The sequence below is a fragment of the Enterobacter cloacae complex sp. ECC445 genome (genome assembly GCF_021892025.1).
GTDB lineage: Bacteria > Pseudomonadota > Gammaproteobacteria > Enterobacterales > Enterobacteriaceae > Enterobacter > Enterobacter chengduensis.
Genome location: NZ_JAKLRZ010000003.1, coordinates 115,343 through 228,808, shown reverse-complemented (window position 1 = coordinate 228,808; position 113,466 = coordinate 115,343). Strand labels below are relative to the sequence as shown.

General features: G+C 56.9%; 113 protein-coding genes (1 of these 113 running past the window's edge). 40 read left to right on the top strand and 73 right to left on the bottom strand.

Annotated elements, in window-relative coordinates; translation table 11 throughout:
• Positions 1-1,172 carry the 5' portion of a purine nucleoside transporter PunC gene (gene punC / locus L6R44_RS04590; protein ID WP_237423418.1) on the bottom strand. The gene continues 28 nt to the left of window position 1, outside the view, so only the first 1,172 of its 1,200 coding nucleotides appear in the window; its start codon is at positions 1,170-1,172; the stop codon falls past the left edge of the window.
• 114 nt (positions 1,173-1,286) lie between these two features.
• On the opposite strand from punC, the gene punR reads away from it, so the two are divergent.
• Positions 1,287-2,198, top strand: a complete 912-nt coding sequence (gene punR / locus L6R44_RS04585) for a DNA-binding transcriptional activator PunR (RefSeq protein WP_032639979.1) — start codon at positions 1,287-1,289, stop codon at positions 2,196-2,198.
• A 17-nt stretch (positions 2,199-2,215) separates the two neighbouring features.
• Here punR and purR read toward each other — a convergent pair whose 3' ends face one another.
• Entirely contained in the window at positions 2,216-3,241 is a 1,026-nt protein-coding gene (gene purR, locus L6R44_RS04580; protein ID WP_014883552.1) for an HTH-type transcriptional repressor PurR, read from the bottom strand.
• Positions 3,242-3,538: 297 nt separating this feature from the next.
• Between purR and cydH the strand changes: the two genes are divergently transcribed.
• Positions 3,539-3,628 carry a cytochrome bd-I oxidase subunit CydH gene (gene cydH, locus L6R44_RS04575; RefSeq protein WP_008500596.1) on the top strand — a complete coding sequence of 30 codons (90 nt, stop codon included), beginning with the start codon at positions 3,539-3,541 and terminating at the stop codon, positions 3,626-3,628.
• A gap of 162 nt (positions 3,629-3,790) precedes the next feature.
• Entirely contained in the window at positions 3,791-4,957 is a 1,167-nt protein-coding gene (locus L6R44_RS04570) for an MFS transporter (RefSeq protein WP_237423417.1), read from the top strand.
• A 38-nt stretch (positions 4,958-4,995) separates the two neighbouring features.
• Here the strand turns inward: L6R44_RS04570 and sodB are convergent, their stop codons facing one another.
• Together sodB and L6R44_RS04560 are read right to left on the bottom strand one after the other, a co-directional pair.
• Positions 4,996-5,577 (bottom strand): superoxide dismutase [Fe], encoded by a 582-nt coding sequence (sodB, locus tag L6R44_RS04565; protein WP_028017287.1) that lies wholly within the window; start codon positions 5,575-5,577, stop codon positions 4,996-4,998.
• Positions 5,578-5,699: 122 nt separating this feature from the next.
• A complete protein-coding gene (locus L6R44_RS04560) occupies positions 5,700-6,473 on the bottom strand; it encodes a C40 family peptidase (protein ID WP_032639985.1) in 774 nt (257 codons plus the stop codon).
• A 338-nt stretch (positions 6,474-6,811) separates the two neighbouring features.
• Here L6R44_RS04560 and grxD point away from each other — a divergent pair, with 338 nt between their 5' ends.
• A complete protein-coding gene (grxD, locus tag L6R44_RS04555) occupies positions 6,812-7,159 on the top strand; it encodes a monothiol glutaredoxin 4 (RefSeq protein WP_003832760.1) in 348 nt (115 codons plus the stop codon).
• 75 nt (positions 7,160-7,234) lie between these two features.
• Here grxD and rnt read toward each other — a convergent pair whose 3' ends face one another.
• The 5 genes from rnt to eptA all read right to left on the bottom strand — a co-directional run bounded on the left by rnt (position 7,235) and on the right by eptA (position 11,916).
• A complete protein-coding gene (gene rnt, locus L6R44_RS04550; protein ID WP_237423416.1) occupies positions 7,235-7,894 on the bottom strand; it encodes a ribonuclease T in 660 nt (219 codons plus the stop codon).
• Between the two features lie 96 nt (positions 7,895-7,990).
• Positions 7,991-8,398, bottom strand: coding sequence for a lactoylglutathione lyase (gene gloA / locus L6R44_RS04545; RefSeq protein WP_071922299.1), 408 nt, complete (start codon positions 8,396-8,398; stop codon positions 7,991-7,993).
• A gap of 100 nt (positions 8,399-8,498) precedes the next feature.
• Complete coding sequence (locus tag L6R44_RS04540) at positions 8,499-9,596, bottom strand: alkene reductase (protein ID WP_237423415.1); 1,098 nt, start codon at positions 9,594-9,596, stop codon at positions 8,499-8,501.
• A 53-nt stretch (positions 9,597-9,649) separates the two neighbouring features.
• Positions 9,650-10,249, bottom strand: coding sequence for a TetR/AcrR family transcriptional regulator (locus tag L6R44_RS04535; protein ID WP_237423414.1), 600 nt, complete (start codon positions 10,247-10,249; stop codon positions 9,650-9,652).
• Between the two features lie 41 nt (positions 10,250-10,290).
• A complete protein-coding gene (eptA, locus tag L6R44_RS04530; protein WP_032639994.1) occupies positions 10,291-11,916 on the bottom strand; it encodes a phosphoethanolamine transferase EptA in 1,626 nt (541 codons plus the stop codon).
• 149 nt (positions 11,917-12,065) lie between these two features.
• On the opposite strand from eptA, the gene L6R44_RS04525 reads away from it, so the two are divergent.
• From L6R44_RS04525 to sodC, 3 genes are all read left to right on the top strand, one after another.
• Complete coding sequence (locus L6R44_RS04525; protein WP_008500587.1) at positions 12,066-12,305, top strand: DUF1289 domain-containing protein; 240 nt, start codon at positions 12,066-12,068, stop codon at positions 12,303-12,305.
• Between the two features lie 48 nt (positions 12,306-12,353).
• The gene (locus tag L6R44_RS04520; protein ID WP_148769164.1) at positions 12,354-13,250 is read left to right on the top strand and encodes an aldo/keto reductase; all 897 of its coding nucleotides are present in this window, start codon (positions 12,354-12,356) and stop codon (positions 13,248-13,250) included.
• A gap of 83 nt (positions 13,251-13,333) precedes the next feature.
• Positions 13,334-13,852 (top strand): superoxide dismutase [Cu-Zn] SodC, encoded by a 519-nt coding sequence (gene sodC, locus L6R44_RS04515; RefSeq protein WP_032639999.1) that lies wholly within the window; start codon positions 13,334-13,336, stop codon positions 13,850-13,852.
• Here sodC and L6R44_RS04510 read toward each other — a convergent pair.
• From L6R44_RS04510 to L6R44_RS04500, 3 genes are read right to left on the bottom strand one after another with little or no spacing between them, the layout of a single operon-like run.
• Entirely contained in the window at positions 13,831-15,864 is a 2,034-nt protein-coding gene (locus tag L6R44_RS04510; RefSeq protein ID WP_237423413.1) for an FUSC family protein, read from the bottom strand. The genes sodC and L6R44_RS04510 overlap by 22 nt on opposite strands.
• Positions 15,861-16,724 (bottom strand): efflux RND transporter periplasmic adaptor subunit, encoded by an 864-nt coding sequence (locus tag L6R44_RS04505; protein ID WP_237423552.1) that lies wholly within the window; start codon positions 16,722-16,724, stop codon positions 15,861-15,863. The genes L6R44_RS04510 and L6R44_RS04505 overlap by 4 nt, the downstream gene beginning before the upstream one ends.
• A gap of 2 nt (positions 16,725-16,726) precedes the next feature.
• Positions 16,727-16,963: a DUF1656 domain-containing protein gene (locus L6R44_RS04500; protein WP_032640003.1), complete on the bottom strand. Its 237-nt coding sequence runs from the start codon at positions 16,961-16,963 to the stop codon at positions 16,727-16,729.
• Positions 16,964-17,148: 185 nt separating this feature from the next.
• Between L6R44_RS04500 and slyA the strand changes: the two genes are divergently transcribed.
• The gene (gene slyA, locus L6R44_RS04495; RefSeq protein ID WP_021241135.1) at positions 17,149-17,589 is read left to right on the top strand and encodes a transcriptional regulator SlyA; all 441 of its coding nucleotides are present in this window, start codon (positions 17,149-17,151) and stop codon (positions 17,587-17,589) included.
• 37 nt (positions 17,590-17,626) lie between these two features.
• Here slyA and L6R44_RS04490 read toward each other — a convergent pair whose 3' ends face one another.
• Together L6R44_RS04490 and slyB are read right to left on the bottom strand one after the other, a co-directional pair.
• On the bottom strand, positions 17,627-18,988 hold the full coding sequence (locus tag L6R44_RS04490) for a sensor domain-containing diguanylate cyclase (RefSeq protein WP_237423412.1): 1,362 nt from the start codon (positions 18,986-18,988) through the stop codon (positions 17,627-17,629).
• 202 nt (positions 18,989-19,190) lie between these two features.
• Positions 19,191-19,658: an outer membrane lipoprotein SlyB gene (gene slyB / locus L6R44_RS04485; protein WP_032640009.1), complete on the bottom strand. Its 468-nt coding sequence runs from the start codon at positions 19,656-19,658 to the stop codon at positions 19,191-19,193.
• Between the two features lie 255 nt (positions 19,659-19,913).
• Here slyB and anmK point away from each other — a divergent pair, with 255 nt between their 5' ends.
• The 5 genes from anmK (at position 19,914) to pdxY (ending at position 24,497) form a co-directional block, all read left to right on the top strand.
• On the top strand, positions 19,914-21,038 hold the full coding sequence (anmK, locus tag L6R44_RS04480; RefSeq protein WP_237423411.1) for an anhydro-N-acetylmuramic acid kinase: 1,125 nt from the start codon (positions 19,914-19,916) through the stop codon (positions 21,036-21,038).
• Between the two features lie 93 nt (positions 21,039-21,131).
• Positions 21,132-21,455, top strand: coding sequence for a C-type lysozyme inhibitor (gene mliC / locus L6R44_RS04475; RefSeq protein WP_032640014.1), 324 nt, complete (start codon positions 21,132-21,134; stop codon positions 21,453-21,455).
• Positions 21,456-21,512: 57 nt separating this feature from the next.
• Positions 21,513-22,169, top strand: coding sequence for a pyridoxamine 5'-phosphate oxidase (gene pdxH, locus L6R44_RS04470; RefSeq protein WP_032640017.1), 657 nt, complete (start codon positions 21,513-21,515; stop codon positions 22,167-22,169).
• A gap of 125 nt (positions 22,170-22,294) precedes the next feature.
• The gene (tyrS, locus tag L6R44_RS04465) at positions 22,295-23,569 is read left to right on the top strand and encodes a tyrosine--tRNA ligase (protein ID WP_032640019.1); all 1,275 of its coding nucleotides are present in this window, start codon (positions 22,295-22,297) and stop codon (positions 23,567-23,569) included.
• A 67-nt stretch (positions 23,570-23,636) separates the two neighbouring features.
• Positions 23,637-24,497 carry a pyridoxal kinase PdxY gene (pdxY, locus tag L6R44_RS04460; protein WP_237423410.1) on the top strand — a complete coding sequence of 287 codons (861 nt, stop codon included), beginning with the start codon at positions 23,637-23,639 and terminating at the stop codon, positions 24,495-24,497.
• Positions 24,498-24,574: 77 nt separating this feature from the next.
• On the opposite strand, the gene gstA is transcribed toward pdxY, so the two are convergent.
• The 12 genes from gstA to blr form a co-directional block, all read right to left on the bottom strand.
• Positions 24,575-25,180: a glutathione transferase GstA gene (gene gstA / locus L6R44_RS04455; protein ID WP_032640022.1), complete on the bottom strand. Its 606-nt coding sequence runs from the start codon at positions 25,178-25,180 to the stop codon at positions 24,575-24,577.
• 105 nt (positions 25,181-25,285) lie between these two features.
• Complete coding sequence (dtpA, locus tag L6R44_RS04450; protein ID WP_237423409.1) at positions 25,286-26,794, bottom strand: dipeptide/tripeptide permease DtpA; 1,509 nt, start codon at positions 26,792-26,794, stop codon at positions 25,286-25,288.
• 591 nt (positions 26,795-27,385) lie between these two features.
• Positions 27,386-28,021, bottom strand: coding sequence for an endonuclease III (nth, locus tag L6R44_RS04445; protein ID WP_042719087.1), 636 nt, complete (start codon positions 28,019-28,021; stop codon positions 27,386-27,388).
• Positions 28,018-28,704 (bottom strand): electron transport complex subunit E, encoded by a 687-nt coding sequence (locus L6R44_RS04440; protein ID WP_032640029.1) that lies wholly within the window; start codon positions 28,702-28,704, stop codon positions 28,018-28,020. The genes nth and L6R44_RS04440 overlap by 4 nt, the downstream gene beginning before the upstream one ends.
• A gap of 2 nt (positions 28,705-28,706) precedes the next feature.
• Positions 28,707-29,327 carry an electron transport complex subunit RsxG gene (gene rsxG / locus L6R44_RS04435; RefSeq protein ID WP_032640031.1) on the bottom strand — a complete coding sequence of 207 codons (621 nt, stop codon included), beginning with the start codon at positions 29,325-29,327 and terminating at the stop codon, positions 28,707-28,709.
• 10 nt (positions 29,328-29,337) lie between these two features.
• Positions 29,338-30,390 carry an electron transport complex subunit RsxD gene (rsxD, locus tag L6R44_RS04430; protein ID WP_237423408.1) on the bottom strand — a complete coding sequence of 351 codons (1,053 nt, stop codon included), beginning with the start codon at positions 30,388-30,390 and terminating at the stop codon, positions 29,338-29,340.
• Complete coding sequence (gene rsxC, locus L6R44_RS04425) at positions 30,391-32,412, bottom strand: electron transport complex subunit RsxC (protein ID WP_237423407.1); 2,022 nt, start codon at positions 32,410-32,412, stop codon at positions 30,391-30,393.
• Positions 32,405-32,983: an electron transport complex subunit RsxB gene (gene rsxB, locus L6R44_RS04420; protein ID WP_237423406.1), complete on the bottom strand. Its 579-nt coding sequence runs from the start codon at positions 32,981-32,983 to the stop codon at positions 32,405-32,407. Before rsxB ends, rsxC begins: the two co-directional genes overlap by 8 nt.
• Positions 32,983-33,564, bottom strand: a complete 582-nt coding sequence (gene rsxA / locus L6R44_RS04415) for an electron transport complex subunit RsxA (RefSeq protein WP_008500564.1) — start codon at positions 33,562-33,564, stop codon at positions 32,983-32,985. The genes rsxB and rsxA overlap by 1 nt, the downstream gene beginning before the upstream one ends.
• Before the next feature lie 76 nt (positions 33,565-33,640).
• Entirely contained in the window at positions 33,641-34,081 is a 441-nt protein-coding gene (locus L6R44_RS04410; protein WP_024909347.1) for a DUF2569 domain-containing protein, read from the bottom strand.
• 86 nt (positions 34,082-34,167) lie between these two features.
• Complete coding sequence (gene ydgT / locus L6R44_RS04405; RefSeq protein WP_013096896.1) at positions 34,168-34,383, bottom strand: transcription modulator YdgT; 216 nt, start codon at positions 34,381-34,383, stop codon at positions 34,168-34,170.
• A 231-nt stretch (positions 34,384-34,614) separates the two neighbouring features.
• On the bottom strand, positions 34,615-34,740 hold the full coding sequence (gene blr, locus L6R44_RS04400; protein WP_168112406.1) for a division septum protein Blr: 126 nt from the start codon (positions 34,738-34,740) through the stop codon (positions 34,615-34,617).
• A gap of 243 nt (positions 34,741-34,983) precedes the next feature.
• Here blr and L6R44_RS04395 point away from each other — a divergent pair, with 243 nt between their 5' ends.
• Positions 34,984-36,024 (top strand): oxidoreductase, encoded by a 1,041-nt coding sequence (locus tag L6R44_RS04395; protein WP_237423405.1) that lies wholly within the window; start codon positions 34,984-34,986, stop codon positions 36,022-36,024.
• Positions 36,025-36,078: 54 nt separating this feature from the next.
• Here L6R44_RS04395 and add read toward each other — a convergent pair whose 3' ends face one another.
• From add to malX, 3 genes are all read right to left on the bottom strand, one after another.
• Complete coding sequence (gene add, locus L6R44_RS04390; protein ID WP_237423404.1) at positions 36,079-37,080, bottom strand: adenosine deaminase; 1,002 nt, start codon at positions 37,078-37,080, stop codon at positions 36,079-36,081.
• 96 nt (positions 37,081-37,176) lie between these two features.
• The gene (locus tag L6R44_RS04385; protein WP_237423403.1) at positions 37,177-38,349 is read right to left on the bottom strand and encodes a MalY/PatB family protein; all 1,173 of its coding nucleotides are present in this window, start codon (positions 38,347-38,349) and stop codon (positions 37,177-37,179) included.
• A gap of 48 nt (positions 38,350-38,397) precedes the next feature.
• Entirely contained in the window at positions 38,398-39,990 is a 1,593-nt protein-coding gene (malX, locus tag L6R44_RS04380; RefSeq protein WP_237423402.1) for a maltose/glucose-specific PTS transporter subunit IIBC, read from the bottom strand.
• Positions 39,991-40,167: 177 nt separating this feature from the next.
• Here malX and L6R44_RS04375 point away from each other — a divergent pair, with 177 nt between their 5' ends.
• Positions 40,168-41,196, top strand: coding sequence for a Mal regulon transcriptional regulator MalI (locus L6R44_RS04375; RefSeq protein WP_237423401.1), 1,029 nt, complete (start codon positions 40,168-40,170; stop codon positions 41,194-41,196).
• Positions 41,197-41,300: 104 nt separating this feature from the next.
• Here L6R44_RS04375 and L6R44_RS04370 read toward each other — a convergent pair whose 3' ends face one another.
• The gene (locus L6R44_RS04370) at positions 41,301-42,833 is read right to left on the bottom strand and encodes a YdgA family protein (protein WP_237423400.1); all 1,533 of its coding nucleotides are present in this window, start codon (positions 42,831-42,833) and stop codon (positions 41,301-41,303) included.
• Between the two features lie 99 nt (positions 42,834-42,932).
• The gene (manA, locus tag L6R44_RS04365; RefSeq protein ID WP_237423399.1) at positions 42,933-44,108 is read right to left on the bottom strand and encodes a mannose-6-phosphate isomerase; all 1,176 of its coding nucleotides are present in this window, start codon (positions 44,106-44,108) and stop codon (positions 42,933-42,935) included.
• Positions 44,109-44,307: 199 nt separating this feature from the next.
• Here manA and fumA point away from each other — a divergent pair, with 199 nt between their 5' ends.
• Both fumA and fumC read left to right on the top strand, forming a co-directional pair.
• Complete coding sequence (gene fumA, locus L6R44_RS04360) at positions 44,308-45,954, top strand: class I fumarate hydratase FumA (RefSeq protein WP_237423398.1); 1,647 nt, start codon at positions 44,308-44,310, stop codon at positions 45,952-45,954.
• A 141-nt stretch (positions 45,955-46,095) separates the two neighbouring features.
• Positions 46,096-47,490 carry a class II fumarate hydratase gene (fumC, locus tag L6R44_RS04355; protein WP_237423397.1) on the top strand — a complete coding sequence of 465 codons (1,395 nt, stop codon included), beginning with the start codon at positions 46,096-46,098 and terminating at the stop codon, positions 47,488-47,490.
• On the opposite strand, the gene tus is transcribed toward fumC, so the two are convergent.
• The 4 genes from tus to rstA form a co-directional block, all read right to left on the bottom strand.
• Positions 47,491-48,420, bottom strand: a complete 930-nt coding sequence (gene tus / locus L6R44_RS04350; protein WP_237423396.1) for a DNA replication terminus site-binding protein — start codon at positions 48,418-48,420, stop codon at positions 47,491-47,493.
• Between the two features lie 73 nt (positions 48,421-48,493).
• Positions 48,494-49,792 carry a two-component system sensor histidine kinase RstB gene (rstB, locus tag L6R44_RS04345; RefSeq protein ID WP_032640066.1) on the bottom strand — a complete coding sequence of 433 codons (1,299 nt, stop codon included), beginning with the start codon at positions 49,790-49,792 and terminating at the stop codon, positions 48,494-48,496.
• Between the two features lie 75 nt (positions 49,793-49,867).
• On the bottom strand, positions 49,868-50,128 hold the full coding sequence (locus tag L6R44_RS04340; RefSeq protein WP_032640068.1) for a hypothetical protein: 261 nt from the start codon (positions 50,126-50,128) through the stop codon (positions 49,868-49,870).
• Positions 50,129-50,368: 240 nt separating this feature from the next.
• Positions 50,369-51,085, bottom strand: a complete 717-nt coding sequence (gene rstA / locus L6R44_RS04335) for a two-component system response regulator RstA (RefSeq protein ID WP_032642562.1) — start codon at positions 51,083-51,085, stop codon at positions 50,369-50,371.
• A gap of 128 nt (positions 51,086-51,213) precedes the next feature.
• Between rstA and L6R44_RS04330 the strand changes: the two genes are divergently transcribed.
• A complete protein-coding gene (locus tag L6R44_RS04330) occupies positions 51,214-51,549 on the top strand; it encodes a GlpM family protein (RefSeq protein WP_014883596.1) in 336 nt (111 codons plus the stop codon).
• On the opposite strand, the gene folM is transcribed toward L6R44_RS04330, so the two are convergent.
• The 3 genes from folM to ydgH form a co-directional block, all read right to left on the bottom strand.
• Complete coding sequence (gene folM / locus L6R44_RS04325; RefSeq protein WP_237423395.1) at positions 51,546-52,268, bottom strand: dihydromonapterin reductase; 723 nt, start codon at positions 52,266-52,268, stop codon at positions 51,546-51,548. The two genes, L6R44_RS04330 and folM, sit on opposite strands and share 4 nt — an antisense overlap.
• Positions 52,269-52,307: 39 nt before the next feature.
• Complete coding sequence (locus L6R44_RS04320) at positions 52,308-53,690, bottom strand: amino acid permease (RefSeq protein ID WP_045329102.1); 1,383 nt, start codon at positions 53,688-53,690, stop codon at positions 52,308-52,310.
• Positions 53,691-53,874: 184 nt separating this feature from the next.
• Positions 53,875-54,819, bottom strand: a complete 945-nt coding sequence (ydgH, locus tag L6R44_RS04315) for a DUF1471 family protein YdgH (protein WP_032640078.1) — start codon at positions 54,817-54,819, stop codon at positions 53,875-53,877.
• A gap of 535 nt (positions 54,820-55,354) precedes the next feature.
• Between ydgH and pntA the strand changes: the two genes are divergently transcribed.
• Both pntA and pntB read left to right on the top strand, forming a co-directional pair.
• Complete coding sequence (gene pntA / locus L6R44_RS04310; protein ID WP_237423394.1) at positions 55,355-56,884, top strand: Re/Si-specific NAD(P)(+) transhydrogenase subunit alpha; 1,530 nt, start codon at positions 55,355-55,357, stop codon at positions 56,882-56,884.
• A 10-nt stretch (positions 56,885-56,894) separates the two neighbouring features.
• Positions 56,895-58,283 carry a Re/Si-specific NAD(P)(+) transhydrogenase subunit beta gene (gene pntB, locus L6R44_RS04305; RefSeq protein WP_237423393.1) on the top strand — a complete coding sequence of 463 codons (1,389 nt, stop codon included), beginning with the start codon at positions 56,895-56,897 and terminating at the stop codon, positions 58,281-58,283.
• Between the two features lie 124 nt (positions 58,284-58,407).
• Here pntB and uspE read toward each other — a convergent pair whose 3' ends face one another.
• From uspE to L6R44_RS04270, 7 genes are all read right to left on the bottom strand, one after another.
• Positions 58,408-59,358, bottom strand: coding sequence for a universal stress protein UspE (gene uspE, locus L6R44_RS04300; RefSeq protein WP_032640084.1), 951 nt, complete (start codon positions 59,356-59,358; stop codon positions 58,408-58,410).
• A gap of 109 nt (positions 59,359-59,467) precedes the next feature.
• Entirely contained in the window at positions 59,468-59,650 is a 183-nt protein-coding gene (locus tag L6R44_RS04295) for a hypothetical protein (protein ID WP_014883604.1), read from the bottom strand.
• 148 nt (positions 59,651-59,798) lie between these two features.
• Positions 59,799-60,551, bottom strand: a complete 753-nt coding sequence (fnr, locus tag L6R44_RS04290) for a fumarate/nitrate reduction transcriptional regulator Fnr (protein ID WP_006174991.1) — start codon at positions 60,549-60,551, stop codon at positions 59,799-59,801.
• Positions 60,552-60,734: 183 nt separating this feature from the next.
• A complete protein-coding gene (gene ogt, locus L6R44_RS04285) occupies positions 60,735-61,250 on the bottom strand; it encodes a methylated-DNA--[protein]-cysteine S-methyltransferase (protein WP_032640086.1) in 516 nt (171 codons plus the stop codon).
• Positions 61,251-61,260: 10 nt separating this feature from the next.
• Positions 61,261-62,787: a p-aminobenzoyl-glutamate transporter gene (gene abgT / locus L6R44_RS04280; RefSeq protein WP_032640088.1), complete on the bottom strand. Its 1,527-nt coding sequence runs from the start codon at positions 62,785-62,787 to the stop codon at positions 61,261-61,263.
• Between the two features lie 41 nt (positions 62,788-62,828).
• Complete coding sequence (locus L6R44_RS04275) at positions 62,829-64,274, bottom strand: M20 family metallopeptidase (RefSeq protein WP_237423392.1); 1,446 nt, start codon at positions 64,272-64,274, stop codon at positions 62,829-62,831.
• Entirely contained in the window at positions 64,274-65,584 is a 1,311-nt protein-coding gene (locus tag L6R44_RS04270) for a M20 family metallo-hydrolase (protein WP_237423391.1), read from the bottom strand. Before L6R44_RS04270 ends, L6R44_RS04275 begins: the two co-directional genes overlap by 1 nt.
• 175 nt (positions 65,585-65,759) lie before the next feature.
• Here L6R44_RS04270 and L6R44_RS04265 point away from each other — a divergent pair, with 175 nt between their 5' ends.
• On the top strand, positions 65,760-66,671 hold the full coding sequence (locus L6R44_RS04265) for a LysR family transcriptional regulator (RefSeq protein ID WP_032640094.1): 912 nt from the start codon (positions 65,760-65,762) through the stop codon (positions 66,669-66,671).
• A gap of 367 nt (positions 66,672-67,038) precedes the next feature.
• Positions 67,039-67,602, top strand: coding sequence for a DNA endonuclease SmrA (gene smrA, locus L6R44_RS04260; RefSeq protein ID WP_032640096.1), 564 nt, complete (start codon positions 67,039-67,041; stop codon positions 67,600-67,602).
• Between the two features lie 27 nt (positions 67,603-67,629).
• Here smrA and tcp read toward each other — a convergent pair whose 3' ends face one another.
• Positions 67,630-69,291: a methyl-accepting chemotaxis citrate transducer gene (gene tcp, locus L6R44_RS04255; RefSeq protein WP_237423390.1), complete on the bottom strand. Its 1,662-nt coding sequence runs from the start codon at positions 69,289-69,291 to the stop codon at positions 67,630-67,632.
• Positions 69,292-69,435: 144 nt separating this feature from the next.
• Between tcp and L6R44_RS04250 the strand changes: the two genes are divergently transcribed.
• The 3 genes from L6R44_RS04250 (at position 69,436) to umuC (ending at position 72,104) form a co-directional block, all read left to right on the top strand.
• Positions 69,436-70,314, top strand: a complete 879-nt coding sequence (locus L6R44_RS04250; RefSeq protein ID WP_237423389.1) for an aldo/keto reductase family oxidoreductase — start codon at positions 69,436-69,438, stop codon at positions 70,312-70,314.
• A 109-nt stretch (positions 70,315-70,423) separates the two neighbouring features.
• Complete coding sequence (gene umuD / locus L6R44_RS04245; RefSeq protein WP_237423388.1) at positions 70,424-70,858, top strand: translesion error-prone DNA polymerase V autoproteolytic subunit; 435 nt, start codon at positions 70,424-70,426, stop codon at positions 70,856-70,858.
• Positions 70,842-72,104, top strand: a complete 1,263-nt coding sequence (gene umuC, locus L6R44_RS04240; protein WP_237423387.1) for a translesion error-prone DNA polymerase V subunit UmuC — start codon at positions 70,842-70,844, stop codon at positions 72,102-72,104. Before umuD ends, umuC begins: the two co-directional genes overlap by 17 nt.
• Before the next feature lie 41 nt (positions 72,105-72,145).
• On the opposite strand, the gene yajD is transcribed toward umuC, so the two are convergent.
• Complete coding sequence (gene yajD, locus L6R44_RS04235; protein WP_003857471.1) at positions 72,146-72,493, bottom strand: HNH nuclease YajD; 348 nt, start codon at positions 72,491-72,493, stop codon at positions 72,146-72,148.
• 78 nt (positions 72,494-72,571) lie between these two features.
• Complete coding sequence (locus L6R44_RS04230) at positions 72,572-73,465, bottom strand: PhzF family phenazine biosynthesis protein (RefSeq protein ID WP_237423386.1); 894 nt, start codon at positions 73,463-73,465, stop codon at positions 72,572-72,574.
• 196 nt (positions 73,466-73,661) lie between these two features.
• On the opposite strand from L6R44_RS04230, the gene L6R44_RS04225 reads away from it, so the two are divergent.
• Positions 73,662-74,687, top strand: a complete 1,026-nt coding sequence (locus L6R44_RS04225; protein ID WP_237423385.1) for an LLM class flavin-dependent oxidoreductase — start codon at positions 73,662-73,664, stop codon at positions 74,685-74,687.
• 76 nt (positions 74,688-74,763) lie between these two features.
• Here the strand turns inward: L6R44_RS04225 and L6R44_RS04220 are convergent, their stop codons facing one another.
• A complete protein-coding gene (locus L6R44_RS04220; RefSeq protein WP_032640533.1) occupies positions 74,764-75,798 on the bottom strand; it encodes an AI-2E family transporter in 1,035 nt (344 codons plus the stop codon).
• Positions 75,799-75,931: 133 nt separating this feature from the next.
• On the opposite strand from L6R44_RS04220, the gene L6R44_RS24980 reads away from it, so the two are divergent.
• The 4 genes from L6R44_RS24980 (at position 75,932) to L6R44_RS04205 (ending at position 79,145) form a co-directional block, all read left to right on the top strand.
• A complete protein-coding gene (locus L6R44_RS24980; RefSeq protein WP_086379892.1) occupies positions 75,932-76,102 on the top strand; it encodes a protein YdgV in 171 nt (56 codons plus the stop codon).
• Between the two features lie 117 nt (positions 76,103-76,219).
• Positions 76,220-76,582: a multidrug/spermidine efflux SMR transporter subunit MdtJ gene (gene mdtJ / locus L6R44_RS04215; protein WP_032642593.1), complete on the top strand. Its 363-nt coding sequence runs from the start codon at positions 76,220-76,222 to the stop codon at positions 76,580-76,582.
• Positions 76,569-76,898 (top strand): multidrug/spermidine efflux SMR transporter subunit MdtI, encoded by a 330-nt coding sequence (gene mdtI / locus L6R44_RS04210; RefSeq protein ID WP_032640530.1) that lies wholly within the window; start codon positions 76,569-76,571, stop codon positions 76,896-76,898. The genes mdtJ and mdtI overlap by 14 nt, the downstream gene beginning before the upstream one ends.
• Before the next feature lie 84 nt (positions 76,899-76,982).
• Positions 76,983-79,145, top strand: coding sequence for a bifunctional diguanylate cyclase/phosphodiesterase (locus L6R44_RS04205; protein ID WP_032640527.1), 2,163 nt, complete (start codon positions 76,983-76,985; stop codon positions 79,143-79,145).
• Between the two features lies 1 nt (position 79,146).
• On the opposite strand, the gene L6R44_RS04200 is transcribed toward L6R44_RS04205, so the two are convergent.
• The 8 genes from L6R44_RS04200 to puuD form a co-directional block, all read right to left on the bottom strand.
• On the bottom strand, positions 79,147-79,968 hold the full coding sequence (locus tag L6R44_RS04200; RefSeq protein ID WP_237423384.1) for a trypsin-like serine peptidase: 822 nt from the start codon (positions 79,966-79,968) through the stop codon (positions 79,147-79,149).
• A 279-nt stretch (positions 79,969-80,247) separates the two neighbouring features.
• On the bottom strand, positions 80,248-80,622 hold the full coding sequence (gene asr / locus L6R44_RS04195) for an acid resistance repetitive basic protein Asr (RefSeq protein ID WP_032642591.1): 375 nt from the start codon (positions 80,620-80,622) through the stop codon (positions 80,248-80,250).
• A gap of 564 nt (positions 80,623-81,186) precedes the next feature.
• Entirely contained in the window at positions 81,187-82,674 is a 1,488-nt protein-coding gene (locus L6R44_RS04190) for a carboxypeptidase M32 (protein ID WP_237423383.1), read from the bottom strand.
• Positions 82,675-82,797: 123 nt separating this feature from the next.
• A complete protein-coding gene (gene puuE, locus L6R44_RS04185) occupies positions 82,798-84,069 on the bottom strand; it encodes a 4-aminobutyrate transaminase (protein ID WP_237423382.1) in 1,272 nt (423 codons plus the stop codon).
• A gap of 25 nt (positions 84,070-84,094) precedes the next feature.
• Positions 84,095-85,375 (bottom strand): NAD(P)/FAD-dependent oxidoreductase, encoded by a 1,281-nt coding sequence (locus L6R44_RS04180; protein ID WP_237423381.1) that lies wholly within the window; start codon positions 85,373-85,375, stop codon positions 84,095-84,097.
• Positions 85,372-86,865: an aldehyde dehydrogenase PuuC gene (puuC, locus tag L6R44_RS04175; RefSeq protein ID WP_237423380.1), complete on the bottom strand. Its 1,494-nt coding sequence runs from the start codon at positions 86,863-86,865 to the stop codon at positions 85,372-85,374. The genes L6R44_RS04180 and puuC overlap by 4 nt, the downstream gene beginning before the upstream one ends.
• A 157-nt stretch (positions 86,866-87,022) precedes the next feature.
• A complete protein-coding gene (puuR, locus tag L6R44_RS04170) occupies positions 87,023-87,580 on the bottom strand; it encodes an HTH-type transcriptional regulator PuuR (protein ID WP_013096835.1) in 558 nt (185 codons plus the stop codon).
• A 25-nt stretch (positions 87,581-87,605) separates the two neighbouring features.
• Entirely contained in the window at positions 87,606-88,370 is a 765-nt protein-coding gene (puuD, locus tag L6R44_RS04165) for a gamma-glutamyl-gamma-aminobutyrate hydrolase (protein ID WP_023292584.1), read from the bottom strand.
• A gap of 213 nt (positions 88,371-88,583) precedes the next feature.
• Here puuD and L6R44_RS04160 point away from each other — a divergent pair, with 213 nt between their 5' ends.
• Both L6R44_RS04160 and L6R44_RS04155 read left to right on the top strand, forming a co-directional pair.
• Entirely contained in the window at positions 88,584-90,002 is a 1,419-nt protein-coding gene (locus L6R44_RS04160) for a glutamine synthetase family protein (protein WP_232928337.1), read from the top strand.
• Between the two features lie 356 nt (positions 90,003-90,358).
• Positions 90,359-91,750: an APC family permease gene (locus L6R44_RS04155; protein WP_237423379.1), complete on the top strand. Its 1,392-nt coding sequence runs from the start codon at positions 90,359-90,361 to the stop codon at positions 91,748-91,750.
• Between the two features lie 58 nt (positions 91,751-91,808).
• On the opposite strand, the gene L6R44_RS04150 is transcribed toward L6R44_RS04155, so the two are convergent.
• A complete protein-coding gene (locus tag L6R44_RS04150) occupies positions 91,809-93,062 on the bottom strand; it encodes an MFS transporter (RefSeq protein WP_237423378.1) in 1,254 nt (417 codons plus the stop codon).
• Positions 93,063-93,183: 121 nt separating this feature from the next.
• On the opposite strand from L6R44_RS04150, the gene L6R44_RS04145 reads away from it, so the two are divergent.
• From L6R44_RS04145 to bioD, 3 genes are all read left to right on the top strand, one after another.
• On the top strand, positions 93,184-94,116 hold the full coding sequence (locus L6R44_RS04145) for a LysR family transcriptional regulator (RefSeq protein WP_237423377.1): 933 nt from the start codon (positions 93,184-93,186) through the stop codon (positions 94,114-94,116).
• A gap of 94 nt (positions 94,117-94,210) precedes the next feature.
• Complete coding sequence (gene mlc, locus L6R44_RS04140; RefSeq protein WP_237423376.1) at positions 94,211-95,431, top strand: sugar metabolism global transcriptional regulator Mlc; 1,221 nt, start codon at positions 94,211-94,213, stop codon at positions 95,429-95,431.
• A gap of 130 nt (positions 95,432-95,561) precedes the next feature.
• Complete coding sequence (gene bioD / locus L6R44_RS04135; RefSeq protein WP_032640502.1) at positions 95,562-96,257, top strand: dethiobiotin synthase; 696 nt, start codon at positions 95,562-95,564, stop codon at positions 96,255-96,257.
• Here bioD and clcB read toward each other — a convergent pair.
• The 6 genes from clcB to L6R44_RS04105 form a co-directional block, all read right to left on the bottom strand.
• A complete protein-coding gene (gene clcB / locus L6R44_RS04130) occupies positions 96,192-97,502 on the bottom strand; it encodes a voltage-gated ClC-type chloride channel ClcB (RefSeq protein WP_237423375.1) in 1,311 nt (436 codons plus the stop codon). The genes bioD and clcB overlap by 66 nt on opposite strands.
• Before the next feature lie 102 nt (positions 97,503-97,604).
• Positions 97,605-98,753, bottom strand: coding sequence for an osmoprotectant ABC transporter ATP-binding protein OsmV (gene osmV / locus L6R44_RS04125; RefSeq protein WP_237423374.1), 1,149 nt, complete (start codon positions 98,751-98,753; stop codon positions 97,605-97,607).
• A complete protein-coding gene (gene osmW / locus L6R44_RS04120; RefSeq protein ID WP_116340242.1) occupies positions 98,753-99,400 on the bottom strand; it encodes an osmoprotectant ABC transporter permease OsmW in 648 nt (215 codons plus the stop codon). Before osmW ends, osmV begins: the two co-directional genes overlap by 1 nt.
• Before the next feature lie 8 nt (positions 99,401-99,408).
• The gene (osmX, locus tag L6R44_RS04115; RefSeq protein WP_032640487.1) at positions 99,409-100,308 is read right to left on the bottom strand and encodes an osmoprotectant ABC transporter substrate-binding protein OsmX; all 900 of its coding nucleotides are present in this window, start codon (positions 100,306-100,308) and stop codon (positions 99,409-99,411) included.
• An 18-nt stretch (positions 100,309-100,326) separates the two neighbouring features.
• Positions 100,327-101,037, bottom strand: a complete 711-nt coding sequence (gene osmY, locus L6R44_RS04110; RefSeq protein WP_237423373.1) for an osmoprotectant ABC transporter permease OsmY — start codon at positions 101,035-101,037, stop codon at positions 100,327-100,329.
• 276 nt (positions 101,038-101,313) lie between these two features.
• Positions 101,314-102,261 carry an NAD-dependent epimerase/dehydratase family protein gene (locus L6R44_RS04105; RefSeq protein WP_237423372.1) on the bottom strand — a complete coding sequence of 316 codons (948 nt, stop codon included), beginning with the start codon at positions 102,259-102,261 and terminating at the stop codon, positions 101,314-101,316.
• Between the two features lie 92 nt (positions 102,262-102,353).
• On the opposite strand from L6R44_RS04105, the gene L6R44_RS04100 reads away from it, so the two are divergent.
• Complete coding sequence (locus L6R44_RS04100; protein WP_112781668.1) at positions 102,354-102,803, top strand: MerR family transcriptional regulator; 450 nt, start codon at positions 102,354-102,356, stop codon at positions 102,801-102,803.
• Here L6R44_RS04100 and L6R44_RS04095 read toward each other — a convergent pair.
• From L6R44_RS04095 to L6R44_RS04080, 4 genes are all read right to left on the bottom strand, one after another.
• Positions 102,753-103,490: a YoaK family protein gene (locus tag L6R44_RS04095; protein WP_237423371.1), complete on the bottom strand. Its 738-nt coding sequence runs from the start codon at positions 103,488-103,490 to the stop codon at positions 102,753-102,755. The genes L6R44_RS04100 and L6R44_RS04095 overlap by 51 nt on opposite strands.
• Before the next feature lie 154 nt (positions 103,491-103,644).
• Positions 103,645-104,268, bottom strand: coding sequence for a glutathione S-transferase family protein (locus L6R44_RS04090; RefSeq protein WP_237423370.1), 624 nt, complete (start codon positions 104,266-104,268; stop codon positions 103,645-103,647).
• Positions 104,269-104,340: 72 nt separating this feature from the next.
• On the bottom strand, positions 104,341-105,537 hold the full coding sequence (locus tag L6R44_RS04085; protein ID WP_237423551.1) for an MFS transporter: 1,197 nt from the start codon (positions 105,535-105,537) through the stop codon (positions 104,341-104,343).
• Between the two features lie 48 nt (positions 105,538-105,585).
• Positions 105,586-106,713: an alpha/beta hydrolase gene (locus L6R44_RS04080; protein ID WP_237423369.1), complete on the bottom strand. Its 1,128-nt coding sequence runs from the start codon at positions 106,711-106,713 to the stop codon at positions 105,586-105,588.
• A gap of 113 nt (positions 106,714-106,826) precedes the next feature.
• Here L6R44_RS04080 and L6R44_RS04075 point away from each other — a divergent pair, with 113 nt between their 5' ends.
• Entirely contained in the window at positions 106,827-107,711 is an 885-nt protein-coding gene (locus tag L6R44_RS04075; protein WP_237423368.1) for a LysR family transcriptional regulator, read from the top strand.
• Positions 107,712-108,043: 332 nt separating this feature from the next.
• Complete coding sequence (locus L6R44_RS04070; RefSeq protein ID WP_237423367.1) at positions 108,044-108,499, top strand: hypothetical protein; 456 nt, start codon at positions 108,044-108,046, stop codon at positions 108,497-108,499.
• Positions 108,500-108,543: 44 nt separating this feature from the next.
• Here L6R44_RS04070 and L6R44_RS04065 read toward each other — a convergent pair whose 3' ends face one another.
• Together L6R44_RS04065 and L6R44_RS04060 are read right to left on the bottom strand one after the other, a co-directional pair.
• On the bottom strand, positions 108,544-108,954 hold the full coding sequence (locus L6R44_RS04065; protein ID WP_237423366.1) for a YybH family protein: 411 nt from the start codon (positions 108,952-108,954) through the stop codon (positions 108,544-108,546).
• Between the two features lie 217 nt (positions 108,955-109,171).
• The gene (locus L6R44_RS04060) at positions 109,172-109,744 is read right to left on the bottom strand and encodes a flavin reductase family protein (protein ID WP_237423365.1); all 573 of its coding nucleotides are present in this window, start codon (positions 109,742-109,744) and stop codon (positions 109,172-109,174) included.
• A 129-nt stretch (positions 109,745-109,873) separates the two neighbouring features.
• On the opposite strand from L6R44_RS04060, the gene L6R44_RS04055 reads away from it, so the two are divergent.
• Entirely contained in the window at positions 109,874-110,770 is an 897-nt protein-coding gene (locus tag L6R44_RS04055) for a LysR family transcriptional regulator (protein ID WP_237423364.1), read from the top strand.
• Positions 110,771-110,913: 143 nt separating this feature from the next.
• Here the strand turns inward: L6R44_RS04055 and L6R44_RS04050 are convergent, their stop codons facing one another.
• Together L6R44_RS04050 and L6R44_RS04045 are read right to left on the bottom strand one after the other, a co-directional pair.
• Positions 110,914-111,573 carry a DsbA family protein gene (locus L6R44_RS04050; RefSeq protein WP_237423363.1) on the bottom strand — a complete coding sequence of 220 codons (660 nt, stop codon included), beginning with the start codon at positions 111,571-111,573 and terminating at the stop codon, positions 110,914-110,916.
• Between the two features lie 134 nt (positions 111,574-111,707).
• Positions 111,708-112,034: a gamma-glutamylcyclotransferase family protein gene (locus L6R44_RS04045; RefSeq protein WP_237423362.1), complete on the bottom strand. Its 327-nt coding sequence runs from the start codon at positions 112,032-112,034 to the stop codon at positions 111,708-111,710.
• A gap of 115 nt (positions 112,035-112,149) precedes the next feature.
• On the opposite strand from L6R44_RS04045, the gene gcvA reads away from it, so the two are divergent.
• Complete coding sequence (gene gcvA, locus L6R44_RS04040; protein WP_237423361.1) at positions 112,150-113,061, top strand: transcriptional regulator GcvA; 912 nt, start codon at positions 112,150-112,152, stop codon at positions 113,059-113,061.
• Positions 113,062-113,120: 59 nt separating this feature from the next.
• Here gcvA and L6R44_RS04035 read toward each other — a convergent pair whose 3' ends face one another.
• Positions 113,121-113,435: a YebG family protein gene (locus tag L6R44_RS04035; protein ID WP_237423360.1), complete on the bottom strand. Its 315-nt coding sequence runs from the start codon at positions 113,433-113,435 to the stop codon at positions 113,121-113,123.
• Between the last annotated feature and the right edge of the window lie 31 nt (positions 113,436-113,466).

Genomic DNA, 113,466 nt, shown 5'->3' with positions numbered 1-113,466 from the left:
CGCGCATTTTGCTCGCGATGCGCAGCCGACTGCATGCGATAGCCCATCGCCGCCAGCGCAACGGTGACCAGCATCACGCTGGTGGTGGTCAGCAGCGGCGTTGCAATAAGCGCGGAGACCACCAGGCTTGCCAGGAAGCACAGACCCAGCTGCAGGGTATTTTGCAGCGCGGCGGCGCGGCCTGTCGCCTGCGGGAACGGACGCAGCGCCTGTGCCACCACGATGGGGTAAATCGCCCCGTTCGCCACGGCCATCACGCAGAAGGGGATCAAAATTTCAGCCAGGCCTGCGCCCGGAACAAACCCGACGGCCCAGGTGCCGATGACGCTCAGCGCATAGAGCACCAGCAGCCATGGCAGCATCTGCTGACCTTCCCATTTTTGCAGCGCCGCGCGGCAGCCGTACCCGCCTACCAGGAACGCGATGGTCTGTGGAACATAGCTCAAACCGATGGCCGCCGGGCTGTAGCCCATATCGTGCAGAATAAACGGCGAGCCGGTGAGCCACGCGAAGAAGCTGGCCGAACAGGCGGCATAGATCAGGACATTCCCGCGATACGCTTTCTCGCTCAGCAGGGAGGTAAAGGTGATCGGCTTCGCGTCGGCGTGCGCCTCTTTTTTATGCGCGGGCTTGAGGCCGAACGCCGGCAGCATCAGCACCAGGGTGATGGCAAACAGCGTGGCAAAGATCGCCTGCCAGTCGAAATGCGCGAGGATCCAGCTGCCCAGCAGGGGAGCGAGGGCAGGGGAAAGACCCACCAGCGGCATAATGGTCGCGAAAATACGGTTGGTACGGTTAGCCGGATAGTAGTCGGTGACCAGCGCCTGCCAGGTCACCGCCGCGGCACAGACGCCCACGGCCTGAATGAAGCGCAGCACCAGCAGCCAGGTAGCGTCACGCACCCACAGCATCCCCAGGCAGCCCACGGCAAAAATGGCCAGCCCCAGCAGCAGGACCGGTTTACGGCCAAAGCGATCCGAGAGCGGTCCCCACAGCAGCTGGGCGAAGGCAAAACCGGCGAGGAATAAGCTCAGGCTGGCGCTGATGGCCGCGGCAGGGGTTTGCAGATCTTCCTGCATCGCGGCAAACGCCGGCAGGTACATGTCGGTGGCCAAAAAGCCCAGCACGCTTAAGCCGCCGAGCCAGACTAAAAATCCTTTCCTGGGTTGCATTCTCTTATTCTCCTGAGGAGGCAGGTGTACGTTGGCGCAGAGTGTAGGGAGTGCAAAGCGGCTTGTGAAACGCTAATATTTGGCGGGTGCATTCAAATTTTTTGCAGGCAGAAAATGTGGTCAGATTATTCTCTTGAAGTGGTCGATGCTGTCGCGCGCAACGGCAGCTTTAGCGGTGCGGCGCAGGAGCTGCACCGCGTCCCTTCGGCAATCAGCTACACGGTGCGTCAGCTGGAGGAGTGGCTGGCGGTTCCGCTGTTTGAACGGCGGCATCGCGACGTGGAATTGACGCCCGCAGGCGCGTGGTTTTTGAAGGAAGGGCGTTCTGTTATCAAAAAAATGCAGATCACCCGCGAGCAGTGCCAGCAGATCGCCAACGGCTGGCGGGGACATCTCTCCATCGCGGTGGATAACATCGTGAAGCCGGAGCGCACCCGGCAAATGATCGTCGATTTCTATCGCCATTTTTCTGACGTCGAGCTGCGGGTCTCCCAGGAGGTGTTCAACGGCGTGTGGGACGCGCTGGCGGACGGCAGGGTGGAGATGGCGATTGGCGCCACGCAGGCGATCCCGGTCGGGGGACGTTACGCCTTCCGCGATATGGGGATGCTGAGCTGGAAATGCGTGGTGGCACGCGATCACCCGCTGGCGGCGATGGAAGGGCCGCTGAGCGACGATACGTTGCGCAACTGGCCTTCGCTGGTGCTGGAGGATACCTCCCGTTCATTGCCCAAGCGTATCACCTGGCTGCTGGACAACCAGCGGCGGGTGGTGGCGCCTGACTGGGAATCGTCGGCGACGTGCCTCAGCGCCGGGCTGTGCGTCGCGATGGTGCCCGTTCATTTTGCGCGTCCGCGCATCGATACCGGAGAGTGGGTGGCGCTGACGCTTGAGAATCCGTTCCCGGATGCGGCATGCTGCCTGACCTGGCAGCAAAATGATGTCTCGCCAGCGATGGCCTGGCTGCTGGATTATCTGGGCGACAGCGAAACGCTAAACCGGGAATGGTTACGGGAGCCAGCATAGCTGGCCCCGTAAAGGGATTAGCGACGGTAGTCGCGGAACGGACCATCCGCAACGGAACGGCGTTCAATCAGGCGCGGGTGGACCTCAATGGACTGCGACTCTTCACGTTTGTTGACGATCCTGTCGAGCAGCATGTTGAAGGCCGTTTCACCCAGCGAATCTTTCGGCTGGTGAATGGTGGTCAGCGCCGGGGTAAAGAAGCGCGCGTTACGCACGTTATCATACCCGATCACGGAAATATCCTGCGGCACGCGCAGACCCAGCTCGTCGGCCGCACAGAGCGCGCCCATGGCCATGATGTCGCCCCCGCAGAAAACGGCGGTCGGACGGTGCTGCTGGGAGACAATCTGCTGCATCGCGCGGTAGCCTGACTCCGGCTCAAAGTCGCCCTGCACGATCCAGTTTTCCGGCACGGTAATCAGCGCTTCTTCCATCGCTTTCATAAAGCCGGCCAGACGGCCCGCGCCGGTGTTGCGCTCCAGCGGACCCGGGATCACGCCAATCTCGCGGTGGCCGCGTTCGATCAGATAACGGCCCGCCATATAGCCGCCTTCAAAGGCATTGTCGATCACGGAGTCGGTGAAGTCCGCGCGCGCTTCACCCCAGTCCATCACCACCATCGGGATATGGCGATACTCTTCGAGCATCGACAGCACGGATTCCGGGTACTCGGAACACATCACCAGCAGGCCATCCACGCGCTTTTGCGCCATCATCGACAGGTAGGCGCGCTGTTTTTCAATGCTGTTCCACGCGTTGCCCAGAATCAGGGTATAGCCTTTCTGGAAGCAGTTTTTTTCTACCGCTTCAATGATCTCGGCAAAATAGGCCGCTTCACTGCTGGTCGCCAGCAAACCAATGGACTTGGTGTGATTAACCTTGAGGCTGCGCGCAACCGCACTTGGCGAATAGTGCAGCTCTTTGATCGCTGCCCAGACGGCGTTGCGCGTCTCTTCCGCCACAAAGCGGGTTTTGTTAATTACATGTGATACGGTTGTAGTGGAAACGTTTGCGCGTTTTGCTACGTCTTTAATTGTTGCCATTAAATGTCACTCCAGACCATATCCTAAACTCCTGAAAAACTTGAAGGTAAACGTTTGCCTTCTCTCACCCTTATCTCGCAATGTGGAATTGCGGCACGCCGGGAAAACGACACGGGACGTCAGGAGGGGGTCAATGGCCGGTACGCTAATAAATTTAGCGTGGAATTTTGTCCTATCTTGATGAAAAGGGGAAGAGGTAAAGTGGTTATCAGTATAAATCCAGGAAGATTTTTGACGTAATCTGTGCAAAAATGAGCAAGCTCACTTTTCGTGGGGGGATTAAAAGGAGAAAAATTGATGAGTTCCGATCTGAAGTTTTCGCTGTTCACCACCGTTGTTGTGCTGGCTCTGATTGTCGCGGCGGGTCTGACGGCTGCGCTGCACTGATTTACGCGGGGGGAGAGCCTTCTCCTCCCAGTTTCCCGGATTGTTACTTCTCAGGCAAAAATCTTTTGCCATTTTGTTAACTTCTCATTTTTTGTGATTAATGTCATGCTTTCTGCTTCTTTGTTCTGTGTCACCATATGACACGGCATCCGGAGTTGACGCATGAAAATCAATTTTCCCCTGCTGGCCCTGGCGATTGGCGCTTTTGGGATTGGCACCACTGAATTCTCCCCGATGGGGCTACTGCCCGTTATCGCCAGGGGCGTAGACGTTTCGATCCCTGCTGCCGGCATGTTGATCAGCGCCTACGCTATCGGCGTGATGGTAGGAGCGCCGCTGATGACGCTTCTCCTTTCGCACCGCGCGCGCCGCAATGCGCTGATATTCCTGATGGCCATCTTCACCCTGGGTAACGTGCTTTCGGCCATTTCGCCGGACTACACCACGCTGATGCTGTCACGCATTCTGACCAGCCTTAACCACGGCGCGTTCTTTGGGCTGGGGTCGGTCGTTGCTGCCAGCGTGGTGCCTAAACATAAGCAGGCGAGTGCCGTAGCAACCATGTTTATGGGCCTGACCATCGCGAACATTGGCGGGGTGCCTGCGGCAACCTGGCTGGGCGAGGTCATTGGCTGGCGGATGTCCTTCCTGGCGACGGCCGGACTGGGCGTGGTCGCGATGGTGGCGCTGTTCTTCTCCCTGCCGAAAGGCAGCGCGGGGGAACGTCCTGACGTGCGCAGAGAACTGTCGGTGCTGATGCGCCCGCAGGTGCTCTCCGCGCTGCTCACCACCGTGCTGGGAGCAGGGGCGATGTTTACCCTCTACACCTATATTTCACCGGTATTGCATGACATCACCCGCGCAACGCCTCTTTTTGTTACCGCGATGCTGGTGCTGATTGGCGTGGGCTTCTCGATCGGCAACTACCTCGGTGGGAAATTTGCCGACCGTTCCGTGAGCGGGACGCTGAAGGGTTTCTTAACCCTGCTGATTATCATCATGATCGCGATTCCCTGGCTGGCGCGGAATGAAGTCGGCGCCGCGATCGCGATGGTTGTCTGGGGCGCAGCCACCTTTGCCGTGGTGCCGCCGCTGCAGATGCGCGTAATGCGCGTTGCGCATGAAGCGCCGGGGCTCTCGTCGTCGGTCAACATCGGTGCCTTTAACCTGGGCAATGCGCTCGGGGCGGCAGCCGGTGGGGCCGTGATTTCAGGAGGGCTGGGATACAGCTTTGTGCCGGTGATGGGGGCGATCGTTGCCGCGCTCGGCCTGCTGCTGGTGATGATGTCGGGTCGTAAACAGCCCGAAGCAGCCTGCGCTGCGGATTAAGCCAAAAACGCAGAAGGGCGAACCCTTCTGCGCGTCTCTTACGCGGCGAAATTCTTCGCCACAAACTCCCAGTTAACCAGTGCCCAGAAGTGCTCCAGGTAGTTAGGGCGCGCGTTGCGGTAATCAATGTAGTAAGCGTGTTCCCATACGTCCACGGTCATCAGCGGCTTCGCGCTGGTGGTCAGCGGGGTACCCGCGTTTGAGGTGGACACGATAGCCAGTTTGCCATCCGCCTCTTTAACCAGCCACGTCCAGCCAGAACCGAAGTTCTTGATGGCGGCATCGGTGAACTTCGCTTTGAAGTCCGCGAAGCTGCCAAAGGCGGCGTTGATGGCGGTAGCCAGCTCACCGGCAGGTTCGCCGCCGGCATTTGGCGCCAGGCAGTGCCAGTAGAAGGTGTGGTTCCACACCTGAGCCGCGTTGTTGAATACGCCACCCTCTGAGCTGCGGACGATCTCTTCCAGCGTTTTGCCTTCAAAATCGGTGCCCTTGATCAGGTTGTTCAGGTTGGTGACGTACGTCTGGTGATGCTTGCCGTAGTGATATTCCAGGGTTTCCGCAGAAATGTGCGGGGCCAGGGCGTCTTTTGCATACGGTAGTGCAGGTAATTCGAACGACATTGCTTCTCTCCTTATTGTATTTTGCGTTGCCAATAACCACACAGACAACGTGGACAGGATAGCAAATTGAAAGGGTATGCAAAAGAGGAACTTACCCTGCCACGGATGTGGCAGGGCAGGGGTTAGCGAATGGTTTTCGGCGTCATCACGCGGCGCGCGCCGACGTAGTGGCGTACCCAGTAGTCTTCGCTGAGAGAGGTGATCTGAATATCCTGGCCGCTACGTGGAGACTGGATGAATTTCCCGTTGCCGACGTAGACGCCGACGTGGTCAGCCGTGCCGCGGCCCTGGGTGCGGAAGAAGACCAGGTCGCCGTTTTCCAGCTCGCCGCGGTCAACCGGTGAGGCATCGCGCAGGTGGTACATTTCGTTGGCGGTACGCGGAATGCGGAACTTAACCAGATCCTTATAGGCGTAATAGACGAGGCCGCTGCAGTCAAAGCCGGTACGCGGCGAGCTGCCACCCCAGTGATAAGGTTTGCCAATCTGCCCCATCAGTTTGTTCATTGCCGTTTTTTGCGCTTTCTGCACGCGCACCTTATGCACTTCCGCTATTTTCGTGACCTTCGTGCATTTCGCCTTGTGGCCTTTACGCGCGGTGCATTTTTCAGTCACGAGGTTAGCGGCGGTTTGCGAAGCTTTACTTTTGGCTGAGTGGGCAGTGCGGGAAGGCTTGGTTTTCGTCTTGCTGGAAGCGGTCTGTTTGGTTTGAGCCGGTGTTTTTTTCTTGTCGTTCTTAGCGGTGGTTTTTTTCTTACGTTCTGTAGCTTTCGCCAGATGGTTTTTTTGTACGGCAGAATGCCGCGCCTGCTGAGAGGCGTTTGCCACTGGCGTGAAGGTGAGTGAAGTAAACAGTAAAGCACAGAGCGTGATCGAGATTTTATTTATCCGCGCCACTGGGCAGTCCCCTGATAAATGCAGGTCATCAATAACACCCGCGTATGATTTACAAAGCCCGTCGATTCTAATCTATAAAAAGCCAGAAAGTTAATAGCATTTTTCAATCTACAATCGTGTTTCGTTAGCAAGTGCAAAAAAAATCATCATTCTGTCGCACATTCGCCCACTCCCTAAGCAAAACCCGGACTGCGGCCGGAGTAAACACCATTTGCAATGCAACTTTGCGTGACTCAGGGTAAAATGTATAAACGTGACAAAAATGTTATTTTCCGATGCCAGTCTGAACCGCTACAATGTCAGACGAATGCCGTAACAGAAGTTAAAGGAAGCAAGACATGAGCACCACTATTGAAAAAATCCAGCGCCAGATCGCTGAAAACCCGATTCTGCTGTATATGAAAGGTTCTCCGAAGCTGCCAAGCTGCGGCTTCTCCGCGCAAGCGGTTCAGGCGCTGTCAGCCTGTGGTGAGCGTTTTGCTTACGTTGATATCCTGCAGAACCCGGACATCCGCGCTGAGCTGCCTAAGTACGCTAACTGGCCGACGTTCCCACAGCTGTGGGTTGACGGTGAACTGGTTGGCGGCTGCGATATCCTGATTGAAATGTATCAGCGCGGCGAACTGCAGCAGCTGATCAAAGAGACGGCGGCGAAGTACAAAACCGAAGAGCCGGACGCAGAGTAATTTTCTGCGCAAATAAAAAAGCGACCCGCTATGTGGTCGCTTTTTTTTTGTCGGGTGGCGCTGAGCTTACCCGACCTACACGTCATCGGTAGCGTCAGCACCCGACACCAGCGGCCAGCCGCCCAGACGCTTCCAGCGGTTGACGATCTCACAGAACAGCTCTGCGGTACGCTCCGTGTCATACAGCGCGGAGTGCGCCTGCGTACCGTCAAATTCAATGCCTGCCGTAATACAGGCCTTTGACAACACCGTTTGTCCCAGCGCCAGACCGCTCAGCGCCGCGGTGTCGAAGGTCACAAAAGGGTGGAAGGGGTTGCGTTTGAGCGAGGCGCGCTCGGCTGCGGCCATGGTAAAGGTGTGATCGAAGGTAGCGTTATGGGCCACCATGATGGCGCGGCTGCAGTTCGTCTCTTTCATACCTTTACGCACCATTTTAAAAATGGCGTGCAGCGCATCATATTCACTGACCGCACCGCGCAGCGGGTTATGCGGATCGATACCGTTAAACGCCAGCGCTTCCGGCTGCAGGTTTGCCCCTTCGAAGGGTTCAACGTGGAAATGCAGCGTGGTGTCCGGGATAAGCCAGCCCTGTTCATCCATCTTCAGCGTGATGGCGGCAATTTCGAGCAGCGCATCGGTTTTAGCGTTAAATCCGGCTGTTTCTACATCAATGACAACGGGATAAAAACCACGAAAACGGTCGCACAGACCGCTAAATTGAGCGTTATCGGACATCAGGGTCTCTTACATGGGGAAAAAAGCAGAGCGCATTATGGCAAATTTTGGCGGGCGATGCAGTAAAACTACGGGCGCAGGCTGCGCCCTGAGGGATCAGTTGCCCAGACCGCGACCGGCGTCTTTGGCTTCAATCAGCTCGATTTTGTAACCGTCCGGATCTTCCACGAACGCAATCACGGTGGTGCCGCCTTTAACCGGACCCGCTTCACGGGTGACGTTACCGCCGTTGCTGCGGATGCGTTCGCACGCGTCGGCCGCGTTGTCCACTTCCAGCGCGATATGGCCGTAGGCGTTGCCCAGGTCATAGCTGTCTACGCCCCAGTTGTAGGTCAGCTCGATCACCGCTTCATCCGTTTCCGGGCCGTAACCCACGAACGCCAGCGAGTATTTGTATTCCGGGTTTTCGCTGGTGCGCAGCAGCTTCATGCCCAGGACGTTAGTGTAGAAATCAATAGAACGTTGCAGGTCGCCAACGCGCAGCATGGTGTGAAGTAGGCGCATAATTTCCTCATTAACCAATGAAATAGACTGTCATTTTGAACAGAAACGATGTTTGAGTATAGCGGCGAAGTATCGCCGCTATCAATGAACAACGGAGAGATTAGAGAGAAGGGTAGTCGGTGTAACCTTCCGCGCCGCCGCCGTAGAAGCTTTCCGGACGCTGCGGGTTCAGCGCCGCTTTTTTCTGCAGACGGGCAACGAGATCCGGGTTGGCAATGTAGTCGCGGCCAAACGCGACGGCATCAATCAGCCCTTTGCCGATCAGATCTTCGGCTTTCTCTGGGGTATAGGCACCCGCACCGATGATCACCCCGTGGAAGCGCTCGCGCACTTTCTGGCGGAAGGCTTCAGTGTAAGGCTTGCCGCCAGCCCAGTCCGGCTCGGACATGTGCAGGTAAGCAATGCCGCGTTTCGCCAGCTCTTCGATCAGGTACAGCGCATCGGCCTCTTCGTTCGGACCGTTGTCGACGTTCTGGAAAGAGCCGATTGGCGAGACGCGAATGCCGATACGGTCCGGGCTCCACTCCTGGCATACGGCATCAACCACTTCCAGCACCAGGCGGGCGCGGTTTTCGACGCTGCCGCCGTACTGGTCGGTGCGATGGTTAGACGACGGGGAAAGGAACTGGTGCAGCAGGTAGCCGTGCGCGGAGTGCAGCTCAATCAGGTCAAAACCGGCTTCGCGGGCGTTGGCTACCGCCTGGCGGAAGTCGTTCACGATACCCGGGATTTCATCCAGCTCAAGCGCGCGCGGCATAGAGGTATCCACGCGGATCGCATTGCCGTTTTCATCGCGCAGGGAGGTACGGGTATTGGCGCTCAGGGCCGAAGCGGAAACCGGCGCCTGACCGCCAGGCTGAATGCTGCTGTGAGAGATACGACCGGTGTGCCACAGCTGGACGGCAATGCGCCCCTCTTCAGCATGGACGCCCGCGGTGATTTTCTGCCATGCGGCGATCTGTTCCGGGCTGTGAAGTCCCGGTGCACCCGCATAACCCTTAGCCTGAGCGGAAATCTGCGTGGCTTCGGTGATAATCAGGCCAGAGCTTGCGCGCTGACGATAGTATTCACCCATCAGTGGGGTTGGGATGTCGCCCGGCTCAATGCTGCGCAGGCGGGTTAGCGGAGCCATGAATACGCGGTTTGGCGCAGTAACGGCACCCACTTTCAATGGGGTAAATAATTTTTCAGCTGACATAAAGACTCCTGAGTAGACCAGTCGACTAGTAATGAGATAAATAAAAACGCCTGCTATACGCCAGGCGCAGTAATCGTACTTTTCACATGCGCCAGCGCGCTTTCCAGCGGAACGGCACTGCGAGAAATTTTTGCCTGCAGGTTAGCGCCGAGCCAGAGCGCATATAACACCTGCGCCTGGGTTAACGGCTCGCCGGAAAAGGCCAGCGTTTTTTCATCGCGGCCTTTCTCCAGCGCCTGGGCCAGCAGGGCGATAACGCCGCTGGCACCTTTATCCATCGCCGTGCGCATATCTTCAGAAAGATCGCACACTTCTGCAGAGAGTTTAACGGTCAGGCAACCGCTGATAATGCCCTGCTGACAGAACTGGTTCAGCGTTTCCTGATAGTAGTTCAGAACGCGATCCCGGTAGTTCCCTTCACCCGACGCAAAGTGGTTCGCCAGCCGCTGGTGATAGCCAGCATAATGACGCTCCAGCATCGCCACGCCGAAGGCCTCTTTGGACCGAAAGTAGTGATAAAACGACCCCTTCGGTACCTCAGCGGTTTTTAATAACTCGCTCAACCCCATACCGGTAAATCCGCGATGCATGCAAAGCTGCTCGCCGGTTGCCAGGAGATGTTCGCGGGTATCGTGTTCAGTATTTCTGCTCATGGCCGCACTCTAATAGACCGTTCGGTCTAATGCAAGCGCGATTACTGACGACATGCGCTCAGTATATCCAGCTGCGGCTGATAAACCGTTGATTTCACGTCCATCATACCCAAAACGGTGGAGAACAAATTGTCCTGGGAAACCGCATTTTTTGCTGCATGGTCACGCAAACACCGTTCGTTGATGCCAAAGTTTTTCGCGTAGTCCTGGGACAGCCAGAACATAAACGGAATATGCGTTTGTTGCTCCGGTGCCAGCATGTACGGCGTGCCGTGCAGATAAATACCGCTTTCCCCCAGTGATTCACCGTGATCGGAGAGATAAATCAGCGCGGTGTTCATGCTTGCCTGGCGCGCTTTCAGCGCATCAATGGTTTTACTGACCATGCTGTCGGTATACAGGATGGTGTTGTCATAGGTGTTCATCAGCGCCTGATGGTCGCAATCCTGAATTTCATTGGTGTCACAGGTTGGGGTGAACTTACGGAAGTTATCCGGGTAACGGCGATAGTACGCCGGGCCGTGGCTTCCCATCAGGTGGATGACCAGCACCGTATCTTGCTTCACGCCATCCAGCACGTTGTCCAGACGATAGAAGTTCACATCGTCAATACAGGATTTATCTTTGCAGAACTGATCCAGATTCCACTGCGTCATGTCGGTATGCGGCACGCGGTCACAGGCGCCTTTACAGCCGCCGTCGTTGTCGCGCCACAGCAGGTTGACACCCGCATGCTTGAGGACGTCAAGCAGCCCTTCCCGATGGTGAGCCAGGTCGGCATCGTATTTGCTACGCGTCATGCCGGAGAACATGCAGGGAACGGAAACCGCGGTTTCAGTCCCGCACGACGAGGCCTGCGGGAAGTTAATCACGTCCTGCTTTTTCAGCTCCGGGTTGGTTTCACGCCCGTAACCATTCAGGGAGTAGTTTGCCGCGCGAGAGGCTTCGCCGACGACAAGCACCAGAACGGTTTTCTTCTGTTGACCGGTAATCAGCGGCCCTTTATGGGCATCTTCACCAATGCGCACCAGCGTTTGATCGCCGGCAAACCAGCGCATTTTGCTGTACTTCACCACGGCGCTGACATAGTTCGCCGGGGTCACCATTTTGACGATGCTTTTATTATTGCGGAACAGCGACGCGTAATCTTTATAGAACAGGGCGGCAATCAGGATGATCACCAGCAGAGCGCCAAGCATCGCGGCGACGCGCGTCAGCAGCGCGTACCACCATTTTCCGGTACGAATGCGGGTGAGCGCCAGCACCACGGACGGCACCAGGCCAGCAACGGCAATCCACAGAATCATCTGCGGGGTCACCAGGGCGGTCGCTTCCTGAGAGTTGGTTTCGAACACGTTCACAATCATGTTCTGATCGATAACCGCGCCGTAGGTGTACATAAAATACGTCGCCGCGGCGCAGCCGACGGTCAGGACGATCAGCAGCGGCTTACGGATATACGGAATATTAAGCAGGCTAAAAACAATTACCCAGCCGCAGAACAGGACCAGCGGTACGGACGCGGCAAAGAGGAAATCGTGAAGGTGAACAGGGGCGATAATGGCCCAGCTGCGCTGGATAAACAGCCCATTAATTAGCGTAAAGAAGAAAGCACAGCCCAGGGTAAATTTTATGTCGTTACATTGTAACTTTTTGATAAACCACATCGATCGGTAAACCTGTTTTTTTGATGATGGGCAGAGTATAGAGAGGGAAGATTAGTGAAACCTTAATGCCACAAATCTGTGGTAATGGCCTTGCATGCGGGGCGTTTAACGTCTTCACTGTAGGTGAGAGTGGCTATCTGGAGGTGAGTGTGGCAGAGCAGCTGGAGTTTTTCCCTATCCAGAGCCCGTGCCGGGGTATTTGTCAGGTGGATGAACGCGGATATTGCCGCGGGTGCATGCGCACCCGTGATGAACGCTTTAACTGGCAAAACTTCAGCGACACGCAAAAGCAGGAGGTATTACGCCTCTGCCGTCAGCGTCTTCTGCGCAAAATACGCGCAAACAAAGCCGGTGAGACCGAAGAACCCCAGCAACCTTCACTTTTTTAACACGGTAATTGCGTATACTCATGACATCACGTCCTTGAGGAAAATGTTATGGTTCAGCGAATTACCCTTGCCCCCCAGGGGCCAGAATTCTCCCGTTTTGTGATGGGCTACTGGCGCCTGATGGACTGGAATATGTCCCCCCTCCAGCTGGCGAGCTTTATTGAAGAGCATATCGATCTGGGCGTCACCACGGTCGACCATGCGGATATTTACGGCGGTTACCAGTGCGAGGCCGCGTTCGGCGAGGCGCTCAAGCTGGTTCCGGCACTCCGCGATCGCATGGAGATCGTCACCAAGTGTGGTATTGCCACCACAGCAAAACCCGAGCACGCCCTCGGTCATTACATCACCGACAGCGCGCATATCATCAAGAGCGCCGAGCAGTCGCTGGTCAATCTGGCGACCGATCGTATCGACCTGCTGTTAATCCACCGTCCGGATCCGCTGATGGATGCCGATGAGGTGGCGGAAGCCTTCCTGAACCTGCATCAGAGTGGGAAAGTGCGTCACTTTGGCGTTTCCAACTTTACCCCGGCACAGTTTGCGCTGCTTCAGTCTCGGCTGCCGTTTACCCTCGCTACCAACCAGGTTGAGATCTCCCCGGTACACCAGCCGCTGCTGCTGGATGGCACGCTCGACCAGCTGCAGCAGCTGCGCATTCGCCCGATGGCCTGGTCGTGCCTGGGTGGCGGACGCCTGTTTAATGATGATGAATTCCAGCCGCTGCGCAACGAGCTGGAAACCATCGCCCGTGAACTGAACGCCGAGAGCATCGAGCAGGTGGTTTACGCGTGGATCCTGCGCCTGCCGTCAAAACCGCTGCCCATTATCGGTTCCGGTAAAATTGAACGCGTGCGTTCTGCACTGGCCGCCGAAGAGCTGCAGATGACCCGCCAGCAGTGGTTCCGCATCCGCAAGGCTGCGCTCGGTTACGACGTACCATAAACCGTCATCATAAGGTGACTTTCCGGTGAAATCTTTGCCCCTGGTATACACTTAAGGGGCAAAAAATAACCCGTGGAGGTCATATGAAGCGTTTTATTCTGGCAACGATCGCGCTGGCTGTTTGCGCAGGGGCGCAGGCAGCCAGCGACGAAGTGGAAATGAATCTCGTCACCTCTCAGGGGGTGGGCCAGTCCATCGGAACGGTGAAAATTACGGAAACCGATAAAGGACTGGAGTTCGCCCCCCATCTTAAAGCACTCCCGCCCGGTGAGCATGGTTTCCATGTTCACGCCAAAGGCAGCTGTCAGCCCGCGTTAAAAGAGGGTAAAGCGTCGGCGGCGGAAGCGGCAGGAGGGCATCTGGATCCCCAGCACACCGGCAAGCATGAGGGCCCGGACGGAATGGGGCATCTGGGCGATCTGCCCGTACTGGTGGTCAATAACGACGGGAAAGCCACCGATCCCGTCGTCGCGCCGCGTCTGAAAAAGCTGGATGAGGTCAAAGGTAAAGCGCTGATGATTCATGTCGGTGGCGACAATATGTCCGACCAGCCGAAACCGCTTGGCGGCGGCGGGGCACGTTATGCCTGCGGCGTCATCTGATCCCCGATCGTACCCGGCGGTGGTGCCAGCTCCAGCTGCGACAGCGAGCAGTGCAGCCGCCAGATTATCGAGGCTAAATCACGGGCCGCGGGGTGATGATGTCGTGCCAGGGTATCGCAGATCCGCTGCAGTTCATTCAGCGTGGTTGCCAGCGGCCGCTGCTGGACACCGCGTTCGCTCATCACATCGCGCAGCAGGGAGATACACACGTCACGAACCTGAGACAGCGGATCGGACCGCGTTTCCCATGCGCGAAGCTGCCAGACCACGTGCGAACAGTTCAGTAGCACCACCCCCCAGCGCAGCAGCCAGCGTCGGGACAGGGCGTCCTGGCTGTTATTCAGCTGGCTGACGTGGTGATACACCAGCGATTCATACTCGTTTTCACCCATATGCGGTTTACGGCTCAGCTGGTCGACAAATCCCCTGCGTAACTCCCGAATATGCCTGCGGCTTTTCCGCGCATCAGAGCCGGGGCGCAGCACCGCGAAAGCCAGCCACGCCAGCCCCACGCCGAGGATCTTGGCCAGGTTGTCGTTGAGAAAATCGGCATAATCATACACCGGCGGATTCGTCACCGAGATAAACGAGCCCATAAAGACAATCAGCTGTCCCCAGAGTCCTGCGAGCTTTGGCATTTGCAGCTTCAGAAGCTGCATGGTGGTCAACAGGGGAAACAGAAACAGCAGGAACTGCCACAGATCGCTTATCTGCACCATCAGGCCAAACTTCACCACAAAACTGAACAGCGAGAGCAGCACCAGCGTGCGCAGCAGGAGCGTAAGCGAGTTGAACGGCGAGGCCGCGACGGAGTAAAGCACGCAGCTGATGGCGGCAAGCGTCAGCGCCGCCGTACCGGAGTCCCACTGCGTGGTGATGCTCCACGCGCCAACCAGCGTCAGCGCACAAAAGGTACGAAAACCGCTCCACATCGCTTCCAGATAGTCGGTGTGCCGCGCGAGTGCCGGGCTGCCGGGGACGTTAAACTCCGTTATCGGACTGGCATTCTCGATCGCGTTAATCCAGCGGCTGCTGCGCAGGTATAACCGACAAAAGTAATTCAGGCGCTGCCAGAAGGCGCGATGACGGTAGTCGTACTCATCCACCGGGGCGAGCGGGGCAATGATCCTGGCAACGGTGTAGATATCCGCATCCGGGCGGGCAAGCGCCGCGAGCAGCGCGTCAATCACGGCGCGGGTGTTTTTGGGCGGCGTCGGCCAGCTGAGCAGCATCCGACGCAGGCTTGAGATGGCGCTGGTCATGCGGAGCTGCTGGTGCAGCAGGTAGTTAAGCAGCGTGTTCTGACGGCGAAAACGATAATGACTCCAGAACGCCTGAATGCGCAGCAGATTCGTGGTCAGGATCTGCCCGATAACCCTTTCATGCGCGAGGCGGATGTCGTCGTTGGTGTCCGGCTGCCACAGCAGGCTCGCATGTTCCAGCAGCCGGGTATGCATGGTTTTAAGCGCGGTAATCAGCGCCGTGCCGTCAGAGGTGCTGGGCAGGATCATCATCATAAACCCGCCGCTCAGGATCCCGACAATCACTTCGCAGACGCGCGCCTGGGCAATGTCCCACAGCTCGGTGGTGTCGAGGACGTTGACCACCGGGAAGGCAATAATGGCGGCGGTATAGCCCGCCAGCTGGAAAGCATAGGCGACGTTATTGGTAAAATGGGCGCAGGCCCAGGTACAGCAGCCCAGCCATGCCGCCATGCTCAGCAAGAACATCCACGGATCGTTTAGCGTGTGGCCCGCGATAATTAACGCCGCGGTGGCACCCAGCAGGCTTCCCGCGATACGCCCAAGGCTTTTGCTGATCACCCCACCCACGGTGGGGAAGCTCACGACCGCCGCTGAGGTCAACGCCCAGTAAGGTTGGTCGAGATTCAGATAATAGGCGACCGTCAGAGCAAGACACATCGCAATGCCGTTACGCAGCGCGTAGCGCCACTGGGGGCGCGTCGCCTTCATCCACGGCGTGTTTTGCCAGGAGGGCAGCTGAAGCTTCATTGACGGGTTCCGATTGAGACGGTACAGGTGGTGCCGGACACCAGCGTGATGTCCTCGGGCAAACGATCGAACTCCACGCGAACAGGAACGCGCTGGGCCAGGCGCACCCACGGCACGTTCGGCTTGATGTCCGGCACCAGCTCGGAATCCGTTTCTACGCTTTGATCGTAAATGGCGCGACCGATGCTGGAAACGTGACCCTGTAACGTTTGCGAGCCGCTGTAAAGCGTTATCGCGGCAGGCGAACCCTGATGAATGTGGCGCAGTTTTGTCTCTTCAAAGTAGCCCACGACGTAGAAAGAATGGCTGTCGACGAGGGCAAAAACCGGCTGGCCGGTGGTGGCATAGTTCCCCACCCTGGCGGAGAGATTGGTCACCCATCCATCGACAGGTGCCGTAACCACGGTTTGGGTCAGCTGCCACTGCGCCTGCTTCAGGGTCGCCTCCGCCACGTTAACGTTAGCCTGCATGGCCTTGACGTTGATATTCGCGGTATCTAAATCTTCCGCTGAAATGTAGTTTTGCGACAGGTGGCGGCGGCGGTTGGCCTCGTTGTTGGCCTTCGCGAGGTCAGACTGGGCCTTCGCCAGCTGCGCCTGAGCGTTCAAAATGGCAATGTGGTAAGGAGTGTCGTCGATTCGGAATAAAACCTCTCCCTTTTTGACGAACTGGTTATCTTTAACCAACAGCGCCGTAATACTTCCCGACACCTGAGGGGTTATGCTGACCTGTTCAGCGCGGACTTTTCCGTCACGCGTCCAGGGCGACTGCATATAAAAATTCCACATCCACCAGCCCGCAACCAGCGCGAGGGCAAGGACAAACAGGGTGGAAAAATACTTTAGCGTTTTCATGGATATATTCACCACACGGTCAAAACGGCAAGGCCCAGACATACGGAAAGGGCAAACAGGGAGAGATCCATCAGCATGGGATGCCAGATTTCACCGGAGTACATCCAGTCGCGAAGCAGGCGATGCGCGATGAGCCAGAGCATAAAGCCCACCAGAACGGCTTTGAACAGGGGAGGAAAGTAGACTGACGCACCGAAGATCAGGTCCTGAAGGGCTAAACCCTCTGAGTGATGAAAAAACGTCACGGGCAGAAATCCTTTGCAGTGAACAGAATGCCGCGTTGGCTTGTCTTAGTAGGATGAAGCATCGCAATTCAGTGTAAGTCATACTTTAAGTTCGATGAATGCAGTATTGCATTTGTTTTGGCAATACAAATGCTGCACACTATTCTAAAATCAGTATAATAACTTAGCAAGCTAATTATAAGGAGATGAAATTGGAATCGCCATTAGGTTCTGATCTGGCAAGGTTGGTACGCGTCTGGCGTGCTCTGATTGACCATCGCCTGAAACCTCTTGAACTCACCCAGACGCACTGGGTGACGCTGCACAACATTCACCAGCTGCCGCCCGACCAGTCGCAAATTCAACTGGCAAAAGCGATAGGCATTGAGCAACCGTCGCTGGTGCGCACGCTTGACCAGCTGGAAGAGAAGGGGTTGATCTCGCGCCAAACCTGCGCCAGTGATCGTCGCGCCAAGCGGATTAAACTCACCGAGAAAGCGGCGCCTATCATCACGGAGATGGAAGCCGTGATTACCAAGACGCGCGGTGAGATTCTGTCAGGCGTGTCGCCGGCCGAGCTGGAGATGCTCATCAGCCTGATTGCTCGCCTTGAGCAAAATATTCACGAGCTGCAGTCGCGCGACTGAACAGACAACAGGGCCTTGCATCCGCAAGGCCTTTTTTCTATTTAAAGATAACGACGCGGTTACGGCCTGTCTCTTTTGCTTCATACATCGCTTTATCCGCGCTTTCCACGCACTCTTCTGCGGTCGTTGACGACGACGTAGCCGTAAACACCCCCATGCTGATGGTGATCGGCTCCGGCAGATGGCCCCCGCTGCTGGTTTTATCAAAGCTGCTCAGGTTCAACCGGATCCGTTCCGCCACCTGGCCTGCGGCATCTGAAGAAGTATTGGCCAGCATCAGGACAAACTCTTCGCCGCCAATACGCGCCGCGATATCATGCGGGCGAACGGAATCCATCAGCAGATTAGCGACAAACTGCAGGACTTTATCGCCCTGGAGATGGCCATAGTTGTCATTGATGCGCTTGAAGCGATCGAGATCGCTCACGATAACCGACACGGGGCGGGTGGGCTTAGCATCGTCCAGCGCCTGGCTCAGGGATTCATAAAAATAGCTGCGGTTATAGAGGCGCGTGAGCGGATCGCGAATCGAATTTTGATACGACTGCTGATACTTTACATGCGAGTCGCGATACAGCCTGAAAACATCGTAAAGCAGAACAAAAATAATGATCAGCGTCGCGACGGTTTCAAATAGCCGGGCGCGATACCACGAGATATCTTCGGCATGTCCACCCAATAGCAGCATTGTGAGCGTGACGATATAGCAGAGACACAGAAAATTCCCGCCCGCCCAGAATAGGTTACGCACGCGCGTAATAATCATCAGCGTTGCTAATGTCACCACCCAGAGCACAATTAAAGAAATATTAATACAGTGGCTCCAGAGAACCATAAACTGCCGTGTTTCATTATCAATCAGATCGATGGATAAAAACCCTGAATGGCTGGAGTACATCCAGGTCAGAATTAGCATGCAGGCGGTAAAAAGACAGGCGCTACTTACGATGGCGATATGCGCCAGGCGTGAAAGAGGCTGATTGCGAATGGGGAAGAGTAATGCGGAAGCGATTATCAACAGCGCCATTAAGATATGGCGGAACATATAGTAGATCATCGCATCGTTGTAGTTCACGACGTTGAACTGGTAGAGGTCCAGCCAGGCGGGAAAACTGGACAGCGTGCCGACCATCAGCAATGCCGACCCGGCAAAGGCAAAGGCTATTGGAACCAGATACAGCCGCTTCTTATCACACCAGTATTTCATTGCCATAAAACAGGCAATAAACAGGTGAAAGACAAGTAGAAAAATGGTGAGCGTTGGGAACAAGAGCGGCGAGAAGGAGGGAACCCATTCAGCCAGTTTTGAAAATAGAGCTTGTATTATTCCGATGACAATAATGCAACCGAAAAAAAACGAGAGATAACGACCTTTTACAGAACGACTATTCGCAAGCATATAAATTTTTTTAAATTATTAAAAAGGAATGAAGGTAAGAGACTTGCGAAGAGTCTAAACAATTAATTCGATAAATACTTTGCGCAGAAACAATATACAGCTTAATTGATAATTGATGTGCTAAATGTATTTTGTAAATATATTTATGTAAGTGATATATATTGTAAATGGATGTGGTCCGGTGACCACATCCATTTTTTTATTAACGTGGGGACACGGTCACCTGACGTCCGTTGCTCGCCAGCACTACGCGCTGGCCTGCAGAAAAGCGGGTATTGCCTTGTTTCTGAACAACCATGATCGTGCTGCCGTCGTCTTTACGAATTTCCAGCTCTACGCCCTGGGTTTTGTTCATCGCACCCTGAACGCCCTGGCCTGCTACACCACCCGCAACGGCACCTGCGGCTGTTGCAAGAGAACGGCCTGTACCACCGCCGACGGTATTGCCCAGGAAACCACCCAGCACGGCACCGCCGATTGCGCCCATCACGTTGTTTTCATCACCACCCTGAATCTGTACAGGACGTGCGTTAACAACGGTACCGTAAGTCACGTTCTGAACCTGTTTCGCTTCAGAAGCGCTGTAAACGTCGCCAGAGAGTGAACTGTCATTCACACAGCCAGCCAGAGTTAAACCAATCAGCGAAACGCCCAGTACACGTAAAATCATTTGACTCTCCTGTTCACCAAAAACGCCCGATTTGGGGCATCCGTTATGGCTAAATTATATGGCATAAGGGGCCATAGTTCATATCTTTGCACTAACAATAGGAAAATTGTACTTGAATTTGACTTAACGAGAGATAAACAGGTGCCGTCTGTGTTACCCGTCTGACATTGTTAAAAAATATTATCGCCGGATGGCAATGCTGCGCCGTTTATGGTTGAGTGGGTATCCTTAGCCCACGTAACGTAAGGAAAGCGCATGAAATCGGGTCGCTACATTGGTGTGATGTCGGGTACCAGCCTGGATGGGGTAGATGTCGTTCTGGCCGCCATTGACGAAAAAATGGTGGCACAGCAGGCAAGCCTGACCTGGCCAATCCCCATTTCGCTGAAGGAAGATATTCTGAGCATCTGTCAGGGCCAGCAGTTGACCCTTTCCCAGCTTGGGCAACTTGACGTTCGCCTGGGGGCGCTGTTTGCGGATGCGGTGCAGGCATTGATGCAAAAAGAACATCTTCGCCCGCAGGATGTGGTGGCTATCGGGTGTCACGGACAAACGGTCTGGCATGAGCCCGGCGGAGAGGCCCCGCATACCCTGCAAATCGGCGATAACAACCAGATTGTGGCAAAGACGGGCGTAACGGTAGTTGGCGATTTTCGTCGTCGCGATATTGCCCTGGGCGGTCAGGGCGCGCCGCTGGTGCCCGCGTTCCATCAGGCGTTGCTGGCGCACCCGTTCGAACGGCGTATGGTGCTTAATATTGGCGGCATCGCCAATCTGTCAATGCTCATCCCAGGACAGCCGGTCCGCGGCTACGATACCGGCCCGGGCAACATGTTAATGGACGCCTGGATCTGGCGCCAGTGCGGCCAACCGTATGACAAAAACGCGGAGTGGGCGAGCGCGGGAAAAGTCATTTTGCCGCTGTTGCAGTCCATGCTGAGCGATCCCTATTTTGCCTTACCCGCGCCGAAAAGCACGGGGCGTGAATACTTCAACTTAGGCTGGCTTGAACGTCAGCTGGCACCCTTCCCGGCGCTTGCGCCGCAGGATGTCCAGGCGACGCTTGCCGAACTCACGGCCGTGTCGATCTCCGAACAGGTGCTTCTCAGCGGCGGATGTGAACGCCTGCTGGTGTGCGGAGGCGGAAGCCGCAATCCGCTGGTAATGGCGCGTCTTGCCGGGCTACTGCCGGGCACTGAAGTGTCGACCACGGATGAGGCAGGCATTAGCGGTGATGATATGGAAGCGCTGGCCTTCGCCTGGCTTGCATGGCGCACGATAGCCGGACTGCCGGGGAATTTACCGTCCGTAACCGGTGCGCGCGAGGCGAGCGTCCTTGGGGCGATTTTCCCGGCAAATCCTCGTCATAATCAGAGTTAACTGAAATTCAGCGCGGCGCGTCGTCGTTAGAATGGAACGAAACAGGAGGGCAGCCATGCCCTCCAGGACCAGGAAAGTCTTCGGAATACGCCCATGAAAAAACTACTTCTTATTGCCGCCCCTTTGTTGCTCTCAGGATGCAGCGTCTACAACCAGCTTATTGAGCGCATGCAGACCGATACGCTGGAGTATCGCTGCGACGAAAAGCCGCTGACGGTAAAGCTGAATAATCCACGCCAGGAAGCCAGTTTTGTTTACGACAATAAATTGCTGACGCTGAAGCAGGGCATGTCGGCCTCGGGCGCACGCTACACCGACGGTATCTATGTATTCTGGTCGAAAGGCGACAGCGCTACGGTCTACAAACGCGACCGCATTGTGCTGAACAATTGCCAGCTCGAAAATCCGAAGCGTTGAGATTTTTACAGGGGCGGCGCACAATAGCGCCACCCACTCTCAACGTCAGCTAACGCCATGTCAGATAACGACGAACTGCAGCAAATTGCGCATCTGCGCCGTGAATACACCAAAGGCGGCCTGCGTCGCCAGGATCTTCCCGCTGAACCCCTCGTGCTTTTTGAACGCTGGCTGAAACAGGCCTGCGAAGCGAAACTCGCCGACCCAACGGCCATGGTTGTCGCCACGGTAGATGAAAACGGTCAACCGTATCAGCGCATCGTATTGCTCAAGCATTATGACGAGAAAGGGCTGGTGTTCTACACCAACCTTGGCAGCCGCAAGGCGCACCACTTAGAAAACAATCCGCGCATCAGCCTGCTGTTCCCGTGGCACATGCTGGAACGACAGGTCATGGTCACCGGCAAGGCGGAACGTCTCTCGACCCTTGAAGTGGTGAAATATTTCCACAGCCGCCCGCGCGACAGCCAGATTGGCGCCTGGGTATCAAAACAGTCCAGCCGAATTTCTGCCCGCGGCGTGTTGGAAAGTAAATTCCTGGAGCTTAAGCAGAAGTTCCAGCAGGGTGAAATTCCCCTGCCAAGCTTCTGGGGCGGCTTCCGTATCCCGATTGAGCAAATAGAGTTCTGGCAGGGGGGCGAACATCGCCTGCACGACCGCTTTTTATACCAGCGCGAGGATAGCGGCTGGAAAATCGACAGACTGGCGCCGTAATCCCCGAAATTTGTTGATTTAAGCGCTAGCGCACGCCGCGCTTGCGCTTTATTCTATGGTCCTTTCGCATCAGGCGAAAAGTCGTGTACCGGCAAAGGTGCAGTCGTTTATACATGGAGAATTTGATGGCAAGCAGTAACTTGATTAAACAATTGCAAGAGCGGGGCCTCGTGGCCCAGGTGACGGACGAGGAAGCGTTAGCAGAGCGACTGGCGCAAGGCCCGATCGCGCTCTATTGCGGCTTCGATCCCACCGCTGACAGCTTGCATTTGGGGCATCTTGTTCCATTGTTATGCCTGAAACGCTTCCAGATGGCGGGCCATAAGCCTGTTGCTCTGGTGGGTGGCGCAACCGGTCTGATTGGTGACCCGAGCTTTAAAGCCGCTGAGCGTAAACTGAATACCGAAGATACCGTGCAGGAGTGGGTGGATAAGATCCGCAAACAGGTTGCACCGTTCCTCGACTTCGACTGTGGTGATAACGCTGCAATTGCCGCGAACAACTACGACTGGTTTGGCAGCATGAACGTGCTGACCTTCCTGCGCGATATCGGCAAGCACTTCTCTGTTAACCAGATGATTAACAAAGAGGCGGTTAAGCAGCGTCTGAACCGTGACGATCAGGGTATCTCTTTTACCGAGTTCTCCTACAACCTGCTGCAGGGGTATGACTTTGCCTGCCTGAACAAGCTGCACGGCGTTTCCCTGCAGATTGGCGGTTCTGACCAGTGGGGTAACATCACCTCCGGTATCGACCTGACCCGCCGTCTGCACCAGAACCAGGTCTTCGGTCTGACCGTTCCGCTGATCACCAAAGCAGACGGTACCAAATTCGGCAAGACGGAAGGCGGCGCGGTGTGGCTGGATCCGAAGAAAACCAGCCCGTACAAATTCTACCAGTTCTGGATCAACACGGCAGACGCCGATGTTTACCGCTTCCTGAAGTTCTTCACCTTCATGGATATTGCAGACATCAATGCGCTGGAAGAAGAAGACAAGAACAGCGGTAAAGCACCGCGCGCCCAGTACGTGCTGGCGGACGAAGTGACCAAACTGGTTCACGGCGAAGAAGGTCTGGCCGCGGCAAAACGCATTACCGCAAGCCTGTTCAACGGTACCCTGAGCGATCTGAGCGAAGCGGACTTCGAACAGCTGGCGCAGGACGGCGTACCGATGGTTGAGATGGAAAAAGGGGCTGACCTGATGCAGGCGCTGGTGGACTCCGAGCTCCAGCCTTCCCGCGGTCAGGCGCGTAAAACCATCGCGTCTAATGCGATCACCATCAACGGTGAAAAGCAGGCCGATCCGGAATATACCTTCGTTGACGGCGACCGTCTGTATGGCCGCTACACGCTGCTGCGTCGCGGTAAGAAAAACTACTGCCTTGTCTGCTGGAAGTAATTAACAGTCTCCAGGGGCGTGGGAAACCACGCCCCTTTTTGTTTTTTCAGGGTTTGGTAAGAAAATAATGAAGAATATCCTCGCCATTCAGTCCCACGTTGTATTTGGACATGCTGGCAACAGCGCAGCGGAATTTCCGATGCGTCGCCTCGGCGTCAACGTCTGGCCCCTCAATACCGTGCAGTTCTCAAACCACACGCAGTACGGCAAATGGACCGGCTGCGTGATGCCGCCTTCGCACCTTACCGAGGTTGTGCAGGGCATTGCGGATATCGACCAGCTCAGGCGCTGTGACGCCGTGCTGAGCGGTTATCTCGGCTCAGCCGAGCAGGGGGAGCATATCCTCGTCATCGTGCGCCAGGTGAAAGCGGCAAACCCGTCGGCAAAATACTTCTGCGACCCCGTCATGGGCCATCCGGAGAAAGGCTGTATCGTGGCGCCCGGCGTCGCAGAGTTTCACGTCCGCCACGCGCTGCCCGCCAGCGATATCATTGCGCCAAACCTGGTTGAACTTGAAATTCTCTGCGAGCATTCGGTTAACAGCGTAGATGAGGCGGTAAGCGCGTCTCGCGAGCTGATCGCTCAGGGGCCGGAAGTCGTGCTGGTAAAACACCTCGCGCGCGCAGGGCTGAGCCAGGACCGTTTTGAGATGCTGCTGGTGACGAAAGATGACGCCTGGCATATCAGCCGTCCGCTGGTCGATTTCGGCCTGCGCCAGCCGGTTGGCGTGGGGGATGTGACCAGCGGGCTTCTGCTGGTGAAATTGCTGCAGGGCGCAACGGTGAGAGACGCGCTGGAGCATGTCACTGCGGCGGTGTACGAAATCATGATTGAGACGAAAGAGATGCAGGAATATGAGCTGCAGGTGGTCGCGGCGCAGGATCGTATCGCGAAGCCGGAGCACTATTTTAGCGCAACGCAGTTGTAAAACATGCCGGGTGGCGCTGCGCTTACCCGGCCTACAAAACCCCTAGGCCCGTGCAAGCGAAGCGCCGCCGGGCGATATTAGCTAAGACCTTCCGCTTTCAGCGCCGCAGCCACCGCAGGACGCTCTGCGACGCGTTTCATATACGATGCGATGTGGTCTAACCCTTCCAGATTCAGCTTAACCGCGCGCGCCCAGCGCAGAACGGTAAACAGGTACGCGTCGGCAATCGTGAAGCGCGAACCGCTAATCCACTGGTCGTCTTTCAGCGACGCGTTAACGTACTGCAGCTTTTTCTCAAGAAGCGCACGTACGGTCGGTTTGAACTCTTCTGGCGTATCCGGGCGGAACAGCGGCGTAAAGCCTTTGTGCAGTTCGGTTGCAATATAGTTCAGCCATTCCAGCGTCTTATAGCGAGAAACGGTACTGACCGGCGCCAGCAGCTGGCGATCCGGCACGCTGTCGGCCAGGAACTGCATAATCGCCACGCCTTCGGTCAGCAGAGTACCATCATCCAGCAGGAGCGCCGGAACTTGTCCCTTGGGGTTAATAGCAAGAAAATCATCGCCATTTTCCAGACGCTTTTTCATCAGATCAACGCCATCCAGCGTGAAATCTTTGCCGCTCTCGCGCAGGGTGATATGTGAAGCAAGAGAGCACGCGCCCGGTTTGTAGAACAGTTTCATCGGTAACTCCTTTTTGCTGAGGTTTCAGCTATGTTAGTGCGCGGATAGACAAAAAAAAAGCCGCTAATGCATTAGCGGCTTTTCTTCGGTCGTTTCTCAATACTCTTACGCGTTAGCGGTGTTGGTCGCTTTTGCGGTTTTATCGTCATCCTGAGTCATACGATTCAGCTTCGGCGCGGTCAGCAGCATCAGAACGGCAATTACCGCTGTCGCGATACCAATCTGCATGAACACGGTACCGTAGACGTTCAGGGAGACCAGTGGGTCAGTAACGTTTTCCGGCACGGCCATCAGGTTCGCAATTTTACCTGCGATAATTGCTGCACCGGCAGTGGTCAGGAACCAGCTACCCATGATGAAGCCCATCAGACGCTGTGGAACCAGCTGAGCCACCATCGCCAGACCCAGACCGGAGATCATCAGTTCGCCGATAGACTGCAGCGCGTAGCTCAGAATCAGCCAGTTAACGGACACGATACCTGCGTCGGTCGCAAATTTAGTCCCCAGCGGCAGCACGAGGAACGCACCGGAGCACAGCACCATACCAATCGCAAACTTATGCGGCATCGGCAGACGGTCGCCCATCTTGTTATAGATAGCGGCCAGAATCGGGCTACCAATCATGATCCAGAACGGGTTCAGGGCCTGATACTGCTCCGGCTCGAACGCGATACCCAGGATACTGTGCTCAACGTTACGAATGGCGAAGAAGTTCAGAGACGTTGGCATCTGGCTGTACAGTACGAAGAAGATGATTGCTTCCAGCATCAGAATGAACGCCACAATCATCTTACGGCGTGCAGCACCCTGCATAGCGAACGCTTCTTTCGCGAAGATGATCACGATACCCAGCGCAACCACGCCCAGAACGGCGCGAGCGATACCCTGGTTGTGCAGCAGCCAGGTGGCGATCGCAGCCAGAACCACAATGCCCACGATGGTCGCCAGCAGTTTGCCCATGTGCACAGGTTCGAAGTCAGGTTTTGAACCGTAGTCTTTAACCCAGCTGCGGCAGAACAGGAAGTTCACCACGGTGATCAGCATACCGACGAAGCTCAGCGCAAACGCCACGCTCCAGCCGAACTTAGCTGCGAGCCATGGGGTTGCCAGCATGGAGAAGAATGAACCGATGTTGATGGACATATAGTACATGGTGAATGCACCGTCCAGACGCGGGTCATCTTTGCTGTAGCAGGTAGAGAGCAGGGAGGACGGGTTCGCTTTGAACAGCCCGTTACCGACGGCAATTGTCGCCATACCCATATACACGACAGCGGCATCATGCCCTGACCATGCTACCAGACCATAGCCAATCGCCAGGACAATGGCGCCCAGCATGATGACACGTTTAGTCCCGAGAACTTTATCACCCAGCCAGCCGCCAATAGCAACCAGACCGTAGACGAGGGCGCTGAAGGAGGAGAACAGCGTGATGGAATCGGCTTCGGACATACCCAGCTGTTTTACCAGGTAAACCGCCATGATCCCTTGCAGGCCGTAATAACCAAAACGCTCCCATAACTCAATAGAGAAGATGAGATAGAACGCTTTTGGTTGTTTAAAAGCGTTAAGACTCACGCTTTCATCTGTTGGTTTATTGTTTGCAGTAGACACATATACCTCTTTTTTTACATCCCATATTAACGGGGGTGTTCATAGCGCGATGGCCGTAGCCCATACGCCTTATAGTTATATTGGGAGGAGAAACGGCGGGTAATGTTCACTATCCTGCCCCATCTGGCAAGACGTTTGTAATAATCTGTTACATATATCTGGGGTGGTATAATCGTCGGTTCATACAAATGTTATTCAGCGTTAAATTTTATACGATGAGTAAAGGGAGTTTTTTCGACTGGCGACAACCCTCCATGACGGGCATTTGGCGATATGTTCTGCTATTTGCCTCTTCTGGCAGTGGTATAGCCCATATTCTGAAAAATAGCTGGTCTTATCGTCGGTAAAGAAAGAGAAGCATCTTGTCAGACAAAGGGTTTAAGCCGATTTTGACAACAAAAAATCAACATGAAGTTATCAGGGTGATCGCGATCACAGATGTATAGAAATTTTTGGCTATGAAAGAAGTATTAACCTGTTTGGGCGTTAAACAGCCGAACAAGTGACAGGTTAGGGCAAACGAAAGGCGGACAAATAACGGCCAAAAGAAGGGCGTCTGGTAGCCCTTCTTTTGGTAGGGGATTATGGCGATCAGGAATAGACTTTTTCTTTGTATTCGCAAAGATCTTCAATAATACATGAGCCGCAGCGAGGCTTACGGGCAATACAGGTATAACGGCCATGCAGAATCAGCCAGTGATGGCAATCAACCTTAAATTCGGCCGGAACCACTTTTAACAGCTTCTCTTCGACCTGCTCAACATTTTTCCCCGGCGCAAAGTTTGTCCGGTTAGACACGCGAAATATATGCGTATCCACGGCAATGGTGGGCCAGCCAAACGCGGTGTTGAGCACCACGTTCGCGGTCTTACGCCCTACGCCCGGTAAGGCCTCCAGCGCAGCGCGATCTTCCGGTACTTCACCGCCGTGCTGTTCCAGCAGGATCCGGCAGGTCTTAATGACGTTCTCGGCTTTGCTGTTAAACAGGCCAATGGTTTTGATATACGACTTCACGCCTTCCACGCCCAGCTCCAGCATGGCCTTCGGCGTATTGGCGACCGGATAGAGCAGGGCGGTGGCTTTATTGACACTCACGTCGGTAGCCTGTGCAGAAAGCAGCACGGCGATCAGCAGCTCAAACGGGGAGGTAAAATTCAGCTCCGTCGTCGGGTGCGGGTTCTCGTCCCGCAGACGGGTCAGGATCGCAATGCGCTTTTCTTTATTCATGAGGCCTTCTCGGGTGTCCCTTCCAGAACGCTACGCTCGGCCGCGCGGCGCTTACGTTTTTCATCAATCAGGTATTTTACTGCCAGCATCATGCCAAGGCCAATAAACGCCCCGGGCGGCAGCATCGCCAGCAGGAACGGCGTATCGGTGTGGAACACTTCAATGCGCAGCGCTTTGGCCCAGCCGCCCAGCAGCGCGTCTGCGCCGTCAAATAGCGTACCGTTTCCAAGAATTTCACGCAGCGAGCCCAGCACGAACATGGCGCCCGTCGCCCCCATACCAATGGAAAAACCGTCCAGCGCCGACATGGCGGGGCTGTTTTTCACCGCAAAGGCTTCCGCACGTCCAACCACGATACAGTTGGTGACGATAAGGGGAATGAAGATCCCAAGCGACTGGTACAGGCCGAACGCGTAGGCGTTAATCAGCATCTGGACGATACTGACCACCGACGCAATGATCATGACGTAAATCGGAATACGTATTTCCGACGGCGTCCAGCGGCGCAGGGCAGAGATGGAGAGGTTGGTCAGGGTCAATACCAGCGTGGTGGCCAGACCCAGACCGAGCGCGTTGGTGGCGGTGGACGTGACCGCCAGCAGGGGGCACATCCCCAGAAGCTGGACCAGCGCGGAGTTGTTCTTCCACAACCCCTGGACAATAACCTCTTTAACCTGGCTCATGATTACTCCTCACAGGCCGGAAGATTGTTGATTTGCGCGGGCAGCGTTTCAGCATACAGCCCGGCTCGTTTTACGGCGTTCACCACGGCGCGCGGCGTGATGGTCGCCCCGGTGAACTGGTCGAACTCGCCGCCATCTTTCTTCACCGCAAACGCGGTGTCACCTTCACCATGGATGACTTTACCGGCGAAATGCAAAATCCAGTCGCTCAGACGGGTTTCAATTTTATCGCCAAGACCCGGCGTTTCATGATGTTCCGTCACGCGGGTGCCCAGTATGGTGCCGGAGAAATCGCTGCCGACGAGCAGCTGAATGGCGCCAGAATAGCCGTCGGGTGCCGTCGCCTCCATCACCGTGCCGACCGGTTTATCCCCTTTGCGGGCGATAAACAGGCGGTGCGGGCCTTTGCCAAGCTGCGGCGCGTCTACCACGAAGCAGCTCTTTTGCAGGTCATTATCGTAGAAATCTGACGGGATCACCTGATCGAACAGCGCCTTTTGCTGCTTAGTGGCCTGTTCTTCGATGGTCGTTTTGGTCAACGCATTCACCAGTGCCGTCAGCCCCGTCAGGACCGCGGCGAAGACAGCCAGCGTGACGCCGTGTTTTTGCATCGTTTTTAACATGGCGAAACCCTTAGCGGTGGCCGTACACGCGTGGACGCGTGTAATAGTCGATGAGCGGAACGGTAATGTTGGCGAGCAGGACGGCAAAGGCCACGCCGTCCGGGTAGCCGCCAAAGCTGCGGATAAGCCAGACCAGCAGGCCTGCCAGCGCGCCGAAGATGAGGCGTCCACGGTTAGTCGTTGATGCCGTCACCGGATCCGTCAGGATAAAGAAGGCGCCCAGCATGGTCGCGCCGGAGAGCAGGTGCATCTGCGGGCTGGCCAGTGATTCAGGTGAGAATACCCAGCCAAGCGTGGCGCAGACCGCCAGCGTCACGAGGAAACTGACCGGAATATGCCAGCGGATGGCTTTCTGCTGCAGCAGGAACAGGCCGCCCAGCAGGTACGCCAGGTTGACCCACTGCCAGCCGGCTCCCGCCAGCATGCCGCTGTAGATCGCGGATTTCATGATCTGCTCAACGCTGTGCCCGGCGTGCAGGGACGTTTTGAACGTGTCCAGAGGCGTCGCCTGGCTGATGCCGTCCACGCCCATTCGCAGCGCGTTCATATCCTCGCCGAGGGCCGTATGGCCGGTAAAGATAACGTGCAGGGCATCCATAAAGCCCGGAACCGTGGCGGCAATGTCGTACGGCGGCAGCCAGCTGGTCATCTGTACCGGGAAGGAGATCAGCAGCACCACGTAGCCGATCATCGCCGGGTTAAACGGGTTATGGCCCAGCCCGCCATACAGCTGTTTAGCAATAATCACCGCAAACACGGTGCCGAGTACCACCATCCACCATGGGGCAAACGGCGGGATACTGATGGCCAGCAGCAGGCCGGTCAGCAGCGCGGAGTTGTCGGCAAGAATTCGGGAGACCGCCGCCTTGCGCAGCTTAAGCACAAGGGCTTCCGCCGCCAGGGCGCTGGCGCAGCCCAGGATTATCTGGAACAGGGTTCCCCAGCCGAAAAACCAGCACTGAACGGCAATGCCCGGCAGCGCCGCCAGGCAGACCAGCATCATGATGCGCGATGTCTGGCGCTGATTGTGGGTGTAAGGGGAGCTTGCGATTCTGAAAACCATTTAATCCTCGTTAACTGCTTGCTGTGCGGCTTTCTTCGCCTGAACGCGCGCAATGGCGGCGGCAACGGCAGCCTTGCGCGGGTCATCGTTGGCGGCCTGCGGCTGCTCTTCCTGCTGCGCAGCCTTGCGGGCTTTAGCGCGGGCAATCGCCGCTTCGACGGCGGCTTTACGCGGGTCGACAGGGGCTTCGGGTTCTGCGGTCTGCGTCTGCTGCGCCGCCTTTCGGGCTTTGGCGCGGGCTATGGCCGCATCGACAGCGGCTTTGCGCGGATCGACGGCGTCCTGCTCGACTACCACATTCTGCTCACCGACCTTGCGGGCCTTAGCGCGGGCTATTGCCGCTTCCACGGCGGCTTTGCGTGGGTCAACCTCAGCATCCGTCTGGGCCGTTTGCGCTTTTTCTGCCTGACGGGCGCGAGCCTGAGCTTTACGCACTTCACGCGCAGCAATGGCTTCGCTGTTGTCCGGCTTCTCTCCCGCCGGGATCACCACTGTCTGGGCGGCATTCGCCTTTTTCTCGCGAACGCGCGCCAGCGCGGCGTTAATTGCATCCTGATCTTTTTCACCAGGCTGAACGGCGGCCTGCTTATGGCGCTCCTGACGGGCGGCTTTTTCCCGTTCCAGCCGCGCCTGGCGCGCTTCAAAGCGCGCTTTGGCTTCTGCCGCACGTTTTTCCTCCATGGAGATGGCATAAATCTCGGCCTTCTCCTGACGGAAATACTGCACCAGGGGAATATTGCTCGGGCAGACCCAGGCGCAGGCGCCGCATTCGATGCAGTCGGCCAGGTTATGGGCTTTTGCCTTGTCGTGCAGCTGGCCTTTGCTGTACCAGTACAGCTGCTGCGGGAGCAGATCCGCCGGGCAGGCATCGGCGCAGGCGCTGCAGCGGATGCAGCCTTTCTCTTCCTGCTCTTCGCCCATCTCGGTCGGCGAAGGGGCGAGCAGGCAGTTGGTAATTTTCACTACCGGAACGTCCAGCCACGGCAGGGTAAAGCCCATCAGCGGGCCGCCCATGATCACCATCTGGTCGCTGCCCGGGCAAAACTCCGCCTGTTCAAGCAGATGACGCACCGGCGTACCGAGACGCGCCCAGACGTTGCCCGGACGGGAGACCGATTCGCCGGTCAGGGTGACCACGCGCTCGGTTAGCGGCTCGCCGTCAATCACCGCGCGCTTCACGGCGTAGGCGGTGCCCACGTTCTGCATCAGCACGCCGATATCCGAAGAGCGTCCGCCGTGCGGAACCTGCTTGCCGGTGAGAATTTGCGTTAGCTGTTTCGCGCCGCCAGAAGGGTACTTGGTCGGGATAACGCGCAGGCTGATATCGTGACTGCCCGCCAGCACGGCGCGCAGCATGGAGATAGCCTGCGGTTTATTGTCTTCAATACCGATCAGCACTTCCCGCGGCTGCAGAATGTGCGCGAGGATGCGGATGCCTTCCACCACCTGGGCGGCACAGTCCTGCATCAGACGATCGTCGGCGGTGATATACGGTTCGCATTCGGCGGCGTTGATAATCAGCGTCTGAATGTTATCGCCACCGCCGCGCAGCTTGACGCCGGTCGGAAAGCCCGCGCCGCCCAGCCCGGCGACGCCGAACTGGTGAATGCGCTCGATAAGCGCTTCGCGGCTGTGGGCGCGGTAGTCGCTCCAGCCGTCACGATCGATCCAGCGGTCTTCGCCGTCGGCTTCAATAATCACGCTCAGCTCTGAGAGCGCGGACGGATGCGCCACCGTATGAGGGGCGATGGCGACCACTTTGCCGGAGGTTGGCGCGTGCACCGGCAGCATACGTCCGCGACCAAAGGTCAGCGGCTGGCCGCGAAGAACCGTATCGTCTTCTTTCACGCACAGCTCGCCCTCGGCCCCGATGTGCTGCTTGAGCGGCATGACGAAACGGGTCGCCAGCGGAATTTGACGCAGCGGCGTGCCGCTGGACTGGGTTTTCATTTCCGGTGGATGAATACCGCCGTCAAAGTCCCAAATCTTCTCTTTTCTGAAAGCAGAAAATAACTTAAGCATGTTGTTCCACAGGAATATTGCGAACCGGAATGGTTTGAAGATCCCACTTCCAGCTTTCGGTAGTCGTTTCAACCGGGCGTAACTCGATACATTGCGTCGGGCAGGGGGCCACGCAGAGGTTACAGCCGGTGCACAGGTCCGCCACGACGGTGTGCATGGCGCGGGTTGCGCCCACAATGGCGTCGACCGGGCAGGCCTGAATACATTTGGTGCAGCCGATGCAGTTGGCTTCGTCGATCACGGCCAGGGCACGCACCGGCTCCTGCACCTCCGCGTCGCCGTCAACGGGCTGCGGGTCAACGTTGAGCAGGGCCGCGATTTTCAGCATCACCGCTTCGCCGCCGGGCGCACAGCGGTTAATTTTCTCACCCTGAATGCCCACCGCTTCAGCGTAAGGACGACAGCCAGGGTAGCCGCACTGCCCACACTGGCTTTGCGGCAGAAGCTCATCAATTTTCTCTACAACGGGATCGTCCTCTACCGCGAAACGGCGGGAGGCGTAACCCAGGATAAGGCCAAACGCTAACCCCAGGACGCTGATAGAGGCGATGGCAATCCAGATAGCACTCATTACAACTTCACCAGACCACTGAAGCCCATAAAGGCAAGAGACATTAAACCGGCGGTCACCAGCGCAATCGCATTACCGCGGAAGGGAGCGGGAATATCCGCAGCGGCCAGGCGCTCGCGAATAGAGGCGAACAGCACCATGACCAGCGAGAAGCCGACGGCCGCGGAAAAACCATACAGCGCCGACTGCATAAAGTTATGGCCAAGGTTGATGTTCAGCAGCGCCACGCCGAGAACGGCGCAGTTGGTGGTGATCAGCGGCAGGAAGATACCCAGCAGGCGGTAGAGCGCCGGGCTGGTTTTGCGCACCACCATTTCGGTAAACTGCACCACCACCGCGATAACCAGAATAAAGGCCAGCGTGCGCAGATAGGTTAACCCCAGCGGGATAAGGATCCAGGTATCGATCCACCACGCGCAGATGGACGCCAGCGTCATCACGAAGGTCGTCGCCAGCCCCATACCCATCGCCGTTTCCAGCTTTTTGGAAACGCCCATAAACGGGCACAGGCCAAGGAACTTCACCAGAACGAAGTTGTTAACCAGCACGGTGCCGACAAAGAGCAGTAAGTAATCGGTCATTATTTAGCCTGAAATAAAAAAGCCGCCTATTATCGGACAAACCAACGCAGGCGACAACAGGTTATCTGTAGGGTTATTACGGGTTCACGAAGGTGTTTTTCACCCGCGTCGAACGCTTGAAATAGGGCACCAGCAGCGCCGCGGCCAGCAAAGGGAAAAGCAGCTGACGAACGGCCAGCGCGTCTGATACGGGCGAAAAAGCAAACGCCTTCACCGCGAGCAGGACCGAAATCAGCAGCCAGATGATGTAGTGCTTAGGCACGCTCTTGCGGCGCTTAAAGAAGGCAATGGTCAGCCACAGCGTGTAGTACCACATGCCAATCGCGAATACGAACGACACGAACCACAAAGCAATATTCAGCACGCTTTGCGACATCAGGGTCTGGATGGCGTGAGGGGTAATCAGTGCGGTGGTATACAGCAGCAGCGCAAGTGATGCGCTTAATAAGGCAACCAGCAGCCATGCCAGTGGGGCGATTAACCAGCCTCCGATGCGTTCTCCAGGCGTTGCGGTCATGAACTCTCCCATAATCTGCGCGAAATGTTGAACAGCCAGTTTGCAGGGCGGAGAGTATATAACATTTCGCGCGGATGGCTACTTTCTTATAAAACGTAACGCCATACGGACTTAGGCACTTCACCGACGTTGAACAAACGACCGCCGGACACCAGCTCCGCGCGGCGATGGTCAGCGGCGCGATACATATTAATAATGTCCTGATTATCCGACAGGGTGTAGTTCAGATGGTCAAACAGTTTTTCCAGGCTCTCAAGCGAATTGATTTTGCGAAATTTTAATAAATAGTCCTGAACTGTCATATTAATAAGTTTCCATATAAAAGTGAGTAATACCCTTTAAGGTAATTCGGTCGAATAATAAACGGATTAATAAAGACGTAAACAGCCCACTCAGGTCACGCGACGAAATTAGGAGTTTTCTTTGCTGAAATTCAGGCATCAGACGATGCCTGGAAGAGAAGGTTAACCGTGTTCACCAGGGCTGGCAATACGTAACTGACATATTGTGTCACTCTTTATTGCAGTAACCGGTTACTTAGGTTGGGCGACGGTGACAGGCTCCGGCGGCTGGTAGTTATCGATATGGCTGGCGACGCCTAGCAAAATGACCGAAACCCCAAGGACAATCCATCCCGCTAATTCAATGATTCGATTAATGATTGACGTCATGATTCGCAATTGTACTTTATCCATAAAGACAGGGCGCAAATGTTACAGCGACGTTTCCCCGACGGCAAGCGCTTTGGGAACGGTTCCCTTAAACAAAATCAGTAAGTTAATACTATGTAACAAAAACAACCCGTACAACCTGCTATTTTAAATCATATGGCACATTATTAATTTGCCGCCATGCCGGGTTAGCCAGTGTGAAATAAGAACGTCATAAAAGAGGATGACACTATGAGTGATAATATCCGCGTCGGGCTTATCGGCTACGGGTACGCGAGCAAAACGTTTCATGCGCCTCTGATTGCCGGGACGCCGGGAATGGCGCTGGCGGCGGTATCCAGCAGCGATGCCGCTAAAGTCCATGCCGACTGGCCCTCCGCGCCGGTTGTCTCTGAACCAAAGCACCTTTTCAACGATCCGAATATTGATTTAATCGTCATCCCCACGCCGAACGATACCCACTTCCCGCTGGCAAAAGCCGCGCTGGAAGCCGGTAAGCACGTGGTTGTCGACAAACCCTTTACCGTGACACTGTCACAGGCGCGTGAGCTGGACGCGCTGGCAAAGAGCCTGGGCAGGGTGCTGTCGGTATTCCATAACCGCCGCTGGGACAGCGACTTTCTCACGGTAAAGCGGCTTCTCGGTGAAGGCACGCTAGGGGAGATCCTCTTTTTTGAATCGCATTTTGACCGTTTCCGCCCGCAGGTGAGAAACCGCTGGCGCGAGCAGGCCGGCCCGGGCAGCGGTATCTGGTACGATTTAGCCCCGCATCTGCTGGATCAGGCCGTTACCCTTTTTGGTTTGCCGGTAAGCATGACGGTCGATCTGGCCCAATTGAGGCCCGGGTCGCAGACCACCGACTACTTCCACGCGGTGCTCAGTTACCCGCAGCGGCGGATTGTGCTCCACGGCACGATGGTCGCGGCCGCCGAATCGGCCCGCTATATCATTCACGGCACGCGGGGAAGCTACGTGAAGTTTGGTCTCGATCCGCAGGAAGACAGGCTGAAAAACGGCGAGCGTCTGCCGCAGGAAGACTGGGGCTACGATATGCGCGACGGCGTCGTCACGCGGGTGGAAGGCGAGGAGCTGGTTGAGGAGACCCTGCTGACGATACCGGGTAACTATCCGGCCTATTATGCGGCTATCCGCGATGCGCTGAACGGAACGGGAGAAAATCCGGTTCCGGCCAGCCAGGCGATTCAGATTATGGAGCTGATTGAGCTGGGTATCGAATCTGCCAAACATCGCGCCACGCTCTGTCTGGCATAAGGTGAAGATAATTTGTAGGCCGGGTAAGGCGCAGCCGCCACCCGGCAAAAAGGTTTACGCGGCTGCCACCTTATCCCGCAGCGCCTGCTTCTCCACAGGCGTCAGGAAGGCCATCTCCAGCCCGTTGATCTGCGCCTGACGGATCTGCTCGCGGCTCAACCCCGCCTGCGGTGCGGCGATGTTGTATTCGTGGATGATATCCACCCCCTGTACCGCCGGATCGTCCGTGTTAAGCGAGGCCAGCACGCCGTGCTCAAGGAACGTTTTCAGCGGGTGATTCGCCAGCGTCGCCACGGTGCTGGTCTGAATGTTAGACGTCAGGCATGATTCAATCCCGATACGCTGCTCCGCGAGGAAGTCCATCAGGGCACGATCTTCTACCGCCTTCACGCCGTGGCCGATACGCTCGGCGCCCAGCTCGCGGATGGCCTGCCAGATGCTCTCCGGTCCCGCCGCTTCACCGGCATGCACGGTGATGTGCCAGCCGGCATCGCGCGCGCGGTTGAAGTGGGAGAGGAACAGGCTGCCCGGGAAGCCCAGTTCGTCACCGGCGAGGTCGACAGCGGTGATGGCATCGCGATGGGCCAGCAGCGCTTCCAGCTCCTGCAGGCAGGCGGCTTCGCCGAAGGTGCGGCTCATAATGCCAATCAGACGGGCCTGAACGTCGAAGGTTTTACACCCTTCGCGGACGCCTTCAATCACGGCTTCCACCACGCCTGCAACGGGCAGGCCGTGGGTCATTGCCATATAGCCCGGCGAGAAGCGCAGCTCCACGTAGTGCAGGCCGTTGCGGGCCGCATCTTCAATATTCTCAAACGCCACGCGGCGGCAGGCATCCAGCGAGGCCAGCATCTTCACGCCCCAGTCGAGTTTGCTCAGGAAGCTGACGAGATCCGGTTCATTTGAGGTGACCTGGACGTGGGGGATCAGAGACTCAAGCGTCTGTGCAGGAAGCGTTAAATTGAACTGGCGGCCAAGATCGAGAATGGTTTGGGCACGAATGTTACCGTCAAGGTGACGATGAATATCAGTTAAAGGCAGGCGTGTATCAATCATGGTCGCACTCTTTTCTGGTTAAAGTGCGCCATATTATAAAAACAAAACGGGGTAAAAAGCTATTTGCGCAAGGGAATATTCCGTTGCGCAAATAGATCACAGAAGCGAATTAATCCCTGCTATAAGGCGTTGAACTCCTTGTTCCAGCTTGCTGCGCGGGCAGCCTGCGTTCAGGCGGACAAAACCATTTCCCTCTTTGCCGTAGGTATATCCCGGCATGATGGCGACTTTTTGCTGCTCGATCAGCACTTTTTGCAGCGCCCGATCGTCAATATTCAGCGGGCGCAGGTCGATCCAGGCCAGATAGGTCGCCTCCGGGGGCTGCCAGTTCAGTTTCGGAAAAGCGCTGTTTAGTTCCTGGGCGATATAGTGCAAATTGGCGTCGAGATAACTCCGCAGGGCATCCAGCCACGGGGCTCCCTGCTGATAGGCGGCAATATGCGCCGTCAGCGCCAGCACGGAAGGGGAAGAGAGTCCGTCCCGGCCTTTTAGCGCGCTGAGATAGCCGTTACGGCTCGCTTCATCAGCGATCAGGCCGTAGGCGCCCGTCAGCGCCGGAATATTGAAACTCTTCGAGCCGGAGGTCAGAAGCGCCCATTTGCCGCGCGCCACCTCGTTCCACGGCGTGTGGCGATGCTCTCCCCACACCATATCCATATGAATTTCATCGCTAATTACCGCCACGTCATAGCGTGCGCACAGCTCAGCCATCTGCGTCAGCTCATTCCGCGTCCAGACCTTGCCGGTCGGATTCTGCGGGCTGCACAGCAGCAGGATTTTGTTTTCCGGTTTCGCCAGCGCCGCTTCAAGCGCGGCCATATTACCCAGCCAGCCTGCGGCATGTTTTTCCATCTCCACGGGCACCACGTGACGGGCATTCCCCTCTATGGCGTTGTAAAACGCATCGTACGCCGGGGAGTGAACCACCACGCCGTCGCCGGGGTTTGACCAAAGACGAATCATTTCAGAGACCATATAAATGACGGAAGGGCCATAAACGATAGAGTCGGTTTCAATCTGGCTGTTAAAGCGCTGCTGGAACCACTGCGCGACGGCGGCGAGAAACTCGTCGTTTTTCCAGCGGCTGTAGCCAAACACGCCGTGATGGATGCGCTGGTGCAGCGCGTCGGTAATGCAGGGGGCGGTGGCGAAATCCATATCCGAGATGGTGAAGGGCAGCAGATCGGCCGCACCGAAGCGGTCGGCCACGTAGTCCCACTGCGTACACCAGGTGCCGTGTCGATCCACGACGGTTGAGAAATCAAACATGCTTTAATCCTTAACGTAAAACCCCCTCATGCTGAGGGGGTTGAGGCATCAGGCTTCGACCGTTCGCATCAGGGTGGCCAGCTCGTCCTTAACCGACTGTACCTGCGGGCCGATAACCACCTGCAAATTATGCTGATTTAACTGTACCACGCCGATTGCCCGGTTGGCTTTCAGGGCGTTGGTGTCCACTTTTGACATATCCGCCACCGACAGACGCAGACGGGTAATGCAGTTATCGAGAGAGGTAATGTTATCCGCACCGCCCAGCGCCGCGAGAATCGCTGGCGTGTTATAGCCGGATTTGCCGACGGTGCCTGCGACAGCCTGCTCGACGCTGGAGGCTGTTTCAACATCACGACCCGGCGTTTTCAGGTTGAAGCGGGTAATCGCGAAGCGGAAGATGCCGTAGTACACCGCAAACCAGATGGCCGCCACGACCGGCACCAGATACCACTTGGTGGACAATCCGTGCAGGATCCCGAACACCACGAAGTCAATCACGTTGCCGTCGGTGTTACCGATGGTGACGCCCAGCACCGCCATAACGGTAAAGCCCAGACCGGTCAGCACGGCGTGGATGAGGTACAGCACCGGCGCAACAAACAGGAACAGGAATTCGATAGGCTCGGTGGTGCCGCCGACGACGCAGGCGATGACGCCGGAAATCAGCAGGCCTTTAATTTTGTGACGGTTTTCCGGGCGGGCGCAGTGGTACATCGCCAGCGCCGCACCCGGCAGGCCGCCGAGGAAGGCCGGCATTTTACCCTGCGAGAGGAAGCGGGTGGCGCTTTCGGAGAAACCGTGAGTGGTTGGACAGCTCAGCTGCGCCTGGAAGATGGTCAGCGCGCCGCTTACGTCGTGACCGCACACGTCCATCGTCCCGCCCGCTTCGGTGAAGCGAATCAGGGCGACCAGAATGTGCTGCAGGCCAAACGGCAGCAGCAGGCGCTCGCCGGTACCGAAGATCATCGGACCAAAATCGCCCGCGCCGTTGATGATGCGGCCAATGCCGTTGATGCCCAGCGCAAAGACCGGCCAGATCAGCGGAATGATCAAACCAAACAGGCCCATGACCACCAGGGTCACAATCGGCACAAAGCGGGTACCGCCGAAGAAGGCCAGGGCATCCGGCAGGCGAATATTGTGGAAGCGTTCGTGCAGCATCCAGATAATCACCCCGGCGATCACCGCCCCGAGGATCCCGGTATCAATAGACTGGATGCCAATCACGCTCTGAATGTTGTTGGCCTTCAGCACGGCGGCGTCGGTGGTCGGCAGAATGCCTTTCGCGGTCAGCCAGAAGTTAACCGCCAGGTTCATCACGGCGTAACCCACGAAACCGGCAAACGCCGCGACGCCTTTGTTCTCGCGCGCCAGGCCCAGCGGGATTGCGATGCAGAACATCACGGGCAGGAAGCTAAAGGCAAAGGAGCCGACTTTACTCATCCAGATGAAGATGGCCTGCAGCACGGGCGTCCCCAGGAACGGGATGAGCGTGATGACGTCTTTACTGCTGAGTGAACTGCCGATCCCGAGCATGATCCCGCAGAACGAGAGGAGTGCCACGGGCAGCATAAAGGTTTTACCCAGTTGCTGGAAAAACTCCCACAGCGATATTTTTTGTGCTGCTTTCGCCGTCATAAAACGACTCCTTTATTGTTAAAATCAGTTTATCTGCTTCAATGCTGCGAGAAGATAAAACGTTTTATCAAAGTTTAGTGCGCGCTAAATCACATTCTCAGGCATTAACTGGTAGTATAAAGATAACGTATTGATAAAACGTTTTACCGATCTCATTTCAGGGAGTCACGCCGACACATGGCTGTAGCAAAAAAAATCACCATCAACGATGTCGCGCTGGCGGCGGGCGTTTCCGTCAGCACCGTTTCTCTGGTGCTCAGCGGAAAAGGGCGGATCTCGCCTGCAACCGGTCAGCGGGTTAACGAGGCGGTTGAACAGCTGGGCTTCGTGCGTAACCGCCAGGCGTCGGCGCTGCGCGGCGGGCAAAGCGGGGTGATTGGCCTGATTGTGCGGGATCTGACGTCTCCGTTTTATGCAGAACTGACCGCCGGGCTAACCGAAGCGCTTGAAGCGCAGGGGCGCATGGTCTTTCTGCTTCACGGCGGTCGCGAGGCCGATCAGCTTCTTTCCCGGCTCGATATGCTGCTGAACCAGGGAGTGGACGGAGTGATCGTCGCCGGGGCGTCGGGCGTGGGTAGCGAACTGTGCGAGCGCGCCGCCGAAAAAGGCGTGCCGCTGGTCTTTGCCTCACGCGCCAGCTACCTGGACGAGGCCGACACGCTGCGCCCGGATAACATGCAGGCCGCGCAAATGTTGACCGAACATCTGATTCGTCGCGGGCATCAGCGCATTGCCTGGCTCGGGGGGAAAAGCTCGTCCCTGACGCGCGCGGAACGGGTAGGCGGCTACTGCGCGACGCTCATTAAATACGGTCTGCCGTTCCACAGCGAATGGGTGGTGGAGTGTGAATCCAGCCAGAAGAAAGCGGCGGAAGCGATAGGCGCGCTGCTGCGAAGCAGTCCGACGATCAGCGCCGTGATTTGCTACAACGACGCGATCGCGATGGGGGCCTGGTTTGGCCTAATCCGCGCCGGACGCCAGAGCGGCGAGGGCGGGGTGGAAACCTTCTTCGGCCACCAGGTGGCGCTCGGGGCGTTCGCCGACGTCGGTGAAAGCGCGCTCGACGATCTGCCGATCGTCTGGGCCACCACCCCTGCGCGCGAGATGGGCTATACCCTGGCGGACAGGATCATGCAGCGCATCGAAAATACGGACGTGCAGGCCGGGCACCAGATTGTGGCGGCGCGGCTGGTGCCGGTGAAATAATCTCCGCTGCACATCGCCCGGCGGCGCTGTGCTTGCACGGGCCTACAAAAGATTCGAACCACCTGGTGACAATAAAAAACCCCTCATGCGAGGGGTTTTGACGTTTACTGCTGCGGCGCGGCCGGTTCGGCTGGCGCAGCCGGTGCTGCCGGTTCCGGCATCCCCAGCGTCGGCATGCCAAACATGCCGACGAAGTCTTCCAGCGGCATTTTGTCGCCGTTGAGCGTGACCTGGCCGTTGGCGTACTGCAGGCTGGTGGAAATCGTGTTGTTGTCCACCTTCGTGATGCGGAACATCTGGCCCATGGCCGCCAGACCTTTCACCTGCTGGTTTGCCAGCTTGCCGGCGTCTTCATCGCCGTAGCCTTCCAGCTTCGCAATCTGGGTCATAAACTCGGTCGCCATATCCATCGGGATGGTCAGCTTGCTGTCGAGCGACTTCACGCTGCGATCCACTTCCTGCGCCAGCGTTTGCGGTTCACCCGTTGCGGTGGCCGGATCTTTCAGGAACAGCGACAGGTTGAAGCTGGTTTCGCCTTTGCTGTTTTTCCAGCTCAGCGGCGCCACGGTGATGACCGGCTCGCCCTTCAGCAGGATCGGCAGGTTGTTGAACAGTACCGCCATGGCCTGCTGCTGGTACACCTCAGGGTTCTGCTGCAGCGCGGCATCGGTCAGCAGCGCCTGGCTCTCTTTGCTGTATTTCTGGCTAAATTCGTGCCACGCCTGGCCGTCGATATTGCCGATCTTCAGCGACAGTTTGCCGGTACCCAGATCCTGATTCTGCACTTTCAGGCTTTTAAGCGTGTAGTCCAGCTGCGTGTTGATGCTCTTGCCGTCTTTGGAAACGTCGGATTTACCGTTGACGTCCATGCCTTCCAGCACGGCCATCTCTTTCCCTTCAACCGCAATGGCAACCTTGTCGAGAGACAGCTTCTGATCGCCGATACGCTCTTTGAAATCGGTCATGCGGCTGTTGCCGTCGGCTTTCAGGTTGTTGAAGGTGAGCTGCACCTTTTGGTTGTATTCGTTCACGGCGTTGACCAGGCCGCTTTCCGCTTCACCCGTCAGGGAGAACACGTTTCCGTCGCGGTCCGCGTCAAGCTTGAAGTTGCCGCCGCTGAAGGCGACTTTCTCATTCTCTTTCTCGTAGTTCAGCGCTTTCAGCGCAATATCGGAACGCGTGTCACCGGCATAGCTGATGCGGGTGTTAATGTCGAAAGGCGATTCATTCTTTGCCAGGTCAAATAGCGGTTTGGTGACGTCGTTGTTCACCAGCACGGTATGAACGGATGCCATGGACGGGATCAGGTTAAAGGACTTCAGCTGCGCCAGCGGAAGGGGGCCGTGGCTCACCACTTCGTCCAGAACCACGCTCTGGCCCGGCTTCAGCCAGCCGTTTTCACTACCAGCAACCGGCTTCACCACCAGCTGCATACGGCTGGTGAACACGCCGCGGTGATAGTTCTGGTAGCTCAGCTCCAGACCCGCCTCCGGCGCGCTGCGCTTAATCTCTCCGTTTGCCTGCGCCACCATCTCAGCCAGGCGGCCTTCCAGCTGTTTCCCGGTAAACCAGGAAGCCCCCGTCCAGACCACGCCCAACGCTACAATCACTCCAACCGCTACGACCGATTTTTTCATTGCGACTATCCCTAAAATGAAACCAGGCGGTAAAAACCGCCCGGAGATATTAAGCCTGCAACTAGCTTAGCAAGAGTTGTTAAAAAATTCAGTAAGTGCTTAAAGCTTATTGAAAACGCGCGCCAGGCGCCCGGTGCCGCTCACGCTGACCGGCGACTCGTTTGCCGCGACAAAGGCGGATTCACCCGGTTTCAGCGCCAGACGCTGTTCGCCTTTGTGCAGCGTCGCTTCGCCTTCCACGCAGAACAGGATCGCCGCGCTCTCCTGAGCGACCGAGGTTTCAGCGCGGCTCAGGTCGTGCAGGGAGAAGGCAAAATCGTCAACCGGAATAGGGAAGTCCAGCTCTGCACCGTTCTTCACCGGCTGAGTCAGCAGCTCTGCGGCAGGTTTTGCCACAAACTTCACGTTGGCAACCAGCTCGGGAATGTCGATGTATTTCGGCGTCAGGCCCGCGCGCAGCACGTTATCTGAGTTAGCCATCACCTCCAGCGCCACGCCCTGAAGGTAGGCGTGCGGGGTTTCCGCGAACAGGAACATTGCCTCGCCCGGGTTCAGCTTCACCACGTTCAGCAGCAGAGGAGAGAACAGGCCGCTGTCGTCCGGGTAGAACTCGGAAATCAGACGGATGGTCTCCCACGGCTCACCGTGCTGGCTGTCCAGCGCCGCTTTCAGCACCGCCAGCGCGTGGGATTTTTCTTCACCCTGCATATTCAGCAGGCTGGCAAACAGCTGGCTCAGCGCGTCGGCGTTCGGGTTTTCAAGAAAATGCGCGATAGCGTTATGGGCACCCGCGACCGGCTGCAGCAGGGAGATAATCTCTGAAAACTCGCGGAACGCGTTCATCGCCAGGAACGGCGTCAACGCGAACACCAGCTCCGGCTTGTGGTTAGGATCTTTGTAGTTACGCTCGGCGGCGTCTAGCGGAATACCTGCCGCGTTCTCTTTCGCAAAGCCGATTTCAGACGCTTTCTTGTTCGGGTGAACCTGGATGGAGAGCGGCTGGTCGGCGCACAGTACCTTAAACAGGAACGGCAGTTCGCCAAAGCGTTGAGCCACCTTGTCGCCCAGCAGCGCGGCTTTATCGGCGTCGATGACGTCACGCAGGCTGCGTACCTGGCCGCTGGCGTCTTCAATTTTTGAGCTGCTCTTCGGGTGCGCCCCCATCCACAGTTCTGCCATCGGCAGGTTGTTCGGGTTCGCGATACCGTAGAGATCCGTTAACGCAGTTTTACTTCCCCAGGCGTAGTTTTGCACTGAGTTAATGAGTTTTTGCATTATCAAGCCCTGATTCAAATGTGGAATTAACTCCGCGTATTAAAGCAATAAACCACATGGAAGTAACCTGTGGATGTAAAAAGTCGTACTAGTCTCAGTTTTTGTTAAAAAATTGTGTAGGATAAGCTGACTCGCTTTTAAGCCGGGCAGCGGAACATCTGCCCTGAATAATCAGACCGAAGCAGTAAGTGAGAGAACAATGTCGAATAAACCCTTCCATTATCAGGATCCTTTCCCGCTGAGTAAGGATCGGACCGAGTATTACCTGTTAACCCGCGATCACGTCTCCGTCTCCGAGTTTGAAGGACAAGAGATCCTCAAGGTGGATCCGCAGGCGCTGACCCTGCTGGCGCAGCACGCATTCCACGACGCCTCGTTTATGCTCCGTCCTGCGCATCAGCAGCAGGTGGCCGATATTCTGAGCGACCCGGAAGCCAGCGAGAACGATAAATACGTTGCCCTGCAGTTCCTGCGTAACTCCGATATCGCGGCGAAAGGCATTCTGCCAACCTGTCAGGATACCGGCACGGCGATCATCGTCGGTAAAAAAGGCCAGCGCGTCTGGACCGGCGGCGGCGATGAAGCGGCGCTGGCGCACGGTGTTTACAACACCTACACCGAAGATAACCTGCGCTACTCGCAAAACGCCGCGCTGGATATGTACAAAGAGGTCAACACCGGCACCAACCTGCCCGCACAGATCGATCTCTACTGCGTCGACGGTGACGAGTACAAATTCCTCTGCATCGCCAAAGGCGGCGGTTCGGCCAACAAAACCTATCTCTACCAGGAAACCAAAGCGCTGCTCACCCCGGGCAAGCTGAAGAACTACCTGGTTGAAAAGATGCGCACTCTCGGCACCGCGGCGTGCCCGCCGTACCATATCGCGTTTGTGATTGGCGGCACCTCGGCGGAAAGCACGCTGAAAACCGTGAAGCTGGCCTCAACCAAATACTACGACGGCCTGCCGACCGAAGGTAACGAGCACGGCCAGGCGTTCCGCGACGTGCAGCTTGAACAGGAGCTGCTGGAAGAGGCGCGTAACCTGGGCCTCGGCGCGCAGTTTGGCGGCAAATACTTTGCCCACGACGTGCGCGTGATCCGCCTGCCGCGCCACGGCGCATCCTGCCCGGTCGGCATGGGCGTCTCCTGCTCTGCGGATCGCAACATCAAGGCCAAGATCAACCGCGAAGGCGTGTGGATCGAAAAACTGGAAAACAACCCGGGCAAGTACATCCCGGAAGAGCTGCGTAAAGCGGGTGAGGGTGAAGCGGTTCGCGTTGACCTCAACCGTCCGATGAAAGAGATCCTGGCGCAGCTGTCGCAGTACCCGGTGTCGACTCGTCTTTCCCTGAACGGCACGATTATCGTCGGCCGCGACATCGCGCACGCGAAGCTGAAAGAGCGTCTGGACAACGGCGAAGGGCTGCCGCAGTACATTAAAGATCACCCGATCTACTACGCGGGCCCGGCGAAAACGCCTGAGGGGTATGCGTCCGGCTCGTTAGGCCCAACCACGGCGGGCCGTATGGACTCGTACGTCGACCAGCTGCAGGCCAACGGCGGCAGCATGATCATGCTGGCGAAAGGCAACCGCAGCCAGCAGGTGACGGATGCCTGCCACAAGCACGGCGGTTTCTATCTTGGCAGCATAGGCGGCCCGGCGGCGGTCCTGGCGCAGGGCAGCATCAAGAGCCTGGAGTGCGTGGAGTACCCGGAACTGGGTATGGAAGCGATCTGGAAAATCGAAGTGGAAGATTTCCCGGCGTTTATCCTGGTGGATGACAAAGGTAACGACTTCTTCAAGCAGATCCAGTCGTCCCAGTGTTCGGCGTGTGTGAAGTAATTCTGTAAATAGCCGGGTAAGGCGAAGCCGCCACCCGGCACCAAAAAGAGCGCACAAAGCGCCATATCGTTTCTCAGAAGTCATTAATACTTATCCTTTAAGCACGTGAGCAATCCCGCTTTTGTTATCAAGGAGAAAGTCATGACAACGGTACGCCATGAGAAAGACTCGATGGGCGCCATCGACGTCCCGGCCGACAAGCTATGGGGCGCGCAAACCCAGCGTTCGCTGGAACATTTTCGTATCTCGACCGAAAAAATGCCGGTCTCGCTGATTCAGGCGCTGGCGCTCACCAAACGCGCCGCCGCGAAAGTGAACCAGGATTTAGGCCTGCTGGCGGCGGACAAAGCGACCGCCATCATTAACGCCGCCGACGAAGTGCTGGCGGGCAAGCATCCCGATGAATTCCCCCTCGCCATCTGGCAGACCGGGTCCGGCACCCAAAGCAACATGAACATGAATGAAGTGCTGGCGAACCGGGCAAGCGAGCTGCTGGGCGGCGTGCGCGGCATGGAGCGTAAGATCCACCCGAACGATGACGTTAACAAAAGCCAGAGCTCCAACGACGTCTTCCCCACGGCGATGCACGTGGCGGCGGTGATTGCTGTCCGCGAGCAGCTTATCCCGCAGCTCAACGTGCTCAAATCCACGCTCAACGATAAGGCGCAGGCCTTCCGCGACATCGTCAAAATTGGCCGTACGCACCTGCAGGACGCCACGCCGCTCACCCTCGGCCAGGAGATTTCCGGCTGGGTGGCGATGCTGGAACATAACCTGAAGCATATTGAGTACAGCCTGCCGCACCTGGCGGAGCTGGCGCTCGGCGGCACGGCGGTCGGGACCGGGTTAAACACCCATCCGGAATACGCGGTGCGCGTGGCGCAGGAGCTGGCAAACATCACCGGGCAGCCGTTCGTCACCGCGCCCAACAAGTTCGAAGCGCTGGCGACCTGCGATGCGCTGGTCCACACCCACGGCGCGCTGAAAGGGCTGGCGGCGTCGCTGATGAAAATCGCCAACGACGTGCGCTGGCTGGCCTCGGGCCCGCGCTGCGGCATCGGTGAAATCAGCATCCCGGAAAACGAGCCGGGCAGCTCCATCATGCCGGGTAAAGTGAACCCGACCCAGTGCGAAGCCATGACCATGCTCTGCTGTCAGGTACTGGGCAACGACGTGGCCGTCAACCTGGGCGGGGCGTCCGGCAACTTCGAGCTGAACGTCTATCGCCCGATGGTGATCCACAACGTGCTGCAATCGATTCGTCTGCTTGCGGACGGGATGGAGAGCTTTAACGAGCACTGTGCGGTCGGGATTGAGCCGAATCGCGAACGTATCAGCCAGCTGCTTAATGAATCCCTGATGCTGGTGACGGCGCTGAATACCCACATTGGCTACGACAAAGCCGCCGAGATCGCCAAAAAAGCGCATAAGGAGGGGCTGACGCTGAAAGCCTCCGCCCTGGCGCTGGGCTATCTGACGGAGGCGGAGTTCGACGCCTGGGTGCGCCCCGAGGCGATGGTCGGCAGCCTGAAATAATCAACCCGCCACGTACAGGTGCAGCCGCGGTATAATCAGCTGCAGCGGCTGCGCCTGAGGTCGGTAACGGTGCTGGACATTGTCTGCATCATAATTCAGCAACTCACCAATATCCGGCACGATGGCCCCCCGATCGGCATCATAAAGCGCAATCAGCGGCGTCGGGCAGGCATACTGCACCTGCTTTTGCTGGCCGGAATACCAGACGCGGGCGATAGGCTGCACCTTCACCGGGCGCTTAATCTTGAGGCGCGCGTCCGTCGGCAGCGAGGCGATGCTGTGGTACTCCTGCTCGAGGCGCTCGATCCACTGTTCACGCGACCACGGTGCGACGGTGCGCGGCGTCTTCAGGCTCTTTTCCAGCTGGGCCAGAATCTCATCCCGGGTGAAATTTTTAATGATGTGCTTATTCGCCCAGCCGAAGCGCAGCGTGGCGGGGTGACGCAGCACCGTCAGCGTGCGATAGGCATTCAGGGTAATCAGCCCCGGAAGCTGACGGTGCACCCATTCAAACCGGGCGGCAGGGGGGAGGCCGGACTCTTCGGTAACGATCTTTTCAAATGCCGCTTTCAGGGTGTTGATGCGGGTGATGTGTGTTTCCAGCGCCTCGCGCGCGGCCGCATCGGTTTGCAGGCAGATCACGCCAGGCAACCGCACGGCCGCCTTGCTGCTGCGGTTTTCTGACTGCTGCTGGATAAACAGGCGACGATAGTGTTTCAGCGCCAGCTCAAGGGCGGCGCTGCCGATGTGCTGTTTCACCTCGATGGCGTCCAGCGGGTCGTGCTCGGCCCCTTTGGCCACGTCGGGCAGGGTAAAGACGCGTGCGGCCAGCAGTCGGCAGGTCTGCAAACGTTCGGTCAGGGTCAGCAGCTCGTGTTCTATTTCCCGAAACGTGCTGTTCAGCCGTTCGAGGAGATCGTAGGTCGCCATAAGCACTCTCATTAGTTACAACATACTTATCATATAGCACAGCACGCCGGGTCAGGCCAGCGTGCGGTTGAGGTCAGACAGGAACGGGAAGGGCGACGTTATGGTACACCGGCCAGCTAAAGCAGAAGCGCGCGCCGCCGAGTTCGCTCTCTTCGCAATGCACCGTGCCGCCCATGGCCTGCGCGATAGAGTAGACGATGGCCAGCCCCAGGCCGCATCCGCCGGTGGCGCGATCGCGGCTGGGGTCGAGGCGGACAAACGGTTCAAACACGGTTTCTCGCGCTTCCGGGGCGATACCCGGCCCGTCATCTTCCACCGTCAGGCTGGCCTGATTGCCCTGGAGATCCAGGCCAATCTGTAGCGTACTTTCGCTATAGCGCATGGCGTTGTTCATCAGGTTATCGAGCACGCGCTCCATCAGGCGCATATCGAGCGCGCCGTACTCCCCCGGCGTGACGCGCGTCAACAGCGTGCGCTGCGGGTTCACGCTTTGAACGTCATCGATGTGGGTTTGCAGCCAGGCGGGCAGGTCCGGCGTGCTGAGGTTAAGCTCGTTTTGCGGACGATCGAGGCGCGCATAGGTCAGCAGCTCTTCAATCAGCGCTTCAAGCTGGCCAATATCGCGGTTAAGCGCCTGAGACTCGGCTTCCGTCAGATTCTCGCTCATCTCCAGACGATAGCGCAGGCGAACCAGCGGCGTGCGCAGCTCGTGCGCAATCCCGTCGATCAGCTGCTTCTTGCTGGCGATAAGGGCATTGATGTTATCGGCCATCTGGTTAAAGGCCACCCCCAGACGTTCAAAGCTGGAACCGCTGTCGAAGTGAATCCGTTCGGTAAAGTGCCCCTCGCCAAAACGCTGCGCGGCGGATTCCAGCTTGAGCATGTCCTGCCAGTGTGGGCGCATCCAGATAAAGACCGGAAACGCGAGCGAAATGGCGATAAACGCCATCAGCGCCATGTCCAGCAGACGCATCTGGTGCAGATAATAGAGATAGGGCACAGGCCCGACGGCCAGCACGTAATGGCTGCGCGGAATACGCTGAATAAAGGTGTATTTCTCATCCAGCGCGACGATGTCCCCGTCGCGCAGGCGCTGCATGGCGGGCGCGTCCAGCTCGAAATCTTTCAACGGCTCAATGCGTAAATCGAATGACAGATTGAGATCCAGCTCTTTCAGGGTTTTCGCCCAGTCGTGTGGCGGGATCTCTCTCAGCTCGCTGCGCATCAGATAGAGCGAGCTTTTCATCAGATCGTCCAGAGACTGCCTGCCCGCACGTTCGGCGGTGAATTTATAGACCAGCCCGACCAGCATGGTCATAACCAGGAAGCAGACAAACAGTAAAAGATAAAACTGCACAAACAGCTTTTTCATTCCATCTCACCGGAAAAACGCGATAAGGAGAATATACATGAAAAAAGCACGGTGTTTTCATGTCTGTGGCGCCTGTTACACTGCGTGTGCGTTTCTTTTGACCTTGGCGATGAGTTCTTCCGTTAGGGCCAGGCCTTCCGCAATGTGCGTATCAATCACATCCGTACCGAAGTCCCTGATTAAGTCCAGGAGCATTTCGTAAGACTGAATGAGTTCCAGCAGGTCAAAGAGCGCTTTTTGATCGGCGCGTGAGGGGGTGGAGTGGCTAAGTGCTATCTGATTAACAATCCATTCAAGATTGGTTTTGATGATTTCTACTTCATGGTAGCTATACATATTTCATGGGCTTAAATCCTCAATTCAAGATTTTATGGGAAGGAATGTGTGGAACAGGTTTGGGCGGGTAGCTGGGCCCGGAGTGGTCTAAAAGAAGAGAAAATATGAATGTTAATTATGGATTAGTTTGCGCGCTTAGCAAGATAATTGTTGCGCAAACGTAAAAATAAACGCGTGAAATGAAGGCATCGCTGAGTAATGCCTTCATTTCGTGCTTGTTCGGGTAGCCTGAGAGAGAAATCAGGTTTCCCAGGCGTGCGGGGCAAACAGATACCCCTTGTTACGCACGGTTTTAATGCGGTAGGGCTCGGTGGCGTTATCCTGCAGCTTTTTGCGCAGGCGCGAGATCGCCACGTCAACGCTGCGGTCCATACCGTCATAGCTCACGCCGCGCAGGTTTTTCAGCAGCGCGTCGCGGTCCATGATTTGCCCGGCATGGGTGGCAAGTTCCCACAGCAGATCAAAATCGGCGGTGGAGAGGGCGATAAGCTCGCCCGAGAGCAGCACCTGGCGGTTAATGGGGTCAATAGACAGCGTACCGAAGCGCATCGCCTTGTGCGGCGTCAGCGACGGCGCGGGCGCTTCGCGCTCGATGGTGGCGTGCTGGCGCAAATGCAGGCGCAGGCGCGCAAGCAGGACGGCAGGCGGCGTGGTTTTTAGAATGTAGTCATTGGCACCCATCTCCAGCGACAGGATGTGGTTCATATCGCTGTCCAGCGAGGTGAGCAGAACGATAGGGCCCTCCCAGCGGGCGCGCAGGTCGCGGCAGAGCGTCATGCCGTCTTTGCCTGGCAGCATGATATCCAGCAGCACCAGATCCGGGTTTTCACGGACGACGACCTCTTCGGCACGATCGCCGCGAGGCTCAACGATGACGTCCATATCGTGTTTACCCAGATAGGCGGCGATCAGCTGTCCGACTTCGGGTTCGTCTTCAACATAAACAATCTTATTCATACAGCGTCTGTTTTCGTGAAAAAAGCCAACATACACCGCGAAACCTTAACCTTCCATTAATCTTTCTAAATTAACACCGGTTCCGTTATTCTGACCCATATTGTGAGTCGATTGTTATAGGGAAAAGTATGGGGCTGGTGATCAAAGCCGCGCTGGGCGCGCTGGTGGTATTGCTGATTGGCATTCTGGCAAAAACGAAAAATTACTACATTGCCGGGCTGATCCCACTCTTCCCGACCTTCGCGTTGATCGCTCACTATATTGTGGCTTCCGAGCGGGGCACGGAAGCGTTGCGCACGACCATCGTGTTCGGCATGTGGTCTATTATTCCGTATTTTCTCTACCTGCTTTCGCTGTGGTATTTCACCGGTTTTCTGCGTCTTCCCCTGGCGCTGGGCGGGGCGGTGGTCTGCTGGGGACTCAGCGCCTGGGTGTTAATTTTCTTCTGGAGCCGCTTCCACTAGCGCAGCGGCCGGCCGCCGTCCACGGCAAAGGTTCTGCCGGTGACGTAGCAGCTGGTGAGCAGGTAATCCACAAGGTCGATGATCTCTTTCTCGCCCGGGGCGATTTTCATCAGCGACTTATTCAGCGCCTGCTGGCGATACTCCGCATCATCGTTTTCGTTAAACAAAATCATCGCCGGGGCGATGGCGTTCACCTTTACCTCCGGCGCGAGCTTGCGGGCGAACGAGCGGGTCATGTTATCCAGCGCCGCTTTGCTGGCCGCATAGGCAATGTGCTTGTCGCTGCCGCGCTCCACCACATAGTCGGTGAAATGAATGATATCGCCCGCAGCATGCCCGTGCCCGCGCAGGAGATCCTGCAAAGCGTGGTTGAGCAAATAAGGGGCATTAACGTGGATCTGCAACATGGCGGAGAGCGTTTCGCTAAGCGCTGTACCGGGCTTTTCGGCCCGCCACGCGCTGGCGTTATGGATCACGGCGCGCAGGCCCGTCGTGGTGGATTTCACCTGTTCCGCGAAAGCCTGAATGCCTTCGTCGGTTGAAAAATCAGCCTGAATGCAGACCGCTCCGGCCTTGCGTAACCCTTCAATCGACGGGTATTCCGTACGGTAGCTGACGATGACCGGATGGTGAATGTTGAGAAAGTGATGGGCGAGGGCGAGGCCGATACGGCGGCCTCCACCGGTGATCAGTATGGGGCGAAGCGGTGCATTTCCCATTGTATTCTCCTTTACAGTTCAACAATGGGAAAGACGATGCTATCCCATTAACATCCAGGTTGCCGGCACGGCAGCAACCAGTAAGAGTCCAATTAATGCCATTTCACGGCGTTTCAGCGCGTTCTCCAGCTGATGCGTGCGGCGAGCGTAGATAAACACCAGCAGTCCCGGCGCGTACAGCACCACCGACAGCAGCAGGTGCATTGGCCCGGAAGCATACAACAACCACAGGCCGTAAATACAGGCTCCGACACCCACGACATAATGCGCCGGACGTGTGGCAATTTTTAACAGATACGCACCCACTAAGAAATAGGGTACCAGAATCATCTCCGAGGCGATGGTCAGCAGCGTGTTATAGTCTGAACCTGTGAGCCAGATCAGCACCAGGCAGATCTGAACGCTGATATTGGTCAGCCAGAGTGAGGCAGACGGTGCGCTGTTTTTGTTTTGGCGCGCAAACAGCCGTGGAAACGCCTTGTGCGTCGCGGCCAGGAACGGCACTTCAGCCGCCATGATGGTCCAGCTCAGGTACGCTCCGCAGACGGAGATGATGAGACCCGCGGCAATCACCACGTCGCCCCATGGGCCGAGCATTTTCACCATCAGGCCTGCCATCGACGGGTTACGCATTTCGGCCAGCTCAGGACGCGCCACCACGCCCAGCGACAGCAGCGTCACCAGCAGATAGACGCCAAGCGCCGCCAGGACGGCCAGCAGCGTGGCGCGGCCCACGTCGCGTTTATTGCGGGCGCGGGCAGAAACCACCACCGCGCCTTCAACACCGATGAATACCCACAGGGTAATCAGCATCGTGTTTTTCACCTGCTCCCAGACGGGAACGCCCAGCGCAACGCCGCTGAAGTCGAGCTTAAATACGTCCATACGGAACGCAATAAAGGCCAGAACGATAAACAGGCCGAGCGGAACCAGCTTGGCAAGCGTTGCCACCAGGTTGATGCTGGCGGCCGTTTGTACGCCGCGCAGCACCAGCCAGTGAACGAACCACAGCAACACCGAGGCGCCCACGATAGACTGCCAGGTATTTCCGTCGCCAAACAGGCGCAGCTCCGGCGTGTCGGTAAAGAAACTGAGTGCGGAGAAGACGATCACCAGATAAGAGACGTTGGCGATAACGGCGCACAGCCAGTATCCCCACGCGGAACAGAAGCCAATCAGCTCGCCGAAACCCTCACGTGCATAGGTAAAAATGCCGCCGTCGAGATCCGGGCGAATGCGGGTGAGCAGCAGCATGGCGAAGGCCAGCAGCAATATGCCGACCCCGGTAATCCCCCAGCCAATGATGAGCGCGAAAGGGCTGGCGACGGCCGCCATGTTTTGCGGCAAACTGAATACGCCTGCACCCAGCATTGAGCTTAAAACGAGTGCAGTCAGAGCACTCAGGCCAAGTTTCTTTTCCATTGGCTTCCTGTTATGAAAGGTCAAAATCCAGAATAATTATTTCGCTCAGGCGCATAAAAATGGTGGATCACACTAAGGCGCGGGATTTTACGGAGTGTAACGAAAGCATGCAATGACGTGTCGCAGAAATTCAAAAAAAGTAACAAAAAAGGCGGCATTGCGCCGCCTTTCGTAAACGATTTTGTTACTTGTACAGATCGGCGCTAATGGTCACGTTGTTACCACGTTCCTGCCACTGGCGGGTGATGTGGTAGAACTTCGCCCCTTTCTTCGCCGCACGCTTCGCGACCTGGTAAGAGACTTCCGTCATGTTGCCGTAGTTGCCGGTAAACTTGATGCTGTCGAACGGCACCATCTGCGCGGCAGTGGCGTTGTTCAGCTCTTCAATTTTGGTACCGTCTGGCAGCGTAACGGAATAACGGCCACCTTTTGTGGACTGCGTTTCAAAGAAACGGCCCACTTCAGCGCTTGGCGCCGCCGTCGTTGCGACGCCTGGAATTTCAACTTTCTTCGCTTCTTCGCCGCCTTTCGCTATTGCCGCGCGACCTGCTTCTGAATTAGCAGGGATGGCATCCGGGCTTTGCAGAACGCGTTTTTTCGCATCTTTTTTATAGATGAACGCGGTAATACGCTGGTTGCCACCCTGGTTAGCATCAACCTGACGCACGATGAAGAAAGAGTAGGCCCCTTTCTCTTTTGCGGCTTTGGTGATGGCGTCGTTCACTTCTGGCTGGCTGCGGTAGAAGCCCTGAACGGTGACGGTGTCGTAAGGTTCCAGCTCAATCGCCTGATCTTTCGGCAGCTCAACAACACCGTTGATCACGCGGTTTTTCGGCGCGTCAGCTTTTGGCGCATTGTCCTTGAACAATGCAATGGTCACGCGCTGGTTGCCGCTGTTGCCGTAATCGGACTGGTCAACCACATAAAACGAAGCCGCCCCGTTTTTATCTGCGGCTTTTGATGCAGCGGCGACGGCGTCGCCAATAGAATTATAACGACCCACAATGACCGTATGGTCAAAAGGTTTTAACGCTGCCGCTTGCTCCGGCGTTAACTCTGTTGCGGCATTCGCAGACAGGGCGGTCGCGGAAAGAAGTGCGGACGCCAGGAGTGTGTTCTTAAGCTTCATAAAAATGATCCTTCGCCTTGCGCAAACCATGTACTGGTATTGTTGTTAATTTGAGACGGTCCCGATTATTGCATTTAAAACCCGTCGCTGTCTGCGCCATTTTTCACTGCCTGTGCTTACCGAATCACCGATTTCGATAACATTTAGTGATATGTGGAAAAAACACGCGTTTGACAAGTAAAACTGATAAAGCATATGACTTTTACAAGTTAATTTAATGTTAATGAGATGTTCTTATATGGCGCTATATCATGTTTTTACCGCTTCGCTTGCGCGATTTATCGGTTCTGGCAATGAATTTAAGGTAAATATCACTGTCAGTGACGCCGATCGCTTATTTTTCACAGATAAAATAAGAAATAGTGTTTTCTGGCGGTAGATCGCGGGCGCTATTTTCAGTAGGTTATAGACAGTTTGTTACTGTTTTATTTTCCGGGGTTAATTCTATCCCGTCGCGCGTGCGAGGGTGAAAATGAATACAAACCGCGGGCATTTATCGATAAACCATCATCAAAAACCGATGGAAGGGAAAACTATGCGTATTGGGGTACCAAAAGAACGGTTAGCCAATGAAACCCGCGTAGCGGCAACACCGAAAACGGTGGAGCAACTGCTTAAGCTGGGTTTTACGGTCGCGGTTGAAAGCGGCGCAGGCAAGCTGGCGAGTTTCGATGACGAAGCCTTTATCCAGGCTGGCGCGGAAGTGGTCGACGGTGCAGAGGTCTGGCAGTCGCCGGTGATTCTGAAGGTGAATGCACCGGATGAGAGTGAGATTGCGCTGCTGAATCCCGGCACCACGCTGGTGAGCTTTATCTGGCCTGCGCAAAACCCTGAGCTGATGGAAAAGCTGGCGGCCCGTGGCGTGACGGTGATGGCGATGGACTCCGTGCCGCGCATTTCGCGCGCGCAGTCGCTGGATGCCTTAAGCTCGATGGCAAACATTGCCGGCTACCGCGCCATTGTTGAAGCGGCCCACGAATTTGGTCGCTTCTTTACCGGTCAAATCACCGCCGCGGGTAAAGTCCCTCCGGCAAAAGTGATGGTGATTGGCGCGGGCGTGGCGGGCCTTGCCGCCATCGGTGCGGCAAATAGCCTGGGCGCTATCGTACGCGCCTTTGACACCCGTCCTGAAGTTAAGGAACAGGTCCAGAGTATGGGCGCCGAATTCCTTGAGCTGGACTTCAAGGAAGAAGCCGGCAGCGGCGACGGCTACGCGAAGGTGATGTCCGAAGCCTTTATTAAAGCCGAAATGGCCCTCTTCGCCGCCCAGGCGAAAGATGTCGACATTATTGTCACCACCGCGCTGATCCCGGGTAAACCGGCGCCGAAGCTGATCACCCGTGAGATGGTGGACTCCATGAAGCCGGGCAGCGTGATTGTCGACCTGGCGGCGCAAAACGGCGGCAACTGTGAGTACACCGTTGCCAATCAGGTGACCACGACCGCGAACGGCGTGAAGGTGATCGGCTATACCGATCTGCCGGGCCGTCTGCCAACGCAGTCTTCTCAGCTGTACGGCACCAACCTCGTCAACCTGCTTAAGCTGCTTTGCAAAGAGAAAGACGGCAACGTCACCGTTGATTTCGATGATGTCGTGATCCGCGGCGTGACCGTGGTCCGTGAAGGCGAAATTACCTGGCCTGCACCGCCGATTCAGGTCTCTGCTCAGCCTCAGGCGGCACCGAAAGCGGCGCCTGCACCAAAAGAACCCGCTAAACCGGCTTCTCCGTGGCGTAAATACGCGATCATGGCGCTGGTGATTATTCTGTTCGGCTGGCTGGCTGACGTCGCGCCGAAGGAGTTCCTCGGCCACTTTACCGTCTTCGCGCTCTCCTGCGTGGTGGGCTACTACGTGGTGTGGAACGTCTCACATGCGCTGCATACCCCGCTGATGTCGGTCACTAACGCCATCTCCGGGATCATCGTGGTGGGTGCGCTATTGCAGATTGGTCACGGCGGCTGGATCAGCTTCCTGAGCTTTATCGCGGTGCTGATCGCCAGTATCAATATTTTCGGTGGTTTCACCGTGACTCAGCGCATGCTGAAAATGTTTCGTAAAGGCTAAGGGGTAGCATATGTCTGGAGGATTAGTCACAGCTGCATACATTGTTGCTGCAATCCTGTTTATTTTCAGCCTGGCGGGGCTTTCCAAACACGAAACGTCTCAGCAGGGGAATAACTTTGGTATCGCCGGGATGGCGATTGCGCTGATTGCCACCATTTTCGGGCCGGATACCGGCAACGTGGCGTGGGTCCTGGTGGCGATGATCGTCGGCGGCGCGATTGGTATTCGCCTGGCGAAACGCGTTGAAATGACCGAGATGCCGGAGCTGGTTGCCATTCTGCACAGCTTTGTGGGCCTGGCGGCGGTGCTGGTGGGCTTTAACAGCTACCTTTATCACGAACCGGGTCTGGAACCGATTCTGGTGAACATCCACCTGACGGAAGTGTTCCTCGGTATCTTCATCGGTGCGGTGACCTTCACCGGCTCCATTGTGGCGTTCGGTAAACTGCGCGGGAAGATCTCCTCTAAACCGCTGATGCTGCCAAATCGTCATAAGCTGAACCTGGCGGCGCTGGTGGTGTCGTTCGTCCTGCTGGTGATCTTCGTGCGTACCGAAAGCGTGGGCCTGCAGGTGCTGGCGTTGTTGGTAATGACCATTATTGCGCTGGCCTTCGGCTGGCACCTGGTGGCGTCCATCGGCGGTGCCGATATGCCGGTGGTGGTCTCGATGCTGAACTCCTATTCCGGTTGGGCGGCAGCGGCGGCGGGCTTTATGCTGAGCAACGACCTGCTGATCGTCACCGGTGCCCTGGTGGGTTCTTCCGGTGCGATCCTGTCCTACATCATGTGTAAGGCGATGAACCGTTCGTTCATTAGCGTCATTGCCGGTGGTTTCGGCACCGATGGGTCTTCTTCCAGTGCGGATGAAGAAGTGGGCGAGCACCGTGAAATTTCTGCGGAAGATACTGCAGACATGCTGAAAAATTCGCACACGGTCATTATCACCCCTGGCTACGGCATGGCGGTGGCGCAGGCGCAGTATCCGGTGGCGGAAATCACCGAGAAGCTGCGCGCGCGGGGCATCAAGGTGCGCTTTGGTATTCACCCGGTGGCAGGGCGTCTGCCGGGCCACATGAACGTGCTGCTGGCGGAGGCGAAAGTGCCTTACGACATCGTGCTGGAAATGGATGAGATCAACGATGATTTCTCTGATACCGACACGGTTCTGGTCATCGGGGCCAACGATACCGTTAACCCTGCTGCACAGGACGATCCGGGCAGCCCAATCGCCGGTATGCCGGTTCTGGAAGTGTGGAAGGCGCAGAACGTAGTCGTTTTTAAACGCTCCATGAATACCGGCTATGCCGGGGTGCAGAACCCGCTGTTCTTCAAAGAGAACACCCACATGCTGTTTGGCGACGCCAAAGCCAGCGTGGATGCGATTCTGAAAGCGCTCTGACAGGGTAATGCCCAGTGGCGCAAGCTTACCGGGCCTACCAAACCCGTAGGCTGGGTAAGGCGAAGCCGCCACCCGGCAAAAAAAAAACCGTCGGGAAACCGACGGTTTTTTTTCATCTTACGAGTCAATCGTCTTCCGGATCGTCCAGCTCAACCGGCGTCTGATACTCATCCGGCTTGATGACCAGCAGGTCGCAGCGCAGATGGTCGATCACCTGTTCGGCGGTATTGCCGAGGAACGCGGCAGAAATACCGGTCCTGCCGATGGTGCCCAGCACCACAATCCCCGCCTGCAGGTGTTCCGCCAGGTCCGGGATCACCTCTTCAGGCAGCCCTTTTTCCACGTGGGTCATTTTCTCATCAATGCTGAATTTCTGGCGCAGCGCCTTCATGGCCAGAAGGTGCTGGCCGCGGATCGCGTCGTTGTACACGCTCGGGTCAAATTCAGGCAGCTCAATGGCGATGTTAATCGGGGTGACCGGATAGGCGCCCACCAGATGCACTTCGGTATGATTCACCTGGTCAGCAAGCTGGATGGTCTCTTTCACCAGCTTTTCGTTCAGCGAATTGTGGTAGTCCTCTTCGCTCGCGAGGTTTACCGCGACCACGGCTTTCCCGCCTTCAGGCCACGGCTGGTCTTTCACCATCCACACCGGGCAAGGGCATTTACGCAGCAGGTGCCAGTCGGTCGGGGTGAAAATCACGGATTCCAGCTTGTCGTGCTGGTGGGCCATCTTCAGCAGCAGGTCGTGCCCGCCGGCGACAACTTCCTGGATGATGGCTTCAAAAGGTCGGTTGTGCCAGACTACTTTAATATCAATGGGCACACCCGCTTCCAGGTAATACTTCGCCTGTTCGCGGATCCACGCGGTACGCTGGCTGATGACGCCCTGGCGCATAGCGGTGCGCTCGTCAGGCGACAGAAGGGTGGTCATCTCATACGAGAAGTCATAGATCGGCAAAAACGCTTTGATTTTGCCACCAATCCGTTGATGTAAATACACAGCACGTCGTAATGCCGGCTGATCGTCCTGGTTCGGATCGATAGCTACCAGCATGTTTTGATACTTGGCCATACAGGTCTCCTTACTACTGTCACCACAGTCTGTAATTAAAAGAGTAACCTATATATCCTGAATGAAACAGAGGCGAGGTTTTACCAGATCAATAATTCATGAAAAATTATCAGAGGAAAAGTACCGTGGTCGTCACCGCGATAAAGGCAATAAACAGCAGCACCATCACCGCTATCGCAAAGGTCGTGGAGTCCTGAACGTAGGTTTTTTCCTCCCCCTTCATCGGGCCGACAAGCATGATCCAAATGAAGATAAAGGTCACTGAGGCAATCACGACTGAAACGAAAAACAAACTTTCTCTCAATTCATAACCTCAACGTGAACCTTTCAGGCGCTGGGTGGGGACGTGCTGCGGTGAAAATCTCGGATAACGGAAGCGTTGATATGCCAGAACGATAAATCAAGATTATTTATCGCTCTGGCAGCACATATGCGGAGAGTTATGCCACGTTGCGGGCATGACCGGCAAGCACGGCCAGTGCTTCACCGTTTTCGATAGTGATGTATTTACCCTTAACGGCCAGCATTCCGCTTTTCTGGAAACGGCCCAGCAGACGGCTGATGGTTTCCACGGTCAGGCCCAGGTAGTTACCGATATCGCCGCGCGTCATGGTCAGACGGAATTCACGCGGCGAGAAGCCACGCTCGGCGAAGCGGCGGGAGAGGTTGTAGATAAACGCGGCCAGGCGCTCTTCTGCATTCTTTTTGGAAAGCAGCAGAATCATGTCCTGATCGCCTTTGATCTCACCGCTCATCAGACGCATCATCTGCTGACGCAGGTTAGGCATCTTGCCGGACAGATCGTCCAGGGTTTCAAACGGGATTTCGCAAACCATCGAGGTTTCGAGTGCCTGAGCAAAGCTCGGGTGGTGGCCCGTACCGATGGCATCAAAGCCCACCAGGTCACCCGCCAGATGGAAGCCGGTGATCTGCTCGTCGCCCTGTTCGGTGATGGTATAGCTCTTGATGGTGCCAGAACGGATAGCATAGAGCGATTTCAGTTCGTCTCCGGCTTTAAACAGCGTCTGCCCTTTCTGAATAGGCTTTTTACGCTCGATAATATTATCAAGCTGATCGAGTTCATGCTCATTCAGGGTAAACGGGATACAGAGCTGGCTGATGCTGCAATCCTGGCAATGGATAGCACAACCGCCAGACTGAATGCGTCGTATAATTCGCTTTTCCGGGATCATAGGTTTGCTCAAGCCTTAATTGATATTGGTCAATTTTAACATCTTTTTGGTAAGTACGTAAGCCTGACAAACCTTCAATAAGGACAAGAGACGGCAACGTGTTGCCATCTTCTTGAAATTCCACAGCTTGATTATGGATTTTTAGCCTAACCGGTAGAAAATTAAGCACTAAAAGCCTGGCAACTAGAGCAAAAGATACCCTTCGTGACGCAGCAACCACTCTTTCCGCTGCACGCCGCCGGCATAGCCGGTCAGGGTGCCGTTGCGGCCAATGACGCGATGGCAGGGCACCACAATGCTGACCGGGTTAGCGCCGTTTGCGGCACCCACCGCGCGTGCGGCGCCTGCGCGGCCTAGCTGCTCCGCGAGCTGGCCGTAATGCATCACCTGCCCGCAGGGAATGTCCCGCAGCGCTTGCCACACTTCGCGCTGAAAAGGCGTGCCTGCCGTGGCGGTCGGCAGAGTATCGATGATGCTGAGATCGCCTTCGAAGTACGCCGCAAGCTTGTCGCTTAATCCACCCGGGTTGGCGGTGCGAATACGTTCATACCCCTGTGAGCGGTAGTGAATCGCAAGCAGTTCTTCCATGCGGTCGCTGTGCTCTTCCCACTCAACCGCGCGCAGGCAAAACTGCTCGTCCGCGATCACCCACAGCGGCCCAAGCGGCGTCGCAATCTTGTCTTCGAGTAATCTCAGCATCCTTATTCCTTTAGTTCAGCCTCGGGTAGATCCCCGGCCCAATCGGCAGGCCGACAAGATACCATGCCACCAGCATCACCAGCCATACCCCTAAAAAGATAAGCGGGTAGGGTAAAACCAGCGAATAGTAGGTACCCAGTTTGGCTTCCGGTTTATAGCGCTGCAGGAAGCCTAAAAACAGCGGAACAAACGGCGAAACCGGCGCCAGCGGGATCACCGAGGAGTCCGCAATGCGGAACAGGATCTGGGCAAACGCCGGGTGGAACCCGAGCATCATAAACATCGGCACGAAGATCGGGGCCAGAATCGACCAGATGGCGGAGCCGCTGGCGATAAACATGCACAGCAGGGATGACAGCAGCGCCAGGCCGACAAACGCCGGCACGCCGCTTAGCCCGGCCGCCTCCAGCGCGTCGGTCAGGCCCACGGCCATAAACTTGCCCATGTTGCTCCAGTTAAACATCGCCACAAACTGCGCCAGCGGGAACACCATCACGATAAAGCCCGCCATCTCTTTCATCGGCTCGATCATCAGCTGCGGCAGATCGCCCTGGCGGCGAATTTTGCCGGTGGCGATGCCGTAGGCGAGCGAAACGACAAAGAAGAAGAGGATAATCAGCGGCACGATGCCCTGAATAAACGGTGACGGCAGGACGGTATGCTTAACCGGATCGCGCAATATGCCGTGTTCCGGCACAACCATCAGCGCCACCACGGCGATAAAGGCCAGCGAGACGAGCCCCGCCACGCGCAGGCCAAAGCGCTGCGCTTCGCTCAGGGTTTCCAGCTTTTCATCACTGCGGCCTTCCCACTTACCCAGGCGCGGCTCCACGATCCGGTCGGTAATCAGCCCGCCGACAATCGTCAGGACAATCACCGAGCTGGCCATAAAGTACCAGTTGTCGATCACGCTGACGTGCATGGCCGCATCGATGGTCTTCGCCGCCTCCGTGCTGATGCCCGAGAGCAGCACGTCGGTGGTGACAATCAGCAGGTTGGCGGTAAACCCGCAGCCCACGCCCGCAATCGCCGACAGCAGGCCCGCCACGGGATGACGCCCTACGGCGAGGAAAATCAGCGCCCCCATCGGGGGCATAATCACCAGCGCGGCGTCGGAGGAAATATGGCTGAAGAAGGCAATAAACAGCACCATATAGCTCGCGTAGCGCGCGCTGACGTGGGAAGCCATCTTCACCATCAGGGCGGGCAGCAGGCCAACGCGTTCGGCCAGCCCGGCGCCCAGCACCAGCGCCAGAATGGCGCCCAGCGGCGCGAAGCCGCTAAAGTTCTTAATTACATTGGGTAAAAACCAGTGCAGCCCTTCAACGCTGAGCAGGTTTTTCACCGCCACCAGGCTGCCGTCGGCCGGGCTGCGCACGCTCACGTCAAAGGCGGAGAGCACGGCGGTGGCGACCATCAAAATCACAATCAGATAGATAAACAGCAGAAAAGGATGCGGGACTTTATTGCCGATCCTTTCAACCCAGCCATAGAGCTTACCGGATGGGGAATGCGAAGGTATGGATGACATACTCATGGGCGTTCCTCGGGAGTGTTGTGTTGTTGTGTTGTATTTTTTTATTTTAAAGGTGACGGCGTCACGCCCTGCGGGATCGGACACGCGTACGGCTTTTCTTCTATTTGTTGTTCGAACTCTTCACGGCATTTTTTCAGCAGCGCGGCGTCCTGCAGCAGCGTGAGCGCGGTAGCGCCCAGCACTTTTCCGGCCAGCAGCATGCCCTTGTGGGCAATGGAGGTCCGCCCCTGAGACACCAGCTGCCAGGTGTGCAGCGGCGTGCCGACGGTAAAGCAGGGGCTGAAGCACTGGGCGACCGGCATTTTCCAGCTGACGTCCCCCACGTCGGTTGAACCCGCCAGCACGTTGTCGGTGATGGCATAGGGCGCGACGTCATCCACCAGTAGCGTCTCCTGATGACGGCGGGCAAAGGCTTTACCCGCTTCTCCGCCCGTGGCGGCAATATTTTTCAGGCTGTTTTGCAGATCGCTGGGCGTCAGGGTGGCGCGGATCTCCCGGGCGAAAGCGCGCTCTTCCTCCGTCCACTCCGGCGTGCCGTAATGCTGCAGGGCGCGATACATCGCCGCCTCAAGCGTGCGGTTCGGCAGGTAGCTGGAGCAGGCTTTATCAAAACGACATTCGACGGTGGTTTCGGTCATCATCGCCGCGCCCTGGGCAATTTTCTCGATGCGCTCGTAGATCTGCTGCGCATCCGCCATCTCCGGGGCGCGGATCAGGTACAGCACCTCTGCCTGGGCCTGCACCACGTTGGGGGAAATCCCGCCGGTGTCGGTGATGGCGTAATGGACGCGCGCTTTCTCAATGATGTGTTCGTTGAGGAAGTTAGTGCCGGTGGTCATCAGCGTCACGGCGTCCAGCGCGCTGCGCCCTAAATGGGGGGAGTTGGCCGCGTGCGCCGCCACGCCGTGAAAACGCCAGGCGGCCTGAATATTCGCCAGCGTGCTGACGTTAAACATCCCGGCGAAGGCCTCCGGGTGCCAGGTGACGGCGGCATCGACGTCATCAAACAGCCCTTCGCGCACCATAAAGGTTTTCCCGGATCCGCCTTCCTCGCCGGGACAGCCGTAAAAGCGCACCGTTCCGCTGCCGCCGTGCTGCGCCAGCCAGCTTTTCACGGCCACCGCGCCCGCAAGCGCCGCGGTGCCTAAGAGGTTATGCCCGCAGCCGTGGCCGTTAGCGCCCGGCGTGGCGGATTGCACGGTTGCGCAGTGCGCCTGCTGGCTTAGCCCGGCCAGCGCGTCGTATTCGCCCAGCAGGGCGATAACCGGCTTCCCGCTGCCGAAGCTGGCGATAAAGGCGTTGGGAATACCCCCAGCCTCGCGCGTCAGCGTGAAGCCCTCGGCCTCCAGCTCGCGGGCAAGCCGCTCGGCGGACCAGAACTCTTCAAAGCGGGTTTCGGGACGATCCCAGATCGCGTCGGCAATATCGGTCAACGTCCGACATCGCGTGTCGATCGCATCGGCAATAAAAGCGTAGTTCTCCTGCATTACACACCTCGCGTCCACGGGAAATTAAGCGCAGTTCGCGCCAGCGTTTCGATGGCGATAGCCATAACCTGCTCATCGAAGTCGAATTTTTCGTTGTGATGTCCGGCGCTCAAATCCGTGCCGAACACCATATAAGACGCCATGCCGCCGTTCTGCTGCACGCGGGCCATCATCAGCGTGGCGTCTTCGGATCCGGCCGGGGCTTTCACCTTATCGATGGCGCGCTCAATCCCGGAAACCTGGCTCGCCTGTTCGCGCAGATAATCCACCCAGGCCGGCGTCGGCGCGCTGGAGGTGGCCGCACCCATCAGGCGCATCTCCGCGCCCACGCCGTAGAGCGCCGCCGCACCGGCGATAACCGCCTGCGCGCGTTCAAAGACGTACTGATTAATGGCCTCGCTTTCTCCGCGGGTTTCCACCTTGATGAGCGCATTCGCGGGGACCACGTTGCGGCCGCTGCCCGCCTGCATCACCCCGACGTTCACTCGGGATGCGCCGTCGCTGTGCGGCGCGATGCTGTGCAGGGCGAGGGCGGCCTGCGCGGCGGCGAGCAGGGCGTTTCGCCCGTCCTCCGGCTTACCGCCCGCGTGTGCGGCCACGCCGGTGAAGCTCACGTCGAACTTGGTGGTGGCCATAAAGTTATCGCTGCCGCAGATCGTCGTTCCGGCAGGCACGCCGGTACCAATATGGATGGCCGTGAAATAGTCCACGTCGTCCAGCGCCCCGGCGGCAACCATGGCGCGCGCGCCGCGCGTGCCTTCTTCAGCTGGTTGGAAGATCAGCTTAATGGTGCCGTTGAGCCGGGCTTCATTCTGCTTAAGCACCTGCGCCAGCCCCAGACCAATAGCGGTGTGGCCGTCGTGCGCGCAGGCGTGCATCATGCCCGGATTGCAGGAGGCAAACCCGTCGCGAAACGGGCGATGGCTTCCATCCACCGCCTCGCTTAAATCAAGGGCATCCATGTCGACGCGAAACGCCAGGGTTGGCCCAGGGCGGCCGGTATTCAGGGTGGCAACAATGCCGGTAAACCCGCCTTCAAACGGTGCCAGCCATTTCTCAGGCGCACCCTGCGCCCGCGCGCGGGCAAACTCCTGCGCCAGGGTAGCGGCATCGGGCAGCCCCATCCGGCTTTCGGCATCGACAACGTCGCGCCCCATCGCCAGTTCGTAACCCAGCGAGTCCAGGATTTCCGCGACCTTCGCGGCGGTACGAAACTCAACCCAGCCGGATTCCGCAAAATGGTGAAAATCGCGACGCCATGCGCTCAGCTGCGGGGATAACGTCTGGATGTACTGCGCCAGTGTGTCCATATCTGTTCCTGTCATCATTAAAATATGTGAACTGCTTCACGCTGTGATAGTTTTTACTTATCACTAACCGATTTTTCACAGTTTTAACCGTTCAGGAATTACCCTCGCACATCCCTTTCCAGTAAAGTAGATGACAGTTTCTTTACTCTGATAAACAACGGTTATCGGTCGGGCTATGTCATTCCAGGTTAAATTCCATCATCTCCGGGCGTTTGTTGAGGTTGCGCGTCAGGGCAGCATTCGCGGCGCCAGCAGGACGCTGAATCTTTCGCAACCGGCGCTGACCAAATCCATCAAAGAGCTGGAGGAGGGGATGGCGGCGCAGCTTTTCGTGCGCAGGAGTAAGGGCGTCGCGTTGACCGAATGCGGTGAGGGTTTTTACCAGCGCGCCAGGTTGATTCTGGAGGAGCTGCGCGCGGCGCAGGATGACATCCGTCAGCGGCAGGGGGAACTTGCAGGGCAGATCAACATCGGGATGGGGGCCAGCGTGTCACGCACGCTTATGCCTGCCGTCATCACCCGCTTTCATGCGCAGCATCCGCAGGTCAAGGTGCGGATTATGGAAGGGCAGCTGGTGTCGATGATCAATGAATTACGCCAGGGCGAACTGGACTTTACCATCAACACCTATTATCAGGGGCCTTACGACCACGAATTTACGTTTGAAAAACTCTTCGAAAAGCCGTTTGCGGTATTTTGCCGGGAAGGGCATCCGGCGACGGGAGCAACGTCTATTAATGAACTTTTGCATTATAACTGGACAATGCCGACGCCGCGGGGAAGTTATTATAAGCAATTAGAAGAGGTATTTAACCATCGTTCGCAAATACCGCGAATTGGTGTGGTTTGTGAAACATTTTCATCCTGCATTAGCCTGGTCGCGCAAAGTGATTTTTTAAGCATATTGCCCCAGGAGCTAGGCTGTGACCCGCTGCTGGCGCACCGCCTGGTCATGCTGCCGGTGGTCGAATCGCTCCCTAAAGCAACCTATTATTTAATTCAGCGTCGTGATTCACGTCAGACTCCGCTCGCTGAATCATTAATTACGCAATTCAGAAGGGAAGCGAGAAAAATAGTCGTTGCGTGAAATATATTATGCAATGCATATTAAAAAAAACAGGATCTGCCCGACATCAGACAGACCCTATAGTACACACAGCAGTGCGTCCTTTCGCCAATCCTGAGTATTATATCCATGAGGCAGGTATATTTAGGTATAACACCTTTCCCGAAAAATGAAAGGGTATTGAGTGGTTGATTTTACGAAAATTTAACGCAAATCACCTATTTCATCTTTACTGAAGTTTTAGTTAAGTTTTATTTAAGTAAGTTTTATAAATACTATATATATTCATCAGGTTAATATTTATACCGCACGACGGCCTTTAACGATGATTGAGGCCAGCCTCAGGCGCAGGTATAGTACCGTCCTCAGCTGTAGCCGGAGGATGCCCATGAACCCTGACGACAAATCCTTTTTTCTTGACGCCATGGAAGATGTCCAGCCCCTGAAGCGCTGCGCGGATATTCACTGGCAGCCCAGCCGCAATACGCGAGCGCGCGAGGAGGTGGATAGCGAACAGCTGGATAACTTCCTGACGCTGGATTTTCTTGACGTCCTGCCCCTGGAAGAACCGCTGGCGTTCCAGCGCGAAGGGGTACAGCAGGGCGTTATTGATAAGCTGCGCGCGGGGAAATACGCCCGCCAGGCCAGCCTGAACCTTCTGCGTCAGCCCGCCGAACGCTGCCGTCAAATGCTCTATTCTTTTATTCGCCAGGCCGGACGTGACGGGTTACGCAATCTGATTATCATTCACGGAAAGGGGCGCGAGCAGAACTCGCATCCTAACGTGGTGCGCAGCTATCTGGCGCGCTGGCTGACGGAGTTCGAGGAGGTGCAGGCCTTCTGCGTGGCGCTGCCGCATCACGGCGGCAGCGGGGCATGCTATGTTTCACTGCGAAAATCCGATGAAGCAAAGCAGGAAAACTGGGAGCGGCACGCCAAGCGCAGCCGCTAGCGGGCGATATCCTCGCCCGCCTGAAGCTTAGAACGTTTCCCAGTTGCTGTCGGTAGAGGCGGTTGTTGTTGCCGGGCGCAGCAGCTGGGGCGTTTTCACATTGGCCGGGCGCGGGGCGACCGCTTTTTCTTTGCCGTTCAGACGGAACGCGGCCACCGCCTGGCGCAGCTGCTCGGACTGATCTTCCAGCGCCGCCGCCGCCGTGGCGGACTCCTGCACCAGCGCGGCGTTTTGCTGCGTCACGCTGTCCATCTGCGAAACGGCCAGGCTCACCTGCTCAATGCCGCGGCTCTGCTCGTCAGAGGCCGATGAAATCTCGCCCATGATATCGGTCACGCGGGTGACGGCGGCGACGATTTCCTTCATGGTGGCGCCCGCCTCGCTAACCTGCTCAGAACCGGTATTCACCCGGCTGACGGAGTTTTCGATAAGCCCCTTGATCTCTTTCGCCGCCTGCGCGCTGCGGCTTGCCAGCGTGCGGACTTCACCTGCAACCACCGCAAAACCACGCCCCTGTTCCCCGGCGCGTGCTGCTTCCACCGCGGCGTTAAGCGCCAGAATATTCGTCTGAAACGCGATGCTGTCAATCACGCCGGTAATGTGCGCGATTTGCTGCGAACTGTCGGCGATGTCGTTCATGGTGCGCACCACGTTATCCACGACGTGACCGCCGCGCGCGGCCGTTTCGGAGGCGTTTTTCGCCAGCAGCGTGGCCTGACGGGCGTTATCGGAGTTCTGTTTAACCGTCGCGGTCAGCTCTTCCATGCTGGCGGCGGTCTCTTCGAGCGAGGCGGCCTGCTGCTCGGTACGGGCGGAAAGATCGTTACTCCCTGCGGCAATTTCACCTGCGCCGGTGTAGATGGAATCGGTGCTTCCGCGTACGGCGCTGACGGTGGTGACCAGCGACTGCTGCATCTCATGCAGCCCCGCGGCCAGCTGACCCATCTCATTGCGACCGGAGATAGCGATATCCTGCGTCAGGTCGCCCCCTGCAATGGCGCGAATATGGTTCATAATGGAGTGGAGTGGCTTCAACAGCAGGTGCTGTAAACCCTGCCAGATGACCACCAGAACCGCGATAACGGCCAGCAGAATCGCCGCCAGCGTCCACTGCATCTGCGTGAAGCTGCTCTGGTTCTCTTCGGTTGCGGCCTTCAGCAGGGTGTTGTTTTCGGCGCGCCAGCGGTTATAGACCGCTTCCATCTCATCCTGCGCCTGCTGCGCGTCCAGATCGCCATAGGCCTGATAGTTGTCGGCACGCAGATACTCAATCGATAAACGCATCACTTCGTGCATCTGGTTCCAGGATTTCTGCATCTCGTCGGTTAACGCCGCATTTTGGCCGTTAACCTGCGGCAGTTTCTGCCAGTCTTTGTTATAGGCTTCGGCTTTTGCCAGCGAGTCGCCTGCGGTGCCAAGCAGTTTATTGATCGCCGCAAGGGAAGCCGGGTCGCGCTGGTTTTTCAGGTAGCGGATCGCCACGCGGGTGACGGTGACGCGCGTTTTTACCAGCGTGTTCACGCTGTCGCTCAGGCTTTCCTGCTGGGCATTAAGCACCCCGGAGTTCTGGAAATTATGGCGATCGTTACTGACGGCAGAGTAGAACAACCCTCCCGTGACAACTTGCAGCAGACAGAATATGGTGAGGGCAAAGATAATACCGGTAATCACGTGCAGATTTTTCAGCATAGCGGTCGTCCGTTAGAGAAGATGCAGGGTTACTTCATTACTATCGTCGTAGAGAATGTAAACTTTAATTAACTCACGCTTAACTAAAGGTTCTTTGAGGGAACCTGTTGTAAATCCGGATCATTTTTTATGAGGAAGGTCGACATGAGCAGCATTGATAAAAGCGGCACTTACGCACTCGGCACGCGCACGGTGAAACGACTGGGCTACGGTGCGATGCAGCTCGCCGGGCCGGGCGTCTTTGGCCCACCGAAAGATAAGCAGGCCGCGCTGGACGTGCTGCGCGAAGCGGTGGCAGCCGGGGTGAACCACATTGATACCAGCGATTTTTATGGTCCTCATATCACTAACCAGCTGATCCGCGAAGCGCTTCATCCGTACCGGGACGATCTGACGATCGTCACCAAGATCGGCGCCCGCCGCAACGACAAAGGAGCCTGGCTGCCGGCCTTTTCCGCGCAGGAGTTGACTCAGGCGGTGCATGACAACCTGCGCAACCTGCAGCTGGACGTGCTGGACGTGGTGAATCTGCGGATCATGTTTAGCGCCCACGGGCCAGCGGAAGGATCGATTGCGGAGCCGCTCTCCGCCCTTGCGGAGCTACAGCAGCAGGGTCTGGTACGCCATATTGGCCTGAGCAACGTCACGGCCACCCAGGTCGCGGAGGCGCAGAAGATGGTGCCGGTGGTGTGCGTGCAGAACATGTACAACATTGTGAACCGGGGCGACGACGCGCTGGTGGATCTGCTGGCGCAGCAGGGGATTGCGTATGTGCCGTTCTTCCCATTGGGCGGCTTTACGCCGCTGCAGTCCACCGGCCTGCAGGACGTCGCGGACTCCCTGGGCGCAACGGCGATGCAGGTTGCGCTGGCCTGGCTGCTGCAACGTTCGCCCAATATCCTGCTGATCCCCGGCACCTCTTCCGTGGCGCATCTGCGGCAAAATCTCGCGGCGGGGGAACTGCAGCTGCCGCCTGACGCGCTGGAAACGCTGAATTCGCTGGTAAGCCAATCGTCGAACTAAATCCGTTCAAACTTCAATGCGTTCGGCTTCTCCGCCAGAAAGCATCTTGATCCTGGCCCACAATCCGTAATACTGTATTTATATACAGTGTTACGGCAGGAAGGCATTTATGGACACTCTCTTTTCTTATCATCCAAACCAGGATATTGAATTACCGTTGTTTGCAGAGCGTGTTGCCTGCGGTTTTCCCAGCCCGGCGCAGGACTATGTGGAGGATCGTCTCGATCTTAACCGGCTGGCGGTCAGGCATCCCAGCGCGACCTATTTTATCAAGGTGAGCGGAGACTCCATGACGGGTGCGGGGATCGGAGACGGCGATCTGCTGGTGGTCGACCGCTCGCTTAATGCCGAGCATGGGGATATCGTCGTGGCCTCGGTCGCCGGTGAGTTTACGGTGAAAGAGCTACAGACCCGTCCGGTGCTGCGGCTGCTGCCGCATAACGCCCGCTATCAGCCGATTACCTTTCAGTCCGAAGAGGAGCTGCAGATCTTCGGCGTCGTCACCCACACGCTTAAAACGCATAAACATGTTCGCGCTGGTTGATGTGAATAGCTTTTATGCCTCCTGCGAGCGGGTATTCCGCCCCGATCTGGAGGGCAAACCCATCGTGGTGGTGTCCAATAACGACGGCTGCATTATTTCGCTGTCGCGGGAGGCCAAACGGTTCGGCATAAAAATGGGTGAGCCCTATTTCAAATTCAAGGAGAAGGGTTATCCGTCGCGGGTGTATGTCTTTAGCTCGAACTATGCGCTGTATGCCGACCTCAGCAGTCGGGTAATGCAGACGCTGACCGATCTCGCCCCGGCAATTGAGATCTACTCGATTGATGAAGCCTTCGTGAACGTTTCTGGCGTCAGTAACTGCATGTCGCTGGAAGCCTTTGGTCACCAGATGCGCACGCAGGTTTTTAAAAATACGGGCTTAACCGTTGGCGTCGGCATTGCCCCGACCAAAACGCTGGCGAAGCTGGCCAACTATGCGGCGAAGCGGTGGGCCAGCACGGGCGGCGTGGTCGATCTGTCAGGCCGCGAGCGGCAGCGTAAACTGCTGGAAAAGGTGCCGGTTGAAGAGGTATGGGGCGTAGGGCGGCGCATCACGAAAAAGCTCAACGCGATGGGGATTACCACGGCGCTGGAGCTGGCAGAAGCGTCCTCCTGGGTCATTCGCAAACATTTTAACGTGGTACTGGAGCGCACGGCGCGCGAGCTTCGCGGCGAGCCCTGTCTTGATATGGAAGAGTTCACCCCCACGAAGCAGCAAATTATCTGCAGCCGTTCGTTTGGACACCGTATTACGCAATATGAAGAGATGCACCAGGCCATTTGCGCCTACGCGGAACGCGCCGCAGAGAAACTGCGCGGCGAGCATCAATACTGTCGTTTTATCAGCGTGTTTGTGCGCACCAGCCCGCATGCGGACAACGAAATTTATTATGGCAATCAGGCTTCGGTTACCCTGATGACGCCCACCAATGACTCGCGGGATATTATCCGCGCCGCCACGGAGGCGCTGGGGCGAATATGGCTCGACGGGTATCGCTATATGAAGGCCGGGGTCATGCTGGCGGACTTTTTCAGCAGCGGCGTCGCCCAGCTTAATTTGTTTGACGATAACCGTCTGCGCGCCAACAGCGCGGCGCTGATGGAGGCGATCGACAGCGTAAATCACTCCGGCAAAGGGAAGATATGGTTTGCCGGACAGGGGATTGAGAAAGCGTGGGCGATGAAGCGGGAAATGCTGTCACCGGCCTATACGACGCGGTACGCGGATTTACCGGTGGCGAGGTAGGATCCTGAGCCGCCCATACCCCAGGTACGGGCAGTGAAAGATTACTTCTTCTTATCCATCATCGCCTTTAAATCGGCAAACGGGTTAAACGTGGCGACGCCCACGTCTTTTTGCGCATCTTCCCCGGCCACCACGGTGGTGCCGTATTGATCCGCTTCGGTGTATTTCGAATGTTCGTGATCGTGGCAAAAGAGGCACAACAGCTCCCAGTTGCTGCCATCTTCCGGATTGTTGGTATGGTCGTGATCGATATGGTGAACCGTAAGTTCGCGCAGGTTGGAATAGACAAACTCGCGCGAGCAGCGCCCACACACCCATGGATAGATTTTTAACGCTTTTTCGCGATAGCCGCTTTCCAGCCGCGCGTAGTTTTTAGGGATCAAAGCCATTGCCGGGTTTACCTGTGATAAAAAATAATGCGTCAATATATCCCATCAGACACGGTAAATGTATATGCCATTCCGCCGTTAGAGGGAGAATGTGCCTTCAAGCGTCATTACGCAGTTTCCGCCAACGCGAACCACCGCCTTTCCTGAGGTGGCATCGTATCCTGCGAACAGTACGCTTGCCCGTCCCATATCGACCCCCTGACTGACTGTCAGATCAAGCGTCGTTTTATTGCGGTGCAATGCCAGCAGCGCCGTCGCAGCCGCGGTTGCGCTGCCGGTTGCAGGGTCTTCCGTCATGCGAGGAGTAAACATGCGCGCTTGTACATCGCAGGGAGCACCGGAATCGGTATCCAGGGTATAGGCATAGAGGGAAACGGAGCCATCCAGCGGTAACGTTGCGCGAAAGCCCTGTAAATTCGGTACGCATCGACGGAGCGCTTCCCGGGAAGCCAGCTCGGCTATCAGGAAGGGCAGACCCACCGACGCGACCACAGGCATATGTACCTCGGTACGAATATCGTCCGCGCTGAGGGATAAGCAGGCAGCTACCTTTTCCGGGCTGACCTCAGAGCGACAGGAGAGTGCTTCAGGTACCCGGAGTTCTGCGCCAGTTACCGTCTCGTTGTCACGCAGCAGGCGCACGAGTACCAGGCCGGCGATTTCCTCGAAGAGCAGCGTATCGGGCAGGTGCTGATGATTCATCGCAGCGTGATGGGCCAGCACATACGCGGTCCCTACATTGGGATGGCCGGCGAAGGGGATCTCGCGCGAGGGGGTAAAAATTCGGACGCGCGCCGTGTTGGCGGGATTTTCTGGCGGCAATACAAACGTCGTTTCGCTGTAACCAAACTCAACGGCGACCTGCTGCATCTGTTCTTTACTCATGCCCTCCGCATCCAGTACGACGGCGACAGGGTTACCCAGAAACGGCGTATCGGTAAATACATCGGCAACAACATAGCGTCTTTTCATTTTTTGTCCGGTGTGAAAGGTCCTGATCTATAGTGGTAACGTTAAATCCAACGGGTAATCAATAAGTTTTTGCCTGACGGGCCTGAAAAAATTTCAATCAATTTATTTGAATCATTCCGTTAAAGAAACGCCATTTATTCTCCGCCGGTAATGCGTAGAGTAAGTCGTACGCAATGCATTATCAGGATATAGGGTTATGAAAAAGATCGGGTTTTTATCCTTTGGTCACTGGACGCCGTCACAGCAGTCCGGCACGCGTTCGGCGGCAGACACGCTGCTGCAGTCCATCGATTTAGCCGTGGCGGCTGAAGAGCTGGGGGCCGACGGCGCCTATTTCCGCGTGCACCACTTTGCCCGACAGCTTAGCTCGCCGTTCCCTCTGCTGGCCGCCGTCGGGGCAAAAACGAAAACCATTGAAATCGGCACGGGCGTGATTGATATGCGCTATGAAAATCCGATGTACATGGCCGAGGATGCGGGCGCGGCGGATCTGATTTCCGGCGGTCGCCTGCAGCTTGGCATCAGCCGGGGCTCTCCGGAGCAGGTCATTGATGGCTGGCGGCATTTCGGCTATGTCCCGCAGGAAGGAGAAACCGAATCGGATATGGCGCGCCGCCATACCGAGGTGCTGCTTGAGGTGCTGCGCGGAGAAGGATTTGCAAAGCCAAACCCGCAGCCGATGTTCCCGAATCCGCCGGGGCTGCTGCGCCTGGAGCCTTATTCCGAAGGGCTGCGCGAGCGTATCTGGTGGGGCGCGGGCTCCAATGCGACGGCCGTATGGGCCGCAACGCTGGGAATGAACCTGCAAAGCTCAACCCTGAAAGACGATGAAACCGGTGAGCCGTTCCATATTCAGCAGGCAAAACAGATCCGCGCGTACCGTCAGGCCTGGAAAGAGGCCGGGCATACGCGTCAGCCGCGCGTCTCGGTCAGCCGCAGTATTTTTGCCCTGATGGACGACCGCGACCGGATGTACTTTGGTGCCAGCCGCAACGACAGCGACAGCGTGGGTTATCTTGATGAGAAAACGCGCGCGATCTTTGGCCGCAGCTATGCCGCGGAGCCGGACAAGCTGATTGAACAGCTGAAAAAGGACGAGGCAATTGCCGAAGCGGATACGTTACTGCTGACCGTGCCGAACCAGCTGGGCGTGGATTATAATGCGCACGTAATTGAGTCCATTCTCAAACATGTCGCGCCGGCCATGGGCTGGCGCGAGTAGTCGACACGCGGTGGTAAGCACCGTCGCCGCGCGCTTATCGCGAAGACAGGAGGGCAATAAACGCCTCCTGTCAGCGCTATCGATGGCTCATATCGCTCAGCAGCACGGCGATACTTTGCCCGCCCGCCGTCTGTTCCAGACCAATCTTGACGATGATGGTCAGCGGGACGGAGAGCAGCATCCCAACGGGGCCAAGCAGCCAGCCCCAGAAAATCAGGGACAAAAAGACCACCAGCGTCGAGAGTCCCAGCCCACGTCCCATCATGCGTGGTTCAAGAATGTTACCGAACACCAGATTGATGACCAGATATCCGGCCAGCAGGATCAGCGCGTCGTAAAGCCCGCTGAAAACCAGTACCTGAAGGATAGGGGGGATCGCCGCCAGCACGGAGCCGATGTTAGGGATGTAGTTAAGCGCAAACGCCAGCAACCCCCAGACAAACGCAAAGCGCACGTCCAGCGCCAGAAGCATCATCCAGACAACACCGCCCGTGACCAGGCTAATAGCCGTTTTTAGCACAAGGTAGCGGGAGACGCTGTCCAGCGCCCGTTGAATCGCCCCCATCCCCTCAACCGGCCGGACCATTATCTGCTGCAGTTTTGCCGGCAGCTGCGGCACCTCCAGCAGCATGAACACTACCGTTAAAAACAGCAGAAAGATGGAGGTCATGGCATTGGAAAGCTGCGCCAGCAGGCTGGTGACGATCGTCATGGCCGCGTTAGGGTCGATATATTTCAGCAGCTCCTCAACCGAAACCTCAATACCCGCGCGCTGCAGCCAGGGTTCCAGCTGCAGCAGCGGAATGGCCAGCGAAGAGCGGTATTTCGGCAGCGTGCGCGCCAGCTCATTGAGCGAGGTCCCCAGATACGCCACCAGCAGCACCATCGCCACGATGATGATGCTGATAAGCATCGCGATTGCCAGCACGCGCGGGATGCGTAGCCGCGTCATGCGCTGTACCAGCGGGTTAAGGATCACCGCAATAAACAGGGCCAGAATAAACGGCACGATAATGTCGGCGGCAAACCGCACGCCCGTCAGTATGATCACCAGCATGCCCAGCATGATGACAATTTTTAACCCGTTCAGGGTAATAATGGGTTTAGCCATGGTGACTCCGAAATACGCTTTTTATTTATAGTAAATGAGAAAAGCGTTGCAATAAACTAACCAAAATCAAACGGGATGGGTAAAGAATTGCAAAGACTTTGAGTAAAATCCTAGCTTATGGTACAAATCTGGTGTGTTTAACTACCGAGGACAATTTTCATCCGCAAAGACGAGAAGCAACAACGCGGATAATTGTAATTTTATGGACAATATGTTCAGGACGTACTCTTCAAACGATACCGCAGTATACTCCACCTCTTTCTGCCTGCTTTCTGGTGAGCAACACTGGCGCACCGCACTATAGTTATCTCTTCTGCCTGAGCTGGCGCTAAGCGCTTAGCTGTTTGATTTCAATTCGTATTTTTGGGTTTGCTGCATGCAGTGAGCCACAATGGATTATATTCTCAAGCAGGAGAAAAACATGTTTTACTGGATCCTATTAGCGCTGGCTATTATCGCTGAAATAACCGGCACGCTTTCTATGAAATGGGCAAGCATCAGCGATGGCAACACCGGTTTTATTTTGATGCTGGTGATGATTTCACTTTCTTATATTTTCCTCTCGTTTGCGGTGAAAAAAATTGCGCTGGGCGTCGCGTATGCCCTGTGGGAAGGGATCGGTATTTTGTTGATTACGCTGTTCAGCGTGCTGATATTTGACGAAACATTAACAACAATGAAGATCGCCGGATTAACGACGCTGGTCGCGGGTATTGTGCTGATTAAGTCCGGTACCCGTAAACCGGGTAAACAGCCGAAGGAGCAGAACCATGCAGCAGTTTGAGTGGGTTCATGCGGCCTGGCTGGGGCTCGCCATCGTGCTGGAAATTCTGGCAAACGTTCTGCTGAAATTCTCCGACGGTTTTCGCCGTAAACTGTACGGCCTGATGTCGATTGCCGCGGTTCTGGGGGCGTTCAGCGCCCTGTCGCAGGCGGTAAAAGGGATCGATCTTTCGGTCGCCTATGCGCTGTGGGGCGGTTTTGGTATCGCCGCCACGCTGGCCGCAGGCTGGGTGCTCTTCGGCCAGCGTTTAAATAACAAGGGCTGGATCGGGCTGGTACTGCTGCTTGCCGGTATGATTATGATAAAACTTGCCTGACGCGACTAAAGCCATCCTTTACGGGCAGCGAAATTCGCTGCCTGTATTACGCTTAGAAAAAGAGAGCATTGAAGAGGATGGCTGATGTATCGCACATTAAGCTGGCGCAATATTCCCAACGCGAGAACGTTGTTTGCCATGGTCTTCATGGCGGGGATCGGCTTAATCATCTCCATCGTCGCACTGCTCTATCTTTCCCTGCATCTTATCAGCACCAAAACCAATGAAATTGATGAGCACCGCACGGCGCTTTCCGTGCAGGGCGCTATTCAGACATCGGTTAACCGCGTCTCCTCTCTGGTACTTGATAACGCCGTCTGGGACGACGCGGTGCGTGAGGTCTATCGTCCCACGCTGGATACCGACTGGTTGTACAGCACCTGGGGTGCCGGCTTTAAAATCAATAATCTCTATGACGGCACCTTCGTGCTGGATGAACATTTCAACGTTATCTGGGGTTCTTTTCAAAGCCGACCCTTTAACGAAAAAAATCTCGACTTCTTTGGCAAAGGCCTCAAAGCGCTTATCGCCGAGCACGGGCGAGCGCTGGCGGGTGAAAAAAATATCTATGCGGGGATCAGCCGGACGCGAAGCGGCATCGCCTTTGTCGGCATTGGGCTGATTCGTCCCATGATGGGCAGGTTACAGGTCAGCGACGGAACGCGGCGCTATCTGGTGATCACCCGCCATCTGAACGCCAGAATCTTATCCGACCTGGGGGCGACCTTTCAGATCGATAACCTTCACTTTACGCCGGAAAAAATTAACGCGCTGAGTATGCCGCTGCGCAGTTCGGCAGGGGAGCTGCTGGGCTATCTTAACTGGCAGGCCCGGCTTCCGGGGGCGCAGGCTGCCCGGGCGGCCTCCTCTGATATCAGGCAGATTGTGGTGCTGGCCTCGGGGCTCATCCTGCTTTTTATTCTGGTGAGCAGCGTGGGGCTGTACAAGCTTGCGCGCGGCGAAAGTCAGGCGCGTCTGGTCGCAAGAACCGACTGGCTGAGCCATCTGCCGAACCGACGCGCGCTTATCGAGACGCTCGATCGGGTGCGTTTGCGCGGCGATACCGACGTCAAAAGCGTGGTGTTTATCGATCTGGACGGTTTTAAAGATGTGAATGACATCTACGGCCACAGCGTGGGTGATGACCTCATCGTGGCGATAGCGAAAACGCTCAATGAACGCGTGCCGCCGGGCGGGATGCTGGCGCGCATGGGCGGGGATGAGTTCGCCATGACCATCGGCGGTGATGATGCAGAGGCTCAGGCAACCGCTTTTGCCGTTTCCGTACTGGATTATCTCGCCACCCCGGTTCAGCTGGGGGAACGGACAATCCATATCGGTGCCAGCATCGGTATCGCCAGCGGAACGCTGACGGAATGCAGCAGTTCCGAACTGTTTCGCCGCGCCGATATAGCCATGTATCACGCAAAAATGAGCGGGAAAGGGCGCATCACCCACTACGACGCGGAGCTAAACAGCGCCCGGGAACGCAAGCTGGCGATTGAAAACCAGATCCGCAGCGGTCTGGAACGCGATGAGTTTGAGGTCTGGTATCAGCCGATTATTGACGCCCGCAGTCAGGCCATGAGCAGCGTCGAAGCGCTGGTCCGCTGGCCGCGTCGCCCGGGCGGGCCGCTTGGCCCGGACACCTTTATCGCCATTGCGGAGACCAGCGGCCTGATTTACAGCCTGGGTCAGTTTGTGCTGCAGCGGGCCTGCCAGGATCTCCAGCCGTACGGTGAATTAAAGCTCTCCGTGAATATCTCCCCCGCGCAATTTCGCGATCCTGCCTTTGAGGAAAAAGTGGCCAGCGTGCTGGAGATCACCCGCTTTCCGGCCCACCGGCTGCAGCTTGAGGTCACGGAGTCGTATGTACTGGAAAATCCGGAGCGTGCCCGCATGGCGATTGCCAATCTTAAAGCGCTGGGCACCGCGGTGGCGCTGGACGACTTTGGCACCGGCTATTCCAGCATTGGCTATTTACGGCGCTTTAACTTCGACACCATCAAGATCGATAAATCCCTGGCCGGGCTGGTGGACAACGATGAACAGGCGGCCGCGCTGGTGAGCGGCACGGTGCGGATTGCCAACGCGCTTGGGATGTCGGTGGTTGCAGAAGGGGTGGAGAACGAGAAGCAAATGAAACTGCTGCGGCTGGCTGGCTGCGATCAACTGCAGGGTTTTTGGTTCAGTCAGCCGATGCCGATAGAGTCAATCAGAGCGTTACGGAAGGTCAAACGCTGCTGATTTACTGCTGCGCCAGCGCTTCCAGCTGGTCACGGAAGCCGGTAACGGACAGGGCCCGGTTATCCGCGCGCCACCGGTCTTTTGCCGCCGGCGCAGAACTCTGGACACCAATCAGCTGCCAGCCCTGGTCGGTTTTCAGCATCAAGGGTGAACCGCTGTCACCCGGCAACGTATCGCACTGGTGCGAGAGTACGCTGGTTTGCGCCCAGCCCGTCACAATGCAGTCGGTGTGCGTATAAAGCGTATCCAGATGGTCGACAGGATAGCCTGACTGCGTCACCTTTCGGTCGGCGGCTTTCAGCGCGGCCGTAAGCGCGGCTTTGTCACCGTCAAATAGCGGCAGCGGCGTAATGCCGGAAGGCGGATAGCGTAAAATAATCAGGCCAAAATCCCACGAGGCGGCCGCCGGTGGCACTATCCAGCCGTCGCCGTCCGGCTTCAGGCGCTTACCGAGAGACGGATCGACCCGTCCTTCAATGCCGTGAATTTCATAGCGCCAGGTCCCTTTTTGCGACACGAACCGCAGGGCAACCGCTTTATCCGGCTTGCCGTTTGGGGGCGTTAACAGACAGTGGCCTGCCGTGAGAGCAAGCTGCGGGGTGATCAGCGTCGCGGTACACAGGTTACCGCTGGCGGTTTCCAGTTGACCGATAGCATCCCAGGGGGCCTGAGTAGGATCGGCGACGCGCGTACGATCGTCATGACCGAAAAAAAGCGTCTTAAGCTCTTTTTGGCTAATGGCGTCATCACCGCCATCATCCGCATGTGAGAATCCAGAAAAAAGGCTAAACGTTCCCAGTAACAGCACAACAGATTTACGCATATCACACTCTGGTGGGGGTAATTATGATTATTAAAAGTGAACCCTATGAAAATACTATAGACGGGACAGCGCTAAAGTGGGAGTAAAATCAGCGTGCTACAATCAGGAAAGATAAAAATGGCTGGCGATGAGCGCGCATAAAATAAGCAGGATCAGGATCAGCTCAAACCGATAGCGTCGCAGCATACGCCCTCCGGATAAAAAAAACGGCGCGGAACCTGTTCCGGTTCAGCGCCGGTTTACCAACGTGCCCCGAAGGGCACGGTTTAGCTTGTACGCTTACGCAGCTGGCTGTGCAGCGGGTTTAGCAGCTTCGTGTTTTACTGCTTTTTTGTGATGCTTTTTAGCGGCCTGCGCTTTCTGCTCTACAGCCGGTTTAGCGGCTTTTTTATGGTGCTTTTTGGCAGCCTGCGCTTTCTGCTCTACAGCCGGTTTAGCGGCTTTTTTGTGGTGCTTTTTAGCGGCCTGCGCTTTCTGCTCTGCAGCAGGTTTAGCGGCTTTATGGTGTTTCTTATGATGTACGGTTTTGGCTGGCGCAGCAGTGGTCGTTGCAGCTGGTGCAGCGGCCGCCGGGGCAGCAGTGGTTTCAGCAGCAAACGCAGCAGAAGACAGACCCATAGCAGCGGCAACAACCAGAGCTAATACTTTTTTCATGTTCATACCCTCGAATTTGGTTTTTCATTTAACCCCACTGCGGGGCCGTTGAAATAACTATATCCCTGTAAACTCGGGGTTTCCGTGAGTGATTGGTATCGGCGTGTAACCATATGTACATTGCCGGGGTTCCCCACAAAATAATGCCAGCACGGACGCCCCCCTCTCCCTTGAGGGAGAGGGCTGGGGTGAGGGGGAACATACGGCTGTGGTGGTCATTCCGTTCACTTTATGTTCCTTGCTACTCTGTAACGACCACACCGGTGAACGTGCCAGGGTGGCTCAGTCGCCACCACCCTGGCAACCCGGGCTCCCGGCAGTAAATCGCCGCTGCGCGGTACCTTCGGCTTATTCCTTCCGGCTTATCGGGGACGGGCGGAGGTAACGTCCCTGTAAAGCCCGCCCTCTCGGCGCATCCATGCGCCTCGCCCCGGCCTTACGGAAACGCCTCAGCGATTCACAGCCGGACCAGGGCATCGCTGAAAGCCTTTAGTCGTTCTGAAACAAGGTTATCGCTTCTGCTTAAAAAATTTACTGGCGGTTCCTCACCCCTTGCCAAACAGATTACAAGTAGCGGGAAGTCAGATGTTCGCGGAAGTAACGAATATTCAGATCTTCACCCGTTGCCTGCGTAATCAACTGCGACGTGCTGAAGCGGCTGCCGTGCTGCCAGATGTTCTGGCGCAGCCAGTCAAACAGCGCCGTAAAATCACCTTCAGCGATGGAAGCCTGCAGGCCCGGCAGCGCCGTTTTCGCAGCATGGAACAGCTGCGCGGCATACATGGCACCAAGCGTGTAGGACGGGAAGTAGCCAAAACCGCCGTCTGTCCAGTGGATATCCTGCATACAGCCGTTGCGGTAGTTATCTTTGGTCGATAATCCGAGCCAGGCCTGCATTTTCTCATCCCACAGGGCGGGAATATCGTCCACCTCAATCTCGCCGTTGATCAGCGCGCGCTCGATCTCATAGCGCAGCACCACGTGTGCCGGGTAGCTCACTTCGTCCGCATCGACGCGGATATAGCCCGGCTTGACGCGCTGGTTCCATGCAATAAAGTTCTCTTCACTGAACGCCGCCTGGCTGCCAAAGCGGGCGTGCACCTCAGGGAGCAGATGCTTGAGGAAGGCTTCACTGCGTCCCAGCTGCATCTCAAAGAACAGGCTCTGGGATTCGTGGATCGCGGTTGAGCGGGCAAGGGCAACGGGTTGTCCTGCCCACGCGCGCGGCAGGTTCTGCTCGTAGCGCGCGTGTCCGGTTTCGTGGATCACGCCAAACAGCGCGCTGAGCAGTTCATTTTCGTCATAGCGCGTGGTGATGCGCACGTCCTCCGGTACGCCGCCGCAGAACGGGTGCGCGCTTACGTCGAGGCGACCGCCGTTAAAATCGAAGCCGAGCATCTTCATGGCTTCCAGGCCCAGCTCACGCTGTGTTGCCGTCGGGAAAGGCCCCTGAGGAGGAACAAACGATCGCTGAGCCTGCTTTTCCACGACGTTTGCCAGCAGGTCCGGCAGCCAGGACTTCATGTCGCCGAACAGCACGTCCAGACGGGCGCTGGTCATGTCGGGTTCAAAAATATCCAGCAGCGCGTCGTACGGCGTACAGCCTTTGGCTTCTGCCCGCAGGCGAGCCTCTTCGCGGCTGAGTTTGACCACCTCTTTCAGGTTGGCGGAAAAGCCCTGCCAGTCGTTGGCCGGGCGCTGCGTACGCCAGGCGTGTTCGCACCTGCTGCCCGCCAGCGATTTAGCCTCCACCAGCGATTCCGGCAGCAGGGTGGCCTGCTGGTAGTGGCGCGTCATTTCCCGCAGGTTGGCCTGTTCGACGTCATTCAGATCTTCGCCTGCCGCCGCCGCTAACAGATCGCCGACCTTTTTATCGGTCAGGATCTGGTGCTGCAGGACGCTCATTTCCGCGAGAGCTTCACCGCGCGCGGCGCTGCCGCCGGGCGGCATCATGGTGAACATGTCCCAGCTGGCGATGGAGGAGAGGTGCGAGAAGCGGGAGAGGCGCTGGAAGGTTTTCACAAGTGACTGATAGGCTGATGATTTTTGCAATTCTTATTACCTCTTGCCGGGGATTTGTTTCAGGGAGCATACAATGAAACGGACCTAATTCCCCAACACTTCCTCCGTGGAAACCGTCTTCCGGCAGTCCGGGAGACGGTTCTCAGTGGGCACTTAGGCCTTATCACGCATAACCTGTTGCAGGATCGCCAGCGCCTGGGTGAACTGGGCATCCGGAATGGTCAGTGGATAAAGGAAGCGGATCACGTTGCCGAACTGGCCGCAGATCAATAGCAGCAGGCCCTGGGCGAGCGCCTTTTGCTGGATAGCCTGCGCGATGGCGGCCGAAGGTTGACGGCTCTCGGGATCAAAAAACTCCGCCGCAATCATCGATCCTCTTCCCCTTATTGCGACGAGCGCAGGGAAGGTGCCCTGAATCTCCTCCAGCGTAGCGTTAAGCCGCTCGCCCAGAAGGCGGGCGCGGGCGCAGAGCGACTCGCTGTCGATAATATTCAGCACCGCGTGCGCGGCGGCCACCGCAAGCGGGTTGCCGGCGTAGGTTCCCCCCAGGCCGCCGGGAGCCGGCGCATCCATGATCTCGGCGCGGCCCACCACGCCGGACAGCGGCATTCCGCCCGCCAGGCTTTTAGCCATCGTCATCAGGTCGGGCTTGTCCGCGTAGTGTTCCATGGCAAACAGTTTACCCGTGCGGGCGAAGCCGCTCTGCACTTCGTCGGCAATCATCACGATCCCGTGCTCGTCACAGATCCGGCGGATGGCGGCCACCAGCTCTGGCGGAGCGACGTTGAACCCGCCTTCACCCTGAATGGGTTCAAAAATAATCGCCGCCACCTGTTTCGCCTCAATATCGGCTTTGAACAGGCGTTCTATCGCCGTGACGGCATCCTGCGTCGTGATGCCGTGCAGCTCGGAAGGATACGGCACGTGATAAACCGACCCCGGGAAGGGGCCAAATCCCAGCTTGTAGGGCGCGACCTTGCCGGTGAGCGCCATGGTCATATAGGTTCGGCCGTGAAAGCCACCCCCGAAGGCAATCACGCCCGGTCTGCCGGTGTGGGCCCGGGCGATTTTAATGGCGTTTTCCACCGCTTCCGCGCCCGTGGTGAAGAACGCCGTTTTGGCCGGGCCCTGCACCGGGGCCAGCTCGTTAAGTTTTTCGGCTAATGAAACGTAGCTTTCATACGGCACAATCTGGTAGGCCGAGTGGGTGAACTGGTGAAGCTGTTTTTCCACCGCAGCTACCAGTTCTGGGTGACGATGGCCGGTATTCAGTACCGCGATCCCGGCGGCGAAATCAATATAGTCGTTGCCTTCCACGTCGGTAAGCGTGGCATTCTCCGCCGAGCGGGCAAAGAAATTACACATTACGCCTACGCCGCGCGGGGTGGCAGAAAGTCTGCGCTGATGAAATTCCTGGTTACTCATGTCATATACCCTTTTGTCGAAACGATCATACGCCAAGGCGATCGCGCAGGCTGTAATACGCCGCGCCCATCGCCGTGAAGGGGATCCGCAGGCTGCGGCCGCCCGGGAAGGGGTAGTGCGGGAGGTTGGCAAACGCATCAAAGCGCTCGGCGTCACCGCGCAACAGTTCCGAGATCAGCCGTCCGGCCAGGTGGGTGCAGGTCACCCCGTGGCCGCTGTAGCCCTGCATGTAATAGATGTTTTTATCCAGACGACCAAACTGCGGCATACGCGACAGGGTCAGCAGGAAGTTGCCCGTCCAGCGGTAGTCGATTTTGACGCCAGCCAGCTGAGGGAAGGTTTTCAGCAGCTTTGGCATCACCAGGCGCTCGACATCGTCCGGATCGCGCGCGCCATAGACGACGCCGCCGCCGTACAGCAGACGGTTGTCGGCGGTGAGACGGTAGTAGTCCAGCAGGTAGTTGCAATCTTCCACGCAGTAGTTATTGGGGATCAGCGTGCGGGCGACCTCTTCCGGCAGCGGGGCGGTGGTGACCACCTGCGTGCCGCAGGGCATGCTGCGTTTTGCCAGCTCCGGTTCGATTTTATCGCCCAGATAGGCATTTCCGGCGACGATGACGTACCGGGCCGTCACCTGACCATGCCGCGTGCTGACCACGGCCGGGCTGGTGTGCTGAATGGCGGTCACCGGGGACTGTTCATACACCCGCCCGCCGTTCAGGCGAATGGCGTCCGCTTCGCCGATCGCCAGGTTAAGCGGATGAATGTGCCCCCCGCTGCGGTCCAGCAGCGCGCCGGTATAGCGTTCGCTGTCGACTTCCCGGCGGATCGCGCTGGCGTCCAGCAGCTCCAGCTGCGTGTTGCCGTAGCGTTCCCAGTTGGCTTTTTGCTCCTCGAGCGTCTCCAGCTGCTTATGGTTTAGCGCCACAAACAGCCCGCCGGGACGATAGTCGCACTGGATCTGATAGCGCTGAATACGCTCCCGGATGATATCCCCGCCTTCAAACATCATGCTCCCGAGGGCTCTGGCAGCATCGTGGCCGTAGTTTTTCTCAATCACGTCGATATCGCGGCTGTAGGAGTTAACCAGCTGGCCGCCGTTGCGCCCGCTGGCGCCAAAGCCGATGCGTGCCCCCTCAAGGAGCACCACGTCGTAGCCCATTTCGGCGAGATGCAGCGCGGAGGAGAGGCCGGTATAGCCGCCGCCCACCACGCACACGTCGCAGCTGATCGACTCGTTAAGCGTCGGGAAAGGTTCGTACGCGTTCGCGCTGGCCGCGTAGTAGCTGGTGGTATGTTCGGTCATGATTGAGGCTCCAGGGCAATCCAGATGGTTTTCAGCTCGGTGAATTTTTCGAGCGCGTGCAGGGACTTATCGCGACCGTTACCGCTTTGCTTATAGCCGCCAAAGGGTACGGTCATATCCCCGTCGTTGTAGTTATTGACGAAGACCGAGCCGGCCTTCAGGCGGCGGCTCATGCGGTGCGCGCGGGAGAGATCGCGGGTCCAGACCGCCGCGCCAAGCCCGTATTCACTGTCGTTGGCCAGCGTTAAGGCTTCCTCTTCGGTGTTAAAACGGGTGACGACCAGCACCGGCCCGAAAATCTCTTCCCGGCACAGGGGGGAGTCGGGCTCGAGGTCGACAAAAATGGTTGGACCGACTGCGGAAGGCCATGATTGTTCCCGCCCGTCCAGCAGCAGCGAGCCTTTCCGGGCTCCTTCGCGAATAAACGTGTGGACGGTATCGGCGTGCGCGGCGTCAATGAGCATGCCCATCGTGCTGTCGGGGTCGAGCGGATCGCCCGGCTGCCAGTGGCGGGCCTGCGCTTTCAGCCTTGCCAGAAAGTCATCGGCGATACTGTCTTCGAGCAGCAGGCGGGTACCGGCGATACAGACTTGCCCCTGGTTGTAAAAAATGCCGGCGGCGGTCGCGCTCACGGCCTTGTCCAGGTCAGGACAGTCGGCAAAGATAATGTTGGCGCTTTTGCCGCCAGCCTCCAGCCAGACGCGCTTCATGTTGCTTTCTCCGGCGTCCTTCAACAGCTGCTTGCCGGTTCGGGTCGAGCCGGTAAACGTCAGCACCTCGACCTCCGGATGCAGCGCCAGCGCCTGGCCCGCTTCGTGGCCGTAACCGCTTATCACATTCAGCACGCCGTCCGGCAGGCCCGCTTCTTTCGCCAGCCCGGCCAGGCGCAGGGCGGTGAGGGGCGATTTCTCCGACGGCTTCAACACCACGCTATTGCCCGCGATCAGCGCCGGGCCCAGCTTCCAGCAGGCCAGCAGCAGCGGGAAGTTCCAGGGGACGATGGCGGCGACAACCCCGATCGGCTCGCGCACGATCATCGCCAGTTCGCCCGGCCCGGTAGGCGCCACTTCGCCATAGACTTTATCCGCCGCTTCGGCGTACCAGCGGATGGCGCGCGCCGCGCCGGGAATATCGTCGCGCAGGCTGTGGCGGATGGGTTTGCCGGTGTCCAGGGTTTCCAGCAAGGCCAGCTCTTCGCCGTGGCGTTCCATCAAATCGGCGAGCTTGTTGAGAACGTATTTGCGCTGCGCGGGAGACGCCAGCGACCAGTCGCCGCGCTCGAATACCTCACGTGCGGCCTGAACCGCGCGGTCCACGTCCGCCTGCTTGCCTCGGGCGACGTTCGCCAGCGTCTTTTGGGTCGCGGGATTGACGGTGTCAAACGTGTTATTATCGGCGGCGTCGCAATAGGCACCGTTAATAAATAATCGGGTCTCAATGGCGCTGTTTTTTGCTTTATCCTGCCAGTAAGTCAGGTGCTGAAAATGCATATTCACTCCTTTCTTTCGCAATCAGATAAATAAAGTCATGGCCGTTTCAGGCAATACGAAGCCGTAAGGCATCCCGGGAATTAACCCGTAAAATGCCGATATCGATCGTTTTTATGTGTCCCGGCGTAAGCGCGCTTACGCCGGGAACGAGTGGTGATTAGAACGTGGTGGGGGTGTGGGCACTGATAATGCGGCAGATGCCTGCCGAGGTGTTGCTGAAGCTGTGCGGTATGCCGGTATTGATGGCATAGCTCTGCCCCGCAACCAGGTGATAGGGCTGGCCATTTATGGTCAGCACTATTTCACCTTCCAGTATCGTACCGATCTCCTCACCCTGGTGTTTGATCCTCTCTCCGGTCGTGGTTCCAGGCTGGTAAGTTTCAAAAATCATCGCCAGCGTACGGTTCGGATTTCCGTTATGAACCAGCTTCATCGAAACCCCCTGACTGCCAATTTCGATAAGGTCTTCCTGATTAATAACCACCTGCGGTTCATCAGGTTTTTCCGGTTCCGAAAAGAATTCCGAGAGCGACAGCCCATAAACTTTCAGCAGCTTTTGCAGCGTACTGATGGCAGGACTGACTTTATCCTGCTCAATGGTGCTGATGGCACTGTGTGTTAACCCAGACAGTTCGGCGGCACGCCGCTGCGAGAGACCCAGCTGCTGGCGGATCTCAGACAGACGTTTCCCTGGCGCCAGTCCGTCATCGCTCATAGTTGCATTTCCTTTACGGTAGTGGTCAAAGCCGCTGCTTCTCGGCAATGTGGCTTTGACAGGCGGTGATAAAACCTTCGAACAACATACGGGACAGGGCGTACTCGCTGCTGTTCCATTCGGGGTGCCATTGCACGCCGAGGGCAAAAGGATGGTCATGAACGCTGACCGCTTCGACCAGCCCGTCCGTCGAGCGGGCCTCCACGCGAAGCCGTGGTCCTAACGTCCGTGCACCTTGCCCGTGTAACGAGTTTACCCAAAATGTGTTACAGCCAGGTATTAATTGAGACAGCAGTCCTCCCTCCTGAACCTGAACTTCATGAGACGGGGCGTATTGTAGCTCAACCGGCAGCTCAGGATCTTCCCGGTGCTCAAGCAGGTCGTTCTGCTCGAACAGGCGACGATACAGCGTCCCTCCCGTCGCAACAACCAGCTCCTGCAGCCCCCGGCAGATGGCGAAAATGGGGATGCGCCTTTCGAGCGCGGCGGCAATCAGCGCCATACTCAGAAGATCTCGCCCGGGATCGGCGTCAGGCTCATCGCCGTTTTCACCATAAAGGTGCGGCTGCACGTTACTTGGGCTGCCCGGCAGATAAATTCCGTCCAGGGTTGGCAGTAGCGCGGTAAGCAGCTCTGGCTCTGCGAGCGCATGCGGTAGGGCAATCGGTAAGCCCCCCGCGTTAATAATGGCATTCAGGTACTTTTCTTGCAGGGTTTGGGTCTCATGACCCTTAAGCCTGTTTCTACACATCACCACGCCAATGACTGGCTTGTTCATTATATTTTCCATGATCGCCCTCACAAAGTGGACTAAATTTAGGCCATTTTCGCCTGCTAAACGGCCTTTTCGTTCAATATTTTCTCAATCTAGCAACGGGATCTGGCTTTTGCAAACTTAATTTAACATTTGACAAACAATTTATTTGCATACAGATTCGATAGGGTGGACATTATATTTGACGGTCCAGCGCAGCGAACACACATCCCAAAACGGTGGTAAATCATGGAAACCAATATCGTAGAAGTTGAGAACTTTGTGCAGCACACGGAAGAGAGGCGGGGCAGCGCCTTTACGCAGGAAGTGAAGCGCTATTTAGAAAAGTATCCTGACACCCAGTTTATTGATGTCCTCCTGACCGACCTGAACGGCTGTTTTCGCGGTAAACGCATCCCGGTTGCCGGACTGAGCAAACTTGAAAAAGGCTGCTATTTCCCGGCATCGGTTTTCGCCATGGACATTTTGGGTAACGTCGTGGAAGAGGCGGGCCTGGGGCAGGAGCTCGGCGAGCCGGACTGCATCTGCGTGCCGGTGCCGGGTACCCTGACGCCGTCCGCCGCCGACCCGGAATACATTGGTCAGGTGCAGCTCACCATGGTCGATGAAGATGGCGCTCCCTTTGACGTTGAGCCGCGGAACGTACTCAACCGACTCTGGCAGCAGCTGCGCCAGCGCGGTCTGTTCCCCGTGGTAGCGGTAGAGCTGGAGTTCTATTTACTTGACCGTAAACGCGATGCCGACGGCTATCTGCAGCCACCCTGCGCGCCGGGCACCGACGTGCGCAACACGCAAAGTCAGGTCTACTCGGTTGATAATCTCAACCACTTTGCCGACGTGCTGAACGACATTGACGAACTGGCGCAGCTGCAGCTGATCCCTGCCGACGGCGCGGTGGCCGAGGCCTCCCCGGGCCAGTTTGAGATTAACCTGCACCACACGGAAAACGTGCTCGATGCCTGCGACGATGCGCTGGCGCTAAAGCGTCTCGTCAGGCAGATGGCGGAAAAACATAAGATGCACGCCACGTTTATGGCAAAGCCGTATGAAGAGCATGCGGGCAGCGGGATGCATATCCACATCAGCATGCAGAACAACCGAGGCGAAAACGTGCTCGCAGACGCCAGCGGCGAGGATTCCGCGCTGCTGAAACGCGCGCTGGCCGGGATGATCGATCTAATGCCAGCCTCCATGGCGCTGTTGGCACCGAACGTTAACTCGTACCGCCGTTTCCAGCCGGGTATGTACGTGCCGACGCAGGCGTCATGGGGACACAACAACCGCACGGTTGCCCTGCGCATCCCCTGCGGCGATCGCCATAACCATCGGGTCGAGTACCGGGTGGCGGGCGCAGACGCGAACCCGTATCTGGTAATGGCGGCAATTTTTGCCGGCATTTTGCACGGGCTGGACAACGATTTACCGCTGCAGGAAGAGGTGGAAGGCAACGGTCTGGAGCAGGACGGCCTGCCGTTCCCGATTCGTCAGAGCGATGCGCTGTGGGAGTTTATGCAAAACGATCATCTTCGCGAGCGGCTGGGCGAACGTTTCTGCCACGTCTATCACGCCTGCAAAAATGATGAATTACTGCAGTTTGAGCGCCTGATCACCGAAACTGAAATCGAGTGGATGTTGAAAAACGCCTGATGACGTGCCCCGGCAAGGGGCCGCTTTGTTACATCTTGTACGTATTACCATACGGCCTGCGCGGAGCCTGGCCGAACTGTTCGCTGGCACGCCAGCTATCTCCCGGGAGTCGCGTTATGGAGCGCAGGCGGCACAGGGATTTTCTTAACGACACTGTGTGACGAGGTAGGAAATGATGCAGATGTTCAACTATCCGCAGGGCGAAGGGGGCCAGTCTGGCGCCTGCTGTGAGTGCGAGCCAGAGATGGTGAGCGGGTACGATCGCGTGAGTTCTTCAAAACTTCCCCCTTTGCTAAGCAGGTTTGCGTTAAGGACAGCGCGATTGCAAACCACGGTAAGCATGGGGGGGACGGTTTATGGCGACTAACACCTCCCTTGACTCGCCGCGCATGGCCGGAAGAACCCGGCTGCGCAGTTCCCTCAAGCTCTGGCAGGTGGTCATGATGGGGCTGGCTTACCTCACCCCGATGACCGTGTTTGATACCTTCGGCATTGTGTCCGGTATCAGCAACGGCCACGTGCCCGCCTCGTATCTCCTGGCGCTGGCTGGCGTCATGTTTACCGCCATCAGCTACGGCAAGCTGGTACGGCAGTTCCCGGAAGCGGGCTCCGCGTATACCTACACGCAGAAATCGATCGGACCTCACTTAGGCTTTATGGTTGGCTGGTCATCGCTGCTGGACTATCTCTTCCTGCCGATGATTAACGTGCTGCTGGCGAAGATCTACCTTTCCTCGCTGTTCCCTGAAGTCCCGCCGTGGGTCTGGGTAGTGGGGTTTGTGACCATCCTGACGCTGGCGAACCTGAAGAGCGTCAATCTGGTCGCCAACTTTAACACCCTGTTTGTGCTGGTGCAGATCGCCATCATGGTGGTGTTTGTCATCCTCGTGGTGCACGGCCTGCACAAGGGGGAGGGCGTCGGCACCGTCTGGTCGCTCCAGCCGTTTATCAGCGAGAACGCCCACCTGATCCCGATTATTACCGGCGCGACGATCGTCTGCTTCTCGTTCCTCGGCTTTGACGCGGTTACCACGCTGTCGGAAGAGACGCCAAACGCGGCGCGGGTGATCCCCAAAGCCATTTTCCTGACCGCACTGTACGGCGGGCTGATATTCATTGTTGCCTCGTTTTTCATGCAGCTCTTTTTCCCGACGATCGCGCGCTTCAAGAACCCGGACGCCGCGCTGCCGGAAATCGCGCTGTACGTGGGCGGCAAGCTCTTCCAGTCGGTGTTTCTGTGCACCACGTTTGTGAATACGCTCGCTTCGGGCCTGGCCTCGCACGCCAGCGTCTCTCGCCTGCTTTACGTGATGGGGCGCGACAACGTCTTTCCGGAGCGGGTGTTTGGCTACGTGCATCCGAAATGGCGTACGCCGGCCCTGAACGTCATTATGGTGGGGATTGTGGCCCTGTCGGCCCTGTACTTTGACCTCGTAACCGCGACGGCGCTGATCAACTTCGGTGCGCTGGTGGCGTTTACGTTTGTTAACCTGTCGGTGTACAACCATTTCTGGCGGCGCCAGGGGCTCAACAAAACGTGGAAAGATCGTTTCCACTATCTTCTGCTGCCGCTCATTGGTGCCGTCACGGTCGGCGTGCTGTGGATAAACCTCGAAGCGACCTCCCTGACGCTTGGCCTCATCTGGGCGGCTCTGGGGATCCTTTACCTGACATGGCTCACGCGCCGTTTCCGAAAACCGCCTCCGCAGTTTGAGGCCGGCAAGATAGAGCAGGCCTGGGACTCCTGAACGTGAAACGGCACCAGTGTACTGGTGCCGTTTCTCTGGATATCAGCCCGCCCGCATGTTATCTCAAGCGCTGATGCAGACTTGCCCCCACCAGCAGCGCAGCACAGAGCATCAGGGCGATAAACCCGCCCACGCCGTTCCAGCCGTAGTGATGCCAGAACACGCCGCCGAGGGTTCCGGCGATGCTGGAGCCAAGATAATAGCTAAACAGATACAGCGACGACGCCTGGCCTTTGGCGCGACGGGCGCGCGGGCCAATCCAGCTGCTGGCAACCGAGTGGGCGGCGAAGAAGCCCGCGGAAAAGAGCAGCATCCCGGCAAAAATCAGCCACAGGGAGGAGAAGAGCGTCAGCAGCAGGCCGAGCAGCATCACCGCCGTGAAGACCAGCATGACCGGGCCGCGTCCGAAGCGTGCGGTCATCGCCCCGGCTTTTGGTGAGCTCCACGTGCCGGTCAAATAGGCAACTGAGAGTAAACCGACAACGGCCTGGTTCAAATGCCACGGTGAGAGCATCAGGCGATAGCCAATATAGTTAAACAGCGTGACGAAGGCGCCCATCAGCAGGAAGCCCATCAGAAACAGGCGCGGCAGCCCTTTGTCGCGCCAGTGCAGGCGGAGGTTGATAAACAGCGTTTTCGGGCGCAGAGACGTCGGGCGGAAATGGCGCGATTCCGGCAGGATTTTCCAGAACATCAGCGCGGAGGCCAGCGCGAAACACCCAATCACCGCCAGCGCAATTCGCCAGCTAAAGAAGTCCGTGAATACCCCGCTCAGCAGGCGTCCGCTCATTCCGCCGATCGAGTTCCCGCTGATGTAAAGCCCCATCGAGAAGGCAACAAAGCTCGGGTGGATCTCTTCGCTGAGATAGGTCATCCCGACCGCCGCCACGCCGCTGAGCGACAGCCCAATCAGCGCGCGCATCACCAGAATGCCGTGCCAGCTGGTCATCATGGTCGAGAATAGCGTGCAGACCGAGGCCAGCATCAGGGCGGTCACCATCACCGGTTTACGGCCAATGGCGTCGGACAGCGGCCCGGTAAAGAGCAGGCCAATTGCCAGCATCGCGGTTGAAATAGAGAGCGAAACGCTGCTGCTGGCAGGCGATACGCCAAACTCATGGGAGAGAACGGGCAGGATCGGCTGAACGCAATAGAGCAGGGCGAAGGTGGCCAGACCGGCGGAAAAGAGCGCCAGCGTGACGCGCATGAATTGGGGGGTACCGCGTTTAATGAACTGAACCGGCTGCAATGCTGAAGGTAAATCATTGATATCGCTTGCCGGATCGATATCAATGGTAGTTGTACGACTCACACAGTTTCCTTGCTTAAACATCCCCGTGATTTCTGGTGACGGGTATGACCACCTCTTCAGGGTAGGAAAATGTAAATATTCTGTCTAATATATTAATAATCTCAAATGATACTTTAGAAATATGAATATCGAGCTGCGTCATCTTCGCTATTTTGTCGCCGTCGCCGAAGAGCTGCATTTTGGCCGCGCGGCGGCGCGACTGAATATCTCTCAGCCACCGTTAAGCCAGCAGATCCAGATCCTGGAGCAGCAGGTCGGGGCGCGCCTTCTGGCCCGCACTAACCGCAGCGTGAGCCTGACGGCGGCCGGTAAGCAGTTTCTGATCGATAGCCGACAAATTCTGAGCATGGTTGATGAGGCCGCTGCCCGGGCAGAGCGGCTCTTTCTCGGTGAAGCCGGCGAGCTGCGCATCGGATTTACCTCGTCCGCGCCGTTTATCAGCGCCGTCTCTGAGACCCTGTCGTCATTCCGCCGCCACTTTCCGGATGTTCATATTCAGACGCGTGAAATCAACACCCGCGAGCAGATTGCGCCGCTGAGTGAGGGGGCGCTGGATCTGGGGCTGATGCGTAATACCCAGCTCCCGGACACGCTGGCGTGGGAGGTGATCCTGCGCGAGCCGCTGATGGCGATGATCCCGCACGATCACCCGCTGGCGTCGCGTCCGACGGTGTCGCTGGCGGAGCTGGCAAAAGAGCCGTTCGTTTTTTTTGACCCGCAGGTCGGAACGGGGCTGTATGACGATATCCTGGGGCTGATGCGCCGCTACGATCTTGCCCCGGTCATTACCCAGGAGGTGGGGGAAGCGATGACCATTATCGGCCTGGTCGCCGCCGGGCTGGGCGTGTCTATTCTTCCGGCCTCCTTTAAGCGGGTACAATTGCGCGAAATGCGCTGGGTGACCATCGCCGAAGAGGACGCCGTTTCAGAGATGTGGCTGGTGTGGTCAAAGCATCGCGAACAGAGCCATGCCGCGCAGCGATTCAAACACCAGCTAATCGGCGCCTCTGCCGGGCGACATTTCCTGGAAAAAGGGGGCGAAAATGTGCGGTAAATCACATGGCTAAGTAAATATTTGACGACGGACAGGGAAGTGCTTCACCATAGCAAACAGTTTATTTCGAAGCTCGAAAATAAGGGAGTACGAGGTGGTTGCTGATAGTCAGCCAGGGCATATCGATCAGATTAAGCAGACCAACGCTGGCGCGGTGTATCGCCTGATTGATCAGCTTGGTCCGGTTTCGCGTATCGATCTATCGCGCCTGGCACAGCTGGCACCTGCCAGTATCACCAAGATTGTCCGCGAGATGCTGGAAGCACACCTGGTCCAGGAGACAGAAATTCAGGAGCCGGGCAGCCGTGGCCGTCCGGCCGTCGGGCTGGTGGTTGAAACAGAAGCATGGCACTACCTGTCGCTGCGCATCAGCCGCGGGGAGATCTTCCTCGCGCTGCGCGATCTGAGCAGCAAGCTGGTGGTGGAAGACCGGCTTGACCTGCCGCTTAACGCGGAGGAACCGCTCCTCGAGGCGATTGTCTCACACATCGATCGCTTCTTTATTCGCCATCAGCAGCGGCTTGAACGCCTGACGGCGATTGCCATCACCATGCCGGGGATTATTGATACCGAAAACGGTATTGTTCACCGCATGCCGTTTTACGACGACGTTAAAGAGATGCCGCTGGGCGAGGTGCTGAAAAACCATACCGGCGTGCCGGTCTATATTCAGCATGACATCAGCGCCTGGACGATGGCGGAGGCGCTGTTTGGCGCGTCGCGCGGGGCGCGGGACGTGATTCAGGTCGTCATCGACCATAACGTCGGGGCGGGCGTGATCACCGACGGACGCCTTCTTCACGCAGGAAGCAGCAGCCTGGTGGAAATTGGCCACACCCAGGTCGACCCGTACGGCAAGCGCTGCTACTGCGGCAACCACGGCTGTCTCGAGACCATTGCCAGCGTGGAGAGCGTGCTGGAGCTGGCGCAGGTTCGGCTTAGCCAGTCCATGAGCTCCTCGCTGCACGGACAGCCCTTAACGGTCGATTCCCTGTGCGCCGCCGCGCGTCAGGGCGATCTGCTGGCGAAGGACATTATTACCGGCGTGGGGAATAACGTTGGCCGCATTCTTGCCATTATGGTGAACCTCTTCAACCCGCAAAAAATTCTGATTGGCTCGCCGCTCAGCCAGGCGGCGGAGATCCTCTTCCCGGCGATCTCGGCCTGTATCCACCAGCAGTCGCTTCCCGCCTACAGCAAAAACATCGCGGTTGAAAGCACCCAGTTTTCTAACCAGGGCACGATGGCAGGCGCGGCGCTGGTCAAAGACGCCATGTATAACGGCTCGCTGCTGATCCGCCTGCTGCAGGGTTAACTCTTTTCCGCAGATGTACGAAAAATTGCGCTATCTCAAGCCGGGTAGCGCACGCATCCCGTAGACTTCCTCCACTGAATTATTTACCTGGTTTATATTTCCGAAGCATACCCAAGAGGTGGAGTGAGTCATGCTTAAGCGTTTCTTTGTTACTGGTACAGATACCTCTGTCGGCAAGACCGTCGTATCCCGCGCATTGCTGCAGGCGCTGGCAGCAAGCGGTAAACGCGTGGCAGGGTACAAACCGGTCGCAAAAGGGAGTAAAGAGACGCCAGAGGGATTGCGTAATAAAGACGCCCTGGTGCTGCAAAGCGTCTCGTCGCTGGAACTGCCTTATCACGCGGTTAATCCCATTGCGCTAAGCGAAGAGGAGAGCAGCGTAGCGCACAGCGGCCTGATTAATTATCCCCTGTTGTCCGACGGCCTGGCGAGCCTGAGCGCGAAGGTTGATCACGTGGTGGTTGAAGGGACGGGGGGCTGGCGCAGCCTGATGAATGATTTGCGCCCGCTGTCTGAATGGGTCGTGCAGGAGCAGCTTCCGGTGGTGATGGTGGTGGGGATCCAGGAAGGGTGCATCAACCACGCGCTGCTGACGGCCCAGGCGATTGCCAATGACGGTCTGCCGCTGATTGGCTGGGTAGCAAACCGCATCAACCCGGGCCTGGCGCACTACGCGGAGATCATCGACGTGCTGAGCGCCAAACTGCCCGGTCCGCTGGTAGGCGAGCTGCCTTATCTTCCTCGCGCCGAGCAGCGCGAGCTAGCGCAGTACATCGATCTCTCTGCCCTCGGTGGCGTGTTGACCGTAGATCGAGTCGTGGCGTAACGTCCGCGACAGCACGGACGCCACCACGCAGGCGACCAGCAAACCGGGCAGTAAGATATACTGTCCGGTCATTTCACAGACCATCAGCGCCGACATAATCGGCGCATGCGTGGTCGCGGCGAGTAGCGTTGCCATGCCTGCCAGCCCCAGCAACATTGCCGTCTCAGAACCCGGCAGCCACATCGAAAAAAGCTGCGCAAACAGCATCCCTGAAGCCATACCGACAAACAGCGTGGGCGTAAACACCCCGCCCGGCGCACCCGATCCGCTGCTCGCCAGCACCGCCAGCAGTTTGCAGATAAATACCCCGGCAATCACCGACAGCAGCGGCGGGGCAAGCAGAAAAGCCTGAACCACGCTATAGCCATTCCCCCACACCTTCGGCGTGAGGAGGGACAGCAGCCCGACAAGTAAACCGCCCAGCGCCAGCTGCCACGGCGGCGAAAGCTTAAGGCGCAGAAACAGTCCGTGGCTTAAGTCCATCAGCCACATCAGCAGCGGACCGCAGAGACCCGCCAGCAGGCCCATGGCGAGCAGCAGACCATAATCCGTCGCGGCGAGGATACCGCTCAGATGAACCTCGTAAAGCGTTCCGGCTCCGGGGGCCAGGAGCTGCGTCGTGAGAAGCGCCACCACCGCCGCGATAACCACCGGGCCGAGCGAGGCCAGCATCAGCGTGCCAAACAGGATCTCGGCAATGAACAGGCTTCCGGCCAAGGGCGCGTGGTAGGCGCTGGCCATCCCGGCGGCGGCACCACAGGCTATCCATAATTTCCACTCGGATTTGGGGGTAAAGCGCCGGGCGAAAAGGGAGGCGGCGAGGGCGGCAAGCAGGATCATCGCACCTTCACGCCCGATGGCACTTCCGCTGGCAACGACCAGCAGTGAGGCGAGGGATTTCACGAGGCTGGCGCCGTAATCAAACTGGCCGTCGCCCGTCTCCAGCGCTTCCATATAATCGGTAGGGGCGTGAGGCCGCTGCGCGGTCAGACGCTGCCATCCCCACAGCAACAGCCCGGCTGCCAGCCCGCCCAGCGCGGGCGTCAGCGCGCGTCGCCAGGGCGAGAGCGACGCGGCGGCATTCACCAGGCTGCCGCTGTCGTTGCTGAGCAGCAGCCACTCCAGCAGGTACATGCTGTGGCGAAATACCGCAACCGCCAGCGCCGCCAGCACGCCGGTAACGGTGGCAATCAGGAGACGACGAAACATCGCGCGGATGTCGGGGTAGGTATGAAGACGTTGCATGAGTCGCGATTAGCCAGGGACGATACAATATTGTGGCGGGAAATCGCGGGGTTAGCAAAAGGTATGCGTGCGAAAAAGCCGGGCGAGGCCCGGCCAGAAAGGTCAGCTCTCGCTATGAATATTCAGCGCCCGTCGCGTGCGGCCGGAGCTCAGGTACTCGGCAATATAGTCCTGCGAAATCTCGCCGTTGTAGCGACCGTCTTCATCCACGATAGGCATCCAGCTGGTGTTGCTCTCGTACAGGCGCGACAGCACCACGCGCAGGTTGTCTTCCGCCTTGCCGGTCATGCGGAACGGATGCAGGATGTCGGCGCAGGTCCCGCTGGCGTGACGCGCTTCGCGACGCTTCACAAAGCCCAGCGGTTTACCGTGCTCGTCGACCACGGTAATCGCGCGAATGTCATTATCATCCATGGTCGCAAAGGCGTCTGGAAGCGGCGTCGATCCCCGTACCGTAATGGTCGGCTGCTGGTCGGTGACGTCGCCCGCCGAGACCAGCAGCAGGCGCTTCAGCGTGCGGTCCTGGCCGACAAAGGAGCCGACAAACTCATTCGCCGGTTTCGCCAGCAGCTCGTCCGGGCTGGCGCACTGCACGATTTTCCCCTGACGGAACACGGCGATACGGTCGCCGAGTTTCAGGGCCTCGTCGATGTCGTGGCTGACCAGCATGACGGTTTTTTTCAGCTTGCGCTGCATCTCCAGGAACTGGTTCTGGATCACCTCGCGGTTGATCGGGTCTACCGCGCCGAAGGGCTCATCCATCAGCAGTACCGGCGGATCCGCCGCCAGGGCGCGGATGACGCCGATACGCTGCTGCTGGCCGCCGGACATCTCGCGCGGATAGCGATTCAGGAACTTGTGCGGATCCATCGCCACCATATCCATCAGCTCTTCGGCGCGTGTTTTGCAGCGCGCTTTATCCCAGCCCAGCATGCGCGGCACGACGGTAATGTTCTCTTCGATGGTCATGTTCGGGAACAGGCCAATCTGCTGGATCACGTAGCCAATGTTGCGGCGCAGGGTCACCGTGTCCATCCCGCTGGTGTCTTCACCGTTAATCAGGATCGTCCCGCTGCTGGGGGTAATGAGGCGGTTAATCATCTTCAGGGTGGTGGTCTTCCCGCAGCCGGACGGGCCGAGCAGGACGCACATTTCCCCTTCGGGCACGTTCAGGTTAACGTTGTCGACGGCCTTAAAGGTCTGGCCGTGCTTCTGTGAAAATTGTTTGGTGAGGTTTTCCAGTTTTATCATTATCGAATCCCCTTTGGAGTCAGAACCACCTGCAGACGGTGCAGCAGCCAGTCGAGCACAATCGCTAAAAGACAAATCATCAGCGCGCCAGCAATCAACATGCGGATGTCGCTCCCGCCGATGCCGTTGAGCAGCAGCAGGCCCAGACCGCCCGCGCCGATCACCGCCGCAATCGCCATTACGCCGATGTTCATCACCACGGCGGTGCGGATCCCGCCGAAAATGACCGGCAGCGCCATCGGGATCTCTACCCAGCGCAGACGCTGCCAGAAGGTCATGCCTATCCCGCGTCCGGCTTCACGCAGGCCCGGCGGCAGGCTGTCGAGCGCGGTGTGGGTGTTACGCACAATCGGCAGCAGCGAGTAGAGAAACACCGCCGTGATCGCGGGCAGGGCGCCAATGCCCTGACCGATCAGCGAAAACAGCGGGATCATCAGGCCGAACAGGGCGATGGACGGAATGGTCAATACGATGGTGGCAATGCCCAGCACCGGCGTTGCCAGCCACTTGTGGCGAACAATCAGAATGCCCAGCGGTACGCCGATGAGAATGGCTAAGCCCACGGCCAGCGCCACCAGCCACAGATGCTGCAGCGTCAGGGTTAACAGGTAGTCCCAGTTGTCCAGAATGTAGTGAACGGTATCCATAGCGCCTCCTACAGCAGCTGCTTGCTACGCAGGAAATCACGGGCGACCTGCTGCGGTGACTGATGGTCGATATCCACCTTCTTGTTCAGTTCGGTGATAACGTCGTTGTTGAGCTGGGCAGAGAGGGTGTTCAGCGCCTCTTCCAGGCCCGGATTGGCCTCCAGCGTGTCCTTACGGACCACCGGGGTGACGGCATAGCTCGGGAAGAAGCCTTTATCGTCTTCCAGTACCTTGAGGTCGAAGCCTTTTACGCGCCCGTCGGTGGTGTAAATCAGACCGGCGTCGACGAAGCCGTCGCGCACCGCGTTATAAACCAGACCGGGGTCCATCTGGCGGATCTGCGGCCGGTCCAGCTCCATCTTATAGGCGGCCTGAAGCGGCTTCATGCCGTCGCTGCGCCCGGCAAACTCCAGGTCTAAGCCCAGCAGCCAGTTTTTGTCCGGGTTGGTTTTACGGATTTCCTCAATCTTAGCCACCAACTCCGACATGGTGTTGATATGTTCCGCCTCGGCGCGCTTGCGCTGCATGGCGAAGGCGTAGGTGTTGTTCATGTCGGCGGGCTTGAGCCAGACCAGGCCGTGCTTCGCGTCCAGGCGTTTCACCGTCTCGTAGGATTCCTCTGGCGACATGCGCTTGTTGATGTGGTTAAAGATGATCAGCGACGTGCCGGTGTACTCCCAGGTCATGTCAATCTGCTTGTTGATCATCGCGTTGCGGGAGATCACCGTGGCAATGTTGGTTTGCGGCTGCACCTGAAAGCCTTTCTTTTGCAGGTACTGCACGGTCATCGCCGAAAGAATGTGCTGCTCGGTAAAGCTCTTGGTCGCCAGAATCAGCGGGGCCGCCATCGTCTGGCTGGTGAACAGCGCCGCGGCACACAGCGCCGTCAGGCTGGAAAACAGTCTCATAAAAGCTCCTTGTTATTGTTATCGAGCGAGATGGGGGCTCATCACGCGACCCAGCGCCGCCAGCAGGGTATCGAGGATCAGGGCGAACAGGGCGGTGGCCGCCGCGCCGAGGATCAGGGTCGGGAAATCGTTCAGATAAATACCGGGGAAAATCAGCTCGCCGTAGCTGCTGGCGCCAATCAGGAACGCCAGCGGCGCGGTACCGACGTTAATGGCGGTGGCGATGCGGATCCCCGAGAGCATGACCGGCCAGGCGGCAGGCAGCTCAACCTGGCGCAGACGCTGCCATTTGGTCATCCCGATGCCGTTCGCCGCTTCCAGCAGCGACGGCGGGACCGAGCACAGCCCGGCATAGGTATTACGCACGATCGGCAGCAGCGAGGCGAGGAAGAGGGCGATGATGGCCGGCGTATCGCCAATGCCAATCACCACCATCGCCAGCGCCAGCACGGCCAGCGGCGGCAGCGTGTTGCCGACGTTAAAGATTTGCATCACATATTCGGCGATACCCCGCGCGGCCGGGCGGCTCAGCAGGATACCGGCCGGAATACCCACCAGCAGGGCAAAAAACATCGATGAGAAAACCAGAATCATGTGCTGTTGCCCGAGATAAACCAGGTCGATCTGGCGCGCCCTGATCGTCTCCAGCCCGATCCCCCAGACGAGGAGGGCGAGGACCACGATAATAGCGCTGACAAACAGCAGCGAACGTTTGAGTAATGGGTGCATTGCGGTGTGTCTCCCTGTGCGCATGCGTTATAGCAACCACCGGTTGCCTGTTGTTATGCCATGTTTCGGCAGGGGGTCATTGAGCTATAGCAAGCGTTTGGGAAGGGTTCCAGCGAAGGGGTAAAATCTGTAACCCTATGAATGCAGGGGAAACCTTGTGCCAGCCCTTATGGCGTAAGGGCTGATTGGGGGGCGGGCGGAATAGTCCTAAAGATGAGGAGTGAAAGTGACGTTGTCACGAATGAAGGCTGCCCCTCTGACGCTGCGGCAGCGCATTTACGCTGTTTTGTGCGCTTTTGATGTCCATTCCTGCCAGATGCTTTCAAGACCCCGTCGGTATGAGATGACGGCGAAGTCGGGAAAATGTCGCTTAAACTTTGTCGAATCAAACAGGCTATCAACGTCGTACCTGGGCAACAGCTCCCGCATTTCGCGCGCGCCCTGTGAAAAAAGCGCCGTCGCGGCGAAGGCCAGCTTGCCCAGCACGGCGTAGTCCGCGGGCTGTCCGAAGATCTCACAGGCGAGAGTGACAAACTGTTGATACGTCATCCTCTCATCGCAGCAGGGCAAATGCCACGTCTGCCCGTAGGCCTCAGGCGTATTGCCCAGCAGGGCGAGCGCGCGACTGGCATCCGGCGTCCAGATGAGGGTGCGAAGCGTGTCGTCACGCACCGGAACGCGCGGACGCTTATGCTGCTTAAGCCTGTCGATAATGAGCGTATTGGTAAAGCTCTGCGTTTTCTCAGGCCCGTAAAACTCCGGCGCCCGACCAATGAGGACGGGGATGTCGCCCCGCTGCATTTCGGTAAGCACCCGGTTGGCCATCAGCGCACGCACGTTGCCTTTTCGTCCCCGGGTCGCAAAGCGCGTCTCTTCCGTTTGCGGCTCGTCGCTCTGGGGGTACATGTAGGTATTGTCAAAATAGACGAATCTTGCGCCCGCCTTTCGCGTGGCCTCCAGCGCATTGCCCAGCATGGTTGGGAACTGACGCTCCCACAGCGCGGAATCAGGCGGCAGACCGGCGGTAAAATAGACCGTATCGCTGCCGTTAACCGCCTCCTGCGTCTGCTGCGCATCCAGAAGATTGGCCGCGACCGTAATATCGCTGACGTTGACTTTCTGCGGATGGCGGCTCACCAGCCTGATATCGTCGGTATAGGCGCGTTTTAATTCGCGGGTCAGTTCACGGGCGATTTGCCCGCTGGCCCCCAGAATAGTTTGCATATGAGCTTCCTGATGAGATGACGATCCGGTTGACCGTATAAAAAGTTTAAGCTTAAAGTTAACTTTAAGGTCAAGGCGTATGAGCAGATGAAATGAAAATTGGCGAGCTGTCGAAAATGACGGGTATTTCCCCGTCGCGTATTCGTTTTTATGAGGCGGAAGGATTACTGCCGCGACCCGTCAGGCAGGGGAACGGCTACCGGTCGTATTCTCAAGAGGCGGCAGCGCGGCTGAACATCATCGACAACGCGCAACGTACCGGGTTCTCACTCGAGCAAATACGCCGCTTCCTGCCGCAGCCGCAACGGAACTGGGATCATGAGGGACTGATCCAGTCCCTGAGGACGCGTATTGCCGAAATAGAGGCGATGCAGAAGCAGCTCGAGGAAAACCGAAGGGAGCTTCAGGACCTTGTCACGAGTATCACTAACCGTCCGGATGGGATCTCCTGCGACGACAATATGCAGCGCCTGCTGGGGCAGCTGCAACACTCAGACGGTAGCCCGAACCCGTCGAACCCGCGTCGAGACGGTGATAATTGAAACGATAGCGACCACGGCGAGCATCAGTCCGAGCGCCAGCATGGCGTTAAACCCGATCCATCTGAACAGCAGCAGCCCTGCGATGCCGCCCGTGATAAACGAGAAAAGGGTGGTTAAGTGGGTTTTCAGCTGACTTTTTTGTGCTGCCGTATCTTTGGAGTAATCCCTGCGCAGCATTGCCACCAGGACGGAAGCCAGGGATATTCCCGCGTCCGTGAGCGTGCCGGTAATGTGCGTCGATCTCACCCGTCCGCCGGAAAGCTGCGTGGAGGTGGAATTGTGAATGCCCATCAGGCCGCAGAGAAAAAGAATAATCTCGCGGTTGCTGGTGAGGGCATGAAAATACATTTCGTAGAGGGAGACGCCGGTCAGCAATATCCCCTCGACGAACAGGATCTGGCAAAAAATTAGCCTGACGTTATGGATAATGCCCCATATCACGATCGCGCGCGCAATAATGGCGCCTGCGACAAATGAAAGAATAATCGAGCCGAAGAAAATAATATCGCTCAGGTCGGTGGAAGAGACTTCGCTGGATAACTGTGAGGTGTTGCCGGTCATGTGTGAGGGGAAAAAGCCAAATGCCCCGAGGGCGATGGCGTTCAGCAAACCTGCCGAGGTTGCCAGCCAGAGGGCAAGCCGGCGATCCTCCTTATGCGTTCGTTCTTTCTTGAGTTTAATCAGCAAGAATACCTCCGGGTTACGCTTTGCCTGAATAGTCAGGCTAGCAAAGCGGTGCGACAGGCTGTCCAGGATATGGCTTAATTATTATTCCCTCTGACGACTTTCGGGGTTTAGTAATTAAATAAAATATCCTTACTCAAGATGGGGCGCGAATAATTTAAATCATGCCATTATTGCCGTGACGCAAAAATGCCGGGCGCTGGCTGAGGCGTTCAAACCAGGCCTCGATCGCGGGCACGTCGGGCTTATCAAACGGCGTCATCTTCCAGCGATTTACCGACAGCCCAAGCACCACGTCCGCGAGGGTAAACGTCTCGCCCGCCGCAAAGGCCCCGGTGCGCTGCAGCTGGTTTTCCAGAATGGTGATGCAGTGGTTCCATTCTTTTATTCCCGCCGCAATGCGCTCGGGGTCGTTAAAGTCCGGGTTGTTACGCCCCAGCGCCGGGAAGACATAGCGCCAGGCGTTATTGAATTCGGTTGCCTGCCAGTCCATCCAGCGCTCAACGTTGGCGCAGGCCTGCGGCTCTGCGGGCAGCAGGTCGTGACGCCCGGCCTTGCGCGCCAGATAGCGGCAGATGGAATTGGACTCCCACAGCACGAAATCGTCGTCCACCAGCACCGGCACCATGGCGTTGGGGTTTAGGGCGCGGAAAGCGTCGGTTTCCGTCGAGGCAAAACCGCTGCCGTAATCTTCCTGCCGGTAGCTAATGCCCGCTTCTTCGCAGGTCCAGAGCACTTTACGCACGTTGATGGAGGTGGTTTTGCCGAGGATGTTAATCATGTCGCCGCTTCTCTTCAGAGTGATGAATCGTTTAAAAACACTACACCAGCTGTGAAGGAAAGCGTTAATAATTCATCCGGCGAGTGATTTGTGAAGACGCGAAAGCAGAAGCGTCAACACCACTGCACCCAGGAGCAAAATGCCGCTCAAGGCAAACGTGCTCTGCCAGCCGCTACGATCGAACACCATACCGCCCGCCGTTGAGCCGAGCGCGATGGCGAGCTGGATCACGGCGACCATTAATCCGCCGCCGGCCTCAGCATCTTCCGGCAGCGTTCGCGCAATCCATGTCCACCATCCCGTGGGTGCCGCCGTCGCCAGCATCCCCCAGAAGCCTAACAGCAGGGCAACGATCCACACGCTGTGGCCGGTCAGTATCAACGCGCCTGCAATGACGGCCATCAGCAGAGGAATGGCGATTAACGTCGGGTAAAACGCGGCGTTGAGCACCAGCGCAACGAGCAGCGTGCCAACAAAACCCGCGACGCCGATGGTCAGTAAAATAAGCGATAAGCCGGAGGGGGAGACCTGCGTGACGGTTTCGAGAAACGGGCGCACATAGGTAAACAGCGCGAACTGTCCCATAAAGAACAGGCCGCAGGCCAGCAAACCGAGGGAAACCACCCGCTGGCGGAATAGCCGAAAGACGGTTGACCGTGACGCCGTCTTTGTATTGCCGGGCATGTTGGGCAGGCTAAAACGTTGCCAGAGAAACGCCAGCGTCGCCACGGGCACCAGGCACAGGAAGGCGCCGCGCCAGCCAATGGTGGCGCCGAGATAACTCCCGAGCGGGGCAGCGACCACCGTCGCCAGCGCGTTCCCCCCGTTGAATATCGCCAGCGCGCGCGAGACCTGATGCTGCGGAACGAGGCGAATGGCCGTTGCGGCAGACATGGACCAGAATCCGCCTATCGCGATCCCGATCAGCGCACGGCCTGTCATGTAAACCAGGTAGTTTGGGGCGAAAGCGATAATCATCCCCGAGAGCGCCATCAGGATCGTCATGCCCAGCAGAAGGTGTTTGCGGTCCATATTCCCGGCAAGCCGGGAAAGGGAGAGGCTGGTCAGCACCGCCAGCGCGCCGGAAATGGCGATCCCCTGGCCCGCAAGCCCCTCCGTTACGCCTAAATCTCTGGCAAGAGGGGTCAGCAGGCTGACGGGCATAAATTCCGAGGCAATCAGGACGAAGACGCACAGGGTCATGGCAAAAACACCGCCCCAGTGCGCGTGCTCCTCATTCTTTGAGGAAGTCGGGTTCAGAGTGGACATAGTCATCTTTCACGAAGAGCCGCCCGCGAAAACGGGCGGCGAAGAGGTTTATTTCAGGCTGGTTTTGAAGAACTGCTCAAACTGCGCGAAAGGGATCTTTCCGGCAGCATTGTCGTAGAGGTCGACGTGGTTTGCCCCCGGGACAATCACCAGCGCTTTCTGTTTGCTGCCGACCGCTTTAAACGCATCCTCTGCAAAATAGCGGGAGTGCGCCTTTTCACCGGTGACGATAAGCGTCGGGATAGTAATCTCCCCGGCATAGCTCAGCAGCGGCATATTCATAAAGGATAATGGCATGGTCGCGGTCCACGCGCCGGTGGAGTTGACAGAGCGGGCATGGAAGCCGCGCGGCATGCGGTAGTAGTCATAAAACTCCTTCAGTACCGGATGCGGATCTGCTGGCAATACCTCCGGCAGAATACGGTCAGCCGCCGACACCTTGCCGTTCTCATCGACATAAATGTCATGGCCGCCGTGCGCGAAGGTGCCGTTCTCGGCATCCTTCCAGCGCTGTTCGTTCAGATACTGCAGAACGGCGCGGCGGTCAGAGGTTGAATAGCGATCTTTCCCGTCGCCCACGCCGTGGCCCATCGCCCGGCTCATGTCATACATTACGCTGGTGGCGACCGCTTTCACGCGGGTGTCCATGGATGCCGCATTCAGCGCCATACCGCCCCAGCCGCAGATGCCGAGAATACCGATACGGTTACGATCAACCTCTTTCTGCAACCCTAGGAAATCCACCGCCGCGCTAAAGTCTTCGGTGTTGATATCCGGAGAGGCGACGTTGCGCGGCTGGCCGCCGCTTTCGCCCGTATAGGACGGATCGAACGCCAGGGTCACAAACCCGTTTTCGGCCAGGGTCTGCGCATACAGACCGCTGGACTGCTCTTTGACCGCGCCAAACGGTCCGCTGACCGCAATCGCCGCCAGCTTGCGGTCACCGCGGTTTTTAGGCAGATAGAGATCGCCTACCAGGGTGATCCCGTAACGGTTCTGGAAGGACACCTTACGGTGATCGACTTTGTCACTCTCGGGGAAGGTTTTATCCCAGGCGGTCACCATTGAAACAGGGGCGTTTGGGTTGGTTGTTTCTGCATAACTCATTGTTGTCACTCCACTTAATGATGCACAGAGCAGCATCGCAACGGACAGTTTTTGGGTGAATGTTTTCATGGAAATTAACCCTGGGTTGTTGTGTTGCGGTCATTATAGTGAGCATAAATAGTGCTGATTAGAGGCCATAATTTGCTAAGATTCATATCATATTGTTATAAATGGCGGGCGTGATGGCGAAGCGGGAAAACTATAATGAGCTATACCTGTTCATGCAGGTGGTGCGGGAGGGGAGCTTCACGGGGGCTGCGCAACGGCTTGGGCTGGCGCAATCCGGGATTAGCCGCTCGGTTCGCGAGCTGGAAGAGCGGTTGGGCGTTCAGCTTCTGGTCCGCACTACGCGCAAGCTGTCGCTCACCCATGCCGGGGAACAGCTCTATCGGACCGCCGAGTCCGCGTTCGATACGCTCGATACGGGCCTGGCGACCCTGGCACACTACCGTCAGACGCCCTCCGGCACGGTGCGTATCAATGCCAGCCAGCACGCTATCGACAAATGCCTGCTGCCAAAGCTTGCCGTTTTTAAACAGCGTTATCCGGACATCAGGCTGGAACTGATCAATGAAAGCCGCTTCGTCGACATTATCGCCGAGCGGTTCGATGCGGGCGTCAGGCTCGGGCCGGAAGTGGGGCAGGGAATGATTGCGGTGCGTATTACGCCTGATATGGAAATGGCCGCAGTGGCTGCTCCGGAACACTTCAGGCGCTACGGCTTTCCGCAGACGCCTGCGGATTTAGTGGCTCATCCCTGCATCGCCTACCAGTTTGCCGACGGTAGTGACTATCAGTGGGAGCTGGTGCAGGACGGGAAAAAAATCACCCATCGGCCTGAGGGGCAATGGGCGCTGTCCGACAGCTACATGGAGGCAGAAGCCGCCCGCCTGGGGCTGGGGCTGGCCTATGTCCCGGTAGAGCTGGTGGCTGACGATCTGGAGCGCGGAACGCTTATCCGGGTGTTGCAGCGCTACAGCCTGCGCATGGATGGGTTATATCTTTATTATCCTCATCGCAACGTGTCGCCTGCGCTCAGAGCGGTGATTGATACGCTTAAAATGTAGGGCCGCGTTACCATTCTGGAAGACGCCTCGCAAACCGCAAAGTAACCTCGTGAAATTGAGGGGTATCTCTTTTCTTCAACCGACCGGGGTCGTAAAGTGCCTGCGTTGCGGCACATCCGCAATCGGGCGTAGGAACCCGTATCTACCATATAGTGACATTTCGTATGTCGCGGCAGCACCGATCCCGTTACAATTGCGGTGGCGCTGGCGGAGCAGCCGTAAGGCTGGCCGTTTTTCTATATGGGCGGTATTCCTACCTCTGTCAGCGCTACCCACCGAGCGTAGGAACTCACTGGGTAGTTTAATGAACTGCATATAGAAGGATGCCTTGTATGGCGACTATCCCAACCCTGACTTATCTTCCGTCTGACGACAACATCATTCTGCAACTTATCTCCCGACCGCTTCCGGCGGATGCCGATCTGTTTGACGTCGCCGACAGCTGCGCCGCGCTGGTGAGCGTGCTGGTTGAAACCGATGATGCCGCGAGCCGTACTGCGCTCTGCGAGCGTCTTCTTCAGACCCTGCGCAAGCTGCGTGGACTCTGCGATGCCGACCTTCCTCCCTACCTGATCGAACAGCTGATCGTGGGTGAGAAACTGAACTCCTGCGTGCCCGACTGCTGGCAGGATACCTTAACGCAGGTGGACTATGTTCTGGCGCTGACACAGGCGGTGATGGGTGGAACGCTGCCCGCTCACGTCGCGAAAGAGCTGACGGGCCTGCTGCACGATATGGTGTGGCTGCTGGCTGAGTTTGTGAAGGAGCCGCGCATTACTGCGCACTAAGGGCACTGGCATGGAGGGGCGGTAGCGTCCCTTTGAAACCGTCATTAACGTGATGAGTTTGCTGTATCCAGAAGCGACGTGCCGTAGGAGTTGTCGATGGTGCACAGCCAGCGACCGTCGCTTTCGTGGCGGAAAACATAGGTTGCGCGGCGCGACATTTCCGCGATCCCACCCTGGCCATCAGGAAAACGCAGCAGGGTTTCCATGATCACGAGGGCATTATCGCCGCCTTCGATCACCTGCATATCCCCTTGTTCAACAACCAGTTGATCCTGAAAATAATCCGAGATGGCAATAAACGCGCTGCGAATGTTCTCTTTGCCTTTAACCGTCATACCGGGCTTGACCAGCAGAGCCGCGTCGTCGGCGTAGTAGTCCATCAGGGCGTCATAGTTTTTGCTGGTGATGGCGCGATCGCAGGATTCGATTATCTGCCGTAGCGGATGTGGGGTCATGCTCATTTTCTTTTTAAGTCATTAACGCGTAATAACGTAACAGCCAGGCGCGTTTGTATAGCTACCAGGCTTTATGGGGGGAGCGTTGGGGGAGTTCGGGATTTAGGTAACGTTAGGGCGGCTATGAGCGAAGAGCGGACATCTTTAGTTGTTTGATTTTGGTGCTCTTACCTCTATGTAGCCATTTTCTATGGCTACATTTATACAGAAGTAAGGATTAGTCTTTTCCCGGACCATAATTAAATTTTGTACCTTTGCCAATGGCGTAAAACTGTCCGCCAGCTACGTAATGGACAGTACGTAGTTCATCAGGCGCATCATCAAAAATCCAGTGCCCATTCCTGAAAACGCGGTCATCACTCCATGCTCCGACAATTTCCCCCATGAACAAGTTGTGCTGCTTTTCATTTTCTTCATTGGGTATAACCTTACAGACTAGCCAGCCAGCGCAACCTTCAACTAAAGGCAGATCAAACTCTTTCTGATAAAAAAGTGGGATTTTATTGTTTTTTTCGGGTGTGTCAGAATAACTGTGACCGCCTGCATATAAAACCATTTCCATCTGATTTACTACTGGGACCTGGACAACGTAATATCCACTTTTTTCGACAAGGCTGCGTGTAAATGCCTGTGGACCTATAAAAGCCATCACTTTGTTATTGCCTACTAATCCCACCCAGGCAGCTGCCATGACATTTTCAATACCATTATTTTTAGCCGATATCATCGTCGTTGGCCCGACCTGCAATAAACGATAGGCTTTGTTTAATTCTACTGGTTGTATTGCCATAAATTACTCTTCAAAGTTCTGATAAAAGGATACGATAGATTACTTGTTTGATGGTTTGATTATACGACTGGAATAATTGCAAATTAATTACTAATATCAAAAAACATTATTGCAACTTTAACAACAATCATGAACAAACTTGATGCTCTGAAGTTTTTTATCATCGCCGCTGAGACCCTCAACTTCCGCGAAGCCTCTATAAAGCTTTCGGTTTCACCATCGGTTGTAACACGAACAATCGCTGAGCTGGAGAAACAGCTTGATGAACCCCTTTTCAGACGCAATACTCGCTCGATCTTTCTCACAAGCTTCGGCGAGCTTTTTTTACCTCAAGCCAGCCGACTGCTAGAGGATTCGGAAAAACTATTTCAGACGGCGAAAGATGATAATGAAATGAAGGGCATTGTCCGTATCACGTCGCTTCGATTTCCAAAGCATGAACAAGTATTATATGAACTATTGACTGCGCTACGCCCATATCCTGAATTATTTATCGACTGGCGTTTAGATATGATGAAACTTGATACTGTCGAGCATCGTATCGATATAGGTATACGCGTCGGGCGAGAACCTAATCCAAACTTTATCATTAAAAACATCACGCAGGTGGAACATATTTTGGTAGCATCCCCAGAACTCGTTGCGCGCCTGGGAGCTCCAACGGATTTAGAAGATCTTCGGCAACGTTATCCATTCAGTGGTTTACTTAATCCTGAAACGGGAAAAATCTTTGAATTTATGAGTGACGCCGTGAATACCTTTGTCCCTCGTCATATTGAATTTTATACTACGGACCCATACGCAGAAATTCAGGCCGCTTTGGCTGGCAAAACGGTTGTACAGTCCAGCGATTTTATCTGTAGAGAGTACTTAGCAAATGGTCAACTCATAAAACCCCTGCCAGAACTGCGACAGGAGAAATGGCAATTTTATTTATATCGACCTTATCAGACGATTACTCCAAAAAGGGTCACAGTGATTTTTTCACTATTAGAAAAAATCTTACGCAAACATTTCATATCATAACTAACATACCGCGCAACGTCCGCTTCTGGCACAAAGCTGACCCCCATCTCGCGTCAGCCCGTAAAATTAAAAAACGCCCCAATTGCGGTTCATTTGCTTTCCGATCGTGACGTAGCGATTGTCCGCCATGCTGGCAAACCCATTCAGGCAAGCGTAGAGAGGGTAGCGCGTAACTTCTCTGCGCCACCGTAAAGAGCATGTCCACCGATCATATGCTCCGTGCCATTCACCGTCGCCAGCAGTGCAGGGACTCCCCGGATACCTCGCTGATCCATAAGGCGCTTCACTTCCGCGATCCTCGCGTCCGTGATATGCCGCAGCGCCTTATCGGTATCAAGCGCCAGGATAACCTGTTCATGCTTTAACGCGAGGTTGTTTTTTCCGGCCCAGTCCTCAACGATATCACCCACCACGTCAGGTCTCGAGGTGTCTCGTCCCTCAACATAGCGGGCATGCTGTAGCGCATGAAGAAGAGGTGTCTCGGCGGACGGGGTGACGTCACGAACCATGGTCAGAGCACGATTCATAAACGTCGAATCAAACCGCGTGCCGGTCTGCAGAAGCTGATGATAGCGCTCGCTGAAAGGCTGCCCGGTGAGTGAGGCGATGCGCCGATCGTTGGACCAGGCGTACTCCGCCCATTCCGCGGTGATGTCCCGGGCACCCTCATCGCTGAAAAGCCCGCTGGGCATGAGCTCAAGTTGATCGGCGTGGTGCTGAGCAAGGTAACTCAGCGCCGGCGCGCTGGCGTAGCACCAGCCGCAAAGTGGATCAAATAAATACTGCAGCTTCTGAAAATGCATGTTGCCTCCTTCATAACGGAATAGCGCCATCATAATGCGTTCGAACCTCGTTAAAAACGGGCGTTCAGTACATGCAGTGTTGCGTAAAATGAGCGAATGGCGGGCGTAAAGCCTGAATCACAGGCTTTACGCGTTCATGGCTTAAGCCGGTACACCCACGATTTTATTATCTGACCGGCAGTCGTCGTGACGTCTACCGGTACACGCTCATATTCAGCCCCTTCAAACCGATCGAGTACATCCCAGTGATTATGCAAATTTGCTGAAGTGAAAATAAAACCCTGAACACGATTACCTGAGTGATCCAGTACGATCCCCGGATAGCCCATCTCTGCCCCCCAGCCTTTATTTAACAGAGACCCGCCAACGTGTCCTTCCTGCCACGACCCACCGATATTCTCAAGAATATGCGCATTAGGTCGGCCTGGGCCGAGCGTCCCGTACACGAACAAACTCTCCATAATTCCTCCGATAACATGATGAAAATTAAATGGTTGTTTATGTCGATTTTGATTTGGGGACGATGGCCTGACAAATCATTTGTTCTCACACCATGCGTGAATTATTATCACACGTATGATGTTTGAACGCCTTCCACCCCTGCAAACGCTTCGGGCTTTTGAAGCCACTGCCCGGCTCTCCAGCATGACGCTGGCGGCCGCGGAGCTGCACGTTACGCACGGCGCGATAAGCCGGCAAATCCGGAAGCTCGAAGAGCATCTGGGGGTAAAGCTATTTCACAGACTGACGCGACAGATAATCCTGACGGAGGAGGGGGCTGAATTCCACCCTGCGGTTACCCGCCTTCTGGGTGATTTAATGAGAGAGTCCGAGCGTTTACGCGCAAGGCTCCCGGCAAAAAGTTTGCGTATCAGCACAACGGTGTCATTCGCCAGTAAGTGGCTGGCCCCGCGTCTCGGCCGCTTCAGGCAGCGGTATCCTGAGCTTGATATTCAGCTCGATGTTACTGACGTTAACGTGGATCTTAACGATGGTCAGGTCGATGCCGCAATTCGCTATGGCCTGGGCAATTATCCCGAGGTCTGCTCTGAGCGAATCTTGAGTGAAACAGTCACCCCTGTGTGTAGCCCTGACTTTCTTCAGGAACATAACGGTCTGAAAGAAATTCAGGATCTCTCAAACTGCGTGCTGCTTCATGAGTACAGAATGCTGGCGAACTGGGAGGCATGGTTTGAAATGGCCGGAGAAAGCACTTTCAGCGACCATCGGGGAACGTTGTGGACGCTTGGCAGCATGGCGACCGAAGCCGCTATACGTGGCGAAGGCGTGGCGCTTGGACGGAGCGTGCTGATTGCAGATGATGTCGCTGCCGGAAGGCTTGTTGTTCCGTTTCCGCAATACAAACTTAAAGCAGAGCGGGGATACGATTTAGTTTACCGGTTCGATGATAAGGATTCGTTTAAAATACGAACGCTAAAGCAATGGCTGTTCGAAGAAATAAGCCTGCTGAAAGATACAGACAGCTAAAAAAGCCGTAAGCAGATATCTGCTCACGGCTCCGGAACAGGCGATGATTATTCCGGCCATCAGGCCGCTTTCACGGCCCTGATTTTTTTCGCGTCAGCCGCATCTTCTGTTTTATCCGCTGCAGCGGGGGCATTGAGCTCGGGAAGCTTGCTGGTACGCAGAATATGCTGCACGGTCTCTTTCTGCTCGGCGAAATACAGGCCAAGATTTTCAGCCTGCGTTTCATCCATCTGCATACCACTTTGCAACAGCCAGTCGGTGAACGCGTCTGCCATATCGAGCAGCTTGTCGTGAGCGTCAGCCTCTTTCTTGCTGGCAAATGTCATTTTCTCTTCACCTTTTCTTACGACAACATATTTTATTTCAACAGCCATTATGCGCACCTCACACTGTAATTATATACAG

Coding starts and splice junctions, on each gene's coding strand:
- punR (WP_032639979.1), top strand. CDS start 1,287: ATGTGGTCAGATTATTCTCTTGAAGTGGTCGATGCTGTCGCGCGCAAC.
- purR (WP_014883552.1), bottom strand. CDS start 3,241: ATGGCAACAATTAAAGACGTAGCAAAACGCGCAAACGTTTCCACTACA.
- cydH (WP_008500596.1), top strand. CDS start 3,539: ATGAGTTCCGATCTGAAGTTTTCGCTGTTCACCACCGTTGTTGTGCTG.
- L6R44_RS04570 (WP_237423417.1), top strand. CDS start 3,791: ATGAAAATCAATTTTCCCCTGCTGGCCCTGGCGATTGGCGCTTTTGGG.
- sodB (WP_028017287.1), bottom strand. CDS start 5,577: ATGTCGTTCGAATTACCTGCACTACCGTATGCAAAAGACGCCCTGGCC.
- grxD (WP_003832760.1), top strand. CDS start 6,812: ATGAGCACCACTATTGAAAAAATCCAGCGCCAGATCGCTGAAAACCCG.
- rnt (WP_237423416.1), bottom strand. CDS start 7,894: ATGTCCGATAACGCTCAATTTAGCGGTCTGTGCGACCGTTTTCGTGGT.
- gloA (WP_071922299.1), bottom strand. CDS start 8,398: ATGCGCCTACTTCACACCATGCTGCGCGTTGGCGACCTGCAACGTTCT.
- L6R44_RS04540 (WP_237423415.1), bottom strand. CDS start 9,596: ATGTCAGCTGAAAAATTATTTACCCCATTGAAAGTGGGTGCCGTTACT.
- L6R44_RS04535 (WP_237423414.1), bottom strand. CDS start 10,249: ATGAGCAGAAATACTGAACACGATACCCGCGAACATCTCCTGGCAACC.
- eptA (WP_032639994.1), bottom strand. CDS start 11,916: ATGTGGTTTATCAAAAAGTTACAATGTAACGACATAAAATTTACCCTG.
- L6R44_RS04520 (WP_148769164.1), top strand. CDS start 12,354: ATGGTTCAGCGAATTACCCTTGCCCCCCAGGGGCCAGAATTCTCCCGT.
- sodC (WP_032639999.1), top strand. CDS start 13,334: ATGAAGCGTTTTATTCTGGCAACGATCGCGCTGGCTGTTTGCGCAGGG.
- L6R44_RS04510 (WP_237423413.1), bottom strand. CDS start 15,864: ATGAAGCTTCAGCTGCCCTCCTGGCAAAACACGCCGTGGATGAAGGCG.
- slyA (WP_021241135.1), top strand. CDS start 17,149: ATGAAATTGGAATCGCCATTAGGTTCTGATCTGGCAAGGTTGGTACGC.
- L6R44_RS04490 (WP_237423412.1), bottom strand. CDS start 18,988: ATGCTTGCGAATAGTCGTTCTGTAAAAGGTCGTTATCTCTCGTTTTTT.
- slyB (WP_032640009.1), bottom strand. CDS start 19,658: ATGATTTTACGTGTACTGGGCGTTTCGCTGATTGGTTTAACTCTGGCT.
- anmK (WP_237423411.1), top strand. CDS start 19,914: ATGAAATCGGGTCGCTACATTGGTGTGATGTCGGGTACCAGCCTGGAT.
- mliC (WP_032640014.1), top strand. CDS start 21,132: ATGAAAAAACTACTTCTTATTGCCGCCCCTTTGTTGCTCTCAGGATGC.
- pdxH (WP_032640017.1), top strand. CDS start 21,513: ATGTCAGATAACGACGAACTGCAGCAAATTGCGCATCTGCGCCGTGAA.
- tyrS (WP_032640019.1), top strand. CDS start 22,295: ATGGCAAGCAGTAACTTGATTAAACAATTGCAAGAGCGGGGCCTCGTG.
- pdxY (WP_237423410.1), top strand. CDS start 23,637: ATGAAGAATATCCTCGCCATTCAGTCCCACGTTGTATTTGGACATGCT.
- gstA (WP_032640022.1), bottom strand. CDS start 25,180: ATGAAACTGTTCTACAAACCGGGCGCGTGCTCTCTTGCTTCACATATC.
- nth (WP_042719087.1), bottom strand. CDS start 28,021: ATGAATAAAGAAAAGCGCATTGCGATCCTGACCCGTCTGCGGGACGAG.
- L6R44_RS04440 (WP_032640029.1), bottom strand. CDS start 28,704: ATGAGCCAGGTTAAAGAGGTTATTGTCCAGGGGTTGTGGAAGAACAAC.
- rsxG (WP_032640031.1), bottom strand. CDS start 29,327: ATGTTAAAAACGATGCAAAAACACGGCGTCACGCTGGCTGTCTTCGCC.
- rsxD (WP_237423408.1), bottom strand. CDS start 30,390: ATGGTTTTCAGAATCGCAAGCTCCCCTTACACCCACAATCAGCGCCAG.
- rsxC (WP_237423407.1), bottom strand. CDS start 32,412: ATGCTTAAGTTATTTTCTGCTTTCAGAAAAGAGAAGATTTGGGACTTT.
- rsxB (WP_237423406.1), bottom strand. CDS start 32,983: ATGAGTGCTATCTGGATTGCCATCGCCTCTATCAGCGTCCTGGGGTTA.
- rsxA (WP_008500564.1), bottom strand. CDS start 33,564: ATGACCGATTACTTACTGCTCTTTGTCGGCACCGTGCTGGTTAACAAC.
- L6R44_RS04410 (WP_024909347.1), bottom strand. CDS start 34,081: ATGACCGCAACGCCTGGAGAACGCATCGGAGGCTGGTTAATCGCCCCA.
- ydgT (WP_013096896.1), bottom strand. CDS start 34,383: ATGACAGTTCAGGACTATTTATTAAAATTTCGCAAAATCAATTCGCTT.
- L6R44_RS04395 (WP_237423405.1), top strand. CDS start 34,984: ATGAGTGATAATATCCGCGTCGGGCTTATCGGCTACGGGTACGCGAGC.
- add (WP_237423404.1), bottom strand. CDS start 37,080: ATGATTGATACACGCCTGCCTTTAACTGATATTCATCGTCACCTTGAC.
- L6R44_RS04385 (WP_237423403.1), bottom strand. CDS start 38,349: ATGTTTGATTTCTCAACCGTCGTGGATCGACACGGCACCTGGTGTACG.
- malX (WP_237423402.1), bottom strand. CDS start 39,990: ATGACGGCGAAAGCAGCACAAAAAATATCGCTGTGGGAGTTTTTCCAG.
- L6R44_RS04375 (WP_237423401.1), top strand. CDS start 40,168: ATGGCTGTAGCAAAAAAAATCACCATCAACGATGTCGCGCTGGCGGCG.
- L6R44_RS04370 (WP_237423400.1), bottom strand. CDS start 42,833: ATGAAAAAATCGGTCGTAGCGGTTGGAGTGATTGTAGCGTTGGGCGTG.
- manA (WP_237423399.1), bottom strand. CDS start 44,108: ATGCAAAAACTCATTAACTCAGTGCAAAACTACGCCTGGGGAAGTAAA.
- fumA (WP_237423398.1), top strand. CDS start 44,308: ATGTCGAATAAACCCTTCCATTATCAGGATCCTTTCCCGCTGAGTAAG.
- fumC (WP_237423397.1), top strand. CDS start 46,096: ATGACAACGGTACGCCATGAGAAAGACTCGATGGGCGCCATCGACGTC.
- tus (WP_237423396.1), bottom strand. CDS start 48,420: ATGGCGACCTACGATCTCCTCGAACGGCTGAACAGCACGTTTCGGGAA.
- rstB (WP_032640066.1), bottom strand. CDS start 49,792: ATGAAAAAGCTGTTTGTGCAGTTTTATCTTTTACTGTTTGTCTGCTTC.
- L6R44_RS04340 (WP_032640068.1), bottom strand. CDS start 50,128: ATGTATAGCTACCATGAAGTAGAAATCATCAAAACCAATCTTGAATGG.
- rstA (WP_032642562.1), bottom strand. CDS start 51,085: ATGAATAAGATTGTTTATGTTGAAGACGAACCCGAAGTCGGACAGCTG.
- L6R44_RS04330 (WP_014883596.1), top strand. CDS start 51,214: ATGGGGCTGGTGATCAAAGCCGCGCTGGGCGCGCTGGTGGTATTGCTG.
- folM (WP_237423395.1), bottom strand. CDS start 52,268: ATGGGAAATGCACCGCTTCGCCCCATACTGATCACCGGTGGAGGCCGC.
- L6R44_RS04320 (WP_045329102.1), bottom strand. CDS start 53,690: ATGGAAAAGAAACTTGGCCTGAGTGCTCTGACTGCACTCGTTTTAAGC.
- ydgH (WP_032640078.1), bottom strand. CDS start 54,819: ATGAAGCTTAAGAACACACTCCTGGCGTCCGCACTTCTTTCCGCGACC.
- pntA (WP_237423394.1), top strand. CDS start 55,355: ATGCGTATTGGGGTACCAAAAGAACGGTTAGCCAATGAAACCCGCGTA.
- pntB (WP_237423393.1), top strand. CDS start 56,895: ATGTCTGGAGGATTAGTCACAGCTGCATACATTGTTGCTGCAATCCTG.
- uspE (WP_032640084.1), bottom strand. CDS start 59,358: ATGGCCAAGTATCAAAACATGCTGGTAGCTATCGATCCGAACCAGGAC.
- fnr (WP_006174991.1), bottom strand. CDS start 60,551: ATGATCCCGGAAAAGCGAATTATACGACGCATTCAGTCTGGCGGTTGT.
- ogt (WP_032640086.1), bottom strand. CDS start 61,250: ATGCTGAGATTACTCGAAGACAAGATTGCGACGCCGCTTGGGCCGCTG.
- abgT (WP_032640088.1), bottom strand. CDS start 62,787: ATGAGTATGTCATCCATACCTTCGCATTCCCCATCCGGTAAGCTCTAT.
- L6R44_RS04275 (WP_237423392.1), bottom strand. CDS start 64,274: ATGCAGGAGAACTACGCTTTTATTGCCGATGCGATCGACACGCGATGT.
- L6R44_RS04270 (WP_237423391.1), bottom strand. CDS start 65,584: ATGGACACACTGGCGCAGTACATCCAGACGTTATCCCCGCAGCTGAGC.
- L6R44_RS04265 (WP_032640094.1), top strand. CDS start 65,760: ATGTCATTCCAGGTTAAATTCCATCATCTCCGGGCGTTTGTTGAGGTT.
- smrA (WP_032640096.1), top strand. CDS start 67,039: ATGAACCCTGACGACAAATCCTTTTTTCTTGACGCCATGGAAGATGTC.
- tcp (WP_237423390.1), bottom strand. CDS start 69,291: ATGCTGAAAAATCTGCACGTGATTACCGGTATTATCTTTGCCCTCACC.
- L6R44_RS04250 (WP_237423389.1), top strand. CDS start 69,436: ATGAGCAGCATTGATAAAAGCGGCACTTACGCACTCGGCACGCGCACG.
- umuD (WP_237423388.1), top strand. CDS start 70,424: ATGGACACTCTCTTTTCTTATCATCCAAACCAGGATATTGAATTACCG.
- umuC (WP_237423387.1), top strand. CDS start 70,842: ATGTTCGCGCTGGTTGATGTGAATAGCTTTTATGCCTCCTGCGAGCGG.
- yajD (WP_003857471.1), bottom strand. CDS start 72,493: ATGGCTTTGATCCCTAAAAACTACGCGCGGCTGGAAAGCGGCTATCGC.
- L6R44_RS04230 (WP_237423386.1), bottom strand. CDS start 73,465: ATGAAAAGACGCTATGTTGTTGCCGATGTATTTACCGATACGCCGTTT.
- L6R44_RS04225 (WP_237423385.1), top strand. CDS start 73,662: ATGAAAAAGATCGGGTTTTTATCCTTTGGTCACTGGACGCCGTCACAG.
- L6R44_RS04220 (WP_032640533.1), bottom strand. CDS start 75,798: ATGGCTAAACCCATTATTACCCTGAACGGGTTAAAAATTGTCATCATG.
- mdtJ (WP_032642593.1), top strand. CDS start 76,220: ATGTTTTACTGGATCCTATTAGCGCTGGCTATTATCGCTGAAATAACC.
- mdtI (WP_032640530.1), top strand. CDS start 76,569: ATGCAGCAGTTTGAGTGGGTTCATGCGGCCTGGCTGGGGCTCGCCATC.
- L6R44_RS04205 (WP_032640527.1), top strand. CDS start 76,983: ATGTATCGCACATTAAGCTGGCGCAATATTCCCAACGCGAGAACGTTG.
- L6R44_RS04200 (WP_237423384.1), bottom strand. CDS start 79,968: ATGCGTAAATCTGTTGTGCTGTTACTGGGAACGTTTAGCCTTTTTTCT.
- asr (WP_032642591.1), bottom strand. CDS start 80,622: ATGAAAAAAGTATTAGCTCTGGTTGTTGCCGCTGCTATGGGTCTGTCT.
- puuE (WP_237423382.1), bottom strand. CDS start 84,069: ATGAGTAACCAGGAATTTCATCAGCGCAGACTTTCTGCCACCCCGCGC.
- L6R44_RS04180 (WP_237423381.1), bottom strand. CDS start 85,375: ATGACCGAACATACCACCAGCTACTACGCGGCCAGCGCGAACGCGTAC.
- puuC (WP_237423380.1), bottom strand. CDS start 86,865: ATGCATTTTCAGCACCTGACTTACTGGCAGGATAAAGCAAAAAACAGC.
- puuR (WP_013096835.1), bottom strand. CDS start 87,580: ATGAGCGATGACGGACTGGCGCCAGGGAAACGTCTGTCTGAGATCCGC.
- puuD (WP_023292584.1), bottom strand. CDS start 88,370: ATGGAAAATATAATGAACAAGCCAGTCATTGGCGTGGTGATGTGTAGA.
- L6R44_RS04160 (WP_232928337.1), top strand. CDS start 88,584: ATGGAAACCAATATCGTAGAAGTTGAGAACTTTGTGCAGCACACGGAA.
- L6R44_RS04155 (WP_237423379.1), top strand. CDS start 90,359: ATGGCGACTAACACCTCCCTTGACTCGCCGCGCATGGCCGGAAGAACC.
- L6R44_RS04145 (WP_237423377.1), top strand. CDS start 93,184: ATGAATATCGAGCTGCGTCATCTTCGCTATTTTGTCGCCGTCGCCGAA.
- bioD (WP_032640502.1), top strand. CDS start 95,562: ATGCTTAAGCGTTTCTTTGTTACTGGTACAGATACCTCTGTCGGCAAG.
- clcB (WP_237423375.1), bottom strand. CDS start 97,502: ATGCAACGTCTTCATACCTACCCCGACATCCGCGCGATGTTTCGTCGT.
- osmV (WP_237423374.1), bottom strand. CDS start 98,753: ATGATAAAACTGGAAAACCTCACCAAACAATTTTCACAGAAGCACGGC.
- osmW (WP_116340242.1), bottom strand. CDS start 99,400: ATGGATACCGTTCACTACATTCTGGACAACTGGGACTACCTGTTAACC.
- osmX (WP_032640487.1), bottom strand. CDS start 100,308: ATGAGACTGTTTTCCAGCCTGACGGCGCTGTGTGCCGCGGCGCTGTTC.
- osmY (WP_237423373.1), bottom strand. CDS start 101,037: ATGCACCCATTACTCAAACGTTCGCTGCTGTTTGTCAGCGCTATTATC.
- L6R44_RS04105 (WP_237423372.1), bottom strand. CDS start 102,261: ATGCAAACTATTCTGGGGGCCAGCGGGCAAATCGCCCGTGAACTGACC.
- L6R44_RS04100 (WP_112781668.1), top strand. CDS start 102,354: ATGAAAATTGGCGAGCTGTCGAAAATGACGGGTATTTCCCCGTCGCGT.
- L6R44_RS04090 (WP_237423370.1), bottom strand. CDS start 104,268: ATGATTAACATCCTCGGCAAAACCACCTCCATCAACGTGCGTAAAGTG.
- L6R44_RS04085 (WP_237423551.1), bottom strand. CDS start 105,537: ATGTCCACTCTGAACCCGACTTCCTCAAAGAATGAGGAGCACGCGCAC.
- L6R44_RS04080 (WP_237423369.1), bottom strand. CDS start 106,713: ATGAAAACATTCACCCAAAAACTGTCCGTTGCGATGCTGCTCTGTGCA.
- L6R44_RS04075 (WP_237423368.1), top strand. CDS start 106,827: ATGGCGAAGCGGGAAAACTATAATGAGCTATACCTGTTCATGCAGGTG.
- L6R44_RS04070 (WP_237423367.1), top strand. CDS start 108,044: ATGGCGACTATCCCAACCCTGACTTATCTTCCGTCTGACGACAACATC.
- L6R44_RS04065 (WP_237423366.1), bottom strand. CDS start 108,954: ATGACCCCACATCCGCTACGGCAGATAATCGAATCCTGCGATCGCGCC.
- L6R44_RS04060 (WP_237423365.1), bottom strand. CDS start 109,744: ATGGCAATACAACCAGTAGAATTAAACAAAGCCTATCGTTTATTGCAG.
- L6R44_RS04055 (WP_237423364.1), top strand. CDS start 109,874: ATGAACAAACTTGATGCTCTGAAGTTTTTTATCATCGCCGCTGAGACC.
- L6R44_RS04050 (WP_237423363.1), bottom strand. CDS start 111,573: ATGCATTTTCAGAAGCTGCAGTATTTATTTGATCCACTTTGCGGCTGG.
- L6R44_RS04045 (WP_237423362.1), bottom strand. CDS start 112,034: ATGGAGAGTTTGTTCGTGTACGGGACGCTCGGCCCAGGCCGACCTAAT.
- gcvA (WP_237423361.1), top strand. CDS start 112,150: ATGATGTTTGAACGCCTTCCACCCCTGCAAACGCTTCGGGCTTTTGAA.
- L6R44_RS04035 (WP_237423360.1), bottom strand. CDS start 113,435: ATGGCTGTTGAAATAAAATATGTTGTCGTAAGAAAAGGTGAAGAGAAA.